At 49.3% G+C, this 115,343-nt stretch carries 106 protein-coding genes, 2 tRNA genes and 1 riboswitch (1 of these 109 running past the window's edge); of the genes, 42 read left to right on the forward strand and 66 right to left on the reverse strand.

Annotation, left to right across the window (positions count from 1 at the left end):
* From ACTHTG_RS09585 to glnA, 14 genes are all read right to left on the reverse strand, one after another.
* Positions 1-3,383 (reverse strand): collagen-flanked surface repeat-containing protein (locus ACTHTG_RS09585; RefSeq protein WP_440360667.1); only part of this gene is annotated, 3,383 nt, incomplete at its 3' end.
* A 767-nt stretch (positions 3,384-4,150) separates the two neighbouring features.
* Positions 4,151-4,279, reverse strand: a complete 129-nt coding sequence (locus ACTHTG_RS09590) for a hypothetical protein (RefSeq protein ID WP_256388401.1) — start codon at positions 4,277-4,279, stop codon at positions 4,151-4,153.
* Between the two features lie 23 nt (positions 4,280-4,302).
* Positions 4,303-4,431: a hypothetical protein gene (locus tag ACTHTG_RS09595; protein WP_440345933.1), complete on the reverse strand. Its 129-nt coding sequence runs from the start codon at positions 4,429-4,431 to the stop codon at positions 4,303-4,305.
* A gap of 47 nt (positions 4,432-4,478) precedes the next feature.
* On the reverse strand, positions 4,479-6,059 hold the full coding sequence (gene purH / locus ACTHTG_RS09600; RefSeq protein ID WP_440360666.1) for a bifunctional phosphoribosylaminoimidazolecarboxamide formyltransferase/IMP cyclohydrolase: 1,581 nt from the start codon (positions 6,057-6,059) through the stop codon (positions 4,479-4,481).
* Positions 6,060-6,221: 162 nt separating this feature from the next.
* Positions 6,222-7,448: a chloride channel protein gene (locus ACTHTG_RS09605; RefSeq protein WP_070504349.1), complete on the reverse strand. Its 1,227-nt coding sequence runs from the start codon at positions 7,446-7,448 to the stop codon at positions 6,222-6,224.
* A 51-nt stretch (positions 7,449-7,499) separates the two neighbouring features.
* Positions 7,500-8,318, reverse strand: coding sequence for a hypothetical protein (locus tag ACTHTG_RS09610; RefSeq protein ID WP_107737404.1), 819 nt, complete (start codon positions 8,316-8,318; stop codon positions 7,500-7,502).
* Between the two features lie 65 nt (positions 8,319-8,383).
* A complete protein-coding gene (locus ACTHTG_RS09615) occupies positions 8,384-9,259 on the reverse strand; it encodes a DMT family transporter (RefSeq protein ID WP_004518784.1) in 876 nt (291 codons plus the stop codon).
* A gap of 76 nt (positions 9,260-9,335) precedes the next feature.
* Positions 9,336-10,070: a glutamine amidotransferase-related protein gene (locus tag ACTHTG_RS09620; protein ID WP_004518785.1), complete on the reverse strand. Its 735-nt coding sequence runs from the start codon at positions 10,068-10,070 to the stop codon at positions 9,336-9,338.
* 43 nt (positions 10,071-10,113) lie between these two features.
* Complete coding sequence (locus ACTHTG_RS09625; protein WP_003684241.1) at positions 10,114-10,353, reverse strand: Fis family transcriptional regulator; 240 nt, start codon at positions 10,351-10,353, stop codon at positions 10,114-10,116.
* A gap of 119 nt (positions 10,354-10,472) precedes the next feature.
* Positions 10,473-10,994 carry a hypothetical protein gene (locus ACTHTG_RS09630; RefSeq protein ID WP_004518786.1) on the reverse strand — a complete coding sequence of 174 codons (522 nt, stop codon included), beginning with the start codon at positions 10,992-10,994 and terminating at the stop codon, positions 10,473-10,475.
* Between the two features lie 130 nt (positions 10,995-11,124).
* On the reverse strand, positions 11,125-11,397 hold the full coding sequence (locus tag ACTHTG_RS09635) for a hypothetical protein (protein ID WP_004518787.1): 273 nt from the start codon (positions 11,395-11,397) through the stop codon (positions 11,125-11,127).
* A gap of 38 nt (positions 11,398-11,435) precedes the next feature.
* A complete protein-coding gene (gene dusB, locus ACTHTG_RS09640; protein ID WP_004518788.1) occupies positions 11,436-12,440 on the reverse strand; it encodes a tRNA dihydrouridine synthase DusB in 1,005 nt (334 codons plus the stop codon).
* A gap of 131 nt (positions 12,441-12,571) precedes the next feature.
* A complete protein-coding gene (locus ACTHTG_RS09645; protein WP_004518789.1) occupies positions 12,572-13,222 on the reverse strand; it encodes a site-2 protease family protein in 651 nt (216 codons plus the stop codon).
* A gap of 375 nt (positions 13,223-13,597) precedes the next feature.
* Entirely contained in the window at positions 13,598-15,016 is a 1,419-nt protein-coding gene (glnA, locus tag ACTHTG_RS09650) for a type I glutamate--ammonia ligase (RefSeq protein ID WP_440360665.1), read from the reverse strand.
* Between the two features lie 197 nt (positions 15,017-15,213).
* Here glnA and aroE point away from each other — a divergent pair, with 197 nt between their 5' ends.
* Positions 15,214-16,023 carry a shikimate dehydrogenase gene (aroE, locus tag ACTHTG_RS09655; RefSeq protein ID WP_308538507.1) on the forward strand — a complete coding sequence of 270 codons (810 nt, stop codon included), beginning with the start codon at positions 15,214-15,216 and terminating at the stop codon, positions 16,021-16,023.
* Between the two features lie 2 nt (positions 16,024-16,025).
* A complete protein-coding gene (gene mtgA, locus ACTHTG_RS09660; protein WP_004518794.1) occupies positions 16,026-16,727 on the forward strand; it encodes a monofunctional biosynthetic peptidoglycan transglycosylase in 702 nt (233 codons plus the stop codon).
* 39 nt (positions 16,728-16,766) lie between these two features.
* Here the strand turns inward: mtgA and pncB are convergent, their stop codons facing one another.
* Complete coding sequence (gene pncB, locus ACTHTG_RS09665) at positions 16,767-17,987, reverse strand: nicotinate phosphoribosyltransferase (RefSeq protein WP_039861840.1); 1,221 nt, start codon at positions 17,985-17,987, stop codon at positions 16,767-16,769.
* Between the two features lie 92 nt (positions 17,988-18,079).
* Positions 18,080-19,375: a M23 family metallopeptidase gene (locus tag ACTHTG_RS09670; protein WP_003748435.1), complete on the reverse strand. Its 1,296-nt coding sequence runs from the start codon at positions 19,373-19,375 to the stop codon at positions 18,080-18,082.
* Between the two features lie 362 nt (positions 19,376-19,737).
* On the opposite strand from ACTHTG_RS09670, the gene ACTHTG_RS09675 reads away from it, so the two are divergent.
* Positions 19,738-20,718, forward strand: a complete 981-nt coding sequence (locus ACTHTG_RS09675) for a hypothetical protein (protein ID WP_049321988.1) — start codon at positions 19,738-19,740, stop codon at positions 20,716-20,718.
* Between the two features lie 6 nt (positions 20,719-20,724).
* Here the strand turns inward: ACTHTG_RS09675 and rfaQ are convergent, their stop codons facing one another.
* On the reverse strand, positions 20,725-21,807 hold the full coding sequence (gene rfaQ, locus ACTHTG_RS09680; protein ID WP_308538508.1) for a putative lipopolysaccharide heptosyltransferase III: 1,083 nt from the start codon (positions 21,805-21,807) through the stop codon (positions 20,725-20,727).
* Positions 21,808-21,955: 148 nt separating this feature from the next.
* A riboswitch (PreQ1 riboswitch) is annotated at positions 21,956-22,000 on the forward strand.
* A 3-nt stretch (positions 22,001-22,003) separates the two neighbouring features.
* Between rfaQ and queF the strand changes: the two genes are divergently transcribed.
* The gene (queF, locus tag ACTHTG_RS09685; RefSeq protein WP_003748427.1) at positions 22,004-22,477 is read left to right on the forward strand and encodes a preQ(1) synthase; all 474 of its coding nucleotides are present in this window, start codon (positions 22,004-22,006) and stop codon (positions 22,475-22,477) included.
* 100 nt (positions 22,478-22,577) lie between these two features.
* The gene (locus ACTHTG_RS09690; RefSeq protein WP_004518802.1) at positions 22,578-23,255 is read left to right on the forward strand and encodes a 7-cyano-7-deazaguanine/7-aminomethyl-7-deazaguanine transporter; all 678 of its coding nucleotides are present in this window, start codon (positions 22,578-22,580) and stop codon (positions 23,253-23,255) included.
* Between the two features lie 68 nt (positions 23,256-23,323).
* On the opposite strand, the gene ubiM is transcribed toward ACTHTG_RS09690, so the two are convergent.
* The 3 genes from ubiM to rplU all read right to left on the reverse strand — a co-directional run bounded on the left by ubiM (position 23,324) and on the right by rplU (position 25,391).
* Entirely contained in the window at positions 23,324-24,508 is a 1,185-nt protein-coding gene (ubiM, locus tag ACTHTG_RS09695) for a 5-demethoxyubiquinol-8 5-hydroxylase UbiM (protein WP_004518804.1), read from the reverse strand.
* Positions 24,509-24,782: 274 nt separating this feature from the next.
* Positions 24,783-25,055, reverse strand: a complete 273-nt coding sequence (rpmA, locus tag ACTHTG_RS09700; RefSeq protein ID WP_002212328.1) for a 50S ribosomal protein L27 — start codon at positions 25,053-25,055, stop codon at positions 24,783-24,785.
* Between the two features lie 27 nt (positions 25,056-25,082).
* Positions 25,083-25,391 (reverse strand): 50S ribosomal protein L21, encoded by a 309-nt coding sequence (gene rplU / locus ACTHTG_RS09705; RefSeq protein WP_100066624.1) that lies wholly within the window; start codon positions 25,389-25,391, stop codon positions 25,083-25,085.
* 263 nt (positions 25,392-25,654) lie between these two features.
* Here rplU and ispB point away from each other — a divergent pair, with 263 nt between their 5' ends.
* From ispB to ACTHTG_RS09720, 3 genes are all read left to right on the forward strand, one after another.
* Positions 25,655-26,629, forward strand: a complete 975-nt coding sequence (gene ispB, locus ACTHTG_RS09710) for an octaprenyl diphosphate synthase (protein ID WP_004518806.1) — start codon at positions 25,655-25,657, stop codon at positions 26,627-26,629.
* A gap of 4 nt (positions 26,630-26,633) precedes the next feature.
* Entirely contained in the window at positions 26,634-27,080 is a 447-nt protein-coding gene (locus ACTHTG_RS09715; protein WP_004518807.1) for a DUF441 domain-containing protein, read from the forward strand.
* A gap of 18 nt (positions 27,081-27,098) precedes the next feature.
* A tRNA-Arg gene (locus ACTHTG_RS09720) sits at positions 27,099-27,173 on the forward strand.
* Between the two features lie 100 nt (positions 27,174-27,273).
* Here ACTHTG_RS09720 and ACTHTG_RS09725 read toward each other — a convergent pair.
* On the reverse strand, positions 27,274-28,431 hold the full coding sequence (locus ACTHTG_RS09725; RefSeq protein WP_039861842.1) for an NnrS family protein: 1,158 nt from the start codon (positions 28,429-28,431) through the stop codon (positions 27,274-27,276).
* A gap of 86 nt (positions 28,432-28,517) precedes the next feature.
* The gene (locus tag ACTHTG_RS09730) at positions 28,518-28,898 is read right to left on the reverse strand and encodes a hemerythrin domain-containing protein (RefSeq protein WP_070504337.1); all 381 of its coding nucleotides are present in this window, start codon (positions 28,896-28,898) and stop codon (positions 28,518-28,520) included.
* 146 nt (positions 28,899-29,044) lie between these two features.
* On the opposite strand from ACTHTG_RS09730, the gene ACTHTG_RS09735 reads away from it, so the two are divergent.
* Positions 29,045-29,503, forward strand: coding sequence for an RrF2 family transcriptional regulator (locus tag ACTHTG_RS09735; RefSeq protein ID WP_004518811.1), 459 nt, complete (start codon positions 29,045-29,047; stop codon positions 29,501-29,503).
* A 599-nt stretch (positions 29,504-30,102) separates the two neighbouring features.
* Here ACTHTG_RS09735 and ACTHTG_RS09740 read toward each other — a convergent pair.
* The 8 genes from ACTHTG_RS09740 to ACTHTG_RS09775 form a co-directional block, all read right to left on the reverse strand.
* Positions 30,103-30,178 (reverse strand) — tRNA-Ile (locus ACTHTG_RS09740).
* A 93-nt stretch (positions 30,179-30,271) separates the two neighbouring features.
* Positions 30,272-31,123 carry a dihydropteroate synthase gene (folP, locus tag ACTHTG_RS09745; RefSeq protein ID WP_070504331.1) on the reverse strand — a complete coding sequence of 284 codons (852 nt, stop codon included), beginning with the start codon at positions 31,121-31,123 and terminating at the stop codon, positions 30,272-30,274.
* Positions 31,124-31,207: 84 nt separating this feature from the next.
* Positions 31,208-32,869, reverse strand: a complete 1,662-nt coding sequence (locus ACTHTG_RS09750) for an electron transfer flavoprotein-ubiquinone oxidoreductase (protein WP_308538512.1) — start codon at positions 32,867-32,869, stop codon at positions 31,208-31,210.
* 132 nt (positions 32,870-33,001) lie between these two features.
* A complete protein-coding gene (locus ACTHTG_RS09755) occupies positions 33,002-33,436 on the reverse strand; it encodes an ExbD/TolR family protein (protein ID WP_070588026.1) in 435 nt (144 codons plus the stop codon).
* A 3-nt stretch (positions 33,437-33,439) separates the two neighbouring features.
* Entirely contained in the window at positions 33,440-34,099 is a 660-nt protein-coding gene (locus tag ACTHTG_RS09760; protein ID WP_049332314.1) for a MotA/TolQ/ExbB proton channel family protein, read from the reverse strand.
* Positions 34,100-34,201: 102 nt separating this feature from the next.
* Positions 34,202-35,131 carry an energy transducer TonB gene (locus ACTHTG_RS09765; protein ID WP_070588025.1) on the reverse strand — a complete coding sequence of 310 codons (930 nt, stop codon included), beginning with the start codon at positions 35,129-35,131 and terminating at the stop codon, positions 34,202-34,204.
* A gap of 351 nt (positions 35,132-35,482) precedes the next feature.
* On the reverse strand, positions 35,483-36,379 hold the full coding sequence (locus ACTHTG_RS09770; RefSeq protein WP_308538513.1) for a tyrosine recombinase XerC: 897 nt from the start codon (positions 36,377-36,379) through the stop codon (positions 35,483-35,485).
* 1 nt (position 36,380) lies between these two features.
* Positions 36,381-36,809, reverse strand: a complete 429-nt coding sequence (locus tag ACTHTG_RS09775; protein ID WP_070588022.1) for an acyl-CoA thioesterase — start codon at positions 36,807-36,809, stop codon at positions 36,381-36,383.
* 150 nt (positions 36,810-36,959) lie between these two features.
* Between ACTHTG_RS09775 and fba the strand changes: the two genes are divergently transcribed.
* Both fba and ACTHTG_RS09785 read left to right on the forward strand, forming a co-directional pair.
* Positions 36,960-38,024 (forward strand): class II fructose-bisphosphate aldolase, encoded by a 1,065-nt coding sequence (gene fba / locus ACTHTG_RS09780; protein WP_003686828.1) that lies wholly within the window; start codon positions 36,960-36,962, stop codon positions 38,022-38,024.
* A gap of 128 nt (positions 38,025-38,152) precedes the next feature.
* Complete coding sequence (locus tag ACTHTG_RS09785) at positions 38,153-39,082, forward strand: glycosyltransferase family 2 protein (protein WP_308538514.1); 930 nt, start codon at positions 38,153-38,155, stop codon at positions 39,080-39,082.
* Between the two features lie 64 nt (positions 39,083-39,146).
* Here the strand turns inward: ACTHTG_RS09785 and ACTHTG_RS09790 are convergent, their stop codons facing one another.
* A complete protein-coding gene (locus ACTHTG_RS09790) occupies positions 39,147-40,823 on the reverse strand; it encodes a formate--tetrahydrofolate ligase (protein WP_308538515.1) in 1,677 nt (558 codons plus the stop codon).
* A gap of 178 nt (positions 40,824-41,001) precedes the next feature.
* On the opposite strand from ACTHTG_RS09790, the gene ACTHTG_RS09795 reads away from it, so the two are divergent.
* Positions 41,002-41,433: an EamA family transporter gene (locus ACTHTG_RS09795; protein ID WP_003680126.1), complete on the forward strand. Its 432-nt coding sequence runs from the start codon at positions 41,002-41,004 to the stop codon at positions 41,431-41,433.
* Between the two features lie 75 nt (positions 41,434-41,508).
* Here ACTHTG_RS09795 and ACTHTG_RS09800 read toward each other — a convergent pair whose 3' ends face one another.
* Positions 41,509-42,651 carry an extracellular solute-binding protein gene (locus ACTHTG_RS09800; RefSeq protein WP_004518822.1) on the reverse strand — a complete coding sequence of 381 codons (1,143 nt, stop codon included), beginning with the start codon at positions 42,649-42,651 and terminating at the stop codon, positions 41,509-41,511.
* A gap of 307 nt (positions 42,652-42,958) precedes the next feature.
* On the opposite strand from ACTHTG_RS09800, the gene rpsT reads away from it, so the two are divergent.
* The 6 genes from rpsT (at position 42,959) to lpxH (ending at position 49,746) form a co-directional block, all read left to right on the forward strand.
* Complete coding sequence (rpsT, locus tag ACTHTG_RS09805; RefSeq protein ID WP_002212556.1) at positions 42,959-43,222, forward strand: 30S ribosomal protein S20; 264 nt, start codon at positions 42,959-42,961, stop codon at positions 43,220-43,222.
* A gap of 168 nt (positions 43,223-43,390) precedes the next feature.
* Entirely contained in the window at positions 43,391-44,533 is a 1,143-nt protein-coding gene (locus ACTHTG_RS09810) for a phospholipase A (RefSeq protein ID WP_308538516.1), read from the forward strand.
* A 151-nt stretch (positions 44,534-44,684) separates the two neighbouring features.
* A complete protein-coding gene (locus ACTHTG_RS09815; protein WP_308538517.1) occupies positions 44,685-45,386 on the forward strand; it encodes a DUF502 domain-containing protein in 702 nt (233 codons plus the stop codon).
* Positions 45,387-45,450: 64 nt separating this feature from the next.
* Positions 45,451-47,259, forward strand: coding sequence for an aspartate--tRNA ligase (aspS, locus tag ACTHTG_RS09820; RefSeq protein WP_004518826.1), 1,809 nt, complete (start codon positions 45,451-45,453; stop codon positions 47,257-47,259).
* 239 nt (positions 47,260-47,498) lie between these two features.
* On the forward strand, positions 47,499-48,884 hold the full coding sequence (locus ACTHTG_RS09825; RefSeq protein WP_004518827.1) for a PIG-L deacetylase family protein: 1,386 nt from the start codon (positions 47,499-47,501) through the stop codon (positions 48,882-48,884).
* A 151-nt stretch (positions 48,885-49,035) separates the two neighbouring features.
* On the forward strand, positions 49,036-49,746 hold the full coding sequence (gene lpxH, locus ACTHTG_RS09830) for a UDP-2,3-diacylglucosamine diphosphatase (RefSeq protein ID WP_198400576.1): 711 nt from the start codon (positions 49,036-49,038) through the stop codon (positions 49,744-49,746).
* 71 nt (positions 49,747-49,817) lie between these two features.
* Here the strand turns inward: lpxH and serB are convergent, their stop codons facing one another.
* Positions 49,818-50,648 (reverse strand): phosphoserine phosphatase SerB, encoded by an 831-nt coding sequence (gene serB / locus ACTHTG_RS09835; protein ID WP_039861844.1) that lies wholly within the window; start codon positions 50,646-50,648, stop codon positions 49,818-49,820.
* An 896-nt stretch (positions 50,649-51,544) separates the two neighbouring features.
* Between serB and ACTHTG_RS09840 the strand changes: the two genes are divergently transcribed.
* Positions 51,545-51,730: a hypothetical protein gene (locus ACTHTG_RS09840; protein ID WP_004518831.1), complete on the forward strand. Its 186-nt coding sequence runs from the start codon at positions 51,545-51,547 to the stop codon at positions 51,728-51,730.
* A 47-nt stretch (positions 51,731-51,777) separates the two neighbouring features.
* Positions 51,778-52,824 carry an N-acetyl-gamma-glutamyl-phosphate reductase gene (gene argC, locus ACTHTG_RS09845; RefSeq protein WP_308538518.1) on the forward strand — a complete coding sequence of 349 codons (1,047 nt, stop codon included), beginning with the start codon at positions 51,778-51,780 and terminating at the stop codon, positions 52,822-52,824.
* A gap of 76 nt (positions 52,825-52,900) precedes the next feature.
* Here argC and ACTHTG_RS09850 read toward each other — a convergent pair whose 3' ends face one another.
* A complete protein-coding gene (locus ACTHTG_RS09850; protein ID WP_003680156.1) occupies positions 52,901-53,176 on the reverse strand; it encodes a hypothetical protein in 276 nt (91 codons plus the stop codon).
* A gap of 261 nt (positions 53,177-53,437) precedes the next feature.
* Between ACTHTG_RS09850 and ACTHTG_RS09855 the strand changes: the two genes are divergently transcribed.
* From ACTHTG_RS09855 to ACTHTG_RS09865, 3 genes are all read left to right on the forward strand, one after another.
* Positions 53,438-54,124, forward strand: coding sequence for a S24 family peptidase (locus tag ACTHTG_RS09855; RefSeq protein WP_004518834.1), 687 nt, complete (start codon positions 53,438-53,440; stop codon positions 54,122-54,124).
* Positions 54,125-54,256: 132 nt separating this feature from the next.
* On the forward strand, positions 54,257-54,595 hold the full coding sequence (gene erpA / locus ACTHTG_RS09860; RefSeq protein ID WP_003680162.1) for an iron-sulfur cluster insertion protein ErpA: 339 nt from the start codon (positions 54,257-54,259) through the stop codon (positions 54,593-54,595).
* Between the two features lie 335 nt (positions 54,596-54,930).
* The gene (locus ACTHTG_RS09865; RefSeq protein WP_004518836.1) at positions 54,931-55,605 is read left to right on the forward strand and encodes a hypothetical protein; all 675 of its coding nucleotides are present in this window, start codon (positions 54,931-54,933) and stop codon (positions 55,603-55,605) included.
* Between the two features lie 80 nt (positions 55,606-55,685).
* Here the strand turns inward: ACTHTG_RS09865 and ACTHTG_RS09870 are convergent, their stop codons facing one another.
* On the reverse strand, positions 55,686-57,875 hold the full coding sequence (locus tag ACTHTG_RS09870; protein WP_004518837.1) for a primosomal protein N': 2,190 nt from the start codon (positions 57,873-57,875) through the stop codon (positions 55,686-55,688).
* Between the two features lie 135 nt (positions 57,876-58,010).
* Between ACTHTG_RS09870 and ACTHTG_RS09875 the strand changes: the two genes are divergently transcribed.
* Positions 58,011-58,802: a DsbC family protein gene (locus tag ACTHTG_RS09875; RefSeq protein WP_004518838.1), complete on the forward strand. Its 792-nt coding sequence runs from the start codon at positions 58,011-58,013 to the stop codon at positions 58,800-58,802.
* Positions 58,803-58,938: 136 nt separating this feature from the next.
* Here ACTHTG_RS09875 and ACTHTG_RS09880 read toward each other — a convergent pair whose 3' ends face one another.
* The 7 genes from ACTHTG_RS09880 to ACTHTG_RS09910 form a co-directional block, all read right to left on the reverse strand.
* A complete protein-coding gene (locus ACTHTG_RS09880) occupies positions 58,939-59,622 on the reverse strand; it encodes a 2,3-diphosphoglycerate-dependent phosphoglycerate mutase (RefSeq protein WP_049337039.1) in 684 nt (227 codons plus the stop codon).
* A gap of 102 nt (positions 59,623-59,724) precedes the next feature.
* Positions 59,725-60,477, reverse strand: coding sequence for a class I SAM-dependent methyltransferase (locus ACTHTG_RS09885; RefSeq protein WP_004518840.1), 753 nt, complete (start codon positions 60,475-60,477; stop codon positions 59,725-59,727).
* Between the two features lie 48 nt (positions 60,478-60,525).
* Positions 60,526-62,154: a sigma-54-dependent transcriptional regulator gene (locus tag ACTHTG_RS09890; RefSeq protein WP_004518841.1), complete on the reverse strand. Its 1,629-nt coding sequence runs from the start codon at positions 62,152-62,154 to the stop codon at positions 60,526-60,528.
* Positions 62,147-63,733, reverse strand: a complete 1,587-nt coding sequence (locus ACTHTG_RS09895; RefSeq protein ID WP_004518842.1) for a two-component system sensor histidine kinase NtrB — start codon at positions 63,731-63,733, stop codon at positions 62,147-62,149. The genes ACTHTG_RS09890 and ACTHTG_RS09895 overlap by 8 nt, the downstream gene beginning before the upstream one ends.
* A 69-nt stretch (positions 63,734-63,802) precedes the next feature.
* The gene (parC, locus tag ACTHTG_RS09900; protein WP_308538521.1) at positions 63,803-66,106 is read right to left on the reverse strand and encodes a DNA topoisomerase IV subunit A; all 2,304 of its coding nucleotides are present in this window, start codon (positions 66,104-66,106) and stop codon (positions 63,803-63,805) included.
* Positions 66,107-66,314: 208 nt separating this feature from the next.
* A complete protein-coding gene (locus tag ACTHTG_RS09905) occupies positions 66,315-67,637 on the reverse strand; it encodes an MFS transporter (protein WP_440360664.1) in 1,323 nt (440 codons plus the stop codon).
* A gap of 197 nt (positions 67,638-67,834) precedes the next feature.
* A complete protein-coding gene (locus tag ACTHTG_RS09910; protein WP_308538522.1) occupies positions 67,835-68,878 on the reverse strand; it encodes a LacI family DNA-binding transcriptional regulator in 1,044 nt (347 codons plus the stop codon).
* A gap of 258 nt (positions 68,879-69,136) precedes the next feature.
* Between ACTHTG_RS09910 and pgi the strand changes: the two genes are divergently transcribed.
* Positions 69,137-70,777 carry a glucose-6-phosphate isomerase gene (gene pgi, locus ACTHTG_RS09915; RefSeq protein ID WP_070695292.1) on the forward strand — a complete coding sequence of 547 codons (1,641 nt, stop codon included), beginning with the start codon at positions 69,137-69,139 and terminating at the stop codon, positions 70,775-70,777.
* 171 nt (positions 70,778-70,948) lie between these two features.
* On the opposite strand, the gene ftnA (ACTHTG_RS09920) is transcribed toward pgi, so the two are convergent.
* Both ftnA (ACTHTG_RS09920) and ftnA (ACTHTG_RS09925) read right to left on the reverse strand, forming a co-directional pair.
* Positions 70,949-71,446, reverse strand: coding sequence for a non-heme ferritin (ftnA, locus tag ACTHTG_RS09920; RefSeq protein ID WP_003686798.1), 498 nt, complete (start codon positions 71,444-71,446; stop codon positions 70,949-70,951).
* A 16-nt stretch (positions 71,447-71,462) separates the two neighbouring features.
* On the reverse strand, positions 71,463-71,948 hold the full coding sequence (gene ftnA / locus ACTHTG_RS09925) for a non-heme ferritin (RefSeq protein WP_003686837.1): 486 nt from the start codon (positions 71,946-71,948) through the stop codon (positions 71,463-71,465).
* A gap of 910 nt (positions 71,949-72,858) precedes the next feature.
* On the opposite strand from ftnA (ACTHTG_RS09925), the gene ACTHTG_RS09930 reads away from it, so the two are divergent.
* On the forward strand, positions 72,859-73,032 hold the full coding sequence (locus ACTHTG_RS09930; RefSeq protein ID WP_224783520.1) for a hypothetical protein: 174 nt from the start codon (positions 72,859-72,861) through the stop codon (positions 73,030-73,032).
* Positions 73,033-73,289: 257 nt separating this feature from the next.
* Entirely contained in the window at positions 73,290-74,567 is a 1,278-nt protein-coding gene (locus ACTHTG_RS09935) for an AmpG family muropeptide MFS transporter (protein ID WP_234395970.1), read from the forward strand.
* A 73-nt stretch (positions 74,568-74,640) separates the two neighbouring features.
* Here the strand turns inward: ACTHTG_RS09935 and hpf are convergent, their stop codons facing one another.
* The 7 genes from hpf to ACTHTG_RS09970 form a co-directional block, all read right to left on the reverse strand.
* Positions 74,641-74,955, reverse strand: a complete 315-nt coding sequence (hpf, locus tag ACTHTG_RS09940; protein WP_004518850.1) for a ribosome hibernation-promoting factor, HPF/YfiA family — start codon at positions 74,953-74,955, stop codon at positions 74,641-74,643.
* A 49-nt stretch (positions 74,956-75,004) separates the two neighbouring features.
* Positions 75,005-76,360 (reverse strand): RNA polymerase factor sigma-54, encoded by a 1,356-nt coding sequence (rpoN, locus tag ACTHTG_RS09945; protein ID WP_004518851.1) that lies wholly within the window; start codon positions 76,358-76,360, stop codon positions 75,005-75,007.
* 165 nt (positions 76,361-76,525) lie between these two features.
* Positions 76,526-77,260, reverse strand: coding sequence for an LPS export ABC transporter ATP-binding protein (gene lptB, locus ACTHTG_RS09950; RefSeq protein WP_003679854.1), 735 nt, complete (start codon positions 77,258-77,260; stop codon positions 76,526-76,528).
* A gap of 70 nt (positions 77,261-77,330) precedes the next feature.
* The gene (gene lptA, locus ACTHTG_RS09955) at positions 77,331-77,861 is read right to left on the reverse strand and encodes a lipopolysaccharide transport periplasmic protein LptA (RefSeq protein ID WP_049328829.1); all 531 of its coding nucleotides are present in this window, start codon (positions 77,859-77,861) and stop codon (positions 77,331-77,333) included.
* The gene (gene lptC, locus ACTHTG_RS09960) at positions 77,842-78,423 is read right to left on the reverse strand and encodes an LPS export ABC transporter periplasmic protein LptC (protein ID WP_440360663.1); all 582 of its coding nucleotides are present in this window, start codon (positions 78,421-78,423) and stop codon (positions 77,842-77,844) included. Before lptC ends, lptA begins: the two co-directional genes overlap by 20 nt.
* Positions 78,420-78,956, reverse strand: coding sequence for a KdsC family phosphatase (locus ACTHTG_RS09965; protein ID WP_440360662.1), 537 nt, complete (start codon positions 78,954-78,956; stop codon positions 78,420-78,422). The genes lptC and ACTHTG_RS09965 overlap by 4 nt, the downstream gene beginning before the upstream one ends.
* A gap of 66 nt (positions 78,957-79,022) precedes the next feature.
* Entirely contained in the window at positions 79,023-79,997 is a 975-nt protein-coding gene (locus ACTHTG_RS09970) for a KpsF/GutQ family sugar-phosphate isomerase (protein WP_063076105.1), read from the reverse strand.
* A 134-nt stretch (positions 79,998-80,131) separates the two neighbouring features.
* On the opposite strand from ACTHTG_RS09970, the gene tal reads away from it, so the two are divergent.
* The 3 genes from tal (at position 80,132) to ACTHTG_RS09985 (ending at position 83,200) form a co-directional block, all read left to right on the forward strand.
* Positions 80,132-81,187 (forward strand): transaldolase, encoded by a 1,056-nt coding sequence (gene tal / locus ACTHTG_RS09975; RefSeq protein ID WP_440360661.1) that lies wholly within the window; start codon positions 80,132-80,134, stop codon positions 81,185-81,187.
* 152 nt (positions 81,188-81,339) lie between these two features.
* Complete coding sequence (gluQRS, locus tag ACTHTG_RS09980; RefSeq protein WP_004518857.1) at positions 81,340-82,227, forward strand: tRNA glutamyl-Q(34) synthetase GluQRS; 888 nt, start codon at positions 81,340-81,342, stop codon at positions 82,225-82,227.
* 238 nt (positions 82,228-82,465) lie between these two features.
* Complete coding sequence (locus ACTHTG_RS09985) at positions 82,466-83,200, forward strand: LytR/AlgR family response regulator transcription factor (protein WP_003686784.1); 735 nt, start codon at positions 82,466-82,468, stop codon at positions 83,198-83,200.
* Between the two features lie 276 nt (positions 83,201-83,476).
* Here the strand turns inward: ACTHTG_RS09985 and pilC are convergent, their stop codons facing one another.
* The gene (gene pilC / locus ACTHTG_RS09990; RefSeq protein WP_440362645.1) at positions 83,477-86,854 is read right to left on the reverse strand and encodes a PilC family type IV pilus tip adhesin; all 3,378 of its coding nucleotides are present in this window, start codon (positions 86,852-86,854) and stop codon (positions 83,477-83,479) included.
* A 481-nt stretch (positions 86,855-87,335) separates the two neighbouring features.
* On the opposite strand from pilC, the gene carA reads away from it, so the two are divergent.
* From carA to ispH, 12 genes are all read left to right on the forward strand, one after another.
* The gene (gene carA, locus ACTHTG_RS09995) at positions 87,336-88,466 is read left to right on the forward strand and encodes a glutamine-hydrolyzing carbamoyl-phosphate synthase small subunit (protein ID WP_070504297.1); all 1,131 of its coding nucleotides are present in this window, start codon (positions 87,336-87,338) and stop codon (positions 88,464-88,466) included.
* 135 nt (positions 88,467-88,601) lie between these two features.
* Entirely contained in the window at positions 88,602-88,859 is a 258-nt protein-coding gene (locus ACTHTG_RS10000; RefSeq protein WP_049331825.1) for a SemiSWEET family transporter, read from the forward strand.
* A 102-nt stretch (positions 88,860-88,961) separates the two neighbouring features.
* Positions 88,962-89,288: a hypothetical protein gene (locus ACTHTG_RS10005; protein WP_141744529.1), complete on the forward strand. Its 327-nt coding sequence runs from the start codon at positions 88,962-88,964 to the stop codon at positions 89,286-89,288.
* Positions 89,289-89,457: 169 nt separating this feature from the next.
* Positions 89,458-92,673 carry a carbamoyl-phosphate synthase large subunit gene (gene carB / locus ACTHTG_RS10010; RefSeq protein WP_070504294.1) on the forward strand — a complete coding sequence of 1,072 codons (3,216 nt, stop codon included), beginning with the start codon at positions 89,458-89,460 and terminating at the stop codon, positions 92,671-92,673.
* A 403-nt stretch (positions 92,674-93,076) separates the two neighbouring features.
* Complete coding sequence (pilB, locus tag ACTHTG_RS10015) at positions 93,077-94,756, forward strand: type IV-A pilus assembly ATPase PilB (RefSeq protein WP_004518864.1); 1,680 nt, start codon at positions 93,077-93,079, stop codon at positions 94,754-94,756.
* Positions 94,757-94,835: 79 nt separating this feature from the next.
* The gene (locus ACTHTG_RS10020) at positions 94,836-96,077 is read left to right on the forward strand and encodes a type II secretion system F family protein (RefSeq protein WP_004518865.1); all 1,242 of its coding nucleotides are present in this window, start codon (positions 94,836-94,838) and stop codon (positions 96,075-96,077) included.
* Between the two features lies 1 nt (position 96,078).
* A complete protein-coding gene (locus ACTHTG_RS10025) occupies positions 96,079-96,966 on the forward strand; it encodes a prepilin peptidase (protein ID WP_004518866.1) in 888 nt (295 codons plus the stop codon).
* Positions 96,966-97,586: a dephospho-CoA kinase gene (gene coaE, locus ACTHTG_RS10030; protein WP_004518867.1), complete on the forward strand. Its 621-nt coding sequence runs from the start codon at positions 96,966-96,968 to the stop codon at positions 97,584-97,586. Before ACTHTG_RS10025 ends, coaE begins: the two co-directional genes overlap by 1 nt.
* A complete protein-coding gene (gene yacG, locus ACTHTG_RS10035) occupies positions 97,583-97,765 on the forward strand; it encodes a DNA gyrase inhibitor YacG (RefSeq protein ID WP_004518868.1) in 183 nt (60 codons plus the stop codon). The genes coaE and yacG overlap by 4 nt, the downstream gene beginning before the upstream one ends.
* A gap of 81 nt (positions 97,766-97,846) precedes the next feature.
* Complete coding sequence (gene glyQ / locus ACTHTG_RS10040; protein WP_004518869.1) at positions 97,847-98,746, forward strand: glycine--tRNA ligase subunit alpha; 900 nt, start codon at positions 97,847-97,849, stop codon at positions 98,744-98,746.
* Positions 98,747-98,894: 148 nt separating this feature from the next.
* A complete protein-coding gene (lspA, locus tag ACTHTG_RS10045; RefSeq protein ID WP_039861846.1) occupies positions 98,895-99,401 on the forward strand; it encodes a signal peptidase II in 507 nt (168 codons plus the stop codon).
* Positions 99,402-99,414: 13 nt separating this feature from the next.
* Positions 99,415-100,383: a 4-hydroxy-3-methylbut-2-enyl diphosphate reductase gene (ispH, locus tag ACTHTG_RS10050; protein WP_004518871.1), complete on the forward strand. Its 969-nt coding sequence runs from the start codon at positions 99,415-99,417 to the stop codon at positions 100,381-100,383.
* Between the two features lie 119 nt (positions 100,384-100,502).
* Here ispH and ftsZ read toward each other — a convergent pair whose 3' ends face one another.
* The 14 genes from ftsZ to ACTHTG_RS10120 form a co-directional block, all read right to left on the reverse strand.
* Positions 100,503-101,702, reverse strand: a complete 1,200-nt coding sequence (gene ftsZ, locus ACTHTG_RS10055; RefSeq protein WP_004518872.1) for a cell division protein FtsZ — start codon at positions 101,700-101,702, stop codon at positions 100,503-100,505.
* A 252-nt stretch (positions 101,703-101,954) separates the two neighbouring features.
* Positions 101,955-103,205: a cell division protein FtsA gene (gene ftsA / locus ACTHTG_RS10060; protein ID WP_004518873.1), complete on the reverse strand. Its 1,251-nt coding sequence runs from the start codon at positions 103,203-103,205 to the stop codon at positions 101,955-101,957.
* A 74-nt stretch (positions 103,206-103,279) separates the two neighbouring features.
* Positions 103,280-103,999: a cell division protein FtsQ/DivIB gene (locus ACTHTG_RS10065; protein ID WP_004518874.1), complete on the reverse strand. Its 720-nt coding sequence runs from the start codon at positions 103,997-103,999 to the stop codon at positions 103,280-103,282.
* On the reverse strand, positions 103,989-104,903 hold the full coding sequence (locus ACTHTG_RS10070; RefSeq protein WP_049335322.1) for a D-alanine--D-alanine ligase: 915 nt from the start codon (positions 104,901-104,903) through the stop codon (positions 103,989-103,991). Before ACTHTG_RS10070 ends, ACTHTG_RS10065 begins: the two co-directional genes overlap by 11 nt.
* Positions 104,904-104,990: 87 nt before the next feature.
* A complete protein-coding gene (gene murC, locus ACTHTG_RS10075; protein ID WP_004518876.1) occupies positions 104,991-106,400 on the reverse strand; it encodes a UDP-N-acetylmuramate--L-alanine ligase in 1,410 nt (469 codons plus the stop codon).
* A gap of 166 nt (positions 106,401-106,566) precedes the next feature.
* Positions 106,567-107,634 carry an undecaprenyldiphospho-muramoylpentapeptide beta-N-acetylglucosaminyltransferase gene (gene murG / locus ACTHTG_RS10080; protein ID WP_004518877.1) on the reverse strand — a complete coding sequence of 356 codons (1,068 nt, stop codon included), beginning with the start codon at positions 107,632-107,634 and terminating at the stop codon, positions 106,567-106,569.
* A gap of 4 nt (positions 107,635-107,638) precedes the next feature.
* Complete coding sequence (locus tag ACTHTG_RS10085; RefSeq protein WP_004518878.1) at positions 107,639-108,901, reverse strand: FtsW/RodA/SpoVE family cell cycle protein; 1,263 nt, start codon at positions 108,899-108,901, stop codon at positions 107,639-107,641.
* A 291-nt stretch (positions 108,902-109,192) separates the two neighbouring features.
* Positions 109,193-109,753: a L,D-transpeptidase family protein gene (locus tag ACTHTG_RS10090; RefSeq protein ID WP_004518880.1), complete on the reverse strand. Its 561-nt coding sequence runs from the start codon at positions 109,751-109,753 to the stop codon at positions 109,193-109,195.
* 13 nt (positions 109,754-109,766) lie between these two features.
* Positions 109,767-111,104, reverse strand: coding sequence for a UDP-N-acetylmuramoyl-L-alanine--D-glutamate ligase (murD, locus tag ACTHTG_RS10095; RefSeq protein WP_308538529.1), 1,338 nt, complete (start codon positions 111,102-111,104; stop codon positions 109,767-109,769).
* A 44-nt stretch (positions 111,105-111,148) separates the two neighbouring features.
* On the reverse strand, positions 111,149-112,411 hold the full coding sequence (locus ACTHTG_RS10100; protein ID WP_004518882.1) for a tetratricopeptide repeat protein: 1,263 nt from the start codon (positions 112,409-112,411) through the stop codon (positions 111,149-111,151).
* A 70-nt stretch (positions 112,412-112,481) separates the two neighbouring features.
* A complete protein-coding gene (locus ACTHTG_RS10105; protein ID WP_308538530.1) occupies positions 112,482-113,387 on the reverse strand; it encodes an SEL1-like repeat protein in 906 nt (301 codons plus the stop codon).
* A 52-nt stretch (positions 113,388-113,439) separates the two neighbouring features.
* On the reverse strand, positions 113,440-113,928 hold the full coding sequence (locus ACTHTG_RS10110; protein WP_004518885.1) for a group II truncated hemoglobin: 489 nt from the start codon (positions 113,926-113,928) through the stop codon (positions 113,440-113,442).
* Between the two features lie 115 nt (positions 113,929-114,043).
* Positions 114,044-115,126, reverse strand: coding sequence for a phospho-N-acetylmuramoyl-pentapeptide-transferase (gene mraY / locus ACTHTG_RS10115; RefSeq protein ID WP_004518887.1), 1,083 nt, complete (start codon positions 115,124-115,126; stop codon positions 114,044-114,046).
* Between the two features lie 101 nt (positions 115,127-115,227).
* Positions 115,228-115,343: the 3' portion of a hypothetical protein gene (locus tag ACTHTG_RS10120; protein WP_049335337.1), read on the reverse strand. The gene runs 34 nt beyond the window's last position; only the last 116 of its 150 coding nucleotides appear in the window; its start codon lies off the right edge, out of view — the gene reads right to left on this strand; the stop codon is at positions 115,228-115,230.

Below are 115,343 nucleotides of genomic sequence, written 5' to 3' on the forward strand. Positions count from 1 at the left end.
ATGGTTACAGTGTGGGTACCGTCGCCGTTGTCTTTAACGTCGGCTTCAGCGTTCTTACCGTCGGCACCAGTTGCACCGGTGTCACCTTTTTCACCGGTTGCACCAGTAGCGCCAGTAGCACCGTCTTTACCATCTTTACCGTTTTTACCGTCTTTAACGATGGTAGTAGTGACTGAGCCATCACCTAGATTAGTAATAGTGATGGTATGGGTACCGTCACCATTATCTACAACTTCACCTGTGATGCTGTCGCCTTTGTCGCCTTTAGCACCGGCTGCGCCAGTGTCACCTTTATCGCCTTTAGCGCCGGCTGCGCCAGTAGCGCCGTCTTTACCATCTTTACCGTTTTTACCGTCTTTAACGATGGTAGTAGTGACTGAGCCATCACCTAGATTAGTAATAGTAATGGTATGGGTACCGTCACCATTATCTACAACTTCACCTGTGATGCTGTCGCCTTTGTCGCCTTTAGCGCCGGCTGCGCCAGTGTCACCTTTGTCGCCTTTAGCACCGGCTGCGCCAGTGTCACCTTTATCGCCTTTAGCGCCGGCTGCGCCAGTAGCGCCGTCTTTACCATCTTTACCGTTTTTACCGTCTTTAACGATGGTAGTAGTGACTGAGCCATCACCTAGATTAGTAATAGTGATGGTATGGGTACCGTCACCATTATCTACAACTTCACCTGTGATGCTGTCGCCTTTGTCGCCTTTAGCGCCGGCTGCACCAGTGTCACCTTTATCGCCTTTAGCACCGGCTGCGCCAGTGTCACCTTTGTCGCCTTTAGCGCCGGCTGCACCAGTGTCACCTTTGTCGCCTTTAGCGCCGGCTGCGCCAGTGTCACCTTTGTCGCCTTTAGCGCCGGCTGCGCCAGTGTCACCTTTGTCGCCTTTAGCGCCGGCTGCGCCAGTGTCACCTTTATCGCCTTTAGCGCCGGCTGCGCCAGTAGCGCCGTCTTTACCATCTTTACCGTTTTTACCGTCTTTAACGATGGTAGTAGTGACTGAGCCATCACCTAGATTAGTAATAGTAATGGTATGGGTACCGTCACCATTATCTACAACTTCACCTGTGATGCTGTCGCCTTTGTCGCCTTTAGCGCCGGCTGCGCCAGTAGCGCCGGTATCACCTTTAGGGCCAGCAGGACCAGTATCGCCTTTTTCGCCTTTAGGGCCAGTTGCGCCAGTAGCACCAGTTGCACCGGTATCGCCTTTAGGGCCAGTTGCACCAGTTGCGCCGGTATCGCCTTTAGGGCCAGTTGCACCAGTTGCGCCGGTAGAACCAGTAGAACCACCACCAATTACGCTCAGGGTGTATTCGTTAGTGCCGTTTGAAGTCATCTTCAGACCGTCACCTGCGATCAGTTTCAGGGTGTTATTGGCATTTGATTTAGGATCGTATTTGTATGTACCTACATCTGGTGAGCTACCGCTACCATTATGGCCTGAGAATACAAACGGATTCAGGTTTTCGATGCGGTTTGCAACAGCGTACAATTGAGAGCCGTTGATTGCATCGGTAGAAGTTGCAGAAATACGGCCTGCGGCAACGTTTTGGATTTGACGCTCGTTACCTGCAGAACCTACAGACAATACTGCGCCGTTGCCCAAGCCGCTGGTTGCGCCTGCGAAGCCGCTGTAAGTGTAGCTGCCAACAGTAGCAGTATTGGTAGGTACGAATGCGCTGGTTGTAGAGCCGTTACCCAGGGCTACGCTGTTTTCGATAGTAGATTTAGCTTCTGAGCCCAAAGCCAGAGTGTGTTGGGCTGTTGCTTGAGCGTTGTTACCCAGGGCAGTTGCAAACTTACCGTTGGCTTGAGAGAGGCGGCCCAATGCGATGGCTTGTTCTGAAGTGGCTTGGCTTTGTACGCCCAAAGCTACTGAGTATTTACCAGTTGCTTGAGCAGCAGGACCGAATGCAGCGGCAGAAATACCGTCCGCTACAGAACCGCGACCGATTGCTACGGCAGAACCTTTTTTAGCTTGAGCGTCGCCACCCAATGCTACCGCGCCGTTTGCCAGAGCTTGAGAACGTTGGCCGATAGCAGTTGCCACGATACCGGTTGCTTGAGATTCAGTACCGATTGCCATTGCCGAACCGGCATTATTTACTACGCCGTCGCCATCAGAACCGGTAGAAGTACCATTTGCTGTAGCAGCATAACCTACTGCAACGTCAGCAGTTTTAGAAGCATTTGATTTAGAACCTACTGCAATAGAGTTATTACCAACGGCTTTAGCAGCAGAACCTGCTTTATTACCCAGAGTACCATCTTTCGCACCGCCAATAGCTACAGAATTTTCACCTGTTGCTTGAGCAGATGCACCACCGGCAAATGAGCCTTCGCCATTCGCTTGAGACAATACGCCGATAGCGGTACCACGTGCAGCAGTTGATTCAGCATAAGCACCGATACCAATTGCGTTATCACCTCTAGAAACTGTTTTAGTACCGACAGCAATGGAGTTATTATTAGCCGCAGTAGCAGTTTGACCCACAGCAATAGCATTAGACTCAGCAGCAGTAGCGTTAGAACCTACGGCAATTGCAGCTTCTTTATTGGCTTGTGCATATGGACCAACCGCAACTGTCAGATTACCTTCTGCTTTTGTATATGAACCAACACCGACAGCTTGAATACCTGACGCATTTGCGCTAGTACCTGCTGCAATCGCGTGGTCTTGTTTTGCTACGCTATCTTTACCGACAGCAATCGCATTTGTCCAAGCACCGTGAGCGTTGTTACCAATAGCGATAGAATCTTGTTTTTCAGCGTTCGCATGCGTACCTACAGCAACTGCAGCAGCATTTGCATTGGAGTTGTCACCAATAGCTGTTGCAAATTGTGCGCCAGCATTTGCACGGTTACCGAATGCACTTGCGGAGTCTTGAGTAGCAGTCGCACGGTTACCTACTGCAGTCGCACGAATTTGCGTTGCTTGGGCTACGTTACCGATTGCAACAGAAGCTTCGCCACTTGCAACAGAGCTTACACCCATTGCAGTCGATGCACCGCCGGTTGCGATATTGTTATTACCCACAGCCAATGCTGCGTTTGCAGTCGCAGTATTGTTAGCACCGTAAGCGATAGTGCCATCTTGGCTGCTGGCAGTATTTTGATAACCCACTACAACAGAGTTGACACCAACGTTTCTGTTAGAACCGTTGTAAGTGCCATCAGGAGTGATGTTTACTGCGCTACCTCCCAATCTTACATCGGCCTCTGCTCCGCTAGATGCCATCAAAGCACCTGCTGCAACCACTGCAGCAGCTACGGCTTTACGCTTGTCAGAAGCGGATTTTTTGCCGTGTGCATGGCTGATCTCGGAAACCGCGGTCCATGTCTGGGTCGCGTGGTTCCAAATGACTTTAAAGACTTTATTCATATCGATTTTCCTGTAAGGGGTTTGATTTCTTTTGGGACGTGTTGCTCGGCTGTAAACCGCCTGTCCACACATTTGCCGCATTTCAGAGTCTCCCCTTTATGCGGTTTCATGCCGTAATCTCCTGTATGCAATTCCCGTGCCAAAAGTCTCCACTCGGCCGAATAGCAGCTAAAAGCCTGTTTTATGGGATTTTATGCTGATACATTTTGGGAAGCTTGTGAAGTTTGGGAAACGATGTGCCGTTTTTTGTCAGCTTGTTTCTTAACAAGTCACTTTTTGTCAGCTTCTATCAATGCATTCGGAATCCTTGTCCAAATTTTATATGCGTTTGGTTTTACAAATCAACTCTTCCGATAAAGTGTTATTTTTTCGGCCTCAACGGTCATGCCCGTTAGATTTACTTGTTGCTTTTTTTAAACGATTTTTATAATTATATGATTTTTGTTGAAATTTTTAAACAATAATGATTGTTAAATAATATGTTAACAGGATAGTTATTTTAGTGATAGATTTAGATGTCAGCTTTTATTTAGAGAATTAATGAGATTTGTATCAAGGATCGGTTTAAACCGTGTGATGGGTTTATATAGCCTGTTTTCAGACGGCCTTTGACGTTTTCTAACATAGCAAACAGCGGGCAAATGACACGAATTTATGCGCTATTGAGCCGATGGACAGCGTTAAAAAGGCAAGTGTAAAACTTGCCTTTACGTTTGGGATTTGTTTGTTCTTTATTGTAGAAAACTGTGTTGTTTTTTCAGACGGCCTTACCAACGGAATGTTTGGGTTACGCCTGCTGAAGCGCCGTTGTTGCCGGCATAGCCGTAGCCTCCGGTATGGCTGGAGGCGCAGGCGGTGAGTGTGGCAAGGGTAAGGATGAGGAGAATGTGTTTCATGTTTTTCTCTGAGTAGGTTGGTTTTAGACTTGGGCGGTGTTGTGTTGCTGCATGAATCGGACGGGCTGGGGCTTGGTTGCTTTGTCCTGATTTACAGTTAGACCGCTAAATTGTTTGATGATTAAAGAAGGCCGTCTGAAAACGGGTTTCATGATATTGGAACTTTGTTTTCAGACGGCCTTTATTTTATATCAGCTTATCAGTGGCGGAAATGGCGGATGCCGGTTACGACCATGGCGATGCCGTGTTCGTCCGCTGCATCAAAAACTTCTTGGTCGCGCATGGAGCCTGCGGGGTGGATGATGGCTTTGATGCCCTGCTCGGCAATGACATCTACGCCGTCGCGGAATGGGAAGAAGGCATCGGAAGCGGCACATGCACCGTTGAGGTCGAAATTGGCATCTTGCGCTTTGCGGGCGGCGATGCGGGTGCTGTCCACGCGGCTCATTTGGCCTGCGCCGATGCCGTAGGTTTGACCGCCTTTGCCGAAGACGATGGCGTTAGATTTGACGTATTTTGCGACGTTCCATACAAACATCAGGTCGTTCCATTCTTGCTCGGTCGGTTCGCGTTTGGAGACGACTTTCAAATCGGCGCGGCTGATGCGGTGGATGTCGGGCGTTTGTACCAACAGTCCGCCGCCGACGCGTTTGAGTTCAAAGCGGTTGGTACCTGCTTCGAGCGGCACTTCCAATACGCGCACGTTTTTCTTGGCAGCGGCAATTTCGAGGGCTTCGGCGGTGAACTTCGGCGCCATGAGGACTTCCATAAATTGGTTGTCGGTAATTTGTTTGACGGTTTCGCCGTCCACTTCGCGGTTGAAGGCGATGATGCCGCCGAATGCGCTGGTGGTGTCGGTAGCGTAGGCGAGTTTGTAGGCATCCAAGGTATTGGAGGCGACGGCTACGCCGCACGGATTGGCGTGTTTCACAATTACGCAGGCCGGCGCGTCAAAGGATTTGACGGCTTCCCAGGCGGCATCGGCATCGGCGATGTTGTTGTAAGACAATTCTTTGCCTTGCAGTTGTTTGTAGGCGGAAAGGCTGCCTGCTGCGGGGTAAATATCGCGGTAGAACGCGGCGCGTTGGTGCGGGTTTTCGCCGTAGCGCATGTCTTGCACTTTAATCCAGCTTTGGTTGAACTGGCTTGGAAATTCGCCGATTTGGGGCTGACCGCTCAAGACGTCGTCTGAAAGTGAGGTTAGGTAGTTGGAAATCATGCCGTCGTATTGGGCGGTATGGCTGAATGCTTTGCGTGAGAGGTTGAAACGGGTTTTGTCGCTCAATGCGCCGTTGTTGGCTTCGAGTTCGGCGGCGATGGCCGGGAAATCAGCGGTGTCGGTAACAATGGCGACGTGTTTCCAGTTTTTCGCGGCAGAGCGCACCATGGTCGGGCCACCGATGTCGATGTTTTCAATCGCGTCTTCCAGTGTGCAGTTTGGTTTGGCGATGGTGGCGGCGAAGGGGTAGAGGTTGACGCACACGAGGTCGATATTGCCGATGCCGTGTTCTTCCATCTTGGCGACGTGTTCGTCCAAATCGCGACGGCCGAGGATGCCGCCGTGGATTTTCGGATGCAGGGTTTTCACGCGGCCGTCGAGCATTTCGGGAAAACCGGTATAGTCGGCAACTTCGATAACGGGAACGCCTGCATCAGCCAAGAGCTTTGCTGTACCGCCGGTAGAGAGGATTTCAACACCGAGCTTGGTCAGGGTTTGGGCAAATTCGACTGCGCCTGTCTTGTCGGATAGGCTAATCAGGGCGCGTTTGATGGAAGACATGGGATTTCCTTTGTTGAAGGTTTAATCGATATGGTATGAATTTTCAGGGCGGTATTATCCGCTATTTTCGCCTTTTTGGCAGTAGGTTTTTATAGATATTGTTAACAATTTTATTGTAAAAGGCCGTCTGAAACGAGGTTTCAGACGGCCTGATGCTTTTGCCTATTTAAATCCCATTTTCTTCGCCACGCATACTGCGCCTGCCATGCCTGCACATAAGGGCATGAGCAAGGCAACGGGGGCGTAGGTTAGCTCTAAAATAAAGGCTATGGCCGTCAGGGGCATTTTGAGGGAAACGCCGAGGAAAACGGCTGCGCCGACAACGGCCGCGCTTTCGGACGACATGGCAGGAAAGAAAGTATTCCACGCGGCGGCAGCGGCAAAGGCGATGGTGCTGCCGAGCATCATGGACGGGGTAATCAGGCCGCCGTATGCGCCTGCCACCAGCGCCATTAAGACGACCAGCCATTTGACGGAGGTCAGCTCAAGGCTGTGTTGCCAGCCGGTCAATCCGCCAAAGGTCAGTTGGTTGCCTGCTTTGCCGTTGCCCAAAATTTCGGGAAACCAAACGGCAATCGCGCCAATGAGTGCAAACATACAGACGGCCAAGGGAATGATTTTGATATTATCGCGCTTGATGAAGGGGAATTTTTGGGCAGTACGCTGGAAAAAGACGGCGGTTGCGCCCAGTACTGGGCCGATGATGACGGAAAACCAAAGTAATGATGTGTTGATGGAAAGGTTAGCCGGATGATATTGCTGCACGTCGCCCAAGCCGATGCGCGCGACGGCAGTGGCGATGACGGAAGTCAGCAATGCGGCGGCGACGGCTTGCTGAGTCCATAAGCCCAGCATGGCTTCGAGGATAAAAAGTGTGGAGGCGAGCGGCACGTTATACACGGCTGCCAAACCTGCACCCGAGGCGCAAGCAATGACCAGCCTTGTGTCGTCTTCGCTCAACCCGAAACGGTTGACGCCTACTGAAGCAAAGGCAGCAGTCATTTCGCGCGGCGCAACTTCGCGGCCGAGCGGCGAGCCAAGCCCGACGGTAATGATTTGCAACAGAGCATGACTGACGGTTTCAAAAAACGGAAAACCGGCGAGCGGATTTTTAACCACAGCTTTAATGCTCGGTTGCGGCCTGCCGTAGCGTTTGAGCAACCACCACCCCAAGCCGACCACCGCGCCGCAAAAGGCCATCACTCCGATACGCCGCGCAGGACTTGCCTGCGATACGCCCTCTCGGAATGAAACGTATAGGCCGTCTGAACCGTAACCGTAGGCAAGATGTTGAATTGTATGCATGATTTCGGTTAATACAATGCCGACTATGCCGCCGATAATGCCGGTAATGATGAGGGCGGCCCAAAGTTTATGCGTTTCTTTCATGGGATTTGACTTGAGGTAGTAGTGGTTTGATCAAAGCGTTTTTCGAGGGAACTATTGTCCGCCCAAGGGATAGTTTTTGGGGGCGACGTGGGTTTTGCCGTTATAAGGGAAAATATATTTCTGATTTTTATAATTTTTCTTTCCTGATACGCCGCTGAGTTTTGCAGTCAGCGCCCATACGCCGGATACGGCAGGACGGCTTTTGTCAAAAGCAATTTTGGCTTCCAGACTGGTATATCTGTCTTTGCAGAGGCGTTTTTCACGCCCTTTCAATTCATCGCAATCGCCAAAATATGCGCCGTTATCGTTACCGCTGATCATGACGCTGTTGCGGATTCGGTTGCTATCATCGGTAAACAGGAAGTTTTGCGAAGTCGTCGTGTCGCCTTGGCCTGTATAACTTGATTCGGCAACATAGCCCCAGTTTTGTGCGCCCACCTGAACAAACTTCCATTCCTTATTCTCCGGCGGCTCGCCCCATGCGCCGATTTTATCTTTTCCGTGCTGTTTGATTGCCCACTTGCCGTCTGTTTTCTCCAAAACAAACAATTCTGCCAGACCGGAAGAAACATGAGCGTCCTGTTTTACTTTTTGTTCCATATCGTAGGCAAAACCTGTGTACAACACATAGCGCGCGGCTTTGCCGTTGCGCGTTACGGTATGATCGGCAACAGGTTTCATGCAATACATAATGTTGTCAGATGCTGTCTCACTGTCTTTCGGCGGCTTGGCGAGCTGGCATTTGTGCGCGGCAAGCGGTCGGTTGTAATACTTGGCAATGACGGCCTGTACAGCGGCTTTGTCGTTATCGGGTGCAGCCGACGTCAAAATAGGGCAGGCAAGCAAAAGCAGGGAGATAATGCGTTTCATAGAAATTTTCCCAAAATGTTTTATTGAAAAAAGTACTGCTTACTTCAGGCCGTCTGAAACCGTTTTCAGACGGCCTTTTTGTGTTTGTTGCCGATACGCGCCAGCATACCGGCGACAAAAGTGGACGCAATAACGACGGTAATGCCCATCGCAGACATAGCACTTAAATGTTCGCCCAAAATTAACACCGCCATGATAACGCCGATGACAGGCTCAAGCGAAATCAGCAGGCCGGAGACGTTGGCAGGGACTTTGTTCATGCCTTTGTTCCACAACAGATAGGCAAGCCAACTGCAACCGATCCCCATATACAAAATCGACAGCGTACCGCCCCATGACCAGTTGATTTGATAACTGTCTGCCAACACCAGCGAAAACGGCAGACACAATACCGCCGCCACCGCCATGGAAGCCACGGTAAATGCAGGCGCACCGATGCGGGCAATCATCTGCTGGCTCGGTCGTATCACGCCTGCAAAACCCAATCCCGCAAGCAAAATCAGCAAACAGCCGAACCAATCAATCGTGCCGCCTTCTTCTGCACCGCCCATTACCATCATGCCCACGCCGGCAAACGCCACCGCGCCGCAAATCCAGTGGTAAATTTTCGCTTTGTCGCTGAAAAAGAAATGACCGACAAAAACCACCAGCAAGGGTTCCAGCCCGACCATGGTAATCGCGCTGGCGGCAGACGTGTATTTCAAACCGATAAACTGAAGCATCAAAACGACAACGTAGTTGACAAAGGAAATCCATAACAACGGCTTCCACTCGCTCCGCGGAATCCTTCCCAAATGACGGCGGCACGACGGCAGTACCATCAACGCGGCAATCAACAACCGTGCCTCAACCATCAGCGCAGGGTCGATCATCTCGTAAGAATACTTGGCAGCGATAAAAGAGCTGCCCCAAATCAGCAGGGCAAGTATTTGATAGAACATGGTCCGACCTTTTAAAAAGGGTTAATCGTTTCTTCTCTATATTTATTATTCAGACGGCCTGGAGGGTTGGCCTTTTTTATTTTGTCTGCGTCAGAGAATCCAAAAAGTCGAAGAGTTTGGCATTCATTTCACTGAAATCCGCCGCTTCGATTTTATCCGGATGCTGGACATAAGTTTGGGCTTGGCTTTGTTCGGCCACATTTTCGCGTCCGTCCGCCGCAATCAGCAGCCCGACGGCTTCACGGTCAAACTCCAAATGGGCCTGGAAGGCATAATGTTTGGGCGCAAAACGGATAATCTGGCGCGGACAGCCTTTGCTGGTTGCCAACACAACCGCCTTATCCGTCAAACCGGGCATATCGCCGTGCCAATGGCCGGTATTCAGGGTTTTGCCCAACAGGGAAACATGGGCATCCGCCAAACCTTCCGCCGTCAGCTCAATCGGATAAATGCCGATTTCACGCTCAGGGCTGCGTGTGTGGCGCGCGCCGTAGGCAACGGATAAAAGCTGCGCACCCAAACACACGCCGACAATATATTTATCCGCCGCCATCGCCTGACGCATCAGGCGCAGCTCGGATTCGGGGTCGTAATACGAGAATGCCTGCCTGTCTTCATCAGGCGATTGCGGCCCGCCCATCACAATCAAAAAATCTATATCGTCCACATTGTCAGGCAGGGTTTCCCTTTCGTACACTTTGGTTGTACTGATGTTATGTCCGCGCCATTGCGCCCATTTCAAATATGCTCCCGGCACTTCAAATGCCTCGTGCAAGATGAAATGGATATTTAATTTATTCGGATTTTGCATTGTTATTTCTCCTTCGACCGTCAGGACGGATTGCCCTGCCGTATTACAGCATACCGTGCTGTTGTAATTTTTTACGCAGGGTATTGCGGTTCAAACCCAAAATAACGGCCGCTTTAGACTGGTTTCCGCCGCATTGCTCCATCACGCAGGCAAGCATCGGCTTTTCCACTTGATGCAATACCATATCATACACACCGCAAGGTTCCGTACCATCCAAGTCTTTGAAGTATTGTCGTAAGTTTTGTTCAATACATTGCGCAATGTCAGTCGTCGTTTGATTCATCGTGATTGTCTTTCTTTAGATTTGTTTTTAGATGATGAGTCCGTCTGAACATTCAGACGGCGTTTATTTAATTTGATTGAGAAATTTACTCTATTCAATTCTTATTTTTTATCAAAATCTTATACTGCAATAGATTTCTGTAATTTACTATCCCAAAATGCCCGCCATATCCCGTTTTCTTGAGCCAGATAGATAACAAATTCATTATTGGCATGATCGGCAACGTAACGAATGGAATACGGTTTTTCTTCACAATTGACTATCCAAACATGAAATTTCCGTGCTTTTTCCCAAGATTGGCGGTTATATCCTATTTCTTGATACGCTCTAGGAATAGGCGATTGAGCCTCTTTTTCCAGAGAGGTTTGAACCTGATTATCCCATGCGTTCAAACGCTGCAGGATTTCCATACATTGAGCTTCATCCCCTGAGGCAAAATACAGCAGGATATTATGCGCTCCCTCACTTAACTCCAGCTCAACCGTATTACCCTGCTCGTCATAATGCCCTTCATCATTGACCAGCCGACGAGTGGCATCAGCCAATTCCTGTTCCCAATCCACATGTTCGAAACGATTGCGCGGAAACATGGAATCAGCTTGATGCTTTTTAGAAAATATACGTTTAATCAACTGAAACATAGGGTTTCCTGAAACCATCTCCTCACACAACCTACTGCTCAAAGCAAGTAATCTTGCCAACCTTTTCTCCGTCAGGTTCGATTTCTGCTACATTATCTCCATATTTATTACCCCAAAAGAAACGCCCGTTCTACTCATACCAAGGCTTGCCCAGTACATACCAAGCCTTGTCCAAACTGTCACCGGGGCGGATGGTTTCGCATGTTGCTTTATCCTTACCTGCACTCAGCATACAAGCATCATGTTGACGACAATCAGGATTCATGCACCTGCTCTTGTCTTCATTCCAATAGCGATCCATTAATTTACAGGCTATCAGATTGTAGTCATAAGCATAAATACCAAATCCTGTCAGCAACAGCACGGCTATGCCGAAGCGTTTGAACCGTGAGGTCAATTTCATATTTACTTCCCCAAAAGAAAAATGCCGTCTGAAACCCTTTAGCCTTCCCGATAGTGGCATACCCAACGGTCGGTTTTCTCTGAAAGCGTCTCAAGATAGGCGGCAAGGGTGTCGTATTGTGCTGCGGCGCTGTCCAAGCGGTTGATGTCTCGGCGTGTTTGCTCGCCGTTGGGCATTTCATCGATGTACCAGCCGATGTGTTTGCGGGCGATGCGTACGCCGGCCACTTCGCCATAAAATTCATACATAGCGCGGATGTGGTTCAAAATGGTGGCGTTGCATTCTGCCAAGCTTAAGGCCGGCGGCAAAACGCCGTGTTCGGCGTAATGTTTTAAATCACGGAAAAGCCACGGACTGCCTTGTGCGCCGCGCCCTATCATGATGCCGTCTGCGGCGGTTTGCTTGAGGACGGCGGCAGCTTTTTGCGGCGAAGTAATATCGCCGTTGACCCAAACGGGAATGTTCAGACGGCCTTTGGTTTCGGCAATCAGTTCGTAACGCGCTTCACCTTTGTACATCTGCGTACGGGTGCGGCCGTGGATGGCAAGGGCTGCGATGCCTGATTCTTCGGCGATTTTGGCAATGGTCGGCAAATTTTGATGTTCATTGTGCCAGCCCAAACGGGTTTTGAGGGTAACGGGTACGTCCACCGCGTTGACAACGGCTTCCAAGATTTCGGCAACCAAAGGCTCGTTTTGCATCAATGCGCTGCCTGCCTGCACATTACAGACTTTTTTGGCCGGACAGCCCATGTTTATATCAATCACCTGAGCGCCCAAGCCGACGTTATACCGCGCGGCTTCCGCCATCTGCTGCGGATCGCTGCCGGCAATCTGCACGGCCACCACTCCGCCCTCGCCTTCAAAATCGCTGCGGCGCAAAGTTTTTTTGGTATGGCGCAAGCTCGGATCGCTGGTCAGCATTTCGCATACCGCCCACCCTGCGCCAAACTCGCGGCAAATCCGGCGGAACGGTTTGTCCGTAATGCCTGCCATGGGGGCGAGTGCGATGGGGTTGTCAATGAAATAGCCGCCGATGTGCATGATGTGTGCGCCAAATTGAAAGGGCTGAAATTGTACAATTTTTAAGCAATTTTTCCAATTGTATTTACATGTTGCACAATGAAAAAGGCCGTCTGAAACTGAGTTTCAGACGGCCTTTTCAGCCAAAACATTTAAATAAACAACATGACAACCATCCGCACTGCGTCCTGAATCATGGCAATAATCGGCCAAATCAGTTTGGCCAGCAGGCCGGTAAACAACAGGATCAGGATAATCCATGTGCCGTATGGCTCGATTTTACGGAACTGCATGGACTGTTTGGCGTTGAGAAAGGTATCGATAAAAATACCGCCGTCCCAAGGCAAAATCGGAATCAGGCTGAATGCGACCCAAATCGAGTTCACCATCACGCCGTAACCGGCCATCTGCGCCAAGGGCGCTTGATAAGACTCAGGCACATACGCGGCAAGTACGACGACAAAACCCCAGAAGAACGCCAAAATCAGATTGGCTATCGGACCCGAAATCGACACCCAACGCCACGCGCGGCGCGGATCACGGAAATTGCGCGAATCGATGGGCATGGGACGCGCCCAGCCGAACAGAAAACTGCCTATCATCAGACACACCAACGGCACGACAATCGTACCGACAGGATCGATGTGCGGCAGCGGATTGAGCGTCAAACGCCCAAGCTGCTCGCCAGTATGGTCGCCCCAATACCGCGCCGTATAACCGCGTGCCACTTCGCGCACGGTAATGGCCAACAACACGGGCAATACTGCCAGCAGAAATACGCCTAAATCAAAATTTGCAAACATGGTTTTCCTTATCAAACATGCCGTCTGAAAACAGAAAATATCCTTTCAGACGGCCTGAGGCTTTAATCTTCTTCTGTCTTATCCGAATCGAAAGACTCTTTCAGCTCTTCCCAAGTAATGCCTTTACCTTGAGGATTAAATTTGAAGACTGGTTCACTATAAAGTAATGGCGAATATCTTTAATAAAAGGCCTGTCATGCTGAAATTTAACACGCAATACCGATTCCATAAAGGTTTTCAAACGGCATGATTTATTGCTTCTCGCTATCATACCTAATTCAATTGCCCTATCTATTTCAAGCCTAAAGGCCGTCTGAAACTTCAAATCCAGTTTCAGACGGCCTTTGATTTCCTATTTAAAATGCCTCAGCTGTTTTACAGGCTGTAATACATTTCAAATTCCAGCGGATGAGGTGCCATGCAGATACGGCGGACATCTTCCTCTTTAAAGGCAATGTAGCTGTCGATCCAGTCTTTGCTGAATACGCCGCCGCGCAGGAGGAATTCGTGGTCGGCTTTGAGGGCGGCCAGTGCTTCTTCCAAAGAGGCGCAAACGGTAGGCACCAATGCATCTTCTTCCGGAGGTAGGTCGTACAGGTTTTTATCGGCAGGGTCGCCCGGATGGATTTTGTTTTGAATACCGTCCAAACCGGCCATCAACAAAGCGGCAAACGCCAAGTATGGGTTGGCGGTCGGATCAGGGAAACGCGCTTCGATGCGGCGTGCCTTGCTGCTGTTCACGGACGGAATACGGATGGAAGCGGAACGGTTTTTGGCGGAATATGCCAGTTTGGTCGGTGCTTCAAAGTGCGGCACGAGGCGTTTGTAGGAGTTGGTGGACGGATTAGTAATCGCGTTCAGGGCTTTGGCGTGTTTGATGATGCCGCCGATGTAATAAAGGGCGGTATCGGACAAACCGGCATAGCCATCGCCTGAGAACAGGTTTTGACCGTCTTTCCAAATGGATTGGTGAACGTGCATACCGCTGCCGTTGTCGCCCATGATGGGTTTGGGCATGAAGGTAGCGGTTTTACCGAAGTTGTGGGCAACGTTTTGGATGACATATTTCATGTCTTGGGTTTGGTCGGCACGTTTGACCAAAGTAGCGAAACGGGTACCGATTTCCATTTGGCTGCCGGTGCCGACTTCGGCGTGGTGGACTTCGACTTCGATGCCGAGTTCTTCCAAAACATTGACCATGGCAGAACGCAGGTCTTGACCGCAGTCAATCGGGGCAACGGGCGCATAACCGCCTTTGACGGCAGGGCGGTGGCCGGTGTTTTGACCGTCCATGTGCAGCCCGCTTGACCATGCGCCGCTTTCGGACGTGATTTCGTAACGGGTTTTGTGCATGTCGGTTTCAAATTCTACGCCGTCAAAAACGAAGAACTCAGGCTCGGGGCCGAAATAGGCGGTGTCGCCGATACCGGAAGATTTCAAATAGGCTTCGGCGCGGCGTGCGATAGAGCGGGGATCGCGGTCATAGCCTTGGCCATCGGCCGGATCGATAACGTCGCAGGTAAAAACAACGGTGGTATCATCGTAAAAAGGATCAACGAAGGCTGTAGATGCATCAGGACGCAACTGCATATCGGAAGCCTGAATACCTTTCCAACCGCCAATGGACGAACCGTCAAACGCTTGACCGTTTTCAAACCATTCTTCGGGATCGTCAAGGACGATGCGGGCGGGGATAGTAAAGTGGTGCTGCTTGCCTTTGGTATCGGTAAAGCGCAAATCTACGAAGCGGGCTTCGCTTTCTTCAATCAGTTTTACAGCATCTTTGATGGACATCTTCAGCTCCTGAGGGAATAGGTTTAAGTTGTTATTCTACCACGGTAAGGCCGTCTGAAATACATCAGGGCACCCGTTTTTACGCAATGAAATATAGTTTCAGCCTGTTTAATTGTCAACAATTTTACATTACGCTTTCTTAACATAAAGACCGCTATAATAAGCACTCTTTTCTTTTGTTTTTTCAGACCCGTTTTATGAACAACACCCCGCGTTACGCCGTTTTCGGCAATCCCGTTGCACACAGTAAATCACCGCAAATCCATCAGCAATTCGCACTTCAAGAAGGCGCGGCCATCGAATATGGGCGCATTTGTGTCGAAATCGGCGGCTTTGCCGAGGCTGTTGCGGCGTTTCGTGCCGAGGGCGGGCAAGGTGCGAATGTAACCGTTCCGTTCAAGCAGGAAGCCTTTGCACTGGCGGACGAACATTCCGACCGCGCCTTGGCTGCCGGCGCGGTCAATACGCTGGTGTGGTTGGAAGACGGTAGAATACGCGGCGACAATACCGACGGTATCGGTTTGACCAACGACATCACGCAGGTCAAAAATATTGCCATCGAGGGCAAAACCATTTTGCTTTTGGGCGCAGGCGGCGCGGTACGCGGCGTGATTCCTGTTTTGAAAGAACACCGCCCTGCCCGTATCGTCATTGCCAACCGCACCCACGCCAAGGCCGAGGAATTGGCGCGGCTTTTCGGCATTGAAGCCGTCCCGATGTCGGATTTGAACGGCGGTTTTGATATCATCATCAACGGCACATCCGGCGGCTTGAGCGGTCAGCTTCCTGCCGTCAGCCCTGAAATTTTCCGCGGCTGCCGCCTTGCCTACGATATGGTTTACGGCGAAGCGGCTCAGGCGTTTTTGAACTTTGCCCAAAGCAACGGCGCGGCCGAAGTTTCAGACGGCCTGGGCATGCTGGTCGGTCAGGCTGCCGCCTCTTACCATACTTGGCGCGGATTTACGCCCGATATCCGCCCTGTTATCGAATACATGAAAGCCCTGTAACCATGTTCCGCATCATCAAATGGCTGATTGCCCTGCCCATCGGCATCTTCATTTTCTTCAACGCTTATGTGTACGGCAACATCATTACCTACCGCGCCGTCGCGCCCAGCAAAACCGCCTTCATGTCCATGCGCATGAGCCAGTTTGCAAAAGAAGGCCGCGATGTCAAGCTGGATTACCGCTGGGTGCCTTACGACCAAATTTCCGTCAACCTCAAAAAAGCCCTGATTGCTTCCGAAGACGCCAACTTTGCCGAACACAGCGGCTTTGACTGGAACGGCATCAAATACGCCATGAAACGCAATAAGCAAAGCGGCGAAGTCAAAGCCGGCGGTTCGACCATCAGCCAGCAGCTGGCGAAAAACCTGTTTCTCAACGAAAGCCGCAGCTACATCCGCAAAGGCGAAGAAGCGGCAATTACGGCAATGATGGAAGCGGTTACAGACAAAGACCGCATTTTTGAGCTGTATTTAAACTCAATCGAATGGCACTACGGCGTATTCGGCGCGGAAGCGGCGTCCCAGTATTTCTACAAGAAACCTGCCTCTGCCCTCACCCGCCAACAAGCCGCCAAACTCACGGCGCGCGTTCCGGCTCCGCTGTTTTACGCAGACCACCCTAAGAGCAAACGGATGCACAACAAAACCAATATCATCCTGCGCCGCATGGGTTCGGCAGAATTACCTGAAAGCGATATGGATTAATGAAAAAGGCCGTCTGAACATTTCAGACGGCCTTTGTTTTTAGGCTTTCTCTTCCGGCTCCGGTACGTCAAACACTTGGCGCAGGTAAGCGAGGAAGGTGTTGTTGGTGGTCATGGTTTTGCCCGGGGAGTCGGAGAGCTTGGCGACGGATTGGCCGTTACACTCGACGAGCTTCAAAACAATGTTCAAAGGCGTGTGTCCCAAGTCGTTGGTCAGATTGGTACCGATACCGAAACTGGTTTTGAAACGGTCTTTGAAGTATTGGTGCAACGCCCATGAACGCTCAATATCGAGGCCGTCTGAAAAGGTCAGCATTTTGGTGCGGCTGTCGATTTTAAGTTTTTTGTAATGCTCGTAGGCTTTGTCGCCCCAAACATAAGGATCGCCGCTGTCGTGGCGCAGGCCGTCGAAGAGTTTGGCGAAGTACAGGTCGAAATCACGCAAGAAGGCATCCATGCCGACTACGTCGGTCAGGGCGATACCGAGGTCGCCGCGGTATTCATGTACCCAGCTTTCCAGCGCGGCTTTTTGGAAATTACGCAAACGTACGTCCAAGGCTTGGAAGGCTTGGAGGAACTCGTGTGCCATGGTGCCGATGGGTGTGATGCCGAGCTTTTTGGCCAGATAAACGTTGCTGGTACCGCGCACGATGTCGGGAGCGGCTTCCAACAAGGTGCGGATAACGTGTTCCTGCCATGCAAGGGTGTAGCGGCGGCGTGTGCCGAAATCGGAAATAAGGAACGGCGGATCATTCGGATTTTGTGTAGCCGCAATTTCCTTCAGCTGTTGCGCTTTGGCCTGCAAACGGCGCTCGCCTTCTTCGATGACGGCAGGCGTTTCCAAGCGGCGGAAATAGAGTTCGTTGACGATGGCAAGAATAAAAATCTCGAAGAACATCGCCTGTACCATCGGGCCTTCGATGCGGATGTTCAGACGGCCTTGATCGTCAGGGCTGACTTGGACGAAGCGGCGTTGGAGTTGAAAAAGTTCGAGATAATCGACAAAATCGCTTTTGATAAAACGCAGGCTGCGCAGATAGTCGAGTTCGTCATGGGTAAAGCGCAGCTGGCACAGGGCGTTGAGCTCGCGTTCCAAGTCTTCTTGAATATCGGCCAGCGGATACACCATCTCTTTGTTGCGGCAGCGGAATTCGTAGAGGCTGTGGGTTTGCGGGAATTGGTGCAACACGACTTGCAGCATGGTGAATTTGTACAGGTCGGTATCAAGCAGGGATTGGATAATGGGCTGATAAGCAGACATAAGTTTTCTCTGAGTAAACGTGGGCGTTGAGGTATCAATTTTAATGGGAAAGGCCGTCTGAAAGAAACCTTATTCAGACGGCCTTTATCTTATTAATCCAGCTGCGCTACGGAAACCGGCAAAGAGCGGATGGTAGACAACATCGTGCTGGCATCTTTTTGCTGTTTGCGGAACGCGGCCATATTGGTCGGGGTCAATTTCGGCGTCGGCAGGGCGACGGTAGTCGGGTTGACCGGCTGGCCGTTGACACGCGCTTCGTAGTGCAGGTGCGGGCCGGTCGAACGGCCGGTTGTACCCACAAAACCAATTACTTCGCCGGCACGGACTCTGCCGTCGGCAGGGCTGAACGCGCTCATGTGGCCGTACAGGGTTTCCACACCGTTGGCATGGCGAATCATCACGGTATTACCGTAGCCGCCTTTCCAACCTTTGAAAATCACTTCGCCGTCGGCAGCAGCCTTAATAGGCGTACCGGTCGGCGCGGCATAGTCGATACCGGTGTGCATACGGACGGTATGCAAAACCGGATGGACACGGTAGCCGAACGGAGAAGAAATGCGCGTGTATGCAACAGGCTCGGTATTAAAGCCTTCTTTTTGTTGCAGGGACTTACCGTTTTGGTCGTAGTAGCTACCGCTTTCTTCGTCGCCTTTGCCTTGGCTGTAATAATAGGCTTGATAAGTTTTGCCGTCTTTAACCACTTCAGCTGCCAAAATATCGCCGACCGCCATTTGCTGGCCGCGGAAATACATGCTGTTGTACAAAAGGCGTACGGTATCGCCTTCTTTCAAATCGCTCATATTGAACGAGTCGGCAAAGATTTCTTTGAGCTGGATATACACTTCGGAAGGGATTTCGGCACGGAGCATATCGCCGATGGCGGAAGTGCGGATTTGCACGGAGCGCAAGGTCGGCATGGTTTTCATGTCGATTTCGGCATTGGAGATGCGCCATTTGCCTTTGACTTTTTCCAAAGCGACCAAATTGCGTTCCAATTCTTCATCGGTAAAGAATTGAACGTCGGTCACTTGGCCTGAAGAATCGATGCGGATGTTGACGGATTGGTTGGTCCGCAGGTTTTTCATGTCGAGGTTGGCATTGTTTTTCGCCATGATTTGCTTGATGTCTTCTTGGTTGACACCCATGCGCGTCAAAACGTCTGCCAAAGAGTCGCCGGCTTGGACGGCTTCTTGCGCCCAATAGCTGGATTGATAGGTATTGGTTTCCACATAAACGGCAGGCAGCTCTTCGGAAATACGCTCGACTTTGAAATCGGTTTGTGCGGGTTGAGGATCGGTAATGGCGTATGCGGTCATGATGCCTGAAGCCGGCAGCAGAAACGCTAAGAGGGTTGCTTTGAATCGAGTGGAATATTTGTTTTTAATCACGCGTTATCCTTAATGGGGCGGTCTGTTTTTGAGGTTTGCAGAATGCCGGCACATCCGGCCTGCCGCGACCGCCTGCTGGTTTAAACAGTTTTGGGGATAAAGGACTTTGAGTCTTTTTTCCGATCTGAAAATCAGGTTTTCATTCGGAATGAATGAGGTCGTATTTGAGATTGACGTTATTATCAGGGCTATTGTGTTGATTTACACCCTGTTTTTCTGAAATTTACGCCACGCATTTTAGCATGACAGCCCGTTTTTTCCAAACCGGCCGTCTGAACGGCTCTTTTTGAGTACGTGAGGGCAAGGTTCCGAAACGCATCATTTGTCGCGTAAAATAACGGTTTTTCTATCTATTTGCGCTTATGAAGCTGACCCTCGCCCTCCCCTCGCTCAACCGCTTTGCCGACGAATCCGTCCCTGAGCTTGCCTTACCTGCTTTTAACCGTCTTTTGCGTTATGGCACATTACGCAAAGAAACACTCAGGCCGTCTGAATTTTACGGACGCCATTTGTGGAACGGCAGCCTCATTGCCCAAGTGCAACGTTTACGCCACACAAGCCAAAAACGCGCGGCCGCTTTTGCCTCTCCGGTTTGGCAACAGATGGGCATGCACCATGTCAACATTATCAGCGGCGAGTTTATCGGCATCCAAAAAGAGGAGGCGCAACGGTTATGTGCGGATTTGTCGGCGTTTTATCAAGATAAAGATTGGCAATTCGAGCCGCTTTGCGAAAGCATGTGGCTGCTCAGTATGCCGACGATAGAAGATTGGGGCGCGGAATGTGTTTTGGATGTGTGCGGGCAGCCGGAAATGGACGGTCAGGCGCACGGCCAAGATGCGGTGTCTTGGTTGGCCATGCAGACGGAAATCCAAATGTTTCTCCACACGCATCCGATTAACCAAGCGCGTGAACAACAAGGATTGCCGGAAATCAACGGTTTGTGGCTGTGGAACGATGCGAACGGTACACAGTCTGCGGATATTGTCGCTTCAGACAGCGCATGGGCGCGTTTTTCAGATACGCCCAAACTCGATGCGCCGTATGATTTGAAGGCTTGGTTTGAGATGGTTCAAGAAACAGGCAACACGGTTTCAGACGGCCTTATCTTTTTGGACGACTTGGTTTCCACCTTACAGACAGGCGATGTTTGGGCATACAAAGATATTTTGGAAAGCTGGGAAACCCGTTGGTTTGCGCCTTTATGGGACGCTCTTGATTCAGGCCGTCTGAAAACCGTGTGCATTGCCACAGACGGCGAAAACGGCGGCACGCTGGAAATCGGCCGCCGTTCAAAATGGGCGTTTTGGCGCAAAGCTAAAACGTTTAACGGATCGTGGTAAGCGGTTTTAAGCCTCCAACGCCTCCAATTTGGCCGAAATTTTGTCCCACACATCCTGCAACGGAATCGCTTTCAACAAACGGGTCGGATCGTTGGTATCGATGCTGTCGGGGTGAGGCAGTTCGGCATAATCGCCGGCATAAATGACTTCCGCCTGCTCGGAATACGGACGCCATTTATCCACCCATGACGCGCCAAACAAAGCGATTTGCGGTTTATCCAAAGCTGCAGCGATGTGCATCGGTGCGGAATCGACACCGACAAACAGCTTGGCGCCCTCAATGGCCGCCGCCAATTCACGCAGGCTCAAACATCCGGACAACACATATACTTTTCTGCCTTCCGGAATATTCAGACGGCCTATAATTTCCTGAAGCATGTATTGTTCGACAGTGTCGGGAGAAGCAGTCAATACGACATTCTGTCCGCTGTTGAGCAGAAGTTGTACGATGGCGGCGTTTTTGCCGTCTTCCCAACATTTGAAATGCCAACGCGCACCCGGGTGCAGTAACACATAATCTTCACCGCTCCACCCCTGCTCACGCAATTTCTGCTGCATGCTTTCCCTTGCATCTTGTGCTACCCAAAGGCGTACCTTCGCATCGGCGACGTCTTCAGGCTGGATAAGCGGCGCAAGGATATTCAATTGGTTTTCAACGATATGATGGCTGGGATCAAGCTCATGGTTGATAAAATCATGACAGAAACGCCACCAAAAACCGTCGCGCTTAATGCAGTCCAAACCCACGCTGCAACGAGCACACAGTTTGGCGATTATTGCCGCGCGCCATTGATCGGACAGATTGAAGGCCCAGTCGTAATCGCGTGCCTTCAGCTTAGACAAAAGGTTTTTCTCACACGCCAACTGCTTGAATACGCCCAGCTTCTTCCAATTTCGATCAATGGTAAAAATCTGCGCAATCTGCGGATTATCGGCAATCAGCTGTCCCGTACCGGCATACACCAGCATATCGATTTCGCAATCGGGGAAATGGGTTTTCAGCGCATCGACCACCGGCGTGCTCAAAAGCACATCGCCATGATGGCGCAATTTGATGATCAGAATACGTTTGGGTTGGGCTAAAGACATACAAATACTTTCAGACGGCCTGTTGATTGGCTGCTATTGTAAAGCGGAAAACAGGTTTCATAAAATACAAAACAGGCCGTCTGAAACCTATCTTGCTGATTCATCGCTATAAAATCCGCACAAGCCATGCAATTTATATTACAATCCGCACCCCGTGGTTCGAAAACCTCCCACATTAAAAAACTAAGGAAACCTCATGTCCCGCAACAACGAAGAGCTGCAAGGCATCTCCCTTTTGGGCAACCAGAAAACCCAATACCCGAGCGAATACGCGCCTGAAATTTTGGAAGCGTTCGACAACAAACACCCCGACAACGACTATTTCGTCAAATTCGTCTGCCCCGAGTTCACCAGCCTCTGCCCGATGACCGGCCAGCCCGACTTTGCCACCATCTACATCCGCTACATCCCCCATATCAAAATGGTGGAAAGCAAATCACTGAAACTCTATCTCTTCAGCTTCCGCAACCACGGCGACTTCCATGAAGACTGCGTCAACATCATCATGAAAGACCTCATCGCCCTGATGGATCCGAAATACATCGAAGTATTCGGCGAATTCACACCGCGCGGCGGCATCGCCATTCATCCGTTTGCCAACTACGGCAAAGCAGGTACAGAGTTTGAAGCTTTGGCACGCAAACGCTTGTTCGAACACGATGCACAATAATCCTATTCAGACGGCCTAACGCCTTTTTCATGGCAAGACTTTATTTATTGCACGGTCTTGCAAGGCTTCATGCCGTCTGAAAAACCTCCGAAAGATTTCCATGTACGAATTTACTGCCGCACAGCAGAAGAAAGCGCTCTTCTGGCTGGTGCTTTTCCATATTTTTATTATTGCCGCCAGCAACTATCTGGTGCAGTTCCCCTTTCAGATTTTCGGTATTTTTACCACTTGGGGCGCATTTTCCTTCCCCTTTATCTTCCTCGCTACCGACCTGACCGTGCGCATTTTCGGTGCGCCGTTGGCGAGACGGATTATTTTTTGGGTGATGTTCCCCGCCCTGCTGCTCTCTTATGTCTTCTCCGTCCTCTTTCATGACGGCAACTGGACAGGCTGGGCATCTTTGGCCGACTTTAACACCTTCGTCGGCCGTATCGCATTGGCCAGCTTTTCCGCCTATGCGCTCGGGCAAATTCTCGATATTTTCGTGTTCAACAGATTACGCCGTCTGAAATCATGGTGGGCAGCCCCTACTGCTTCCACCGTCGTCGGCAACGCTTTGGACACGCTGGTATTTTTTGCCGTTGCCTTTTACGCGAGCAACGATGAATTTATGGCGGCAAATTGGCAGGGCATCGCATTTGTCGACTATCTATTCAAACTTGCCATCTGCACCCTCTTCTTCCTGCCTGCCTACGGCATCGTATTGAGCATCTTGACCAAAAAACTGACTTCCTTAAACGTCCGTCAAGAAATGCCCGAATCGGTTTTAGCCGAATAAGCAGCAGATAAAAAACAAGGCCGTCTGAAACTGTAATCGTTCAGACGGCCTTTTATGTTTTCAAATGATTAACCGGTCAATTGTTTGGTAATCAGTTTTTTCAGCGGCGGGAAGTTATTGCTTGCACGCAATACCAAACCGCGCAGCAGTTTCGCCGGAGCAGTTTCATTGGTAAAGAGTTTCAGCAGCATATTGGTGCCGTGGTAAATCGGATGGGCGTGGAGCATATGCTTGGTGCTGTATTTTTCCAGCAGGCTCTTCGCACCAATATCCTGACCGCGTTGCTCGGCTTCAAGAACCAATTTAGCCAAAAGATCGGCACTTGCCAGACCCAAGTTGAAACCGTGCGCAGTAACCGGATGCATACCGACTGCGGCATCGCCGATCAACGCGCTGCGTTTGCCGTAGAAACGTTGGGCAATCATGCCGACCAAAGGATAATTGTGAATGGTGCTGACCAATTCCATATCACCCAAACGGCCTTTGAGTTGCTCTTTCACGCTGGCTGCCAACTCTTCCGGCGACATGTTTTTAATCGTCTCGGCTTTATCGCTGTCCACCGTAATCACCGTATTGGTTAAATGCTCTTCCAAAGGCAGCAACGCAATGGTACGGCCGTAGTGGAAGCATTCATATGCGGTATGCAGATTAGACAAAGTATGCTTCATGCGGCACACAAACATAGTGCGGCTGTAATCGTGCATATCGGAAGAAATGCCCAATTGACGGCGCGTTTGCGAGAAGCGGCTATCGGCGGCCAACAACAGACGGCCGGTCAATACTTCGCCGCTTTCCAAAATAACTTGCGCCTCATTGTCGGAAGTTTTAACTTCTTTAACATTGGTGCCGGTCAAGATTTTGACGTTATCCAATTTGGACACGACTTCATAAGCGGCTTTACGGATGTTGTGATTGGAAATCAAATAGCCCAAGCAGTCCGCAGGCTCACCGCGTGCCTCTGTCGGTTGCGGGAAGTGGAGCTGGTAATCGGAATGACCGTTCAACACTTTGGCATCGCGCAAAGGATAAATTTCGTCTTTTGGAATCAAATCCCACATACCCAATCGCTGCATGATTTCGCGCGACAAGTGCGTCAGTGCGATTTCACGGCCGTCATACGGCGGATTTTGCAACACTTCTAAAGGACTTCTTTCAATCAGGGTTATGTTCAAACCGCTTCCGGCCAACTCTGCGGCAAAACTTAATCCGGCAGGGCCTGCGCCGACGACGAGAATATCACTGTGTAAGCTCATGGGAGGAATTCCTTGTATTCAACTGATACGGATTTTTTCAGACGGCCTTAAGTTTACTGTGTTTAGCTACATGAGGGTAAATCAAAGGCATTTGATAGATTATATAGAAAGCATTGATAGAATAAAACAAATGTTATCAATTGTAAGCGCGTTTTTACTTTGGCCTTAATATAAATCAAGCTTCACGACATACGGATTTTATCAAACGGACAAACATTCAGATAAACAAAAACCGCATTCCGAAAAGGGAATGCGGCTTTCAATCGTAAAACGATTATTCTTCAGAACCGGTGTAAGGACGGATGCTGACAGTTTTACGGTTCAGCGCGCCTTTGGTTTTGAATTCAACGTAACCGTCGACTTTAGCAAACAAAGTGTGGTCTTTGCCCATGCCTACGTTGTCACCTGCGTGGAATTTAGTACCGCGTTGACGAACGATGATGGAGCCTGCCGGGATCAGCTCGTTGCCGTAGGCTTTAACGCCCAAGCGTTTGGCTTCTGAATCGCGACCGTTGCGGGTGCTACCGCCTGCTTTTTTACTTGCCATTTGTAATACTCCTGAACTTACTTGAAATTAGGCGATTGCCACGATTTCGATTTGGGTGAAATTTTGGCGATGGCCTTGGCGTTTTTGGTAGTGTTTGCGACGACGCATTTTGAAAATGCGTACTTTCTCGCCACGACCATGAGCAACGACTTTGGCTGTTACTTTTGCGCCTTCGATAAAAGGTGCGCCTACTTTTACAGATTCGCCGTCAGCAATCATCAAAACTTCAGTCAGTTCGATTTGGCTGTCGAGTTCGGCTGGTATCTGTTCTACTTTCAATTTTTCGCCAACGGAAACTTTGTATTGTTTACCGCCGGTTTTTATGACCGCGTACATACTCAACTCCATGAGAATTAGGTTAACATTCCGCACACCATGTGCGAAACGAGCTATTCTATTTCTATTTGCCTATTTTGTCAAAATTTATTTTATTTACAACTGAAAAGGCCGTCTGAAAGATATGTTGCATGCTTTTTAACTGATATAATCACGCGCTGGATTGCTGATATCTTTATGCAACGTTATTACCCCGACCGAATGTACGGGTTTAAACAGATTCATTGGAGCCTCCGCTCCGTTTTATCAACAGAGAATGTTTTATGCTCGAAAACCTGCCTTACTTCCAACGCCACCTGCCCGATGACCTTGCCAAAGTGAACGCGGTCATCAACCAAGCTGTTCAATCCGATGTCGCGCTGATTTCGCAAATTGGCACATACATCATCAGCGCGGGCGGTAAGCGACTGCGTCCGATTATTACCATTTTGGCAGGCAAAGCAGTCGGGCATGACGATGAAAAGCTGTATTCGCTGGCAGCGATGGTGGAATTCATCCACACCTCCACCCTCCTGCACGACGATGTCGTTGACGAAAGTGAATTGCGCCGCGGCCGTAAAACCGCAAACAATCTCTTCGGCAACGCAGCGGCCGTTTTGGTCGGCGACTTCCTCTATACACGCGCCTTCCAACTGATGGTCGGTTCAGGCAGTATGCGTATATTGGAAGTGATGGCCGATGCGACCAACATCATCGCCGAAGGCGAAGTCATGCAGCTGATGAACATCGGCAATACGGATATTACCGAAGAGCAATACGTCCAAGTTATCCAATACAAAACAGCAAAATTGTTTGAAGCGGCCGCGCAAGTCGGCGCAATTTTGGGCAAGGCTTCCCCCGAACACGAGCAAGCCTTGAAAGACTACGGCATGTACGTCGGTACGGCTTTCCAAATCATTGACGATGTTTTGGACTATTCAGGCGAAACCGAAGAAATCGGCAAAAACGTCGGCGACGATTTGGCAGAAGGCAAACCTACCCTGCCATTGATTTACCTGATGCGAAACGGCTCCGAGCAGGCCGCCAACGATGTGCGCTATGCTTTGGAAAATGCCGACCGCAGCTATTTTGAAAAAATCCACGACTATGTCGTCAACTCCGACGCTTTGCCGTATTCGATTTCTGAAGCGAAAAAAGCCGTTGACAAAGCCATCGCTTCATTGGACGTGTTGCCTGACAGCGAAGTCAAAGAAGCCATGATCCAACTGGCAAAAGAATCTTTAGCCCGAGTATCTTAATCCGATGAATTTCAGCTTTGTCCCTTTGTTTCTGGTTACGCTGATTTTTTTGGGCGTCGTCAGCAACAACAACTCGATTACGATTTCGGCGGCGGTATTGCTGCTCATGCAGCAGACGGCCTTGTCGCAATATCTTCCCTTGGTGGAAAAACACGGTTTGCATCTGGGCATCATCCTGCTGACCATCGGCGTATTGAGTCCGTTGGTTTCCGGTAAAATCCAGATTCCGCCGGTTTCCGAGTTTATCAATTTCAAAATGATTGCTGCCGTCCTTATCGGCATTTTGGTTGCCTGGCTTGCCGGACGCGGCGTTCCATTGATGAGCGAACAGCCTGTTTTGGTAACCGGATTATTAATCGGCACGGTCATCGGCGTTGCCTTTGTCGGCGGCATTCCGGTCGGCCCTTTGATTGCCGCCGGCTTATTGTCTTTTTTTGCTGGAAAGGTTTAAAATCCCCTCCTTTACCGCCTCGCCATAGTTCAACGGATAGAACGTATGCCTCCTAAGCGTAAAATACAGGTTCGATTCCTGTTGGCGAGGCCACAGTTTCAAGAAAAGCCTTCATACTTTGAAAGGCTTTTTTATTATCAACAATAAAGGCCGTCTGAAACTTTTCAGACGGCCTTCTCATTTCGCCAAACCGTTAACCCGGACGACCATCCGAACGCGGACGGATCAGCCAAGGAATATATTTCCATGCGTACAACAGCAAAGAGGCGGCAAACAAAGCGGCGGAGCAACGAATACTGTGCGTGTATGCCGTACCGCTCACAAAGGTAGCCAAAACACGGACAACCGTTGCGGCAATCATCAGCCAAAAGGCGACAGGAACCACTTTAGGCGGCGGATAAATGGAGTTGCCGGTATGGCCAAGCGCAGTTCGCGCCATCATGCCCAAAGTCAGCACGCCGATACCGCCAACGCCGATAAGGTGCACACCCAAATTCAGGAAACTTGGAATCCAATAAGAAAGACCGACCGCAATCAAGCCCAAGCCAGTAAACAGATAGCCGGCAAACAAAATCCAAAGCATAGGCTCTTTCAGCACGGCTTTATACCACCAGCGGTACACCTGCACGGTAAAAATCACACCGGCAGCCAACGCAAACAACGCGGCCAGTCCCGGCAAAATGTTATGCGCCATCAGCATGGCGGTCAGCATAGGCAGCCAAAGTGAAGCATGCGCCACCCATTGAGGGCTGGGGATTTGCGGCACGTTCAGGCGTTTGGACGTAAAGAACGAGATAATCCGCATACCGATCAAACCAATAAAACCGGCCACCATAATCAAACCGGATTGCAAACCGGTCATCAGCGCAATGGCATCAAACGGCTGCACTTTCAGATGGAAGGCGAAATGGGTGCCGCCCAAAACAAAAATAGCGAACACGGCAACATAGTTGCGCTTGTTTTGAGAACGAATTACCGGCAAAGCCATGCATACCGCGCCATACCAGAAAAAGATCGTACCGAATATGCCGCTTGCCGTTACCCCCCAACCAGGAATAAACATACAAATGCGGGCCAACAGCCAAAATGCGGTCAAACCGGCCAAAGCCTTACCGCGTGTCGGCGGCTGGCCTGTCCAAGTCGCCACGGCCGTCAATAAAAATGCAATGACAACCAATCCGGCATAGCCCCAAATCATTTCATGGGCATGCCAATAAAAACCCGGCAACTCAGGCGTACCCTGAAAGCCGAAGCCCCAAAGCAGTATAGACAATGCGCCATACAAAGCCGCCAACGAATAAAACGGGCGGAAGGCCATTGCCCACACGGGATGTTTGAACAAATCGTTCATAGTGGTTCCTTCAATTTTTATATCATCATAAAACAGCAACAGAGGCCGTCTGAAACTTTTCAGACGGCCATCAATTCCCTTCCCTATTACACATTCTCAGGCAAAGGCAAAAAAGGTTCAATCGCAGGGAAAAGCTCGCGCTCCTCAAAGCGCGCATGATCGCGCAAAGTAACAGCAAACTCCTTATTCCATGATTCATTCATATATTCAGGATGCGCCATCATCGCGCGCAATTTGGCATGATCGCCTTCAAAACGCTGCCACAACGCAGGGGCAATTTTATCCCAATACGGCGCAAACATGGTTTCCTCTTCCAAAAAATGTGGCTCAAGCTCAATAAAATGAGGCTCCAGCTCCGCCTGATGGCTTTGATCGGGCGTACGCAGAAGACGGACACACAACGACAGCGAGCCATGATGTTCGCGGGAAAGTTCTATTAAGGCAGGATGGCGTTTCAAGGGCTTCATAAGTTCGTTATAATGGTAACAGTTTGTCAAACTGGATTAATTCAAATGTTTCAGATATTATGAAACCCAATCCCACATAAAGTCAAACAGCCCCTCTCCAAGTACTACGCTTTTGACATATAATAAAAATATCTAAAGAGCCAGCCATGTATCTGACCCAACATACCGATTACGGATTGCGCGTATTGGTTTATACCGCCATCAACGACGATACCCTCGTCAATATCGGCACCATTGCCGAGACTTACAATATTTCCAAAAGCCATTTGATGAAAGTAGTTACCTCATTAGTCAAAGGCGGTTTTCTGGTCAGTGTGCGCGGCAAAGGCGGCGGTTTACGCTTGGCAGACAATCCTGAAAACATCAATATCGGTGCAGTTGTACGCCATCTTGAGCCGATGCAGGTCGTCGAATGCATGGGCGATAACAACGAATGCCTCATCACCCCATCCTGCCGACTGACCGGTATCATCACCGGCGCCATCAAAGCCTTCTTCAATCATTTAGATCAATATTCACTACAAGATCTGCTGGACAAGCCGACTTACGACATACTTTATACACCGCGCATCCCAATCAACGAAATACGCGGAACGGCCGACTAAATCTTCAGGCCGTCTGAAAACAATCCAGCCATACTGAAATGGTATTACTTAAATAATTAAAAATACCGTCTGAAATGACGATTTTCAGACGGCATTGGTTTACAAAACACTCTACAGCTTAAATAGCTGACTTTCATTCGATAGGTTAATTTTTATACTAAATATGTCGAATATAAGACAATAGAAAAACCTAAAATAAGAATAATCATAGCAACCAATAAATTTATTCTTAATACTTTCAAATAAAATTTATTGGAGATTTTTTGCACTCCAAACAGCACCTTGAAAAAATTAAATTGCATTCTTCTAGCAATAAACAGATATTCAAAAAAACCCGCATTCATCCCTTCTAATTTTGATATTTTATATAGCATTACTAGATTAATGATAATTACAATAAAATACACAAATACTAAAAAAAACAGAAAATAAGGCAATAACTCCACCAAACTACTCCTTCTTTTTTAAAAAGAATTTTCCCTAAAAAACATATTGGACGACATAACCGAATTGCTATACTCGACATTATATTCCAACCCTTCACAAACCAATAAATACAAAAATGCCCGAAGCCAAAAGCCTCGGGCATTTTTAATATTTGGTGGGTCCGGTGGGTTTCGAACCCACGACCAAGGGATTATGAGTCCCCTGCTCTAACCCCTGAGCTACAGACCCGTCAAGAGTAGATGCGGATTATAGCATAACTTGTTGCTTGTTCAAGATGCCGAGCAAATGTTTCAGACGGCCTGTTGGTTTTCTATTCGGGTATTATGCCGATACGCCCAATGCTTCCCAAACTTTCAAAGCGTCCGATGTTGCTTTGACATCGTGAACACGGATGATTTGCGCGCCTCGGGCGACTGAGGCCAAAGCGGCTGCGACGCTGCCGTGTACACGTTTGGCGGCATCTTGTTCGCCTGTCAGTTCGCCAATCATACGTTTGCGAGATACGCCGATCAGAAGGGGGAATCCGGTTGCGTCCATCAGTTCAGGCAAATGTTGTATCAGGGTGATGTTGTGTTGCAGATTTTTGCCGAAACCGAAGCCGGGGTCTAGCGTGATGCGTTCAGGGGCAATGCCTGCTTGAACGCATTCTGCCGCGCGTACTTTTAAATAACGCGCGACTTCTTCGACGACATCTTGATATTGCGGATTCAGCTGCATGGTTTTGGGCAAACCCTGCATGTGCATGAGACACACGCCCGTCTTCGGCTGTCGCGCCAACAATGCGACTGCGCCTTCATCACTCAATGCGGCAACGTCGTTGATAATATCCACGCCGCCTTGCGCCAAGGCTTTTTTCATAATTGCCGTACGGCGCGTGTCCAAGCTGACGGGAACATTCCATTTGGCCACTTCCGCCAAAACCGGCTGTACCCTGGCCCATTCTTCTTCGAGAGAAACATCATCCGAACCCGGGCGGGTAGATTCGCCGCCGATATCGAGAATATCCGCACCGTCTTTCAGCAGCTGCTCAGCATGTGCCAATGCTATTGAGACATTTTGCGAATAGGTGCCGCCATCGGAAAATGAATCGGGGGTCAGATTGACGATGCCCATGATTTTCGGTTTGTCTAAGGCGATTTCAAATCGGCCTGCCTGCCAAATGTGCGTGTTCATAATGCTTCCATTGATGAAATAATAGGATAGAGGCCGTCTGAAACTTTTCAGACGGCCTTTAGGTTTTGACTTCAAAACAGTAAATTACATTCCGCCGTAATTCGGTCCGCTCGCGCCTTCGGGACAAATCCAAGTGATGTTTTGCGTCGGGTCTTTGATGTCGCACGTTTTGCAGTGAACACAGTTGGCGGCATTGATTTGCAGACGCGGGCTGCCGTTTTCTTCGACGATTTCATATACGCCGGCCGGACAATAGCGGGTTTCGGGCGAGGCATATTCTTTGTAGTTTACATCTATCATGACCTGCGGATTTTTCAGTACCAAATGGTCGGGCTGGTTTTCTTCGTGCGCAAGGTTGGCAAGGAAAACGCTACTCAAACGGTCGAAGGTCAAAACGCCATCGGGCTTCGGATAATCAATCGGCTTGCATTCGGCTGCTTTTTTGAGCTGCTCGTTGTCTTTGCCGTGATGTTTCAAGGTCCACGGGGCTTTGCCTCTGAAAATCATTTGGTCGATGCCGGTATAGATTGAGCCGAGGTAAACGCCCCATTTGAATGACGGACGGACATTGCGCGCGGCGTAAAGCTCTTGATACAGCCAGCTTTGTTCAAAGCGTTGCTGATAATCGGCCGCTTCTTTGCCGCTGTCAAAGCTTTCCACTTCTTCGAGATTTTCCAACATAGGAAACACGGCTTCTGCGGCGAGCATAGCGGATTTCATCGCGGTATGAATGCCTTTGATGCGTGGCATATTCAGGAAACCTGCGGCATCGCCGACCAAAACTCCGCCTTTGAACGAGAGTTTCGGCAGGCTTTGCAAACCGCCTTCAATCAGCGAACGCGCGCCATAAGCGATACGGCGGCCGCCTTCAAAGGTTTTGCGGATTTCAGGATGGGTTTTGAAACGTTGGAACTCTTCAAACGGCGACAGATAAGGGTTTTGATAATCCAAGCCGACCACAAAGCCGACAGCGACTTTGTTGTCGTCAAAATGATAAATAAACGAGCCGCCATAGGTTTTGCTGTCCAACGGCCAGCCTGCACTGTGCATCACCAAACCGGGCTGATGTTTTTCAGACGGCACTTCCCAAATTTCTTTAATGCCCAAGCCGTAAGTTTGCGGCTCGCTGTTTTGGTCGAGCTTAAATTGTTCAATGACTTGCTTGGAAAGCGAGCCGCGACAGCCTTCGGCAAATATGGTTTGCTGCGCCCAAAGCTCCATGCCTGGCTGGAATGAATCGGTCGGTTCACCGTCTTTGCCCACGCCCATATTGCCGGTCGCAATGCCTTTGACCGAACCATCTTCGTGATAAAGCACTTCGGCGGCGGCAAAGCCCGGATAGATTTCCACGCCCAAATTTTCCGCCTGCTCCGCCAGCCAGCGGACAACTTCTCCCAAGCTGGCGATGTAATTTGCATGGTTGTCGAAATTAGGGGTAATCGGCAGGTTGAACGCTTTTTTCTCGGTCAGGAACACAACCCTGTCCTTCGTCACTGTACGCGTCAGCGGCGCACCTTTTTCTTTCCAATCAGGAATCAGCTCATTCAAAGAAATCGGATCGATGATGGCACCGGCCAGCGAGTGCGCACCGGCCTCCGAACCCTTCTCCACCACGCAAACGCTGATTTCGCGTCCATTCTTTTCGGCAAGCTGCTTGAGTTTGATGGCGGCAGACAAACCCGACGGGCCTGCGCCGACAATCACGACATCGTATTGCATACTGTCGCGCTCGATGGTTTCTGTCATAGTGGTTCCTGTATTGTCATTATTCAATTTAATCCGCTAATTATACAGCCTGGACATATAGTTACCAAATACAACAAAAGGCCGTCTGAAAGTCAATCAAGCTTTCAGACGGCCTTTACTGTGTTCAAAAGATTACTGCGCTTTGGTTTCCGTTACAAAACCAATTTTGCTGATACCGGCTTCGCGCGCCGCTTGCAGGGCTTGGTTGACATAATCGTATTCAACCGCTTTATCCGCCGCAATCGCCACAATCACATCTTCGTTTTTCGCTTTGGCTTCTTTCAGCTTGGCAGTTACCGTTGCTAAATCCACTTTGTTATCCGAATCGCCGCCAACGACATAAGCACCATTGGCATCAATGCTCAAACGCAAAGGATCTTTAGGCTGCTTATCCTCTTTCGCCGCTTTTTCCGAAGCAGTCGGCAACTCCAAAGGAATCGAGTGGGTCAGCACCGGCATGGTAATCATAAATACAATCAGCAACACCAGCATCACATCCACCAAAGGTGTCACATTGATATCCGACATCGGCGCATCATCGCCGGAATTCATTGATCCGAAAGCCATGGTTTAATCCTTTTGGTTCAGCAGGCGGACATGCAGGTCATGTGCAAATGCGTCCATATCTTGCGCGATGGTTTTTGTACCGCGATTGAGGAAGTTGTATGCCAATACAGCAGGAATCGCTACAAACAGGCCGACGGCAGTCGATACCAAAGCCTCACCAATCGGACCGGCTACCGCAGCAATGCTCATTTGACCGCTTTCGCTGATGCCGATCAGGGCATGGTAAATACCCCAAACAGTACCCAACAGACCGATAAATGGAGCGGTTGCGCCGATAGAGGCCAAAGCAGTCATACCGTAGTCGAACTGGCGCATAGTTTGGGACATGCTGTTGCGGATGTGAACAACCAAGTATTCGTTCAAAGGCAATTCGTCAATCAGCGATTTACTTGTCGTTTGACGGTAGTTTTGGTATGCGCGCAGAGACTCATCGGCAACATTGCTCATCGGTGCTTCTACCGCTTTGGCTTTTTGTACGGCATCGGCCAGCGTAAACGCATTCAACATCAACTCTTTTACCTGAGCATTGCCTTTTTTCGCTTTGCGGTATTTGATGCAGCGGATCACAATGACACTCCAAGTCACCACACTCATCAACAACATCAGGACAAATACACCAATCAGTACCACATCACCTGATTTGAAAACTAAACTTAAATCCATAATTTTTCCAAGTTAAAAATAAAATTAAAATTTCTATCGGGTCATTTAAAAATATTTCCCAACAGCATATATTTTCCAATCAATCAGCTTAGTCCTAGATACTTATTCAAGCGTGAATTTGACAGGTACTTTAAATTCAGTCCAAACACTTGCATGACAGCTACCATCTTTAACGGCTTTACGCGCTGCATTATCCAGACGACTATAACCACTTGATTTATTCACACTAATTGAATCCACTTTACCGCCGGGACCAACCAAGACTTTCAAAACAACCAAGCCCTCTTCGCCATTTTCAGTGGACAGTGAAGGATACGGAGGTCTCGGAATATGGCAGGTTCCTTTTGCCGGATTGCCTTTACTGCTGCCGGCACCTGTACCGCTGCCACCACCTCCGCCACCGGTACCGGAGCCATGTTCGCCTTTCGCACCACCACTGCCGGATCCGCTGCCTTCGCCACGGCCGCTGCCTGTACCTTTCGTACCGCCGCCGTTGCCTTTCCCTTCTCCGCCCAAGGCTTTGCCTTCGCCGTTGCCTTTACCGTTTTCAGCAGTATTCGGCCCGGTTTTGCTGCCTGAGTATTCAGATGCTTTGGGAGACGGTTTAGGTTCTGCCTTCGGCTCTGGTTTTGGTTCAGGTTTTGGTTCGGGCTTCGGCTCAGGTTTGGGTTCCGGCTTAGGCTCGGGCTTAGGTTTCTCGATAGGTTTCGGTTTTTCCTTTTGCTGTACGATATCCGCTTTTTCTTTTTTCGTTACCACAGGTTTGATAACAGGTTTGGGCGGCTCGACAGGCTTAGGTTTGGGTTTTGGCTTGGGTTTCGGTTGTTCGGGGGTTGGCTCGGGTGCGGCAGGTGCGCCTTCGCCTTCAGGGCTGCCGTCGCCACCGCCGAAATCGCCTAAATCGACAAATTCAATATTCGCCATTTCGACAGGAGGCGGTTTGTGCGCGTGCCATAAAAGTGCAACCAAGCCGACGTGAATCAACGCAACGGAAGTCACGACGGCTGGAGTTAAAATTCGTTTTTTATCCATAATTCCGTTATGTTAATAGCAACAATTCCCGTTTGCAAGTCGTTTTACAGTCAAAATAAGCATTAATGCTTATAGAGAAAGTTTATAGACCTGCTGTTTTAAAGGCTGCATATCATAATATGATATTAGCTCTCATTACTAATATTATCAAACAAAAGGTAGTTTTAAAAGATAAGCGGTAAGTCAAAACAGCCTATTCTTCCGGCGTTTATGCTATCCGCACATTAAACCAACATCCGAAACCTCGTCAGACCGATAAAAATTCAAATGGTTTCAAATTATCTTGTATTTTTATCCATAAAACATCAGGCCGTCTGAAAACGCTCTTCAGACGGCCTGACTCAAACAAAATCATTTTTTCCGTTTCGCCCTTGGGTGCGCCTCATCATAAACACGCGCCAAATGGTCGAAATCCAGCTTGGTATAAACTTGCGTAGCGGAAAGATTGCTGTGCCCCAACAATTCCTGCACAGCACGGATATCGCCCGATGCCTGCAAAAGATGGGTCGCATAGCTGTGGCGCATCATGTGCGGCGAGATATGGCTGGCACTGCCCACGCGCACTGCCCACGCCTGCAGGCGTTTTTGAATTTGACGTTGCCCCAGCCTGCTGCCGTTCTTATTGGTGAACAAGGCCTGCTCGCCCTCTTTAGCAATACGCACCGCCAGATAATCGCGCAATGCCGCAATGCTCTTGCCCACCAAAGGCACTTGCCGCTGCTTGCCGCCTTTACCCTTCACACTGACCCAGCCTTCGTCCAAAACGATACCGTCCAGATTCAAACCTTGTATCTCGCTCAGGCGCAAACCGCTACCATACATCAATTCAAACATGGCCTTATCGCGTACGTCCAACTCGTCATCAACAGGCGCATGGTCAAGGATATGGTTTAAAGGTTCTTGCGGCAGCGCTTTGGGCAGGCGTTCGGGCAGGCTCGGCGCTTTCATATTAAATGTCGGATCGCTTTCCATGACTTCTATCTGCACCAGCCAACTGCAATACTGCCGCCATACCGACAATTTCCGCGCCAAGCTGCTTTCGCTCAAGCCCTTTTGCGACAGCTTTTTCAATACCGCCACAAAATCACGGCGCGTCGGCAGACCGTTTTCCAGATTATCGGGCAATAGGCGCATCAATTCACTCAAATCGCGCCGATAAGCGGAAACGGTATGCTCCGACTTGCCTTGTTGCAGCAAGGTTTTCAGATAGCGTTCAAGATGAAGCGCAAAATTATTTGATTCCGCCATTTCAGACGGCCTCCAATGCTGCTTTCAAGGCCGAAGGCAGACGGCAGACGCGTTGTTTGCCATAATCAAAACACACCATGCCTGTCTGTACTTTCGCCAGCACAAGGCCGTCTGAAATCCTGCGGATACGGTACAACAAAGAAAAGCCCACACCGGCCATGCCTGCCGCCCCCATTTCTACCGACAGCTCATCGCCATGATGACCTTGCGCCAAATACTGCACCGCCGCATCCGCCATAATCAGGCCTGCCCCTCCAGCATCCATTTCGCTCCAACCCAGCTTCGCCAACCAACGCATCCGCACTTCATGGCACAAACGCAACACAGCATCGTTCGCCAAATGGCCGCCATAGTTCACATCGCCCACCTGCACCGTCAAGGCCGTCTGAAACAAAGGCTTATCACACTTGGCCACCGAAATCCTATCCATTTTGCACACCCGTTTTCAATACCACGCCATTATAAACCGAGACCCTGTTCGTTAATATATAAAAACAATGTAGCAGCTTGTAGTTTTTCATTTCAAAAAACATTATAATTTATCGGATAAATTTACCCTTCACTACTTCAGGAGCTTCTCATGGCACTCGTATCCATGCGCCAATTATTGGACCATGCTGCCGAAAACAGCTACGGTCTGCCCGCATTCAACGTTAACAACCTCGAACAGATGCGCGCCATCATGGAGGCGGCCGACCAAGTCAACGCCCCCGTTATCGTTCAAGCATCCGCAGGCGCACGCAAATACGCAGGTGCCCCATTCCTGCGCCATCTGATTTTGGCCGCAGTTGAAGAATTCCCGCACATCCCTGTCGTAATGCACCAAGACCACGGCGCATCTCCTGATGTGTGCCAACGCTCCATCCAACTGGGCTTCTCCTCTGTGATGATGGACGGCTCGCTGATGGAAGACGGCAAAACCCCTTCTTCTTACGAATACAACGTCAACGCCACCCGTACCGTCGTTAACTTCTCCCACGCTTGCGGCGTGTCCGTCGAAGGCGAAATCGGCGTATTGGGCAACCTCGAAACCGGAGAAGCCGGCGAAGAAGACGGCGTCGGCGCAGTGGGCAAACTTTCCCACGACCAAATGCTGACCAGCGTCGAAGATGCCGTACGTTTCGTTAAAGATACCGGCGTTGACGCATTGGCTATTGCCGTCGGTACCAGCCACGGTGCATACAAATTCACCCGTCCGCCCACAGGCGACGTATTGCGTATCGACCGCATCAAAGAAATCCACCAAGCCCTGCCCAACACCCACATCGTGATGCACGGTTCCAGCTCCGTTCCGCAAGAATGGCTGAAAGTCATCAACGAACACGGCGGCAAAATCGGTGAAACCTACGGCGTACCGGTTGAAGAAATCGTCGAAGGCATCAAACACGGTGTCCGCAAAGTCAACATCGATACCGACTTGCGCCTCGCCTCTACCGGCGCCATCCGCCGCTTCATGGCAGAAAACCCATCCGAATTCGACCCGCGCAAATACTTGAGCAAAACCGTCGAAGCCATGAAACAAATCTGTCTTGACCGCTACCTCGCATTCGGTTGCGAAGGCCAAGCCGACAAAATCAAACCGATTTCTTTGGAAAAAATGGCAACCAAATACGCCAAAGGCGAATTGAACCAAATCGTTAAATAATCCGTATCTCGGATTCACACTAAGGCCGTCTGAAAACTTGAAAATAAGGTTTCAGACGGCCTTAGCTTTTGGGAAATTTATAGTAAAATCTTCCACCGACTACACATCAAAACACATCGAAAACAAACATGAAACTCGCCGTTATTTTGCCGGCCTATTGTGCCGAAGCTTATTTGCCCGAATGCTTGGATTCGGTATTGAATCAAACATTCCGCGACTTTTTCGTCATCGCCATCAACGATGCTTCAACAGACAAAACCGGTGAAATCCTCGAGGCTTACGCAGCCAAAGATTCACGTTTGCAGGTTTTCCACCTTCCGGAAAACAGGGGCGAGCCGTTTGCCTGCCAATTTGCCATGAATATGCTCAAAGGCGTAGAGGTCGAATATGTGGCACGAATGGACGCGGACGATATTTGCGCCTTGGATCGTTTTGAAAAACAGATTCAGTTTTTAGACAGCCATCCCGAAATCGATATTGTCGGCAGCCAAGCCACCATCTTTTTCGACGACCAAACCGGAAGAGAACCCGTTTTAAGCGACCTCCCCCTACTCGACAAAGACATTAAAGCCTTTCTCTCCTTTGCCGCCCAAAACATGTTCAACCCCACCACCATGTGGCGGCACGATAGCATTAAAAACCTTGGGATAAACTACACCGCGACAGAAACCGCTCCCGATTTCCATATGTGGGTACAATGCGCCCTACATGGCAAAACCTTTGCCAACCTGCCCGAGTCTTTGTTGTCATACAGGATACACACAACTCAAGAAAGCAAAAAAAGAGACAAAATCAACAGATCCGTCCAATACACCATGGAACTGTGGATCAGTCATCTCTTCCCTGATTTAAACGCGACGGAAGTAACGCTCTTAAGCCGCATCTTGTACGAAAAGCAACTGCGCTTGACCACTGAAGAGCTTAAAACCATTTTTGCCGCGTATGACAGAATCAGCAAAGACCGCAGCATTTCTTTGTTTGGCGAAGACCGCAATACGATGTTCGACATGATGGACAATTTCTTCAATTTCTTAAAAAGCCGGTTGAAATTCACTTAAATTATAAAAGGCCGTCTGAAACCTCGTTTCAGACGGCCTTTATCTATTTCAAAATCAATCTAAATCAGAACAAGCCGTGAATCACGCCTTCTGCGTCCACATCAATTTTCTCGGCAGCCGGAACTTTCGGCAGACCCGGCATCTTCATCATATTGCCGCACAAGGCAACAATGAAGCCCGCACCGGAAGAAACGGTAATGCCGCGCACGGTAATGCGGAAGCCTTCAGGGCAGCCCAAAAGTTTGGCGTTGTCGCTCAAAGAATATTGGGTTTTCGCCATGCAGACCGGCATTTTGTCCAAGCCCAGTTTTTCCAGTGAAGCGATTTCGGCAGACGCTTCCGCGCTGAAATCAACATCTTCCGCACCATACACTTTTTGGGCAATCGCACGGATTTTGTCTTTAATGCTCAACTCAACATCGTAGGCAAACTTGAAGTTATTCGGTTGGTTTTCGATGGCGTTGACGACTTTGTGCGCCAAGTCTGCACCACCCGCGCCGCCTTTGCCCCATACTTCGGTCAGAGAAACTTCAACGCCGTGTTCCGCACAGGCTTTTTCAATCATGGCCAACTCGGCATCGGAGTCGGACACGAAGCGGTTGATGGCAACCACCACAGGCAGGCCAAATACGTTTTTCAGGTTGGAAATGTGTTTCAGCAGATTAGGCAGGCCTTTTGCCAACGCTTCGAGGTTTTCTTCTCCGAGGTTGGCACGCTCCACGCCGCCGTTATATTTCAAAGCGCGGACAGTGGCCACGACAACAGCCGCATCAGGTTTCAAATCTGCCAGACGGCATTTGATGTCGCAGAATTTTTCCGCGCCCAAATCCGCGCCGAAGCCTGCTTCGGTAACGGCGTAATCGGCAAGGTGTTTCGCCAAACGGGTAGCCGTTACAGAGTTACAGCCGTGGGCGATGTTGGCGAACGGACCGCCGTGTACAAAAGCCGGAGTACCTTCGATGGTTTGTACCAAGTTAGGCTTAATCGCATCTTTGAGCAATGCCGCCATCGCGCCATTCGCTTTCAAATCTTTGGCGTAAACAGGGCTGCCGTCTTTAGCGTAAGCGACAAGGATGTTGCCCAAACGCTCTTTCAAATCACTGATGTCTTTGGCAAGACAGAATACCGCCATCACTTCGGAGGCAACGGTAATGTCAAAACCATCGGGGCGCATCACGCCGTCAACAGGTTTACCCATGCCGTCGATGATGTTGCGCAACTGACGATCGTTCATATCGACCACGCGACGCCACAGCACACGTTTCGGATCGATATTCAACTCGTTGCCTTGATAGATATGGTTATCAAGCATGGCAGCGAGCAAGTTATTCGCCGCGCCGATGGCGTGAAAGTCGCCGGTAAAGTGCAGGTTAATGTCTTCCATCGGCAAAACTTGGGCATAGCCGCCGCCTGCCGCACCACCTTTAACACCAAACACCGGACCCAAAGAAGGCTCGCGCAGGGCGATAACCGAGTCTTTGCCGATATGGCGCAATGCGTCCGCCAAACCGATGGTTACGGTGGTTTTACCCTCACCCGCAGGAGTCGGATTAATGGCGGTAACCAAAATCAGACGGCCTTGTTTTTCCGGCAGCTTGAATGCCTCGGCAGGATTGATTTTGGCTTTGTAATGACCATAGGGCTCGATGTTGTCAACGTTCAAACCCAGCTTGGCGGCAATTTCACCAATCGGGCGCATGGTGGAAGACTGGGCAATTTCAGCATCGGTTTTGAAGCTCATGATTTTCCTTTATTGAGAGAGGGAAAGGCCGTCTGAAACAATATAATAAAGACGGCTGGAAGAAAAAGAATATTAGTTCTATTATAGCGTTTTCCAAAGACAAACCGCAGTGAAAATTTCGATATTTCATCAACAAGCGGATTCATATTGTCAACAATTTGAAACAAAGGAATAAAACATGAGCAGTAACGCATGGCTGTTTTGGGCATTGGCATCGGCAGGCTTCGCCTCATTGACCGCCATTTTCGCCAAAATGGGTTTACAGGGCATAGATTCAGATTTCGCCACCTTTATCCGCACCTTGGTCATCCTCGCCGCTTTGGTATTGTTTTTAACCTACACCGGCAAATGGCAGGGTGTGAACGGCTTTACCGGCCGCAACTGGACATTCCTCATCCTATCCGGCCTCGCTACCGGCGCATCTTGGCTTGCCTACTTCAAAGCCCTGCAACTGGGCAACGCCTCACAAGTCGCGCCCGTCGACAAATTCAGCCTGGTCTTGGTTGCCCTGATGGCCGTCGTTTTCTTAGACGAGCGCCCAAGCACGCAGGAATGGATAGGCTTAGGCTTGGTAACCGCAGGCGTATTGACTTTGGCTTTGAAACGATAAAAATTGGGACATCAAAAAAGGCCGTCTGAAAAATTTCAGACGGCCTTTGCTTTGCTTCAAACAATCAGCTCACAATTAATTTGAACCGACTTTGATTTTTTGCCACAAGTTGACAGACAGTTTTTTCGCATCTGCGCTCATTTGAGGCATGACGAAACCGTCTTTCATGTCTTGCTCGTTCGGGAAAATAGAACGTGTATTCACCAGCTCTGCAGGCATTTTTTCGCGTGCCGGTTTGCTGGCCGGTGCGAAGGTCACGGCAATACCGTTTTTCGCAGCCACTTCGGGATCAAGTGTGTAGTTGATGTATTTGTGGGCATTAGCGATGTTTTTTGCATCAGCCGGAATCAACCAAGATTCAATCCAGAAGCCCATGCCTTTCGGTGTCAACACTTCAATGCCGACGTTGTTTTTCACTTCTTCGGAACGCGCTTTGGCCAAGTTCAAGTCGCCGCCGTTACCTGCCGCCAAGCAGATATCGCCGCGCGCCAATTCGTCAATGATGGAAGGGCTGAAACGTTTCACGTCAGGACGGATAGACTTCAACACTTCCGCCGCCGCTTTCAAATCTTCAGGATTCGAGCCTTTAGGATCTTTACCCAAGTAGTTCAACAAGATTGGGAACATTTCGCTCGGGGTATCCCACAAAGCGATGCCACAAGATTTCAGCTTGTTGGTGTATTCGGGTTTGAACAGCAAATCCCAGCCGTTTTCAGGCAATTTTCCGCCCAAAAGCTCTTTGCCCTTCGCCGTAATCGCAATCGTATTCACACCTGAGAAGTATGGAACGGCGTATTGATTGCCAGGGTCGGCGGTTTCCAACATCTTCAGCAATTCAGGGTCGATGTTTTTGTAGTTCGGAATCAGATCCTTATTGATTTTTTGGTATGCACCTGCCTCAATTTGGCGCGGCAGGAAGGCAATACCGGGTACAACCAAGTCATAGCCGGATTTGCCGGTCAGCATTTTGGCTTCCAACGTTTCGTTGTTTTCATACAAATCGTAAGTCAGCTTCAAATTGTTGGTTTTTTTGAAGTCTTCGACTGTACTTTCGTCAACGTAGTTTGACCAGTTGTAGATATTCAAAGTATCGGTGGCGGCTGCTTCGGTATTGGCAGCAGGCGCGCTGCCTGCTTGAGGTTGCTCGGCTTTTTTCTCGCCACCGCCGCACGCGGCCAAAGACAATGCGGCCAATACGGCTAATACGGATTTTTTCATACGGGCAGATTCCTGATGAAAGAGTGGTTAATGTCAATAAATAAGAAACCCTGCACCCCATAAACACCCCGGCGCAGAGTTAGGTTATTGTAATGGAAACGTAAGCAAACGCAAAGCAATATCCATCTGATTTTTATTGAAATAAGGCAAAGCAACACCATCTTTTTACCAAAAGCGTTGCACCGGCTGTAGTTTTTGGGCAAAATACGGCTGATTTGCGCGCGTTATAGAGAAAAAGCTTGCATATAAGGAAATCTGTCTTTAAAATTGCGCGTTTACAGAATTTATTTTTCAGGAGATATTCAATATGGCAAACAGCGCACAAGCCCGCAAACGTGCCCGCCAGTCGGTTAAACAACGCGCCCACAACGCCAGCCTGCGTACTGCATTCCGTACCGCTGTGAAAAAAGTGTTGAAAGCAGTTGAAGCCGGCGACAAAGCTGCTGCTCAAGCAGTTTACCAAGAATCCGTTAAAGTCATCGACCGCATCGCTGACAAAGGCGTATTCCACAAAAACAAAGCAGCCCGTCATAAAAGCCGTCTGTCTGCTAAAGTAAAAGCTTTGGCTTAATACTGACGCAGATGCCGGAAATCCTGACAACCAAAGCAGGATAATCGAGCTGATACGATGCCCCTGAGGTCTTGCCTTTCAGGGGCATTGCCGTATTCACACTCCAAACCGACTAAATAAAACCATTTACCCTTTCATCAGGCCGTCTGAAAAACAACGGAAACTCTCATGAACAAGATGTTGAAACATTCCCTAAGTATCGGATTCATTGCCTCCGCCCCACTGGCTGCCGCCGAAACCGCCGCCCTACACTGCACCACCATTCAAGACAACGCCACCCGTTTGGCGTGTTACGACAACATCTACTCGGCGCAACTTCCCCCTCAATCCCCACTGCCGCAAGCGCAAACCGAAACCGCCAAAACACCGGTTGACCTCGAACAAAGCATCCGTAAGAGCATTGAGAAAAAAGAAGCTGCCATCGTATTCGACAACCCTACCCATCCGAATATTTCAGACGACGTATTAAGCGAAACTGCCGACAGCTACACGCCTTTAAGCCTGATGTACGATTTGGATAAAAACGACACACGCGGCCTGTTGAGCGTACGCGAGCATAATCCTATGTACCTCATGCCCGTTTGGTACAACAGCAGCCCCAACTACTACCCGGAATCCCCCAGTCGCGGCGTAACCACGCAGGAAAAATTCAGCGAGCAGAAACGCCTCGAAACCAAAATGCAGGTTTCCTTCAAAAGCAAGATTGCCGAAGATTTATTCAAAACCCGTGCCGACGTATGGTTTGGCTATACCCAAAAATCCGACTGGCAAATCTTCAACCAAGGCCGCAAATCCGCTCCGTTCCGCAACACCGACTACGAGCCTGAAATCTTCATTACCCAACCTGTTAAAGCAGACCTGCCTTTCGGCGGCAAACTGCGCATGGTTGGCGCAGGTTTTGTTCACCAATCCAACGGTCAAAGCCGCCCCGAATCCCGCTCATGGAACCGGGTTTACGCCATGGCCGGCATGGAATGGGGCAAGCTGACCGTTATTCCTAGAGTCTGGATGCGCGCCTTCGACCAAAAAGGAGACGACGACGACAATCCGGACATCAACAAATACATGGGCTACGGCGACTTGAAAGTCCAATACCGCCTCAATGACAAACAAAATGTTTATTCCGTCCTGCGTTACAACCCGAAAAGCGGACGCGGTGCCGTTGAAGCTGCTTATACCTTCCCAATTAAAGGCAAACTCAAAGGCGTTGTCCGCGGTTTCCATGGCTACGGCGAAAGCCTGATTGACTACAACCACAAACAAAACGGCATCGGCTTCGGCCTGATGTTCAACGACTGGGATGGAATCTAATTCCCTTATATTGTTCCAGACGGCCTGTGCAATCAAAGCGGCCGTCTGAAACAACAAAACAAAACACGCCACTCGTTTAAAATACTCGTTTCCTAGCGCCCAAACGCGTATAATGCAAAGTTTGGGCAAAACTTGCCGGAATGAAACAAAGATGACAGAAGCAGCAGCCGAAAGCGGAAAAATCGCCAAGGCTTTAAAGAAATACCTGATTACAGGCGTACTGGTTTGGTTGCCAATTGCCGTAACCATCTGGGCGATGACCTACATCATATCCGCCGCCGACAGACTGATCAGCCTATTGCCAGAAAGCTGGCAGCCCCAGCATTTCTGGGGATTCAACATACCTGGTTTGGGCATTGTTGCCGCCACCGTCGTCTTGTTCGTTACCGGCGTATTTGCCGCCAACGTTTTAGGCAGACGGATTCTCGGCGCATGGGACAGCCTTTTGGGACGCATTCCCGTCGTCAAATCCATCTATTCCAGCGTTAAAAAAGTTTCCGAATCCCTGCTCTCCGACAGCAGCCGCTCGTTCAAAACCCCCGTACTGGTTCCCTTTCCACAACCAGGCATTTGGACGATAGCCTTTGTTTCCGGCCATATCCCCGACAAACTCAAAGGCAGCCTGCCGCAAGATGACGACTATATTTCCGTTTACGTCCCAACCACGCCCAACCCGACCGGCGGCTATTACATCATGGTTAAAAAAAGCGACGTTCGCGAGCTGGACATGAGTGTGGATCAGGCATTGAAATATGTAATTTCGCTGGGCATGGTGATGCCGGACGACTTACCGGTTAAAGCCCTACCCGCCCAAAAACCGTCTGAAGACGGTGATGCCGAACATAACAATTAAGGTCTTCTTTTTTCAGACGGCCTTTCCTTCTTTTTCAAATTGAACAATATAAAAAGGTGATTTTATGCGTACCAACTATTGCGGCCTTATCAGCGAGCAATACTTAGACCAAACCGTTACCGTCAAAGGCTGGGTACACCGCCGACGCGACCACGGCGGTGTGATTTTTATCGACCTGCGCGACCGCGAAGGCATCGTTCAAGTCGTTATCGACCCTGACACTCCGGAAGCATTTGCCGCTGCCGACTCTTCCCGCAACGAATACGTTTTGAGCATTACCGGTCGCGTACGCAATCGTCCTGAAGGTACCACCAATGACAAAATGATTTCCGGCAAAATCGAAATCCTTGCCAAAGAAATTGAAGTTTTGAACGCTGCCGCTACGCCTCCGTTCCAAATCGACGATGAAAACATCAGCGAAAACGTTCGCCTGACCAACCGCGTTATCGACTTGCGCCGTCCAGCCATGCAACGCAACCTGCGCCTGCGTTACCAAGTAGCCATGGGCGTTCGCCGCTACTTGGACGCACAAGGCTTCATCGACATTGAAACACCGATGCTGACCCGCTCCACCCCGGAAGGCGCGCGCGACTACCTCGTACCAAGCCGCGTTCATCCGGGCGAATTCTTCGCGCTGCCGCAATCTCCACAATTGTTCAAACAATTGCTGATGGTTGCCGGTTTCGACCGTTACTACCAAATCACCAAATGTTTCCGTGACGAAGACTTGCGTGCCGATCGCCAACCTGAATTTACTCAAATCGACTTAGAAACCTCGTTCTTGAACGAGGATGAAATCATGGACATCACTGAAGGCATGGCCAAACAAGTCTTCAAAGATGCTTTAAACGTAGATTTGGGCGACTTTCCTCGCATGCCTTACTCTGAAGCCATGTTCTACTACGGCTCTGACAAACCGGATATGCGCATCAACTTGAAATTCACCGAGTTGACCGACCTAATGAAGACCGAAGAATTCAAAGTCTTCCGTGGTGCAGCCGACATGAAAGGCGGCCGCGTAGTCGCTCTGCGCGTGCCTAACGGTGCGAAATTCAGCCGCAAAGAGATCGACGAATATACTAAATTTGTCGGCATCTACGGCGCAAAAGGTCTGGCATACATCAAAGTAAACGATGTCAGCAACCTCTCCAACGGCGAAAACAGCGGCCTGCAATCTCCAATCGTGAAATTCCTGTCCGAAAACGCCCTGAAAGAAATCATCGAGCGTACCGGCGCGCAAAACGGCGACATCATCTTCTTTGGCGCAGACAAAACCAAAGTTGTGAACGAAGCCATCGGCGCATTGCGTATTAAAGTCGGCTTGGAACACGGTAAAGACAACGGCTACTTCGTAGACGAATGGAAACCTTTGTGGGTTGTCGATTTCCCAATGTTCGAATACGACGAAGAAGCCAACCGCTACGTAGCCGTACACCATCCGTTTACAGCGCCTAAAGAAGGTCATGAAGACCTGATGGTTTCCGACCCTGCAAACTGCCTGGCCCGTGCCTACGACATGGTATTGAACGGCTGGGAAATCGGCGGCGGCTCTATCCGTATCCACCGCGCAGACGTACAAGAGAAAGTGTTTGCCGCGCTGAAAATCAGCCCTGAAGAGCAACAAGAGAAATTCGGCTTCCTCTTGGACAACCTGAAATTCGGCGCGCCTCCGCACGGCGGCCTTGCATTCGGCCTCGACCGTCTGGTTACCCTGATGACCGGTGCAGAATCTATCCGCGACGTGATTGCCTTCCCAAAAACACAACGTGCACAATGTCTGCTGACCAATGCACCTAATGTGGTCGACGACAAACAACTTCGCGAGTTAAGCCTACGTCTGCGTCAGAAAGCAGTTGAAACAAAAGAAGCATAATTTACCGGCTTAACCTTTAAAATATCAAGGCCGTCTGAAATTTTTGAAATTTCTTTCAAATTTTTCAGACGGCCTTTCTACATTTTGGTCGTTTATATATAATCAACCCGCAAACTGTTTTATTTTAAATGTTCACTTTAATGACGTTAGAGTATGAAAAACAACCGTTTGTAAGAAAAACAAACAAATAAGCTCCACAAGCACTATCATGACTGTTACAACAATAAAGGAACCAAACAATGTTTCTGATACTGACGGGGCTGATACTGACTTTTTTTATTTTGTTGTTTATTATTACTTCAATTATTCACAAAAAACAGTTTGCCTATAACACACACCAAGACTATAACTATCCCTCCCTTCCCTCTACCGCGCATGCTACCCTCAAAGGCGGCAGCCTAACCTTGCCCGCCACTGTCAGCGGACAGGATACCGTCATTGCCAAAATCCGTATCAAGTCCAACTGGATGGGACTGCTGTTCTTGCCTTTTATCGAAACCATTTCATCCAAAGGCAAATGGAAGCAATATTTCGAATACGGCGCAAAAGGCGTGCGCTATATCAATCTGAGCGACACCTTCTCCGACAGTGACAAAACCATCCGTTTGGAAGGCAAATACCTGTCCTTGCCCGATCAAGAAATCGAACTCTCCGTTTATCCGCGTGAAAACCTCGACGGCAAAAAAATCCTTGTCCTCGCGCCCCATGCCGACGATGCTGAACTCAGCGCATACGGTTTGTACGAAAAACACGCCGCCAATTCAATGATCTGCACCTTAACCGCTAGCGAAGGCGGCAGCTTCCACTATGGCAACCTTTATAGCACGTGCGACTGCGACACCCAGGCACAATATCTGCAAAAAGGCCGGATGCGCGTTTGGAACAGCCTGACCGTTCCCCTTTTGGCCGGTGTGCCGTCTGAAAACATCCTGCAACTGGGCTACTTCGACAGCACATTGACCGCCATGCGCCAAAATCCGGAAAAAGAGATTAAATCGACCAAGATCGATACGACCGACGTCTATATTTTCCGTCGTGCCAATACATCCCCATTGGCGAAACACCTCAAACCCGGCTCAACTTGGAACAGCTTGGTAGACAACCTTGGCTATCTGATAGAAACGTTCCAGCCGGATATTATCGTGTCGCCGTCCCCCAATATTGATGCGCATCCCGACCACCAACATACTGCGCTGGCCGCCATCGAAGCCCTGCGCAAAATCGATTACCGCCGCGGCAATCTGTTTTTGCACACCATACATTATCTGAGCGACGACTTCCCTATCGGCAAAGTAGGCTCTTCCCTCAGCCTGCCGCCATCCTCCGAGCAACCGTTTTACTTCCAAAGCATCTATTCCCATCCTTTGGATAGAGAAGAGCAAAACCGCAAACTTCTCGCCCTTGACGCCATGAACGACATCCGTCCTAATTCAGACGGCTATATGCGTTGGAGTACCATGATATTCAAAGGCCTAAACAAACTGCGACACCATGTCCTCCATCTCGACAAAGACTTGGTCAACCGCTTTGTCCGCAGCAACGAATTCTTCTATACCGTCCCCATCAGCGACTTGTACCAAGAAGATACGCTGAAACAAATCACTTATCAGGGCAAAGCCCTATAAACCACAAAGGCCGTCTGAAAAGATGTTTCAGACGGCCTTTATCACACCAAATCAAAACAATAAAATCACTACATTACAAACGAAAAACACCAAACCCAACCAAACGCGACAACCCAAGTTATAATAAAACCCTTCCCACACGTCCCACATCATCATGCCGATTTACTTCATCGCCGATTTGCACCTGAGCGAATCCCATCCTCAACTGACCGCACTCTTCCAGAAATTTATCCAAGAAAAAGCCGTTCATGCCCAAGCCGTATACATTCTTGGCGACCTTTTCGATTTTTGGATCGGCGATGACGAAAACAGCCCTTTGGTTCAAATCATCAAGCAAACCATCCGCAGCCTGACCGAGCGTGGTGTCGCCTGCTATTTCATCCACGGCAACCGCGACTTCCTCATCGGCAAAACCTTCGCCCGCGATACCGGCATGACCTTACTGCCCGAGTACGCCGTTATCGACTTGTTCGGCACACCCACCCTGCTCTGTCACGGCGACACCCTCTGCACCGACGACCATTCTTATCAAAAATTCCGCCGTACCGTCCATCAAAAATGGCTGCAACGCCTGTTTCTGCTCCTGCCGCTCACACTCCGACTGAACATCGCCACCAAAATCCGCAAACAGAGCAAACAGGACAAGCAACACAAAACCGCCGACATCATGGATGTCAATCCGGCCTTTACCCACGAAACCGTCCAACGCTTCCACACGCCCCTGCTCATCCACGGCCATACCCACCGCGAAAACATCCATCGCAACGCCGATTACACCCGCATCGTACTTGGCGACTGGCGCGACAATTACGCCTCCATTCTCGAAGTCGATGCCGAAGGCTACCGTTTTATCGCCTTATAAAACATCAGGCCGTCTGAAAACCGGTTTCCCGATTGTTCAGACAGCCTGACTGACAAATATCCTCAACCGGTTTACGCAAACCAACCGCGTATCCGCTCCAAACCACCAAAGCGCACACACGCATCCGCATTCGCCTCAGTTTTCGGTTTCGCCCGATAAGCAATGCCGAATCCCGCCTCCCTTATCATCGGAATATCGTTCGCACCATCACCCATCGCCACCACCTGCCACGGAGCCAAACCCAGACGCTCACGGTATTCACGCAACAAATCCGTCTTAGCCTGTGCATCGATAATCCGCCCTTTCAGACGGCCTGTCAGCTTGCCGTTTTCCACTTCCAACACATTCGCAAAATGGAAATCCAAGCCCAAACGCCGTTGTAGGCGTTCCGTAAAGAACGTAAATCCGCCCGACACCAGCATAAACTTCACATCATTCCGTTTACACTCTTCCAACAAAAATTCCGCGCCCGGCGACAGCTGCAACACATTCTCGTACACCTCTTCCAACACGCGCTCGTCCAAACCGGCCAGCAAAGCCACACGCTTGCGCAAAGACTGCTCAAAGTCCAGCTCGCCGCGCATCGACTGCTCCGTAATCTTGGCCACCTCATCTTTCAGCCCGACACCGGCCGCAATCTCATCCACGCACTCAATCGTAATCAGCGTCGAATCCATATCGCTGACAATCAGCCTCAAATCAGCAAAAGCCATATCCGGCAACATCGCGCCATCTATCTGCTGCGCAATCAACGCCGCACGCATCTCGTCCGTCAATTCAAAATCATCCGAAACCGGCACACGCAACACCGACTTCCCTGATGGCGCAGACACCAAACCGCCAAACGCCGACCAGTCGCACGCGCCCAAATCCCCATGTTGCAACACCAAAACTTTCTTCATCTCATTCTCCTCATACCCCAAAACCTTTGCAAACAGATCGGGTACACATTCAGCCTAAAACCCCGAAACCGTATTTTTGCGAAGACCTTAAAAAACCAAAACAGCATTATAGCCAACCACCCCGAAAATTTTTAGACGGCCTGGAAACAAATTCAGCTAGAGCTACCAACCCCTGCATCAACCAAGTAATTACTCAAAAATTTGATTTTAGGCAAGCCGACTAAAAATTTTTGCCAGTAACAGGCAACTTGTGTTGATTTTTCTTACAGTTTCGATATAGTTACTTATAGCTAGTTTGGCACTACTCCTTATATCTAGCTTTCATTGCATTACCACCTCCATTCGTTGCCAACGACTTCCTTTCCGGTGGCAACCTTTTTTTTGGCTCGATGGTTTGACAATATCAAATTTAAATGAAATAAAATGATTCAGGGATCTATATTTAAAAACAAACCCTTCCTCATCTGCGCACGCATTTCATGCCTTGCAGCTATTTTATCTAACAGTTTGAAGAAGCCCTCACTTTAACTCAATTCGGTTAGTCAGGAGATTTCAGCTTTCCCCCCCCGACCGACTCAATCAATATGGCCATGTACACACACATCAGAGTAATGCTCAGAGTATGGCTGCTCCCAATCACTGATGCCTGCCGTTTTAATTGTCCTTAGCCTATCCTCTATTACCATCATCTCAAGATTCAATCCCTATCTGATAACTCACTGAATTTGAATGAAAAAATTATTTAAATGTTAAAATGTGCAAAACGCTTGCTTTCAATCCTAACAAGAGATATAGTACTAAATAACTAGTTCTTATTGATGAGAGATACTCCTTGGATACTTGCCTCCGGTCCTCCAACCCGGGGGCATTTTTTTACATTTTTATTTTGTGTTCGTATGGATAGGATAAAGACGAAACACCCACCACAAATCAACAAACAAATCGAACCGCAAACTGCGTTTTCCAAACGCTCAGGCCGTCTGAAACCCGCTCTCGAATATTATTCATGCCATATTTCAGACAGCCTGTTTAACCCTCTATTGCAAAGCTTGGCACAAGCACCTCTGACCGACGGCAATTAATTACTATATAATCAAACGCATCATCATCCCTACAAAGGAGCCACACCATGACCACAAAAATTAAAATTGGTATCGTCGGTGCAACCGGTTACACAGGCGTTGAATTGTTACGCCTGCTCAGCAGCCACCCCAACGCAGAAGTCACTGCCGTCACCAGCCGAAGCGAAGCCGGTATTGCGGTTGCCGACTACTTTCCCAGCCTGCGCGGCATTTACGACCTTGCATTCCAAACGCCCGAAGATGCCGGGCTTGACCGTTGCGACCTCGTGTTCTTCGCCACACCCAACGGCGTGGCCATGAAAGAAGCACCGTCCCTTGTCGAAAAAGGCGTACGCGTGATTGACCTGTCTGCCGACTTCCGCATCCGCGACATCTCAACATGGGAACAATGGTACAAAATGACCCATGCCGCGCCGCAACTCGTTTCCCAAGCAGTGTACGGTTTGTGCGAACTTCACAAAGACGACATCGCCAAAGCCATGCTGGTGGCCAATCCGGGCTGCTACCCCACCTGCGTTTCCCTGCCCTTATTGCCGCTGCTTCAAGCAGGCCGTCTGAAAGCCAATGCGCCTCTGATTGCCGACTGTAAATCCGGTGTTTCCGGTGCAGGCCGCAAAGCCAGTACCCATGCCCTATTGTGCGAAGCAGGCGACAATTTCAAAGCCTACGGCGTCGGCGGCCACCGCCATCTGCCTGAAATCCGACAAACCCTGTCCGGACTGCAAGACCAGGTTTCAGACGGCCTGATTTTTGTGCCACACCTAGTTCCGATGATACGCGGTATGCACGCCACCCTGTATCTGCACCTGCAAGAACACACCGATCCTGAAGCCTTGCTGCGCGAATACTACCGCGGCAGTCCTTTTGTCGATATCCTGCCTTCAGGTTCGACACCCGAAACCCGCAGCGTGCGCGGCGCCAACCTTTGCCGTATCAGCGTTCAAAAAGCGCCCGATCAAGACAATGTGTGGATTGTTCTTTCCGTCATCGACAACTTGGTCAAAGGCGCAGCCGGTCAAGCCGTGCAGAATATGAACATCATGTTCGGTCTACCCGAAACCACCGGCCTGACTAATGCACCATTGATGCCTTAAGCCATCATTATTAAAAACACAAGGCCGTCTGAAACTTTGATCATTCAGACGGCCTTTATCGATTCATTCACAAACATCACTCATACACTACGCCGGCAAGCATTTCTTCTTCATTCAAGTTGCCGTACTGTTGCTCCCAATCGTGGGTAGCCTCCACCATATCGCATTCTTTGGCAAAAGCCAGCAGCCTGCCGTCCATCTGATCCAGACTCAAGCTGCCCAAGCGTTCGCATTCCGAAGCCGTCAGATTACCGTCCGCCTCATGCGCCTCCGAAGATCCGAAAGGCAGAGCAAAAAAACCCAGTACCAACGCCAGCAGCACCCAAAAAGTATTTTTACGCGAACGAGTCATTTCACACCTCTCATCATAATCATATAGCAGGTTTAAATCAGAAAAACTAAACCAAATAAAATTAAACTAAGAAAAATCGAACAGAAATTTAGAAATATCGATTTATCTAAGACAAAACGAATAATACTAAGAAAAAATAGAATATGCAATACTTTTTCTTAGATGAAGTAATTTTTTTCTTACAATTTTATAAAAACTAAGGTAAAATACACTCAAATCGTCCAAACCATATAAAAAACATACCTCCACAAAGGCATAAACATGGATACCTTTAAAGACCGCCTGGCTTTCTTATGGAAAGATGAAGCCCGCCAAGCCAAAATTGCCGCCGACATCGATATGACCATCGCCGGATTCAGCCGTATCTGGAACGAAGGAGGCCTGCCGAAATCGGAAACGCTAAAAAAAATCAAACAACTTAAAGGCTGCAGCATAGACTGGCTTTTAACAGGCGAAGGTTCTCCCTTCCCTGATTCCGAAGCCCCAAAGGCCACAGCAACCGACACACTAGGCAACCCTGTCGATATAGACGAATTTGTCTTCGTACCGCGTTACGACATCCAGGCCGCGGCCGGACACGGCCAGCTCGTCGGCGATGAGCAACCCATATTCGCCATGGCGTTCCGACGCTATTGGATTGAAAATTATGTAACGCGAGACATCAAAAACCTTTCCGTTATCTCAGTCAAAGGCGACTCGATGGAAGGCGTGCTGAATGATGGCGACACCATCCTCATCAACCACGGCCAAACCACGCCACGCGACGGCCTCTATGTTTTACGCCTCAATGAAAACCTTTTGGTCAAACGCCTGCAACTGATACCCGGTGGCATCGTCAACGTCATTTCTGCCAACGAAGCCTACCCTACTTTTGAAATCGACTTGAAAAACCCGACCGACGACGTTGCCATCATCGGCCGTGTAGAATGGTTTGGCAGAAGCATCTAAATCTGACATACTGGTGCTTGAAATTTCTGCCATGCCCTCCATGTAAGCTGGCAGACCCTGTCTGCACAAACTTGCCTTGGCTAACGGTTTGAGCGACAATAGTAAAAATATTCATATAAAAGGAATCACATCATGTCAGACGAAAGCCCTATTATCTTTACTGACAGCTGCTGCACCAAAGTTGCCGACCTGATCGCCGAAGAGAACAATCCCGATTTGAAATTGCGCGTATTCGTCAACGGCGGCGGTTGCTCCGGCTTCCAATATGGTTTTACCTTTGATGAAATCAAAAACGACGACGATTTCGAAATCCAAAAAAACGGCCTGACGTTCTTGGTCGACCCGATGAGCTACCAATATCTGGTTGGTGCAGAAATCGACTACACCGAAAGCCTGCAAGGTTCTCAATTCGTCATCCGCAATCCGAATGCCGAAACAACTTGCGGTTGCGGCTCGTCCTTCTCCGTATAAATAATCCGTTTCTTCATGAAAAACAGGCCGTCTGTATCTTCAGACGGCCTTTTGTGTGAATTTATTTTAAACAATATTGGATTTATCTTATAATAATAATATCGGGCGTGAATATTTACTCTACAATAGACATAACATTGGACATGCATATTGCCATATAAATAAAAAATCATTGTCCAGCCGATTAACGACACAAAGGCACCCCCTATCCGGTCTGCCTAAGACTGCGGCCTCTGTTTTTGCCTGCATCGCAAGCCAAAACAGCTCAAACACAATAACAAAACCTCAGACCCAACCCATTTGGTTGATGCAGTCGAAATATTCATGGGATATCAATGAGCAAACAAGAAAAATTTTTCGACGTATACGTTTCCTATCCGCCGAACACGGATAGGGAGCGCATCCATGCCTGCCTGTATGACAACCTGCCTGAAAACGAAGTCGAGAGTCTGATTCAAGCTTTGGCCGAGCGTCCGCAAGCTATTGTGGCCGAGAAATGCACCCAAGACGAGCGCGAAAATGCGCAGCATTACTTCAGCTATTTAGGTTTGGACGTAATCGTCCGTCAGGCTATGGAGTTGGAAGCGGTTGAAGAAGAACCCGTGTTGGCAGTCAACACGCCCGACCCTATCCAATGCCCAGTCTGCATGACGATTATCGACGAACTCGACGCACAGGAATGTAAAACCTGCCACTTTGATTTGACAGAAAAAAATGAGCTGGCCATCCAGCGCAAGCGCATTGAATGGCAGGAAAAAATCTCTTTCGAGCATAAAAAACAAACCGAAATTGCCCACAAGCTCAAATATGAACGCGAGCAGGAAGAGAAAAAGCTGCGCAAGAAAATCCGTGCTGAATTGGAATCCCAACTACGCGAAGAGTTAGGCCAAAATCCTGAGCTGGCCGCACTTGCAGCAAGGAAGAAAACACAGTTTCTGCTTACAATGGCTATCGTATTCGCCGTTTTGAGTCTGCTTGCACTCGGCTATATCGCTGCAAAATTCTTCTAAACTGATTCCAAAACTTAAGGCCGTCTGAAAAACAGATTTTCAGACGGCCTTTTATTTCTATATTGATTGAATCATTTCAATCAAGCCTCTTGCACATCAACGTCCACCGACCATCGGATTTTGCCGTCCCTGTTTTGCTGTAACACTTGTACCCACAAACTCACGGCGCGATGCAAATCTTGTCGAGATGTCGATTCGAGGAAAACTTGCGCACGTTCGCGTTCGGCAAGGCGCACCATCAGCATGGGGGCGGCGCCGAACTGGGAGACGCTTTCAGGCAAAAGCGGAGCAATGGTTTCTTTGGCGGCGTTGAGAAACTCCATCGCATCGGCAACGCGCGGCGCGTCGGCGCGGACGGCAGTCTGGAAACCGAAGGGCGGCATGGCGAACATTTGCCGCTCGTTCAATTCGTTTTCGGCAAACACGGCGTAGTCCTGCGCTTTGACGGCGGCGAAGACGGGATGTTCGGGCAGTTGGGTCTGTATCAACACCTTGCCGGGTTTGTCGGCGCGCCCCGCCCTGCCGGACACCTGCATCAGCTCGGCGAACAGCCTTTCCGGCGCGCGGAAATCCGCGCTGTATAGACTGCCGTCGGCGTTTAACACGATAACAAGGTTGAGTCGCGCGAAATCATGACCTTTGGCGAGCATCTGCGTGCCGACCAGAATATCGATTTCGTTGTCGGCGATGCGGCGGTACAAATCCGCCCAGTCATTTTTGTGCGCGGTGCTGTCCCTGTCGACGCGGACGACGGCGGCCTTGGGCAGGAAGGCGCGCAGGGTTTCTTCGACGCGCTGCGTGCCGTGGCCGACGGCGGTCAGGTCTTGGTTGCCGCAGTCGGGGCATTTGAATGGGATGGGTTCGCGGTGGTCGCAGTGGTGGCAGCGCAGTTGGCGGGCGCGTTGGTGCAGCACCATCTTGGCGGAGCAGTTCGGGCAGCCGAAGGTATGGCCGCAGTCGCCGCAAAACAGCGCGGGCGCGAAGCCGCGCCGGTTGAGGTACACCAGCGACATGCCGCCTGCTTCAAAGTTCTGTTTCAAAAGCTGCAAGGCTTGCGGCGAGAAGCCGTTGTCGAGTTTCAGACGACCTACGTTGAGGATGTCTACTTGCGGCAGTTGCGCAGTGGTATGGGCGCGTTCGGTCAGTTGCAGCAGGCGGTACGCGCCGCTTTGCGCCTTGTGCCAGCTCTCCAAGCTGGGCGTGGCGCTGCCCAAGACGACGGGACAGCCGCTCTGCTTCGCCCGCCACACCGCCAAATCGCGGGCGTGGTAGCGTAATTCGTTGTCCTGTTTGAACGAGCCGTCGTGTTCCTCATCGACCACAATCAGCCCGACATCATCCATCGGTGTGAACACCGCCAGCCGCGTGCCGATGACCAATTTCGCCTGTCCCAACATCGCGCGCAGATAATCCTGCGTGCGTTTGCCTGCCGCCATTTGGCTGTGCAACACAGCGGTCGGCACATCGGCAAAACGGTCTTCCACCCGCTTCAAAAGCTGCGGCGTGAGGTTGATTTCGGGCAACAGAAACAACACCTGCCGCCCCTGCGCCAACACTTTCGCCATCGCATCGAAATATACCTCGGTCTTGCCGCTGCCGGTGATGCCGTACAGCAAAAACGGCTGAAATTTACCGAAGGCCGTCTGAATTTCATCGGAAGCCTTCTGCTGGTCAGCATTTAATACAAATTCAGAGTGCGAAGCCTGCCCATTGCACGACCTTAAAACGGGTTTCGCCGCTTCCATAGTTTCAATCCAACCCTGTTCCGCCCAATCTTCAATTAATTTCGCCGCCTGCGCGTTCACCTGCTTCAACGCCGCCATCGTCATCCCGCCCGACAGCAGCGCGTCCCACAAAGCCGCTTTTTTGTTGAACCGAGACGGCGGCGGCGTTTGCGCCCTACCCGCTTCGTTCAAAGCGTAAAACAACGGCGGCTGCGGCATTTCCACCACGCGCGTTTCCTTCAAACCTTGCGGCAATGCGGCAAACACCGCCTGCCCGGTCGGATAGTGGTAATAACGCGACGTAAATGCCAACAAATCACGCCAGCTTTGAGGCAACGGCTTTTCTTCCATAAAGGCCGTCTGAACACTCAAAATCCGCGCCGTATCCATATCCGGCGCAATATCCGTTTCCCACACAACCCCAACAACGGTTTTATTGCGGAAAGGCACAAGCACCCGCGTTCCCGGAGGAAGCGGCTCGGAATAGGAATACGTCAAAAGGCCGTCTGAAAGCGGCACGTTTACGGCAATACGGTGGTAGATCATACAAACAATCAAATCATTTTTTCGTATTTTAACAGCCGAAAGCTATTTTCAGACGATAATTTGAGCCTTAGTACAATGCAGACATGACAGAGGTTTGATACAATGCCTTACTTTCAACACACGCAAGTCTCTCGCATGAAAACCAAGTTAATCAAAATCTTAACGCCGTTTGCCGTCCTTCCTTTGTTGGCATGCGGTCAACCTGCCGTATCCAACGCCAATGCGGCGCCTGCTCCGGCCGCCAAAGCGGAAGCGCCTGCCGACAAATCCGTTGCCGCTTCTTTGAAAGCGCGTCTGGAAAAAGTCTATGCCGCCCAAGATTTGAAAGTTTTGAGCGTCAGTGAAACACCGATTAAAGGCATTTATGAAGTTGTCGTCAGCGGCAAACAAATCATCTATACCGATGCTAAAGGCGACTATATGCTCGTTGGCGACCTCATCAACGTCAATACGCGCCAAAGCATGACTGAAGAACGCGCCGCCGATTTGAACAAAATCGACTTCGCTTCCCTGCCTTTGGATAAAGCCATCAAAGAAGTACGCGGCAACGGCAAACTGAAAGTCGCTGTTTTCTCCGATCCGGACTGCCCGTACTGCAAACGCTTGGAGCATGAGTTTGAAAAAATGACCGACATCACGATTTATACATTCATGATGCCGATTCCGAGCCTGCACCCTGATGCCGCGCGCAAAGCCGAGCTGTTGTGGTGTCAACCTAATCCGACCCAGGCATGGATCGACTGGATGCGCAAAGGCAAACTCCCAAGCGGCAAAGCAAACTGCGAAAACCCTGTTGCAGAAACCACTTCATTGGGCGAACAATTCGGCTTCAACGGCACACCGACCGTGGTCTTCCCTAACGGCCGCAGCCAAAGCGGTTACAGCCCTATGCCTCACCTCAAAGAAATTATCGAGAAAAACCAGTAATACAGGGTTTAATCTCCATAAAGGACGCTTTACGCGTCCTTTTTTCATGTCACCCGCCATCAACTGCCTTCAGACGGCCTCGATACTGACAAGTACAAAAAAGGACGTGTCCAACACGTCCTTTTTTCTCTTTACCTTACAGGTAGAATTTTTCAATCACTTTCAGGTTTTCATCCAATTTGTACACCAGCGGCTGACCGGTTGGGATTTCCAAGCCCATGATGTCTTCGTCGGAAATGCCTTCGATGTGTTTTGCCAACGCACGCAGGGAGTTGCCGTGTGCCGCAACCAATACACGTTTGCCGCTCAAGATGGCCGGAGCGATTTGGTCTTCCCAGAAAGGCAGGACGCGCTCGAGGGTAACTTTGAGGTTTTCGCCATCAGGTACGACATCGCTAGGCAGGTTGGCATAGCGGCGGTCGTTGTGGGCGGAGTTAGGATCTTTAGGATCGAGCAGCGGAGGCAGGGTGTCGTAGCTGCGGCGCCAAATGTGGACTTGCTCGTCGCCGTATTTTTCTGCGGTTTGTTTTTTATCCATACCTTGCAGCTGACCGTAGTGGCGTTCGTTCAAACGCCATGATTTGATTTGTGGAACAAACAGTTGGTCGGATTCTTCCAAAACGATGTTACAGGTTTTGATGGCACGGGTCAGAACGGAGGTAAAGGCGATGTCAAACTCGTAGCCTTTCTCTTTCAGCTTTTTACCTGCTGCTGCGGCTTCTGCCAAACCTTGCTCGCTCAGCTTGACGTCGCGCCAGCCGGTGAAAAGGTTTTTCGCGTTCCATTCGCTTTGTCCGTGACGGATGAATACTAATTCCATGATAGTTTGCTCCAATGAAGTTTGGGAAAGGGTATTTATATCACACTTTGCCGCCGCGCTGATAACGCCGGCGGTTTCTTTTGATATGTTGCAAGTTTGCTTTTAGTCTTCAGACGGCCTTGTCGGAAGGTAAACGTCAAAACGCGTGCTTTTGCCTGTATATTGATAAGCAGGTTTGCGCCTATCGAGAAATTCACCCAAGCGCGGGCGTTTGACGACAATGCGCTTTTTGGCGGTATTCAATGCAACGTTCAGAAGCTCGGCTTCGTCTTGTGCCGCACCGACCAAATCGTGAAAGTAAGCCATTTCTTTTTTCACAGCGGCGGTTTTGCGACGCTCCGGATACATCGGGTCGAGGTACACCACATCGGGGCTGCCGTTTTGCGTGGACAATTCCTGCATTAAATCAACGGCATTGCCGAAGTGCAAAATAATTCGCTGGGCAATCTCCCGTGTCTCTTCACTTTGCCCTGCCCTGTTGAGGCCGTCTGAAAGTAGACAGGCAACAGCAGGATTTTGTTCAAAAGTTTGTACATTCAAGCCCAACGAGGCAAGCACAAAACTGTCGCGCCCCAGTCCGCCGGTAGCGTCCCAGACAGTCGGTTGCGCAGTATGGTTGACGGCTTTGGCAATCAACTCGCCTCCACCTTTAGTGCGCCGATAATGGGCGGCACCGCCATCAAAATCAACGCGAACACGGCCTTTTTCACCGGCGCGGCACAAACTGATGCCGCTTTCGTCAGCGATAAGGAAACTGCCTTCTTCAGGCTGCCGATCAATAACGGTCAGCCCGAAAGGTGCAGCAAGGCTGCGAAGTTCGGTAGATGCGGTTTCGTCAAAATAAATCTTGTACATAAGGCTTATGTTTCAGACGGCCTTGAAAACTCAGGCCGTCTGAACGTTTTAATTGATGTCCAAGCGTTCCATACGGTAGCGCATAGAGCGGAAGCTGATGCCCAAAAGCTTGGCGGCTTGGGTACGGTTGTAACGGGTTTGCTGCAAAGCCTGCTCGATGATGCTGCGTTCCACTTGGTCGAGGTAATCCTGTATCTGCATGGTGCGTGGATCAAACGGTGGAATGGGACTGTGATTGAGCGTAGTTTCACGCGCGTCGGGTTCGGCAATATCGTCAAAAGAGAAGCCGCTGCGTTCTGCCTTAACCTGCGGAGCATTTTGAATCTGCAAGTCGTCCACTTGTATCACTTGGCCTACCGTTAGCGCAACGGCGCGTTCGAGGATGTTTTCCAACTCACGGAAGTTGCCGGGATAGCTGTAATGCAACAGGGCTTCTTGGGCTTTCGGGCTGAGTTTGTAGGTTTGATTGCCGTGACGGTGTTTATACAGCAGATACAGAATCAGCGCGCCCAAGTCTTCGCGCATTTCGCGTAAAGGCGGCATATGCAGAGAGACTACGTTGAGGCGGTAATACAAGTCCTGACGGAATGCGCCGCTTTCAACCAAAGCTTCGAGGTTTTTATGGGTCGCACAAATAATGCGCACATCCACAAAGGTTTCCCGCGCATCGCCGATACGACGCACGGCTTTTTCTTGAATGGCGCGCAGGAGTTTGACCTGCATGGCAAGTGGCAAATCGGCAACTTCATCAAGGAACAAAGTGCCGCCGTCAGCGTGTTGGAAAAAACCTAAACGGTCTTGATCCGCACCGGTAAAGCTGCCTTTTTTGTAGCCGAAAAATTCGCTTTCCATCAGGTTTTCAGGAATGGCACCGCAGTTGACGGCAATAAATGGTTTGTCGGCGCGGTCGGACAGCTCGTGAATCGTGCGCGCCGCCTGCTCTTTACCCGTACCGGATTCACCGGAGATATAAACAGGAACAAGGCTGCGGGCCAATCTGCGAATCAGGTGGCGTACTTCGACCATTTGCGGCGAAGTACCCAACAGGCGCGGCATATCGTCCTCGCCTTCCAATACAGGTGCGTCTTGTTGCAAAGCAGGATTGATGCTGCCGGCCGAAAAACGCTCTTTTAAGGAATTGAGCCCTTCCGGAACAGTCAAAGGCCGGTTAAATTCACTCTGTACGCTCTTAGGAGGCGTAACGACAGGCTTAGCCGGCTGAGGTTCGGGTTTATACAGGGCGGCAGAAACAGGCGCAGGCTGCGATTTGACTTTTTCAGACGGCGTGGGTTCGGCAGTATTGTCTGAAACCGACACTGCCGATTTAACCAATGAACGCAACTGCGACAGCGTAATCGGTTTTTGCAGATAATCAAACGCCCCTGCTTTCAAGGCTTCAACAGCTTGGTCGGCATTGCCGAAAGCCGTAATCACGGCGACGGGCGTATCGAGCATCAGTTCATCGATGTATTGGACAACCTCGAGGCCGGAGCCGTCAGGCATACGCATATCGGTCAACACCAGCGAATAATCGTTGTTGTCCAGCTTGTCTTTAGCCTCTTCAACACCAGCCGCAGTATCGACGTGCAGACCCATTTTCATCAGGGTCATTTCCATCAGGTCGCGGATGTCTGCCTCGTCATCGACAACCAAAACCGGCTCTTGCAATTTATTCATCCTGCGCTTGCTCCTTCGGTAAAATCAATTCAAACCCGTTCATTTCAGGGTGATAATGCAGCTGCCCCATATTGGCGTGTGCCAACTCGCGTGCGACGTAAAGCCCCAAGCCGGTGCCTTGTTTTTCGGTGGTGTAAAACGGCTCGAACAAATGATTTCGTACATCGGGCGGCACGCCTTTGCCGTTGTCCGCCACGACGATGGAAATATGCATCCTGCCGCTTGAACGGATAAGGACGGTAATGGCGTTTTCGTCCTGACGGCTGTGTCTCCAAGCGTTGTTGCACAAGTTCCACATCACTTGCTGCAAATGCATGGGGTCAACCAATACGGTCAGATTGTTGCCGTCCATATTCATACGCAGACAACCGATGGCATCGGGATTATTCAAGGTAAATTCCTGCTTGAACTCTAACCAGAATTTCATCAGATTAATCGGCTGGCGGCTGATGTTGTCTCGTTTGTTAAGCAGGGATACGTCTTCCAACATCTTGTCGATACGTTGGATATTGCTGTCGATGATGTTGTAGAGCTTGGCCTTGAGCGGATCTGCCTCATCGCCTTCCTGCAACAAATCGCTGGCATGACGGATGGCGGACATCGGGTTGCGGATTTCGTGGGCGAGGTTGGCAGTCAACTGTCCGAGCGAAGTCAGCTTGGTGGACATGGCCTCCGCAGCCACTTCACGCAATGAGCGGACGTACAACATCAGCAGCTCGGTTTGCTCCTGAATCAGCGGAACGGCTCGGACGTGCATGGCGTGTTGGAAAATATGGATATCGGTTTCAAAAGGTTTGTCGGGTTGACGCTGCCAGCGAGCCACCAGTTCGCCGAACACGATTTCCTGCTGATCGATAATCAGGCTGGGGAAATAGATTTTTGCCTGTTTGTTAAACAGCCACACGCGTTGGGTCGCATCAATCACCACAACCGCTTCCTGTACGCGGTTCAAAACCAAATGGTTCAAGCCGCTGATACGGCGGTAGGCCAGTTGATGGCGGCTGGCGGACTCTGTGGCCTGCTCCAGATAACGGGCGGCAAACGAGGTCAGCATCGCCACCAGATAGCTGGCGCCGATCAGCATCAAAGAATTCGCCACTGATTTTGCATCCCAATTAAATGAATCGAAACGCATACTGCCGTCTAAAAACAGGTTCAAAATAAACAACATTGCCGTATAGCCTGCATACAGCATAGGATAGTGGCCATAACTGAGCAGACACGACGTGGCGACAAACGGCAAAACCAAAATTCCGAAACCAGAAGCCGTACCGCCGGAGATATACACCAAAACCATCATCATGGTGATGTCGACCACGGCACTGGCATTGGGCAAATCCAAAGACTGCCACTGCCAGCCCGGGCGGAGCACGGAGAGCATAATCAGGAAGAAATACAGCGTTACCCAGATATAAAACTCAACGGCCGGCAACGAAACGCCAATCAGGTTGCCACCCGTGTAGCTGCCGAACGCGTGCAAAACCAAAAGCGGCAAGACGATGGCTATTCGGGCAATGTTGATTACACCGGGAATCCGCTCCCTCAGATTACCCAGTTCTTGAAGATTGGCTCTGTTCATAAGTGAACCTTTTTTATTATCATGCAATGTCGTATAAATTTAATTTATTTAGATATATTTGTTCTTGTTTCAGGACAAACTTTTCAGACGGCCTGATATTTCCAATACCTTGCCTTTTTTACCGCGTTTGCCGTCAATATCGGCAATACGCAGTTTTTCCTGATGTTCTGCGCCGCGTCGGCCGACCGATACAACGGTAAACTCAGGAGAGGTCGTCACCATAATGTGTTCCAAAGATGCACCCTCAGCCAACGACATCAGCTGCAAACCGCGGCCTTTAGGCATGACTTTGAGTTCGCCGATGGAAAACGCCAAGAGACGGTGGTCGCTGCTGGCCAGTACGACTTTGCAGTCGGGATTGATCAGCGAAGAAGCATAGACGGCAACCGGCGGCAGGACGGTTTCGCCGCTGTCCACGGTCATGATCACTTTACCCGCTTTCACGCGTCCGATCATATCGGCCAACTTGGTGATAAAGCCGTAGCCGCCGCTGCCTGAAAGCAAGTAATGCTGTTCGGGCTGACCAGTGAGCATGGCGACGGGTTTCGCGCCGTTTTGCAGCTCGATTAAGGATGAAACCGGCACGCCGTCGCCGCGTCCGCCGGGGATTTCGGCGGCATCAAGCGTATAGGTTCTGCCCAATGAATCCAGGATGACGACGGGTAAAACCGTGCGGCCTTCGATGGTTTGCTTGAGGCGGTCGCCTTCTTTGAACGCGGTTTGGCTCAAATCAAGGTTGTGTCCGGCACGGCTGCGTATCCAGCCTTTTTCCGACAGAATCAGCGTGATGGGTTCGTCGGCGGTGGTTTGTGTCAGCACGGCGCGTCCGGCCTCTTCCACCAGCGTGCGGCGCGCGTCACCAAACTGCTTCATGTCCGCCTGCATCTCTTTGATAATTAGCTTACGTTTTTCGTTTTCGTCGCCCAAAAGAATATTCAGACGACCTTGTTCTTCGCGCAACTCGTTCAATTCTTTTTCGAGTTTGAAACCTTCCAAACGCGCCAACTGACGCAGGCGGATTTCCAAAATGTCTTCGGCTTGGATTTCGGTCAGCCCGAACGCCGCCATTAAATCGGCTTTCGGATCATCTGATTCACGAATGACTTTAATCACTTCGTCAATGTGCAGAAAGACTTTCAGACGGCCTTCGAGGATGTGCAACCGTTTTTCCACTTGACTCAAACGGAATTTCAGACGGCGTGTTACGGTAACGACGCGGAAATCCAACCATTCCTGCAAAATCGTTTTCAGGTTTTTCTGCGCAGGGCGGTTGTCCAAACCCATCATTACCAAGTTCATGGACACATTGCCTTCCAGAGAAGTCTGCGCCATCAGCGTGTTGATGAAAGTATCCGTATCGATGCGGCTGGATTTTGGTTCAAATACAAGACGCACAGGATGTTCGCCGTCTGACTCGTCGCGCACGCGGTCGATTAAATCCAGCATCAGCTTTTTGGTGTTGAGCTGGTCTTGGTTGAGCTGCTTTTTTCCCGCTTTCGGTTTCGGGTTGGTTTGTTCTTCGATTTCGGCAAGGATTTTGGCGGAATTGGCGTTCGGCGGCAGCTCGGTCACAATCACGCGCCATTGCCCGCGCGCCAGCTTCTCGATTTCGTAACGTGCACGCACGCGCACACTGCCTTTACCGGTTTCGTAAATCCGGCGCAATTCATCCGCCGGCGTAATGATTTGACCGCCGCCGGCAAAGTCGGGCGCAGGGATATATTGCATCAGGTCGGCGGTTTCCAGCGACGGTTTTTTTAACAGCGCAATCGCCGCCTGCGTGACTTCGTTCAAATTGTGCGACGGAATTTCGGTCGCCATGCCCACCGCAATGCCCGACGCGCCGTTGAGCAACACCATAGGCAAACGGGCGGGCAGGTGCAGCGGCTCGTCAAACGCGCCGTCGTAGTTCGGCACAAAATCTACCGTCCCCTGATTGATTTCGGACAACAGCAATTCCGCAATCGGCGTCAGTCGCGCTTCGGTGTAACGCATCGCCGCCGCTCCGTCGCCGTCGCGCGAACCGAAGTTGCCGATGCCGTCGATTAAGGGATAGCGCAAGGTAAAATCCTGCGCCATTCGCACCATCGCTTCATAGGCGGAACTGTCGCCGTGCGGGTGGTATTTACCCAAAATTTCGCCGACCACGCGCGCCGATTTCACCGGCTTCGCCCCCGCCGTCAAACCCATATCGCGCATGGCAAACAAAATACGCCGTTGTACAGGCTTTTGGCCGTCTGAAACTTCAGGCAGCGCGCGGCCTTTGACCACGCTCATGGCGTATTCGAGATAGGCGCGTTCGGCGTATTGACCTAACAGCAGGTAGTCTTCGCCGATAGGAGATGGGCTTGGAGCGGAAATGTGTTCTGTCATCAGGATGGTAAAACGAAATAAATTAAAGGAGGATATTGTAAAGCAAAATCGGTAGTCATAGCCAATTTGAGTGATGAACGGTAGTGCAACGACAATAAGGCTTGCCGAATCAGGTCAGCAAATGGAATCCGTTTCTGCCAAAAAGGCCGTCTGAAACCATTTCATGTTTCAGACGGCCTTTTCATTTTGGTTTTAAATCAAAACTTCGTTATTCTGCAGTAGCCGGTTTGGCCGCAGTTTTAATGGTTAAGGTCACCGCTGCGGCAATGGCCAGGAAAACACCGGCAAAAGTCATCGCGTTGGCAGGGTTTGAACCCAAGAAAGTTCTGTACACCCAGCCGAAAGATACGGTTTCAATCAGCATTGGAATCACAATCATCATGTTCACAATACCCATGTACACGCCGTAACGTTCTTTAGGGATAGAGCCGACCACAATCATAAACGGCACGCCCATCATACTTGCCCAACCGACACCGAAACCAATCATCGGCGCAAACATCAGGTATTTATTACCGATGTGCGGAATGGTAAGCAATGCCAGCGCGGCAAGGGTTACGGCAAAGGCGTGAACATATTTGGCGGCGTATTTGCGCGCCATCCACATCAGGCCGAAAGCGGAGATAAAGGTTACCACGTTGTAAAAACCGTTTACCAGGCCGGTCCATGCAACCGCTTGGCTATACGCTTCGGTATTTTCAACGGTCGAATCCCAGACGGATTGGACGATACTGTGGGAAATATATTGCCAGTAGATGAAGAGCGCGTACCATTGGAAGAGATACACCAAGGCCAGTTGCCACAGGGCAGTCGGCATTTCGCGCACGGCAACGACAATATCTTTAACAGCATGGGCCGGACCGCTCGGCTGGGCTTTAATGGCCGCCATTTCTTCAGGGCTGGGCTCGCGTTCGGCCGTTGATAAAACGGTAACCAAAACCGAACCGATGGAGCAGACCGCACCAATATAAAACGAACCGAATACCCAATACGGAATGCCCGCTTCGGAGGTTTGTTGCAACCAGCCGATTTGTTGGAAGATGTAGAGGGAAACGTTGGCCAGGGTAATACCCAAACCGGTAAACACGGACTGCATCAAGAAACCGGTGGATTGCTGGTGTTCAGGAACGGTATCGGCAATAAAGGCACGGAAAGGTTCCATTGCCGTGTTGTTACTGATGTCCAAGAGCCACAGCAGCAATACGGCCACCCACAAGGCGGTAACGTGCGGATAGATAAAGAGGCAGAGGCTGCAACCGATGGCGCCGATCAAGAAATACGGACGGCGGCGGCCCAATCCCGGCACCCAAGTGCGGTCACTCATCGCACCAATCATCGGCTGTACCAGCAAACCGGTAATCGGGCCTGCCATATTCAAAATCGGCAATTGGCTCGGGTCGGCATGAAGAAAACTGAAAATCGGATTAATTGCAGTTTGCTGCAACCCGAAGCTATATTGAATACCGAAGAAACCGAAGTTCATCAGCATAATCTGGCGAAGTGTCATCGCCACTTGTGGGGAGATTTTCATAGGAAGGCTACTCCTGGGTAATAAACTATGGAAACAACAAACTCCAATTTCAGCGGTATGACGCTTTTATTATATTTGGGCTGCCCTTTTTACTGAGGCAACTCCGTTTTCAGACGGCCTTTATTTTGACCGTTTACATGAATCTTATTTTGATGTGTGTTTGTGTTGTTTAAAGCTTATTTTCAGGCCGTCTGAAACTATTTATTAATCACAGACTGACGCCAGATGGTTTCCCCAACGACCTTGACTGGCTGAACCGCACCGGTCGGATGTTCGATGTATTGGAACAGCAAATCCGCAGCCATCGCGCCCATACGCAGATACGGCAGTTCGGTACTGGTCAACGGCGGAAACAGCGTCTCCGCAATCGCGCTGTGGTTATCATATCCGGCAACAGAGACTTGCTTGGGAACCCGCACGCCGCGCGTCCTCAAAATCCCGTACACGCGTACTGCCATTTCATCGTTGCCGCAGCAAATTACCGTCGGCGGAATCGGCAAAGACAACAGTTTCAAAATAGCCGAAATCAAAGATCCGCTGTCATTGCTAAAGTCAGGATAACCAGTTTGCACCAAATCAGGATCGAAGACAATATCCGCATCAGCCAAAGCACGGCGGTATCCGGCCAATCTCAATCTCGTCGCTTCCACGCCCGGCTGCAAAGTCACATAAGCAATCCGTTTGTGTCCGCTTTGGATAATCCGGCGCACCAAGCCATACTGCCCTGCTTCATCGTCCGGCAAAACCGACGGCGTACCTGCCAAATCGAAACAGTTGACCAACACCATCGGGCAACGGTTGGGCACTTCCGGCAGCAATACTTCCTGATGGAAACCGGCCACATATAAAATCCCCTCGGCACGATGCTCCATAAAGGTACGGATCAGCGGCTCCATCTGACCGGGCTGCCCTGGCTTGTTGTCGATGTCGGCAATCATCAAAATCTTGCCTTGTGCACGAATCTGCTGCTGAATGCCCTTAATCAAGAACATATCCGGTATGCCGTGTCCGCCCGTATTCTCGCCTGTCCGCGAAATGGCGCCGGTAATCAGACCGACCAAGCCGGAACGGTGTGACCGCATAATCCGCGCCGCAGAAGACGGGATATAGCCCAAAGCAGCAATCGCTGTTTCTACTTTAGAACGGGTTTTATCACTGACCGGCGCATCGCCGTTAATCACCCGGCTGACCGTCTTGGGAGATACCCCGGCATAAGCAGCGACATCATAAATTGTAGCCATCTTACGGACCCGTCCCGACAAGATTTCAATAATGTTACATAGGATAACACAGCAGACATCGGTGTCATACCCCTTTTTTTTACAGAAACTTGATGATAATCAATCATTTCTTTTTCATTTTGCATACATTTCTTAAACAAAAACACCCCCGCCACCTCCCAAAACCTGTTCAAATTTGTTAAACTACAAGCCACTACAAAAAAGCAGGAAATACCTATCTATCCTGCTTATTTTACCGTTACATACTAAGGAAACGAGATGACCGCATACTCAGACGCATGGCAGGCCTTGGAAGCCCATCATGCCGATACGCAACACGTTACCCTGCGCGAACGTTTCGCTGCAGATGCCGAACGTTTCAACAATATGCACGAAATTCTGCACGGTTTGTTATTTGATTACAGCAAAAACCGTCTGGATGAAAATACCCTTGATTTATTGTGCCAACTGGCCGAAGCAGCCGATTTGCCACAATATATGCAGGCCATGAGCAGCGGTGAAAAAATCAACACCAGCGAACACCGCGCCGTTCTCCACACTGCTCTGCGCCTGCCTGCCAATGCCAAACCTGTTTACGTTGACGGCGAAAACATCGTGCCCAATGTTCATCACGAACTCAACCGCGCACTCGAGTTCGCACGCCAACTTTTAGACGGCACCCACGCAGGCATTACCGGCAAACCGATTACCGACCTGGTTCACATCGGCATCGGCGGCTCCGATTTAGGCCCGCGCATGGCCACACAGGCGCTGCAACCCTATTGGCAGAACATCCGCGTCCACTTTGTCAGCAACTCCGATGATGCCGACCTGACCCAAACCCTTCTCGGTCTCAACCCCGAAACCACCGTATTCAGCATTGCCAGTAAATCATTCCGCACACCAGAAACCCTGCTCAATGCCTATGCGGCGCGTACTTGGTACCGTGATGCAGGTTTGCCTGATTCCGGCATCTACCGCCACTTCTGCGCCATTTCCGCCGATGTGGCCGCAGCCCAAAATTTCGGTATCTCCCCCGACAAAGTCTTTGCTATGTCCGACTGGGTCGGCGGCCGCTATTCCGTCTGGTCGCCTATCGGCCTGCCGCTGATGGTTGCAGTCGGCGAAAAAGCATTCCGCAAAATGCTTGCCGGCGCACACGCGATGGACACCCATTTCTTCGAGGCCCCATTCCGCCGCAACATTCCCGTCCTGATGGCACTCATCAATGTTTGGTACAACAACTTCCAACATTCAGACGGCCAAACCGTTGTCCCATACAGCCACAATATGCGCCTCTTTACCCCATGGCTCAACCAGCTCGATATGGAAAGCCTCGGCAAACAGCGTACTTCAGACGGCCAACCCGTTTCCTGCACCACCGGCGGCATTGTCTTCGGCGATGAAGGCGTCAACTGCCAACATGCCTACTTCCAGCTTCTGCACCAAGGTACGCGTCTGATTCCCGTTGATTTCATCGTCCCCATGACCACAATCTACGGCAACCACCGCCAACACCGCTTTACCGTTGCCAATGCCTTCGCCCAAGCCGAAGCGCTGATGAAAGGCAAGACCTTAGACGAAGTACAAGTCGAATTGGCCGCACTGCCCCAAGACGAACGCGACCGTCTTGCGCCGCAAAAAGAATTCCCCGGCAACCGTCCGAGTAACAGCTTGCTCATCGACAGCCTGACACCTTTCAACCTCGGCATGCTGATGGCAGCCTACGAACACCGCACCTTCGTTCAGGGCGTAATTTGGCGTATCAACCCCTTCGACCAATGGGGCGTGGAATACGGTAAAGAGCTGGCCAAAACCATCGAACCCGAACTCGAACGCGGCACCCCGGCACACGACAGCTCCACCAACGGTCTGATTGCCTTCTACCGCAACTGCAACGCAGCATCGAAGGCCGTCTGAAAATAAAATATCCGTAAGACAAGCATATCTGCCTGTCTTACGGGCATTTCAAAACCTAATCGGCGGTAAGAATGAACCGTTAAAGCACCGCACTTTTAGACAAAAGTAGCTAGATTTTGATATAAAAAAAGGCTAAATCGATAATGACTTAGCCTTTTTCATCAGACTTGATTAGTTGTTTGTTGTTAATGCGCCTAAATCTTTATCAACTAAGAACAAACCTTTACCATCTTCACCAAGAAGATTTAATTTATCCAAAATTCCACTGAATAATTTTTCTTCTTCATGTTGTTCAGCCACATACCATTGTAAGAAGTTAAAGGCAGAGTAGTCTTTCTCTTCAAAAGTTCTACCAACTAATTCATTGATTTTAGAGGTAATTAACTTTTCATGTTCATAAGTTAATTCAAGTACTTGTTTCAATGATGAAAATTGATGAGGTGGTTCATCAATTTGTGTGATGATAGCCAATGCGCCGGTCTCATTTAAATAAGTGAAGAGTTTACGCATATGCTGCATTTCCTCAGCCGCATGCTCTGATAAAAATTTTGCAGCTCCTTCGAAACCTTGTTGTTCGCACCAGGCGCTCATTTGTAAATATAAGTTAGAAGAATAAAACTCTAAATTCATTTGATCATTTAATAGTTTAATCACGCTATTTGATAACATTTTATTTCTCCTATTCTTATAAAGTTTTTAATTCACGATCAATGTAGTAGAGCGCTGTACCACTTTCACCAAGAAGTTTGAATTTATCAACAATACTGTTAAATAATTTTTCTTCTTCATGCTGTTCAGCTACATACCATTGTAAGAAGTTAAAAGTAGAGTAATCCTTTTCTGCAAAAGTACTCTCAACTAACTCATTAATTTTAGATGTCACTAGTTTTTCGTGTTCAAGTGTTGTTTCAAAAACTTCTTTTAATGAAGCGTAATCGTGTTTAGGGGCGTCAATTTTACCTAACAAAGGCATTCCACTGGTTTCGCTCACATAAGTAAACAACTTTTGCATATGTTCCAATTCTTCATCGGCATGACGAAGTAAAAATGCTGCAGCGCCTTCATAACCATGTTTATGGCACCATGCACTCATTTGCAAATAGACATTTGATGAATACAACTCGAGATTAATTTGTTCGTTTAATTTTGCTGTAATTGACTTACTTAGCATAACTAACTCCTTTTCTTAATGCGGTTAATAGATGTATCACAATACAAAATTTGTATTTGCGGATGAATTTTACTCATTTTATTGAGAATAGTCAATTTTATTTTATCAATTTTTATTGTAACCCATTAATTTAAAAGGATTTTATAAATAAATCATTCTCATTTAGTTCCATTTAATGAAATGAGTTATCAATATCGCCTTTGCCTAAATTCTCTAGAGAAATGATGAGGTGTTGGAAGGAGAATCGTAGATTTCCAAAGTTTTTTGCTCTCACTTATCAACTCCAAAATACTGGATAAATAGAAAACATGAAAATTCAATGTTTTTTATAGAATTACGCATCAAAGCGATATAGTTTCAAAGTAGGTTATCCTTAATATTTGAATGTGACAATTACCATTTATTATTTAACATAATATACATATTGTTGAAAAATCTACTGGTTAACTTCAATCAGGGAAAGCATGAAGAAGTTAGGAAGTTGGTTGGAAAGTTGATTAGGGTAGATTTTATTCAAATGAAAGACTAGGCTATGAAATCAAAATTTGTGTATAAGTTACTGGTAATTTCAAAGTACCTGTACATTTTAATTTGTATATCAATACCAATCGTTTTTATTTATGAAAGCTACCAAGGAGATAATGTTGATTTTATGATTTATATTCATGCTTTTATTATTTTTTCCATATTGGGTGTATTAACTCAATATTCTACATCTAATTTTTTTGAAAAGGAAAAATAACATGATTGAACTATCCATTGAGGATCTGGAACTAATTTATGGAGGAGGCTTAGGAGAGAGAATCCTTCAAGGAGGAGCAAATGGTGCATAAATAGGAGGATCAATTGGTGCAGGTATTGGTCTGGTGTCGGTATAGCTTTTGGCAGTATTCCTGCCGGACCAGCTATTATGGTCGGTGGCACAATTGGTGCTGCTGTTGGTGCTGCAACTGGTATGGGTGTTGCAGCATATGAGTATTACCAAGAAACTCAGCCTAAAGGGACAGTAACGGTCGGTCCGATTTCTGCTTTTGCTGTGGACAAATCAGGAAACGGCTACACTGACGGCACAAATTACCACTGATATTTCTCATCGTTCAAACGATCTCTAGGGGTCGTCTGAAACTTTCTTAACTTCAATTTTATAAATACACCCAAGCAACCCTTCTTCCGTCCTGAAGTCTCCGTTGCCCGCCAAACCAGTTGTTCCAACAAAAGGCCGTCTGAAACTTAATTTGTCAAAGTTTCAGACGGCCTTTATTCAATAAAGATAGCAGAAGCTCATTCGCCATATCCCCCATCTTTGCTACAATATCCCTTTTCTTTTTTATTGATTCCACTATGACCACCGCACCCCAAACCAGCACTTGGCGCAAGATTTTCTCGCGCAGTATGCTGATTTGTATCTTTACAGGCTTCACTTCGGGGTTGCCGCTTTATTTTCTATACAGCCTGATTCCAGCATGGCTGCGTAGCGAACACATTGATTTGAAAACCATTGGCCTATTTGCATTGATTGGTTTCCCCTACACTTGGAAATTCATCTGGTCACCTCTTTTGGACACCGTACGCCTACCATTTTTAGGTTTACGGCGCAGTTGGATGCTGATTACCCAAATAGCACTCCTATTGCTTTTGGCTTCCTATGCATTTGTCCGACCACAAGAGCATTTATCCATCATCTTAGGCTTAGCTTGTGCTACAGCATTCTTCTCCGCCAGTCAAGATATTGTGATTGATGCATTCCGACGCGAAGTACTGTCAGATGAAGAATTGGTATTAGGCAACTCGCTGTATGTGAATGCCTACCGTATTTCTTCATTAATTCCGGCCTCATTAAGTCTGATTTTGGCCGACAGATTACCTTGGTCAACCGTCTTCATCATTACTTCCCTGTTTATGATCCCAGGTTTACTTGCGACCTTGTTCATAGCACGCGAGCCAGATCACTCAACTCTTGAAACCAAAGGCTTAAAAGAAACCGTTATCGAACCATTTCACGATTTCTTTACCCGCCAGAGTGTGAAGCAGGCTTTGACTATTTTGGCGTTCATCTTGCTGTATAAACTGGGCGACAGCATGGCAACTGCTTTGGCTCAGCCGTTTTATCTCGATATGGGCTTCTCTAAAACTGATATTGGTCTGATTGGAAAAAACGCAGGTTTATGGCCGGCTGTAATTTTTGGCGTTATCGGTGGCATTTGGATCACCAAACTTGGGGTTAATCGTGCTCTGTGGTTATTCGGTTTGATACAGTGGGTCACCATTTTAGGCTTTGCATGGCTGGCAAGCTTCGGACATTTTGACCATGTCGGTGCATCGGAACGAATCTTTTTAGCGGTTGTAATTGCGGCTGAAGCAATCGGCGTCGGCTTAGGCACAGCAGCGTTTGTCTCGTATATGGCGCAACAAGCCAATACGGCATTTACGGCAACACAATTAGCCCTTTTTACAAGCCTATCTGCCGTACCGCGTACATTCATGAATGCAACGGCAGGCTATCTGATTGAAGCGATGGGTTACTTCAATTTCTACTGGCTGTGTTTCGCTTTGGGCATACCGGGTATGTTGCTGCTGTTTAAAGTGGCACCGTGGAATGGTCAAAAAGTGAGTAACTAGATTGCCAGTCTAAAACTTCTAGTAAAACAAAAGGCCGTCTGAATATTCAGACGGCCTTTATCATACAAAAGCTTTATTCGGCAGCAGGTTTGACAGTACTGCGGACATCGCCGCTTTTTTCTTTATGTTTCAAAACAGCGCGGTCGAGCTTGTCCATCAAAACATCAATTGCGGCGTACATATCCTGTTCAATCGCTTCAACGTGCAAATCTTTGCCTGCCAGATGGACATCGGCTTCGGCTTTTTGACTGACTTTTTCCACCGAGAGCGTGATGGTCACGGAAATGATGTTGTCGGCGTGGCGACTGATTCGTGCCAACTTGTCGGAAACGTAGTTTTTGATGGCTTCGGTAACATCAAAATTCAGACCGGTGATTTTCAGATTCATGATACAGCTCCTTCGGTTGGTTAGTCCGTCAAAACGGATCGGAATATATCTACTCGGTAAATTTTCGTTTGTGTGCCGGTGGGATGTCTAATGATTCTCTATATTTAGCAACTGTACGTCTGGCAATTTCAATGCCGCGTTGTTTTAATAATTTGACGAGGGTCTCGTCCGAATAGGGTTTGCTGCTGTCTTCACTTTCAATCAACTGGCTCAATACGGCTTTGATTGCGCCTTGGCTGAACCCTTCGCCATCATCATCGGCATTGACTGCCTGTGTGAAGAAATAGCGTAACGCAAACAGGCCGCGCGGGCAAGACAAATATTTCTGATTGGCGGCACGCGAGATGGTACTTTCCGCCAAACCCAATTCGGCGGCGGCATCTTTCATCAGCATGGGAGACAGGCCGATTTCTCCGAAGATGAAAAAATCTTCCTGATTTTTGACGATATACTCGGCAAGGCGGAGGACAGTGCTTTTACGCAGCTCCAAAGAATCAATGCGCTGCTTGGCTTCGTTGATTTTTTCCTTCCACTCCGGTGCGCCCTCTTCCTCTGATTTCATCAGGTCGCAATATTCCTGATTGAGCTGCAGCTTCGGCCAAGCCGCTTCGTTGCTGATGACTTCCCAGCCGTCCTTGCCCTCTTTGACCCAAACGTCAGGCTGAATATAAGGCGTAGGCGTGGCAGAGGCGAAGCCGTAGGCTGGATAGGGATTGAGCCCGGCAATCATATCGAGCGCGGCTTCTATGGTTTTGCTGTCGGTATCGGGATAAAGTTTGCGGAAACGCAGAACGTTTTGTTTGCGGTTTTTGCCTAAGTCTTGAAGCGAACTTTGCACCAAATGCGCGGCCATTTGTCGGGCAGGAGAAGCCGGCAAACGCATTAACTGCAACATAAGCGACTCGGTCAAATCCGCCGCCGCCACGCCGGGCGGCTCAAAGGTTTGCAATACATCCAGCGCGTTTTGCAGGGCTTCTTCGTCCAGCATCCATTCCAACGGCGTGTGGTCGATAATTTCTTCGAGGCTGTCGGTGAGGTAGCCTTGTTCGTCCAAAAAATCAATCAAGACGTGAACATAGGCCGCTTCCACTTGCGAGAGCGGATGCTCGCACACTTGGGCATGCAGATAGTGTTTGAAATCCTCTTCTTCGGCGATGTTGCTCCAAATATCTTCGGCATCGTCGCCGCTCAACTGCTGACCTGCGCGCGGCATGGTTACCGCACGGTTGAGCCCGCTATCGGCAAATTCATCGCTTTCCGGACGCTCAAGCAGAGGATTGTCTGACAACCAGTCTTCCACTTCGCGCTCAAGCTCAAGACCCGACATCTGCAAGATGCGCAGAGACTGTTGCAGCCGCTGGTTGAGCTGCTGGGTCTGTTTGAGTTTAAGGACGAGTGAAGACATAGTGTTTAATTCGAAATGTATGGATAGTTTTTCAGACGGCCTTTATACGGCAGGCCGTCTGAAAGATTAGTTTATCGGTATTATATTTGTATTTTTAGTGATTATTCCAATATTTATAGCCGCCCTCAATTGAAATGAGGGTCTCATATACCGTCAAATATGCATTCAATATTTGAAATTTTCACCCAAATAAACCGAACGGACTTGTTCATTGTTGACTAAATCATCCGGCTTGCCTGAAGCCAATACCGTACCGTCGCTGATGATGTAGGCACGGTCGCAGATGCTGAGGGTTTCGCGCACGTTGTGGTCGGTAATCAATACGCCGATACCGCGTGATTTGAGGAACTCGATGATTTTCTGAATATCGATGACGGCAATCGGGTCAACGCCGGCAAAAGGTTCGTCCAACAAAATGAAACGCGGCTGCATGGCCAACACGCGCGCGATTTCGACACGGCGGCGTTCGCCACCGGACAAGGACGGCGCAGGGTTGTTGCGCAGGCGCTCAATATTCAAATCTGCCAACAGTTTTTCAAGTTCGGCATCGATGCGGCTTTTGTCCTTCATGCTGATTTCCAAAATGGCGCGGATATTTTGTTCCACGGTCATTTTGCGGAAAATCGAGGCCTCCTGCGGCAGATAGCCAACGCCGAGGCGGGCGCGTTCGTGAATGGGCAGGTGGCGCAATTCTTGGCCGTCCAACATTACGCTGCCTGCATCGGCGGCAATCAGGCCGACTATCATGTAAAAGCTGGTGGTCTTACCCGCGCCGTTGGGGCCGAGCAGGCCGATGACTTCGCCGCTTTCGATTTCAAGGGAGAAGCTTTTGACGACTTGGCGTTTTTTGAAACTTTTTTGCAGGTTTTGAACCACAAGACGGCTGTTGTTTGCGCTCATATTCTGTTGACTTTCGATATTGACCTCAGGCCGTCTGAACCTTTTTCAGACGGCCTTTTTGTGTGTTTTCTTATTTGTTTTTCTGCGTGCTGGACGGCTGGATGACCACGCTGACGCGGCCGGATTTGGCGGCGGATTTCACACCGGATTTGGCGCTGCCGTTGATGGTGTAAACCTCGGTTTTGGTGTTGTAGGTAATGACCGCACCTTCGGCCACATCGCCGCCGCGCTGTACTTTGGCATTACCGGTCAGGGTAACCAGACTGGCTGCGGAAGAATACGTCACGGTATTGGCTTGGCCGTTGACCACGCCTTTACCGCCGTCCAACTCTTGGCTGAATTTGACGGGCGAACCGGTGGCTTTCATCAACTGCTCGCTTTTGTCGTTGCGTGAAACGGTTACGCTGCCGGCACGGATATTGAGCGTGCCTTGTTTGATGATGACGTTACCGGAAAAGGTGGTGCTTTGGTTGTTTTGGTCAAGCGAGCCTTGGTCGGCTTCGATTTGAATCGGCTGCTTGCTGTCGCTTTGCAGTGCAAAGGCCGGGCTGGCGGCAAAAACGGCAACAAGGGCTAAGGTTTTACAAATTTTTTGTATCATAAATTGTGGCTTTCACTTTGGAAGGGAAATTCAGCAAACCGGTTTTGTGGTCATAAGTCATGCCGTTTGCCTGACCGCCGGACTGTCCGTATTGGAAAGTAACGGGACTGTCGGTATGGGCGTATTGCGCTTCGGTATCGACATTCAAGCGTTCGGTTTTGACGATGCCGGCCAAACGCTTGGCATCTGCCGCTTTGTTCAAGACAACATTCTGTTCAAAAAAGACTTTCTTGTTTTGAATATTGTACGCTGCTTTGTCACTGCCGACTTCGTACAGCAGGCTGCCATCGCGGTAAAACGAAAGATGCGGTTTGTCCAAATGCACATCCGCGCTATTCGGATATTGGATGGCATCGACCGCGCTCAGGTTTTCTTTCAGACGGCCTTCTTGGTCAAAACGTTTGCCGTTGATGCCTTTCATCGAATATTGCGGCTCATTCGGATTGAGGACGACTTCTTCGACCTGCACTTCGCTGATGCGGCCGAGCCACGCCGCCAATGCGCCGAGTGAAACGGCCAACACCAGCGGAAAGGCGATTCCGTAACGCCATCTGATTTTCATCGTACATACTCTTTCAAAGCAGGTTCAAGCGTACCTTGCGCCTGCATAATCAAATCGCACACTTCACGCACCGCGCCTGCGCCGCCGGATCGTCGGGTTACATAATGGGCGTATTGCAAAGTAAACCAATGCGCTTCAGGGACGGCGACCGCCAATCCGCAACGCACCATCACGGGCAAATCGACAACATCGTCGCCAACAAAGGCGCACTCATGCTCCTCCACACCGGCCTGTTCGCGTAATTGGGCGTAGGCAGCACGTTTGTCATGAATGCCTTTGAAGTAATAGTTGATACCGAGCTGCTTCACGCGGATACCGACGGAAGGCGCATCACGGCCGGTAATAATCGCCGTTTGCACGCCGCCGGTCTGAAGCATTTTCAAACCGTGTCCGTCCAAAGTGTGGAACGATTTGATTTCTTCGCCGTTGTCGCGGATAAAAATGCGGCCGTCGGTCAAAACGCCGTCTACATCCAGTATCAGCAGTTTGATACCTGAAGCGCGTTGTTGCAGGTCGGAAGAGAGGTTTTGCATAAGGTTTCCTTATTTCAGACGGCCTATTCTAACATAAGGCCGTCTGAAAACGTTTTTGCCGTCGTTTCAGACAATTCGTGCCATCAATAAATCGTGCATATTCAGCGCACCAATCAATACGCCGTTTTCTTCTACCACCAGCAAACCGTTCACATGGCCGCTTTGCATGGCTTTCAGAGCTTCGGTGGCAAGGCGGTCGGCGGAAATGGTTTTCGGCGAAGCGTGCATGATGTCGTCCACTTTCAAACCGGCAAAGCTGTCGCGTTCTTGAAACAGACGGCGCAAATCGCCATCGGTAAATACGCCTTTCAGACGGCCTTCGGCATCGGTTACCGCCAACATGCCCAAGCCTTTTTCACTCATGCGGACAATGGCTTCTTTCAACGGCGTACCCAACAAAACGGCTGGCAGGGCTTCGTCTTTGTGCATAATATCCGCCACGCGCAGCAGCAGGCGTTTGCCCAAGCTGCCGGCCGGATGGCTTAAAGCAAAATCGTCCGGCGTAAACGCACGAGCCTGCAGCAATACCACCGCCAGCGCATCGCCCAAGGCCATCACGGCGGTCGTACTGGAAGTCGGTGCAAGGCCGAGCGGACAAGCTTCTTTGGAAACCGCCGCGGTAATATGGATATCGGCATGGCGCGCCATGGTCGAAGTCGGATGGGCGGTAATGCAGATCAGCGTGATGTTTTTGCGTTTCAACGCCGGAATAATCGCTGCAATTTCATCGCTTTCTCCGGAATTGGAAATGGCAACCACGACATCGTGGTCCACAATCATGCCCAAATCGCCGTGCGCCGCTTCGGCAGGATGGACGAAAAACGCAGGCGTGCCTGTCGAAGCCATGGTTGCCGCCATTTTGCGGCCGATGTGTCCGGACTTGCCCATGCCGGTAATGACGACCCTGCCCTTGCAGTGCAACAACGCTTCTGCCGCACGGACAAAATCATGATCCAAAGCCGCTGCAATTTCACGCAAACCTTCGGCTTCCGTATCTAATACATCACGCGCCCAGTCGAGATAAAGTGTGTTTTCCGCCATCAAAGCCACCTTTCGTGCTTGAATTTAGGTTTGTTTTGCCCAAATTAATCGGCTGTAAACTGTTCAAATTCATCGAATCGGCGTAGCATTACCGCCACTTCACAAACAAACCTATTATGTAAAAGGAATCAGAGATGACTATTTTATCGGACGTTAAAGCATTAGGACAACAAATCTGGTTGGACAATCTCTCCCGTTCGCTGGTACAAAGCGGCGAATTGGCAGAAATGCTGAAGCAAGGCGTGTGTGGCGTAACTTCCAATCCTGCCATTTTCCAAAAAGCCTTTGCCGGAGATGCCCTGTACGCCGATGAAGTAGCCGCGCTCAAACAGCAAGACCTGACCCCTAAACAACGCTACGAAACCATGGCGGTTGCCGATGTGCAAGCCGCCTGCGACGTATGTCTTGCCGAACACGAATCCACCGGCGGTAAAACCGGCTTCGTCAGCCTCGAAGTTTCACCTGAATTGTCCAAAGACGCGCAAGGCACGGTTGAAGAAGCGCGCCGCCTGCACGCCGCCATCGGCCGTAAAAACGTCATGATTAAAGTACCGGCAACCGACGAAGGCATCGAAGCACTCGAAACCCTCGTTTCAGACGGCATCAGCGTCAACCTGACCCTGCTTTTCTCCCGTGCCCAAACCCTCAAAGCCTATGCGGCCTACGCTCACGGCATTGCCAAACGTTTGGAGGCGGGACACGATATTTCCCATATCCAAGTTGTTGCCAGTTTCTTTATTTCCCGTGTCGATGCCGCATTGGACGCCACCCTGCCCGAACACCTCAAAGGCAAAGTCGCCATTGCGCTTGCCAAAGCCGCCTATCAAGATTGGGCGCAATACTTCGGCAGCAGCGAATTTGCCGCACTTGCCGAAAAAGGTGCCAACCGCGTACAACTTTTGTGGGCATCCACAGGCGTGAAAAACCCTGCCTATCCTGACACGTTGTACGTTGATAGCCTGATTGGCGCCCATACCGTCAACACCGTTCCCGATGCCACACTCAAAGCCTTTATCGACCACGGCACCGCCAAAGCTACTTTGACCGAAGGTGTGGACGAAGCCAAAGCGCAGCTTGCCGAAACCGCGAAACTCGGCATTGATGTCGAAACTTTGGCAACTCGTTTGCAGGAAGACGGTTTGAAACAATTTGAAGACGCTTTCGCCAAACTACTGGCTCCCTTGGCTTAAGCGGATTGAACGGACGGCCGAGAAACTTAAATCATTTTGAAAAGTCTCAGGCCGTCTGAAACCCAAATTCGGGCGTGTACGGCACGCCCTTTTCTATCACGATTTGAATACCGTGCAGGCATACTTCCCCTGCCCTACAAAACCACCCTGCCATGTATATAGGACGTTTCGCCCCCAGCCCTACCGGCCTGCTTCATATCGGCTCCCTACTGACCGCCGTCGCCTCCTATGCCGACGCGCGCGCTCATCAGGGCAAATGGCTGGTCCGCATTGAAGACCTTGACCCCCCGCGCGAAATGCCCGGCGCCGCCGCCGACATTTTGCGCACGCTTGAAGCCTTCGGCTTTGAGTGGGATGGCGAAGTCGTCTATCAAAGCCGCCGTTACGACCTATATCAAGACACCCTCGACCACCTCAAAGCAGCCGAGCTGGTGTATCCCTGCTATTGCAGCCGCAAAGACTGGCAGGCGGCGGCAACACATGGCGCAGACGGATTTGTATATAACGGCCGTTGCCGCAATCCTCAGCAAAGACCCGATACGCAAAACAAAACTCCGGCATGGCGCATTCAAGTTCCCGATCGCGTGATCGGTTTTTCAGACGGCATTGTCGGACATTACGCACAAAATCTGGCACACGATATCGGCGATTTCGTCCTGCTCCGTGCCGACGGCTATTGGGCATATCAGCTTGCCGTGGTTGCTGACGATGCCGACCAAGGCATAACCCATATTGTCCGCGGTCAAGATTTGCTCGTTTCCACGCCACGCCAAATCTATCTGCAACAATGCCTCGGCGTTCCCACACCGGCCTACGCACACCTTCCCCTATTGACCAACAGCCAAGGGCAAAAATGGTCGAAACAAACCCTTGCCCCGGCTTTGGATTTGAATCAAAAAGAACAACTTCTCCGCCAAGTCCTAACCTACCTCAACCTGCCCGATGCACCTGCTATGAACCGTCCGCAGGAATTGCTCGATTGGGCGGTGGCACACTGGCAAATGGACAAAATCCCAAAATCGTCCATTATCACGGACTGAATTAGCATGATTACAACAAAATTACTCTGGGTATTACAATATTTCATAAAATTATGTAAGTAATCTTCCGACTCATCCCAAACCATGCCCAAGAAGCGAAAAATCATGTATATTTTAAAAATTTCCTAAAATTGTCACAAACTGATAATTTCAAGGTTGTAACAACATACGGCTGACGCGTTATTGAGGATGACAAAGCGCGGCAGATCTCCCACGATACAACAAAAAGAATACCGCTATGCCAAGTGCCATTATTGTAGAAGACGAAGTATTAGCAGCAGAACGCTTACGTGTATTATTGGAAGAGTGCAATGTCGTACTGCTCAACGTCTTTCACCATGCCATGCCAGCATTGGAGTGGCTGAGTGTCCACGAAGTCGACATCGTATTTGCCGACATCGGCATGCCGGAAATCGACGGTCTCGAGTTTGTCGAACGCATTAAGCGTACCGCCAAACGCCAGCCGGAAATTGTATTCACCACAGCCTACGAAGAACACGCCCTGCGCGCGTTTGAGCTGGCCGCCGCAGACTATCTGCTCAAACCGATCAAAATGACCCGCCTGCAAACCGCGCTTGACCGCATCATCGAGAAAAACCGCGAAAAAGCAGACAGTTTCACCCATTTCAAAGTGTACAACCGCGAACGCATGGTTGAAATCCCATGGCAACAGGCGCGTTACCTGATGGCGGAACACAAAACCGTCTATCTGTTTACCGGCGACGGCCACAGCTACGAATTACCGAAGACCTTGGTTTACTGGGAAGAATTGCTGGGCGACAAAGTCATCCGCATCCATCGCAATGCCCTCGTCTTCCGCCACACCCTCGACAGCCTGATTCGACTGGACGACGACGAAAACGACGAATACGCATCCACATGGGGCGCTAAAATTCTCGATATTCCGACCCCGCTGCCCGTCAGCCGCCGGCAACTATCCACTCTGCGGAAAATTATTAAAAACAGCATCTAACAATGCGCTCCTTGATTAGCTCTTTTTAAATCAAAGGCCGTCTGAAAAGATATTTTTCAGACTGCCTTTTAACTTCTTAGCCAAATAGTAGAAAATTAAAAAAGAATAGCCTAAGTCTGTCATTTAACTTTATCCAAGCTCTCAATTTGATCAAAGCTTGTTATATCCACAAACAAAGTTTTCCATTTTTTAATCCAGCATCTCTCAATTACTACCACTCAACAGAAAAGGCCGTCTGAAAAAATTCAGACGGCCTCGATGCTTAATCCTTACCAATTAAAAGAACAATTCACGCCAGCTGATGCGTTTGAGTCCGCATGTACGGCCTTGTACTTCCAGGCTAACCAGCTGGTTAGACAAGAGACTGCGATCGCCTTTGGTTGCAAAACATTTATTGTTTGGCACGCTCGGCGTAGCGTTCAACTCCTTATCCGTACCCGTGCCACCGCTATCGCCATCGGCGGTTACCGGAGAATCATCGGCCTTAGAGCCGTTCAGATAAGTAAAGTTGACCACGCCGTCAAACACCATACCGCTGGCGTAATAGACTTGACCGTTGTTTTCACGTCTGATGAATTGGCGGTTTTTATTGGAAATACGCGCATCACGCAAACCCAAACGGCCGCCGTTTTCCGCATTGACGCCCAGAATAATCGTTTTCGCAGTCGTTTGTGTGGACGTACTGTCGGGCAGACAAACATCGGTACTGGAAGAATTTGTATGTATGACTTCCTGCTTGTATTTGCGAATAGTTACCACCGCTGTACGCAAAATCATCGTCGGTTTGACAGTTACCCGCTCACCCGAACCCAACGCCAGCTTCCAACCTTTTTGGCCTTCGCTGACCTTATTGTTGGTAACAGAAATATATTCTCCGTCCGCTTGGACAGTTTGACCGGTCAGCTCATCGCTTTTAGCCAAGACAGCTTCTTTGGAAGTATCGTCATAGATGCCGTAAACCGCATTGTTCTGTGTCGCTACATCCAGCTCGCTATGGTAAATCTCGCTACCTGTACCAAAAATGACAACATACTTATCCTTACTGCGACGCGATACCGCAGGCGCAGACGTAATCGGTTGATTACCCGAACCTTGGAAAATCATCTGCACAGACCATTCAGACGGCGTCTCACCTCTCAAGTCGAAGCGGAACATATTGCCGTAACGGTCGCCGGCATAGGCAATATCGACAATACCGTCAAAATCGGTGTCTACCAAAGTAGGGGTAGAGAGGCCGCCTTTGCCATTCGGTGCAGGAATTCTAGCTAAGAGCTTGCCGGCTTTAGAAGAAGAAACATTAGTACCAGTATTTTTTGTCCCTGCCTCTTTCCCTGTCATATCATAAACATACAAAGCCGTTTCATTGTCGGCACTGTTCACATCCTCAGTACGATAGCCGCTAGCCAAGAAGCCCGCATAACGCACATTCGATTCCAGATTGACCGGAGTGGTATCGCGTTTGATGGAAACACGGCCGATTTGTGTCGAACCAATGGTATAACCCAGCTTATTGTCAAAGCCTTTTTTTGTTTCAAACAAAGGCACAGTCGTATTCCAACCACTACGATCGCTGTTAGCTACCGCACCAATATTCAACGCATACGCACCGCGTCCACCTTGACCCATCGCACCAAACATAAAGGTTTGCTTATCAGGTGTTTGGCGGAGAACAAAGCCACCATTAACCATATAACGGTGCGGCGTGCCAGAGCCGTAACCATCGCGTGCAATATCTTTCAGAACCTTGCCCAAAGTTGTCGCTTGACCTTGATCGTCCTCGCGCTCCATGCCTGCCGGAATATAGCTGAGTTTCAAGTCATAAGGATTGCTAGGCGTACCATTACGGAAAATATGTACCATGCCGTCATTGGCAGCAGAGACCAAAAACTCTTGACGGTTGTCGCGCTTATCGCCAATAGCTGCAACCGAACCATCTAAAATATCGCCTAAATTACGTTCATCTTTACTTGAATCAGCAGAATCTGTCGGACGAATTCGATAAGACTGGCTATAACCTTTTGTCTCTGCATCCGCTTTGATGGTTTCATCACTACCTACTCGGCCAGTCCATTTCAGCAATGCATTTTTCCATTCCAACTTATCTTTCGCACTACCGTCTGAAATGCCAAAATCGGCATTTGAAGCCTCATTATCTGCAACTCTATCGATGAAATAGGTCTTACTGCCGTCATTAACCAAAGTAAGGCGGTTATTAAATGATGGCTGAACAAACTCAGTCGTATTGATAGGTGTACCATCACGGTTCAATTTATAAAACCGCAATTGACTACTCCAAGAGCCGGTATTCAAATGAACCGTTGCCGCCATATCGGGAATACCCATACTGGTCGTTGCCGGAGCAGTAGAGGATACTCCTTCAAATTTCGTATTTTTGCTGTCATTTTCAATATTGTCGACAATGGTTTTAAAGGCTTCAAGCAAATCTTCTTTTTTCGCAGCATTAAAATACCAGTCTGGACGGCTCGCACCCTTTTCCAGATACTCTCTCCCAACTTCAGAGATCCCCTCACCAAAACCCACAGTAAAAGTCTGAACCAATTGCTTGCTGTAATCTATGCTTTTGGGATCGCTTGGATCACCATCCCAGCTCTTACCCGCAGCATCTGAACCGTCTTTTGCTGTTTTAATGTCTTTTTCTGCCAAAGTCTGGCTAAAGAAACGCATACCGCGTTTTTCATCCTTATAGTTCCTATCCCAATAAGGAACAATAATTTCGCCTGCAGCTACCCACATATACCTACCATAATTAGGATCATACTCATGCTTATATTTACTAGATTGACATAGCAATTTCTTTTCATTCTCAGGCAAGCCAAAATCATTATCATATTGATAAGGTAGAAAATCAAAGTATCCTTTGATACGACCTCCACCATTAAAGAATTTACCTTTCCCATAGCTATCATCATTAGCCTTCACTTCAGACGGACCAAAATATTGGTATGCAGACGTACCCGCACTACGTTCAATATCGCGGTAATAGTTTGAATAGTAATAATCCCTATCGTAGTTGAAGTTAGTATTACGAGATAAACGAGGATCTTCACCTGGAATCTGGTTACTACAACTCATATTGGCATCGCCGTCCGACATCACAATCACATAAGACTTCTGACAACGGTATTTGATATTGGGCATCACAAAGTTTTTGACTACTTCATAGTAGCGGCGCGTGATTGGCGTAGCATGGCCAGGATCAATGCCATCTACCCTCCTTTGAACATCCTTCCAATCATCGGTAAAGCCCCCCTCATCTGGAGTATCAGTACGACCATTGTTATGCAGAGTTTGCAAACCCCACTGGAATCGTTGTTTTTCGCCATACTCTTTCAATACCGATTTTAGGGCCTCCTTAGTAATCGTTATTCTTTTATCAGCCCGTACAGATGTTTCCTTACCTTGTACATTCCATTGCATACTGCCCGAGTCATCAATCAAAAACATAATATTGTGTTTGACTTTGGGTTGGCCGCTGACGTCGGTTTTGTTTTGCAGGTAAAAAGGAGTTTGGGCAAATTGCTGCGTATTTGCCTGAACGGAAATACTGATGAGTGCTAAAGCGGAAGCTACGCTTGCATGAATGAGGCGATAGCGGCCTGATGGAGCGTTTTGCATAATGTGTTCTTTTTTCATCGGATAATCTCAGCTAAAAATGACGTTGTTTTTATTTTTTATGAGGTTACGATTCTAGCATAAACAGCCTGTTTCATGTTTGATTCGGCTGAATTTCCCTACACCTGCATTTCAAACACAACAAAAATGAAACAATCTGCCTGCTCAGTTTTCAGACGGCCTGACTGAATATTTAGTTCAACTTTATTCATCAAGCATTCCAAAAGCAAGGGACTGTACCGTAAGATAAAACGTTTTTAAATTATCGATTATTTGCTCTATGCTTGAAATTCCTATTACTTTGACTTAAAATACATTGCTTCTACGGCATAGACCGCTATGTCTGAAAAAGCACGTTACACAGCAAAATCAAAGCTGCGGAGCGTGTTTTTTTTTAGCCGAGATTTCCGAAGGCTGTCTTTTTTGTAAACAATTTTTATTTTTCAGACGGCCTGACCCATTTTTTTCGAACCGATCATCATCAGGCAAACAGGATTCCATCATGACCACTCCGGCTCTTCTCGTTCTCGCTGACGGCAGCGTATTTCACGGCACATCAATCGGTTACGAAGGTTCGACTTCAGGCGAAGTCGTGTTCAACACTTCCATGACCGGCTATCAGGAAATCCTGACCGACCCTTCCTACTGCAAACAAATCGTTACCCTTACCTACCCACACATCGGCAACACCGGCACCAACGCCGAAGATGAAGAAAGCCGCAGTGTTTACGCCGCCGGTTTGATTATCCGCGACCTGCCACTCTTACACAGCAACTTCCGCGCCTCTGAAAGCCTGCACGACTATTTGGTACGCAACCAAACCGTCGCCATCGCAGATATCGACACCCGCCGCCTAACCACCCTGTTGCGTGAAAAAGGCTCGCAAGGCGGTGCAATCTTGACCGGTGCAGATGCCACCGTTGAAAAAGCACAAGAACTGATTGCCGCATTCGGCAGCATGGTCGGCAAAGACTTGGCAAAAGAAGTTTCCTGCACAGAAACTTACGAATGGACCGAAGGCGAATGGGAATTGGGCAAAGGTTTCGTTACTCCTTCCGAACAGCCTTACCACGTCGTCGCCTACGATTTCGGCGTCAAAACCAACATCCTGCGCATGCTCGCCTCGCGCGGCTGCCGCCTGACCGTTGTTCCCGCACAAACCAGCGCGGAAGACGTGTTGGCACTCAATCCTGACGGCGTATTCCTGTCCAACGGCCCCGGCGACCCCGAGCCTTGCGACTACGCCATCAAAGCCGTACAAAAACTGATGGAAAGCGGCAAACCGATTTTCGGCATTTGTTTGGGACATCAGCTGATCAGCCTCGCAATCGGCGCAAAAACCCTGAAAATGCGCTTCAGCCATCACGGTGCCAACCACCCGGTACAAGATTTGGACAGCGGCAAAGTCGTCATTACCAGCCAAAACCACGGTTTCGCCGTCGATGCCGATACCCTGCCCGCCAACGCGCGCATTACCCACAAATCCTTGTTTGACAACACCTTGCAAGGTATCGAACTGACAGACAAACCTGTGTTCTGCTTCCAAGGCCACCCCGAAGCCAGCCCGGGTCCGCAAGATGTCGGCTATCTGTTTGACAAATTTATTGACAATATCAAAGCAGCAAAACAATAAAGCTGATTTTTTCAGACGGCCACACTCAACTCAACAACAGGCCGTCTGAAAACCAAACCTCAAAAAATAAATTCAGACACCCTCTCAACATCTACACAGTCTGAAACCCAACCCTCTAATCAGAAAGGAAGAACCATGACAGAAAAGCAAATGCGCATTCTTTCCGTCGTCGCCACCCTGACCGCCGTCGGTATGTACGTTTCCTATATCCCACAAATCCAAAACAACCTTGCCGGCAACCCCGGCTCGCCGTTGCAACCCCTCGTCGCCGCCATCAACTGCACATTATGGGTTGCCTACGGCTTTTTAAAAGAAAAACGCGACTACCCCGTCATGCTGGCAAATGCCCCGGGCATCATTTTGGGTTTGATTACATTTGTCACTAGTTTTTAATCCTTTGGGAGGTTGAGTTATTAAACCTACTGTTCGTTAAATAACGAAAAAAATTTCATTAAGTTTTAGCTCAACCTACTCCACAGCTACTTGGAGAATTAAATGCCATTATATGATTTTCGTTCTGTTCATTTACCATATTGCTTAGAAAAACAAGAAGACGGAAGTTATGTAGTATTAAATAGAGAATATGCGCCAATTGGCTTTACACAACGAAAAGACTATAACCAACTACCAATTTTTGTAAAAATCAAAAATTTAACTCCAAAATTAGCGGAAAAACTTTCTTACAAAAAAAGCAACGACACTTCAAATATTTACTTATACAATGATGGAAGTATTCCCACTAGTTCAAAAGAAAATATGCAATCCTATCTAGACAAGCTAGCCCTACTAGCAGAGCTGCAATTTCATACAGAAGATCAATGACATTAATTAATCTAAGGTATAGATAAACCTAATTATAAAATCTTATTTTAATCAAAGAGTTTAATGAATTTTATATTGGATAATACCCAATACACATTTGTTTGATAAATTCATTGTTTCTCAGATACACAGAAACAAATCAAGTTACTAAATTAAGAAAGACCCACCCATGCCTAAACGTACCGACCTAAAATCCATCCTTATCATCGGCGCCGGCCCTATCGTTATCGGTCAGGCCTGCGAATTTGACTATTCGGGCGCACAGGCCTGCAAAGCCTTGCGTGAAGAAGGCTATAAAGTCATTTTGGTAAACTCCAACCCTGCCACGATCATGACCGACCCTGAAATGGCGGATGTTACCTACATCGAGCCGATTATGTGGCAGACGGTGGAAAAAATTATCGCCAAGGAGCGACCTGATGCGATTCTGCCTACCATGGGCGGTCAGACTGCGCTGAACTGTGCGCTGGATTTGGCGCGCAACGGCGTGTTGACGAAATACAATGTCGAATTAATCGGTGCGACCGAAGATGCTATCGATAAGGCGGAAGACCGCGGCCGCTTTAAAGAAGCGATGGAAAAAATCGGTTTGTCTTGCCCGAAATCTTTTGTCTGCCACACCATGAACGAAGCTTTGGCAGCGCAAGAACAGGTCGGCTTCCCTACCCTGATTCGTCCTTCTTTCACGATGGGTGGTTCAGGCGGCGGCATTGCCTACAACAAAGATGAGTTTTTGGCGATTTGCGAACGCGGTTTCGATGCGTCGCCTACGCATGAGCTGTTGATTGAGCAGTCCGTCCTCGGCTGGAAAGAGTACGAGATGGAAGTGGTGCGCGATAAAAACGACAACTGCATCATTATCTGCTCGATTGAAAACTTCGACCCAATGGGTGTGCATACCGGTGACTCCATCACTGTTGCGCCTGCACAAACATTGACTGATAAAGAATACCAAATCATGCGTAATGCTTCGTTGGCAGTATTGCGCGAAATCGGTGTGGACACGGGCGGCTCGAACGTGCAGTTTGCGGTGAACCCTGAAAACGGCGAGATGATTGTGATTGAGATGAACCCGCGCGTGAGCCGTTCGTCCGCGCTGGCTTCCAAAGCAACGGGCTTCCCGATTGCGAAGGTGGCGGCGAAACTGGCGGTCGGCTTTACGCTGGATGAGTTGCGCAACGATATTACCGGCGGCCGCACGCCCGCGTCGTTCGAGCCTTCCATCGACTATGTCGTGACCAAAATCCCGCGTTTCGCCTTTGAAAAATTCCCCGCCGCAGACGACCGCCTGACCACGCAGATGAAATCGGTGGGCGAAGTAATGGCAATGGGCCGTACCATTCAAGAAAGCTTCCAAAAAGCCTTGCGCGGTTTGGAAACCGGCTTGTGCGGCTTCAATCCGCGCAGCGAAGACAAAGCGGAAATCCGCCGCGAACTTGCCAACCCGGGCCCTGAGCGTATGTTGTTTGTAGCCGATGCGTTCCGCGCAGGCTTCACTCTGGACGAAATCCACGAAATCTGCGCCATCGACCCTTGGTTCTTGGCGCAAATCGAAGACTTGGTGAAAGAAGAAAAATCGGTTTCAGACGGCCAGTTGCAAGACTTGGATTACGCCGCTTTACGCCGTCTGAAACGCAAAGGCTTCTCTGACAAACGTTTGGCACAATTGTTGAACGTAAGCGAAAAAGAAGTCCGCGAACACCGCTACGCGCTGAACCTGCATCCGGTTTACAAACGCGTTGACACCTGCGCCGCCGAGTTTGCCACCGAAACCGCTTATCTCTACTCCACTTACGAAGAAGAATGCGAATCCCGTCCTTCCGACCGTAAAAAAGTGATGATTCTCGGCGGCGGCCCAAACCGTATCGGTCAGGGTATTGAATTTGACTACTGCTGCGTTCATGCCGCACTCGCCCTGCGCGAATCCGGTTTTGAAACCATCATGGTCAACTGCAACCCGGAAACTGTATCCACCGACTTCGACACCAGCGACCGCCTGTACTTCGAGCCGCTGACCTTGGAAGACGTATTGGAAATCGTCCGCACTGAAAACCCATGGGGCGTGATTGTTCATTACGGCGGCCAAACCCCGCTCAAACTGGCCAATGCCTTGGTGGCAAACGGTGTAAACATCATCGGCACATCTGCCGACAGCATCGACGCCGCCGAAGACCGCGAACGCTTCCAAAAAGTATTGAACGACTTAGGCTTGCGCCAACCGCCTAACCGCATCGCCCACAACGAAGAAGAAGCCCTCGTTAAGGCCGAAGAAATCGGTTATCCGTTGGTTGTCCGTCCTTCTTACGTACTCGGCGGCCGCGCCATGCAGATTGTTCACTCTGCCGAAGAGTTGCAAAAATACATGCGCGAAGCCGTACAAGTTTCCGAAGACAGCCCTGTATTGCTCGACTTCTTCTTGAACAACGCCATCGAAGTGGACGTAGACTGCGTTTCAGACGGCCAAGATGTCGTGATCGGCGGCATCATGCAACACGTCGAACAAGCAGGTATCCACTCCGGCGACTCCGGCTGCTCATTGCCTCCATACTCATTGGACGAAGAAATTCAAGACGAAATCCGCCGTCAAACCAAAGCCATGGCATATGCACTGGGTGTGGTCGGCTTGATGAACGTACAGTTTGCCGTACAAGACGGCGTGGTCTTCGTACTGGAAGTAAACCCACGCGCCAGCCGTACCGTACCGTTCGTATCCAAAGCCACCGGTGTACCGCTCGCCAAAGTCGGCGCACGCGTGATGGCAGGCATTTCGCTGAAAGAGCAAGGCGTAGAAAAAGAAGTCATCCCGGACTTCTACGCCGTTAAAGAAGCCGTGTTCCCATTCATCAAATTCCCAGGTGTGGACACCATTCTCGGCCCTGAAATGCGCTCTACCGGCGAAGTCATGGGCGTAGGCGCAAGCTTCGGCGAAGCCTACTTCAAAGCCCAACTCGGCGCAGGCGAACGCTTGAGCACAACAGGCAAAGTGTTCCTCGCCGTACGCGACGAAGACAAACCGCTCATCGTCAAAACCGCACAAAACTTCCAAGCACTCGGCTACGGTGTCTGCGCCACTCGCGGTACCGCCGAATACTTGAAAGAACACGGCATCATCGTGCAAGCGGTCAACAAAGTGCAGGAAGGCCGCCCACACATCGTGGACGCAATTAAAAACGGCGAAATCGCACTGGTGGTCAACACCGTCGGCAGCACAGTACAATCTGTTACCGACAGCCACAGTATCCGCCGCACCTCCCTCACCCAACGCGTACCGCAATACACCACCATCGCCGGCGGCGAAGCCATGAGCGAAGGCGCAAAAAGCCGCGAACACTTGGGCGTGTACAGCGTACAGGAATTGCATGGCCGTCTGAAAAACAAAGCCTAATCAATCCTATCGGATTTAAATAGCTAAAAGGCCGTCTGAAACCTGATTGCTCAGTTTCAGACGGCCTTTTCATATTTCAAATTCCAACCGTCTGTCCATCAAAACAACCTTTTCTGCCATCTCCAAACAAGCAATAGCAACATGAAATATAATTTCGTTATTGATTGGATTCATACGACAAAATTGTTGTTTTTTCATCATAATCCAAAAATATCGAGTTTAACGCCTATTCTCCTTGCTTTATAATGGCCGTCTGAAATAAAAATACAATTAAAGCAGAAGCATGTCTTTGCAACTTAAGCAGATTTGCATAATTAAATATATGCTTTAATCATAATAATGATAAAATAATACGGCTTTCCTCTAAATTAAAGGGAAAACTGCACAAGAAACGGAAAATAAAATGAGTGTCGGATTATTGCGTGTTTTGGTTCAAAGCCAGACCATCTCAAATCAACAAGCGGAACATTACAACAACCTTTTACAATCAGGCAAAGAAATCCTGCCCAACCTGTTTTCAGACGGCATCATCTCCCCTAAAGCTTTGGGGGAGTTAGTTGCGCGCGTATTCAGCTATCCCCTTTTGGATTTGCACTACTACCCGCGCAATAATGTAGTCAGCGACATTCTGACGGAAGAGCAAATGGTGCAAAACCGTTGCATTCCGATTTTCAAACGCGGACGCAAGGTTTATTTCGCCGTATCCGATCCAACCCAAATCCAAAACTTTCAAAAAATCGCTTTTGCTTCAGGTTTAAGTGTCGACTTGGTCGTAGTTCCCGACGACCAGCTCAGCTCATTGCTGGAATGGCTGGGTCAACGTTCGACAACCATTCTGAAAGAAATCAACGACGAACATGAAGCAACGCAGCAATCGCAATCGCTTTATATCGACAATGAAGAAGCTGAAGACGGCCCTATCCCCCGTTTCATCCACAAAACCTTATCCGATGCCCTGAACGCGGGCGCATCGGACATCCACTTTGAATTCTACGAACAAATGGCGCGCGTCCGTTTCCGTGTGGACGGGCAATTGCGTGAAGTCGTACAGCCGCCTGTCGCCGTACGCGGCCAGTTGGCATCGCGTATCAAAGTGATGGCGCGTTTGGATATTTCCGAAAAACGTATTCCGCAAGACGGCAGAATTCAAATTGCCTTCCATAAACACGGCCGTCCGATTGACTTCCGTGTCAGCACTTTGCCGACATTGTTTGGCGAAAAAGTGGTGATGCGTATCCTAAATTCCGATGGTACATCGCTCAATATCGACCAGCTCGGTTTGGAGCCTTTCCAAAAAGAAATGCTGCTGGAAGCCATCAACCGCCCTTACGGCATGGTATTGGTTACCGGTCCGACAGGTTCGGGCAAAACCGTTTCGCTCTATACCTGCCTGAGTATTTTGAACACAGAAGATGTGAATATTTCAACGGCAGAAGATCCGGCCGAGATTAACCTGCCAGGCGTCAACCAAGTCAACGTCAATGAAAAACAAGGCCTGACGTTTGCTGCCGCACTCCGATCCTTCTTGCGTCAAGATCCTGATATTATTATGGTCGGTGAGATTCGTGACTTGGAAACCGCCGACATCGCCATTAAAGCCGCCCAAACCGGCCACATGGTTTTCTCTACCCTGCATACCAATAATGCACCAGCCACGCTGTCCCGCCTTTTGAACATGGGTGTTGCGCCTTTCAACATCGCCAGCTCGGTCAGCCTGATTATGGCGCAAAGGTTGTTGCGCAGACTGTGTCCAAACTGCAAACGCGAAGTTGAGCGCCCGCCGGTTCCAGCATTGAAAAAAGCCGGCTTTACCGATGCAGACTTGGCTCAAGATTGGAAACTCTACCGCCCGGTTGGCTGCGACAGCTGCCGCGGCAAAGGCTTTAAAGGCCGCATCGGTATTTATGAAGTCATGCCGGTCAGCGATGAAATGCAAAAAGTCATTATGAACAACGGTACAGAAGTTGATATCATGAACATGGCCTATCAGGAAGGCATGGTAGACTTGCGTCGTGCCGGCCTCATGAAAGTCATGCAAGGCCTGACCTCGTTGGAAGAAGTGACTGCTCATACCAATGACTAAACTGCCATATTTTCGAAAATTAAAATAAAGCGGTACGGGGAAACAGTCCGCTTTATTTCTTACAAACAAGGGATAACTCATGGCTCAAGCAGAGCAAAAAAGAAGTCTGTTCGGCTCAAGAAGCAAAGGCAAGCGTTTTACATTTGAAGGAAAAAATACCGAGACCGAACGTCTTGTCCGTGGTGAAGTAGTTGCCAAAGACGAAGAAGAAGCACGCAAAAAACTCCAACGCAGAGGCATTCGCCCTTTGCGTATCAGCAAAGTTAAAACCGCACGCAAACGCCGTATTACCCAAGAAGACATCACGGTGTTTACGCGCCAACTGGCAACGATGATGAAGGCAGGCTTGCCGCTGATGCAGGCTTTTGAAATCGTTGCTCGCGGCCACTCCAATCCGAGCATGACCGAAATGCTGATGCAGGTTCGCTCCGATGTCGAACAAGGTAGCGCATTAGGCAAATCATTCTCCAAATATCCAAAATATTTCGACCGCTTCTATTGCAATCTGGTCAGCGCAGGCGAGTCCGGCGGCGTATTGGAAAGCTTATTGGACAAACTGGCTGTCTATAAAGAAAAAACCCAAGCCATTAAGAAAAAAGTCAAAACCGCACTGACCTATCCGATTGCCATTATCGTGGTGGCGATTGCGCTTATCTTCATCATGATGATGTTTGTGCTACCTGCCTTTAAAGAAGTTTATGCCAATATGGGTGCAGAGTTACCAAGCCTTACCCAACTTGTCATGAACTTGTCTGATTTATTCGTCGACTACGGCTGGATTATGATCATCCTTTTGATTGTTTCGGCCTTCGGCCTGTACAAACTCCATGAAAAATCGCCTACTTTCCAAAAACGAATCGATGCTTTGATTTTGAGACTGCCTGTTTTTGGCACCATCGTCCGAAAAGCGACCATCGCCCGTTGGGCGCGTACGACTTCCACCCTCTTCGCAGCCGGCGTTCCTTTGGTGGAAGTATTAGATTCAGTTGCAGGCGCATCCGGCAATATTCTCTATGAAGAAGCCACTCAAGATATTCGAGCCAAGGTAACCCAAGGCCTGTCGCTAACATCCAGTATGCAAAGTACAGATATGTTCCCAAATATGGTGATCCAAATGGCAGCCATCGGCGAAGAGTCAGGCTCTTTGGACGATATGCTGAACAAAGCAGCCGAATTCTACGAAGATGAAGTAGACAACTCCGTCTCCCGCTTATCTGCCTTGATGGAGCCTATCATCATGGTGGTATTGGGTTCGCTCATCGGTATCTTGCTGATTGCCATGTATCTGCCTCTGTTTAACTTGGGTAATGTCGTAGGTTGATATGCTTGATAGTATTTACTCTGCCATCGACGCCCTCTCCGTTCTTGCGCCATTCGCTATTCCTTTAGCCGTTATTTTGGGATTACTGATTGGCAGCTTTCTGAACGTTGTTATTTATCGCACGCCGATAATGATGGAACGCGAATGGACACAATTTTCTAAAGAGCATTTGGGCATCGAGCTGAAAGACGAAGAAAAACAGCCATTTAATCTGCGCAAACCGGATTCACGCTGCCCCAAATGCAAAAGCCCAATCAAACTTTGGCAAAACATCCCCATCCTCAGCTATGTTTTCCTGGGAGGAAAATGCCACTCCTGCAAAACCGCTATCGGCATACGCTATCCGCTGATTGAGCTGCTGACAGGTGTCTTATTCGGTATTGTCGCATGGCAATACGGCTGGTCATGGGCAACTATTGGCGGATTCATTCTGACTGCCATATTGATTGCGCTGACCTTTATCGATGCCAATACTCAATATTTACCCGACAGCCTGACTCAGCCCCTAATTTGGATCGGCCTGCTGTTTAATCTGAATGATACATTCGTGCCCCTGCATTCAGCCGTTTTAGGCGCAATCGCAGGCTATATGAGCCTTTATACTTTATGCGCCGTCTATAAACTTCTGACCGGTAAAATCGGCATGGGCAATGGCGACTTCAAACTTTTGGCTGCGCTTGGTGCATGGCTGGGCGTAGGAATTTTGCCTGTTCTGATCTTCATGGCTGCCTTAGTCGGGCTGGTGGGCGCACTCATCGCCCGTGTCGGCAAAGGCCAATATTTTGCTTTTGGTCCCAGTCTTGCTGTGGCAGGATGGATTATTTTGGTTGCCAATGCACCTATTACCCAACTGGTACAATGGTGGCTCGTACAATCAGGATTCCGATAATGACATTATGGATAGGCTTGACCGGCGGTATCGGTAGTGGCAAATCATCTATCGCCCAAATGTTTGCCGAACTTGGCGTACCCATTATCGATGCTGATGCCATCAGCCGCTCACTGACCGCTGAAAACGGCGAAGCCCTTCCTGCCATCCGCCAGCTTTTCGGGGATGAGGTTTTTGATCATAAAGGCCGTCTGAATCGTATGGCTTTACGGGAAGAAGTTTTCAGACGGCCTCAATCTAAAAAACAACTGGAAAACCTGCTTCTGCCATTAATCTTAAACAAAATCCAACAGCAGAAACAAAAACTTGCCTCATCCGCCTACGGCATTGTCGATGTACCGCTTTTGATTGAGAATCCGGCATTTAAAGCGGAGACCGACCGTATTTTGGTTGTAGATGTTCCAGAGTCCGTCCAAATCAAACGCGTACACCAGCGCAATGGTTTTTCAGAAGAACAAACGCGTCAAATCATGGCCACCCAAGCTTCTCGACGTGACAGACTGCTGCATGCCGACGATGTATTGGACAATACCCATAGCATGGAAGAAGCAAAAATCAAGGTTGCCCATTTGCATCAATACTATCAATCCATTGCAAAAACTCTGAAAGAAACTGCATGACCGCTCCTGTTGTAAAATGTCCGACCTGCCACAAAAAAGTCGTTTGGAACACCGACAGCCCCTACCGCCCTTTCTGCAGCAAACGGTGTAAACTCATTGATTTAGGCGAATGGGCGCAAGAAAAATACACTGTTTCTTCAGAAGACGACCCTTTTTCAGACCTATTGAACAGCAAATAACCTACGCCGCTTCCTTCAGCCTATCCAAAACAAGCTCAAAACAGTAAAATACCCTCTTTATTCCAATCTATTCCATCCACCATGCTCACCTTCCAACAAATTATTTTCAAATTACAAAACTACTGGGCAGACAAAGGCTGCACCGTTATCCAACCTTTCGATATGGAAGTCGGTGCCGGTACTTCGCATCCAGCCACCTGCCTGCGCGCATTAGGCCCGGAGCCTTGGTTTGCCGCTTACGTTCAACCCAGCCGCCGCCCCAAAGACGGCCGCTATGGCGACAACCCCAACCGCCTGCAACACTACTATCAATTCCAAGTTGCGCTCAAACCAGCTCCCGCCAATATTCAAGACCTATACCTCGACTCCCTGCGCGAATTGGGTATCGACCCTAAAGTACACGACATCCGCTTTGTCGAAGACGACTGGGAAAACCCTACTCTCGGCGCTTGGGGTTTGGGTTGGGAAGTTTGGCTCAACGGTATGGAAGTAACCCAATTCACCTACTTCCAACAAGTCGGCGGTATCGACTGCTCCCCTGTACTTGGTGAAATCACCTACGGTATCGAGCGTCTCGCCATGTATTTGCAAGGCGTAGAAAACGTGTACGACCTCGTTTGGGCAAAAACCCTTGATGGTAACATCGTCACTTACGGCGACGTTTATCATCAAAACGAAGTCGAACAATCCACCTACAACTTCGAATACAGCGATGCCGATTGGCTCTTGCGCCAATTCAACAACTACGAAGAACAAGCTAAACGCCTGCTTGCAGTTGAAGACACCAGTCTTGCCCTACCTGCTTACGAGCTTGTACTCAAAGCCGGCCACACGTTCAACCTCTTGGATGCACGCGGCGCCATTTCCGTTACCGAGCGCGCAACCTACATCGGCCGCATTCGTGCACTGAGCCGTATCGTTGCGCAAAAATTCGTTGAAAGTCGCGAGAAACTGGGCTTCCCATTACTTAAAAACCAATAAGCCCTCACATACATGCCACGCCGCCCTTTGATACATTCAAGTGGCGGCGTTTCTATTTTCAGACGGCCTTAACGTCGATGCCATCGCAAACACTTCCTGCCTGCTTTCAGGTAAAATAAGCCCTTTATTACATAAACCGTCTGAAAACATGAGTTCATCCTCTTCTGCAAAAACGCCCTTTTTCTTACTTTCCCTCGTTGCCATCATTCTTGACCAACTGAGCAAATGGGAAATCTTGAAACACTTTACCGAAGGCGAACGCCTCAATATCATTCCAGACTTTTTTGACCTGACGCTTGCCTATAATCCAGGCGCGGCATTCAGCTTTTTGGCAGACCAAGGCGGCTGGCAAAAATTCTTCTTTTTAGGTCTGGCCGTCGTCATCAGCCTGTATTTGGCCCGTGCCATCTGGCGCGATGAGTTTGGACGCTGGGGCAAACTGGGGGCAGCCATGATTATCGGCGGCGCAATTGGCAATGTGGTTGACCGTCTGATTCACGGCCACGTTGTCGATTTTCTGCTTTTCTATTGGCAAAACTGGTTCTACCCCGCATTTAACATTGCCGACAGCTTTATCTGCGTTGGCGCAGTTTGCTTGGTAATAGACGGTTTGCTGCACAAAAAAACACCTTCAAACGACACAAAGGCCGTCTGAAAACGGAACGCACATGACTCAAAAAACCATTATCCTTGCCAATCCCCGCGGCTTCTGTGCCGGTGTTGACCGTGCTATCAGCATTGTTGAACGTGCACTCGAAGAATTCGGCGCACCCATTTACGTCCGCCATGAAGTCGTTCACAACAAATTCGTCGTGGACAATCTGCGGGCAAAAGGTGCCGTCTTTGTCGATGACTTGGCGGGTGTCCCAAAGGGTGCCACACTGATTTACTCTGCTCACGGCGTATCCAAAGCCGTACAGGAAGAAGCGGCACAACGTGGTTTCCGCGTTTTTGATGCCACCTGCCCTCTGGTCACCAAAGTTCATAAAGAAGTAGCCCGCCTCGATGAGCAAGATTACGAAATCATCATGATCGGCCACAAAGGCCACGTCGAAGTGGAAGGCACGATGGGACAGTTGCCCCCGGGTAAAATGTTTTTGGTTGAGACAGTGGAAGATGTAGCCGGACTGAACATCAAAAATCCTGACAAACTTGCCTACGTCAGCCAAACCACTTTATCGGTAGACGAAACCAAAGACATTATTGCTGCTTTAAACCAACGCTTCCCCAATATCCGCAATCCGCACAAAGAAGACATCTGCTACGCTACAACCAACCGTCAAACTGCCGTTAAAGAATTGGCGGAAGAATGCGATATTGTGATTGTTGTCGGCTCGCCCAACTCTTCCAACAGCAACCGCTTGCGTGAAGTAGCCGCATTGCGCGGAGTTGATGCCTATATGGTCGATAATGCTACCTATCTGAAGAAAGAATGGTTTGAAAACAAAACCAAGGTCGGTGTCACTGCCGGGGCATCTGCGCCCGAAGTCTTGGTTCGAGAAGTCTTGCAAACCATTCAAAACTGGGGACACGAGACCATACGCGAAGGAGAAGGTGCAGAAGAAAGCATTGTATTTGTCTTGCCTAAAGAGTTGCGTCGTGAGGGTGAAAACAAGCAAATCCTAAATAAAGGGTGAGTTTGTTATTTGCTTTATTTGAACTTAAGGCCGTCTGAAAACTTTCAGACGGCCTTAAGTTTATTTTGCTAATAAAAAAGACCCGCCTTTAAGGCAGGTCTTTTCATACATGATCCTGATTATTTCTCAGAAGTATGTTGCTGACGGCGCAAGATAGCCGGAATTTCAAAGTCATCCAGTACAGACTGGTTGCTGAAATCAGCCGCAGTCAGATTCATAGAACGGATATTGCGGTTGGTACGAACCAGGCTTTCAGCACTGCTTTGGCTTTGAGCTTGAGGCGTTTCTTCCGCACCACGTACCAATTGTTGGGTACGAGCAGCAGCGCGCAGTTGGTTGTCAGTACCGTTTTCTTTCAAGCCGGTAGCAATGATGGTAATACGGATAGCGTCTTCGCTCATGCTCTCGTCTTCGGCAGCACCAAATTTGCATTCCACTTCAGGGTGTGCATTTTGGTTGACGATACGCATAATCTCGTTGAACTCAGACATTTTCAGGCAACCAGGAGCAGTGGTAATGTTTACCAATACACCGCGTGCACCATCCAAAGTAACGTTATCCAAGAGCGGGCTGGAGATAGCTTGGTCGGTAGCCAAGCGAGCACGGTCGATACCTTGTGCGAAACCAGAACCCATCATGGCGATACCGCGATTGCTCATCACAGTTTTCACGTCGGCGAAGTCCAAGTTGATCATGTCGCTAGGACAAGTCACCACTTCGGAAATACCGGCAACCGCATCACGCAGTACATTGTCGGCCGCACGGAAAGCTTCACGCATGGTCACGTCTTCGCCCAAAGCAGTCATCAATTTGTCGTTAGGGATAATAATCAGGGAATCAACGCGCTCTTTGAGCTGATCCAAACCTGCTTGAGCGATGTGTACGCGTTTGCCTTCGTAAGCAAACGGACGGGTTACAACCGCAACGGTCAGGATACCCATTTCTTTAGCGATTTCAGCTACAACAGGAGCAGAGCCAGTACCTGTACCGCCACCCATACCGGTAGTGATGAACAGCATGTTTGCACCACGGATGGCATCTTCGATGGCTTCGCGATCTTCTTGGGCAGCGGCGCGACCGATCTCAGGATTTGCACCGGCGCCCAAACCGCGAGTCAGGTTTGTACCCAATTGAATGCGTTTAGCCGCATTGTTTTTAGCCAATGATTGTGCATCGGTATTGGCACTGATGAACTCAACGCCATGAATAGTGTTGGCAACCATGTTGTTGATGGCATTACAGCCGCCGCCGCCCAAACCGATAACTTTAATAACAGCAGGGCTCGTTGCTGATTCTGCTACGTCGTAAACAAATTCCATTCAATAATCCTCCGCGCCCCGCTTTATAAGGACGGTTCAAAAATAACTCATTATCCGTATTATATAAGAAGTATTCAGATACTGGCAAAAATCTTCTTACCATTCGGCTGTCGGCGTTATATTTTTACTACATTTTTTAACAGAAAATATACAAGTTTTAAATTATTCACTTGGCAATTATTTAAAACCGTTTAATTCCACTTAAATATTCAGGACAAACGGTTGCTGCACCGCCTGCCCTGAAAACTTTTATCAGAAATTGTCTCTGAAGAATCTTTGGATTTTTTCCCACAGACCCATTTTTTTGCCTGAATCATTCAGGGCAATCGCACCGGTTCGGCTGGTTTGCTCACCCTCTTCGGCAGCATAGGCCGTCTGAAGCAGGCCGATCGCTGTTGAATAGCGTGGATTGCGGATACGCTCGGACACACCGCCCATTTCTTGTGGAACACCGATACGCGCCGGCAAATTAAAGACTTCTTCCGCCAACTCAACAATACCAGTCAACATAGAAGCACCGCCGGTCAAAACGATACCGGAAGTCAGCACTTCTTCAGGGAAGCCGGAACGGCGCAATTCGTTCAGCGTCAATTCCAAAATCTCTTCTACACGCGGGCCGATGATTTCAGCCAATACACGGCGTGAAATTTGACGTGATTGACGGTCGCCAACACTAGGAACTTCAATCATTTCATCCAAGCCGTCCATAGTCGGAATAGCAGCACCGTAATGGATTTTGATGTACTCGGCTGCACTGTGCGGCGTACGCAAGGCTTGTGCCAAGTCTTTGGTAATCAAATCGCCAGCAACGGGAATAACCGCGGTATGGCGGATGGCGCCATTGGTATAAACCGCGATGTCGGTCGTACCGCCGCCAATATCGATGACGCACACGCCCAAATCTTTTTCGTCTTCAGTCAAAACGGCGTGACCGCTTGCCAAAGGCTGAAGCATGATTTGATCCATTTGCAGGCCGCAACGTTGGATACATTTTTGGATATTTTGCAAAGCAGTGTTCGCACCGGTGATGATGTGTACACGGGTATCCAAACGCACGCCGCTCATGCCGATAGGCTCTTTCACACCGGGTTGGTTGTCGATGATGTACTCTTGAACCACGGTATGTAAGATATTGTGATCAGGCGGAATATTGATGGCTTTAGCCGTTTCGATGGCGCGATCGATATCGGCTTGCGATACTTCGCCATCTTTAATTTTTACCACGCCTTGTGAATTCAGGCTGCGGATATGGTTACCGGCAATACCGGTAACGACGTGGGAAATTTTGGTATCTGCCATCAGCTCGGCATCTTCTACCGCCTGACGAATGGCTTGTGCAGTGGCGTCAATGTTGGTCACCATACCTGCACGCAGGCCGCGTGAAGGGCTTTGACCCAAGCCAACAATGTGGATTTCGTTATCTTCCCGAATCTCACCGATTAAGGCAATGACCTTGGACGTACCAATGTCTAAGGCACTGATATATTTATTTTGTTGTTCCATAATTGCTCGTTCGCTATGTTGTCTGACTGACGGTTTGATTATTTTTGAAACAAGATTGCTTCACGTCTAATCGGCTATTCACTCTCGGAAGGGTTTTCAGACGGCCTGTAACGGACTGAAAAACCATCCTTATAACGCATATCGACATACTCGATACGACTTTGTTTTTTACGCAGCAGCGATGGCCAAATCTGGGCAAACTGCTGCAAACGTTTGATTTCATTTTCACGCCCCAAACGCACGGTAATGCCGTTGTTCAATACAAGCAGCCATGCCGAACGCGGCGTGTAGATCAATTCTTTGATGGTCAGTTTCAACGGGCTCAAAATACCGGAAAAGTCCGCATAATGTTTGACCATGTCTTTGCCTGTCCCCTGCTGCCCTTCAAATATAGGCAGGTCCTGTTTCAGACTTGCGGCAAACACATTGCCCTTACTGTCCACCAAGCCGCCAGCGCGCCAATGCGCAACCGGCACACGCTCGGTCAGGATAATTTCCACGGTTTCCGGAAAACGGCGGCGTACCATTGCCGAGTCAATCCAAGGCAATTCCTGAAAAGCGGCCTGCGCCGAATCAATATCGGCGCGGAACATATTACCCCTGATATGCTCTCGTGCAACGGTTTGCAATTCTTTGTTGGAAGCATATTTCAGCTTACCCTGAATGGCAATCTGTTTCACAGGAAAATATTTGGAATTGTAAAGCCAAGCTATGCCCGAACCTATCAGTAGAAAGGTCATCAGCACCAATAGCCGGCGGGTCAGCCGACCCAATGCGCCTGCATCATCCCACATGAGCGGTCTTCAAAATCTCAATACATAAATCAGCAAAATCTACGCCGGTATGGGCTGCAGATTTTGGCACCAAACTGTGGCTGGTCATACCGGGCAAGGTATTGATTTCCAAAAGATACAGCTTACCGTCCGTATCTTTTAGGAAGTCCACGCGCGAACAACCGTCCGCACCAATCGCCTGCGCGCCACGCACGGCCAGTTCGCGCATCAGGTTTTCCTCATCCTCACTCAAATCTTCCGACGGGCATTGATAAACCGTATCGTCGCGGTTGTATTTAGCCTCGTAGTCGTAAAACTCAGTAGCTGGAATAATATGAATGCTCGGCAGGCCTTTGCCGTTCAATACCGGGCAAGAATACTCGCCGCCTCCGATAAAGCGTTCGGCAATAATTTCACCCTGCAAATGTTTCAATTCTTCGTAAACGCTTTTCAGACGGCCTTTTTCTTTTACTTTTACCACACCGACGCTGCTGCCTTCCGCGGCAGGTTTCACAAACATCGGCAGGCCCAATTTTTCTTCAACAGCATCAAAGTCGCTGTCGTCATGCAATACAGCAAACTCAGGAACAGGCAAACCCACGGCCTGCCAAATCAGTTTGCAGCGGTATTTGTCCATACCCAGCGCGGAAGCGGCCACACCACTGCCGGTGTAAGGAATACCCATCAGTTCCAACGCGCCTTGAACCGCGCCATCTTCGCCGAAAGTACCGTGCAGAATATTGAAGGCCGTCTGAAAACCTTGTGTTTTCAATTCAGACAACGGAGTTTCTTTGGGGTCGAACGCATGGGCATCGACGCCTTTGCTTTTCAAGGCAGCCAAAATAGCGGCGCCGCTGTCCAGAGAAACTTCGCGCTCGCTAGAGAAGCCGCCCATCAACACGGCCACTTTGCCAAAATTCTGCATAATTTCCACTTTCTTAAATACTGATACAGGCCGTCTGAATATTGTTCAGACGACCTATCTGCCCTCAAAGACCAATATGCCCGTTTATTATGATTGTTTCGACAATTCCACCAATGCAGACGGAACGCGGTTGATGCTGCCGGCACCCATATTCAACACAACATCGCCGTCCTGCAAAACATTCAGCAGCATTTGCGGCAAGTCGGCAACGTTTTCGCAGTAAATCGGCTCAAGTTTGCCCAATATGCGGATGGCGCGTGCCAAGGCGCGGGAATCGGCTGCGGCAATCGGCTCTTCGCCTGCGGCATAAACTTCGGTCAACACCAGCGCATCAACGGTATTGAGGACTTTGGTGAAATCTTCGAACAAATCACGTGTGCGGGTATAGCGGTGTGGTTGGAAAGCCAAGACCAAACGTTTTTCAGGGTATGCACCGCGCGCAGCGGAAAGGGTTGCTGCCATTTCAACAGGATGATGGCCATAATCGTCCACCAGCAAAGCAGTTCCGCCGTTTGGTAATTTAATGTCGCCATATTTTTGGAAGCGGCGACCGACACCTTCAAAGCCGAGCAAGCCTTTTTGAATGGCTTCAACCGATGCGCCAACTTCCAGCGCAACGCCGATAGCCGCCAACGCATTGAGGACGTTGTGGCGGCCGGGCATATTCAAAACAACTTCAAACGGCTCTTGCTCATGTCCTTTCATTTGAACATGAACGGTAAATTTCATTTGCGCACCGATGTTTTCGATGTCGGTTGCGTAGATATCAGCGGTATCGTCCAAGCCGTAAGTGGCGTAAGGTTTGCTGATTTTCGGTAAAATCGCGCGGACGTGTTCGCTGTCGATACACAAAAATGCCTTACCGTAAAACGGCATACGGTGGATAAAATCTACAAACGCCTGATGCAGTTTATCAACGCTGTGACCGTAAGTATCCATGTGATCTTCGTCGATATTGGTCACGACGGACATAATCGGCGTCAGATACAGAAAAGAAGCATCGGATTCGTCGGCTTCGGCAACAATGTATTCGCCTTTACCCAAACGGGCATTGGTACCAGCGGCATTGAGTTTGCCGCCGATAACGAAAGTCGGGTCAAGTCCTGCCGCGCCGAGAATAGAAGCAGTTAGACTGGTGGTTGTGGTTTTGCCGTGCGTACCGGCAATGGCGATACCATCGCGGAAGCGCATCAATTCTGCCAACATCAACGCGCGCGGAATGACGGGGATTTGCTGTTCCAACGCGGCAACGACTTCGGGATTGTCTTTTTTGACGGCAGTAGAGGTAACAACTACGTCGGCGCCATTGACGTGTTCGGCAGTATGGCCGGGATAAACTTGGATGCCGAGAGCGCTCAAATGCTCGGTAACGGCATTACGCGCCTGATCCGAACCGGAAACTTTAAAGCCCAAATTGTGTAAAACTTCGGCAATACCGCTCATGCCGACGCCGCCGATTCCGACAAAATGGATGTTGGTCACTCGATTTTTCATCATAACGTTGCGTTCCGGTTGGTTTTTAGTGCGTAAAGGCGTTATTTTAAAGGGCTATCCGCTTCTGCGCTATGCTTTTATTGTAAAGGAATTTTAACAAAAGCAATAAAGGCCGTCTGAAACGCCGTTAATCAACTTTTCAGACGGCCTTTACTCGAAGTCTGCCTGCTTATTCGGTACAAGAGATGGCAACTTCCGCCACATCGTCCGCACTGTGCGGCAACGCCAAGGTACGGGCATTTTTCGCCCATTTCAGGCATTTTTCACGGTTTAATCCGCCGAGGATTTCGGCCAGTTTTTCTGCCGTCAGTTGAGTTTGCGGCAGCAGCAAACCAGCTTCAGCCTGTACCATAAAACGCGCATTGGCTGTTTGATGGTCGTCCACTGCGTGCGGATACGGCACCAGCAATGCGCCCAAACCGGCAGCCGTCAATTCGGCAATCGTCAGCGCGCCGGCACGGCAAATTACCAAATCGGCATCGCGGTAGGCAGACACCATATCGGTAATAAATTCGACGCACTCGGCTTGCACACCCAACGCATCGTAATCCGCCTGCAAGTTGCCCAATTTATTGCGGCCGGACTGATGATACATTTGCGGACGAACCTCCTCAGGCAATAATGCCAAAGCTTGCGGAACGGTTTTGTTCAACACATCCGCACCCAAACTGCCGCCCACCACCAAAACTTTCAGACGGCCTTGACGGTTTTCAAAGCGTTCTTCGGGAACAGGCAATGCCGCAATATCGGCACGGACAGGATTACCCACCAAGCCGCCTTCATGTTGAAAGGCTTTGGGGAAAGCGTACAAGACACGTTTTGCCCAACGCGACAATTGGCGGTTGGACAAACCGGCTACGGCGTTTTGCTCGTGAATCACAATCGGCACACCGGAAATTTTTGCCGCTAAGCCGCCGGGGAAAGTAACGAAACCGCCAAAACCGATAACACACTCGACACGGTGTTTCTTAATAATCTGCTGAGCCGCACGGACGGTTTTATACAGTGTAAACGGCAACATCAGCTTGCGCTTGATGCCGTTGCCGCGGATGCCTTTAATCGCCAGCGTTTCCAAGCGTATGCCGTATTGCGGCACAATGCGCTCTTCCATCGAATCCTGACTGCCCAGCCAAATCACATGATGGCCGCGCTTTTGCAGCGACTCGGCAACCGCCAATGCAGGGAAAATATGGCCGCCCGTACCGCCGGCCATCAGCATAAAAGTTTTACCGCTCATGGTTTTACTCCACCGAATAACCGCGCATTTTTTGGCGGTTTTCATAATCAATGCGCAATAACAAAGTAACGCACACCAGCATGATAAAGACAGCCGAACCGCCGTAAGACATAAACGGCAGAGTCAGGCCTTTAGTAGGCAGGATACCGATGTTTACACCGATATTGAAGAAACTTTGAATACCAATCCAAATACCGATACCGTTGGCAATATACGCGCTGAACATCAAGCCCGAATCACGCGCCTGCTTGCCAATGGAAAACGCGCGCCACACCAGCCAGCCGTAGCAGAACACCAAAACCAGCATCCCTAAAAAGCCGAATTCTTCGCCGATGACGGCAAAAATAAAGTCAGTATGCGCTTCAGGCAGGTAGAAACGTTTTTCCAAACTTGCTCCCAAGCCCTCGCCAAACCAGCCGCCGCGCGCAATCGCCATCAAGGAATGTGTCAGCTGATAGCCTTTACCCAAAGGATCACTCCAAGGGTCCAAAAACGCCGCCACACGCGCCATACGGTAAGGTGCGGCCAAAATCAACAAACCCATACCACTCACAACGGTCGCCACCAATACGGCAAAATACTTCCACGGAAAGCCCGCCAAAAACAGCATACCCATGGTAATCACGACAATCACGACAAACGAGCCAAAGTCCGGCTGACCCATAATCAAAACCAAACCGAACGCCACCAACATAATCGGCAGAATCAAGGTCTTAAACTTGCGGAAACGTTCCTTTACCCTTACCCAAGCTTCACTTTTAAAAGGGCTGCACACCAAATCGCCAATACCGGTAAACAAAGACGACCAACCCAAAGAATCCAAATCGCGCAACATTTCTTCACGGCGCGTAAACAGGCTGGACAAATACAAGACCGTCGCCAATTTGAAAAATTCAGTCGGTTGCAAGTTGAGCGGCCCGATATGAATCCAGCGCGTCGCGCCATTAATCTCACGGCCGACAAACAAAACCAGCAACAACAGCAAACCTGAAACAGCAAAATAAAACGGAATAATCCGCCGCCAGAAACTCATCTTCAGCAGGAAAAGCGGCAAGCATATAGCCACTGTAAACAGGATAAACATTGCCTGTTTGGACACAAAAGAAAACTGGCTGCCCCCTTCCGATGCTGCATACGCAATAGAAGCCGAATAAATCATAATCAGGCTGAAGACCGTCATTAAGACGACCATCCACAAGAGAGAAACATCAAACTTCCGACCATCGCGCGCAATCGGCCGGTCAAGCATTTTGGAAAGACTAATCATGAAAACATCCGTAACGGCTTGAATAAAATATTCAGACGGCCTGCAAATGGGCAAGAGGCCGTCTGAAAAAATGAATTAACGTTATTTTAAAGGTTTATTTCCAAACCAACAATTCAGAATCTACGGTTCAAAAAAGAGAAAGCGTGTTGACCTATCCTTAGAAAGGATTGGCGGCTTATTTTAGATAAAAATCCCAGTATCAAGTCCCCTGCCCTGTCGAGCTTTTCAGACGGCATGATAAGCAATCGACTACCCGTTACAACCGCCCCATCACTTCAACAGGCATAAAACCTACGGCAGAATCTCAATTTCCGCGTTGTGTTTTACGCTGCGGTAGAGTTCGTCGACTTCTTCGTCTGTTACCGCGATGCAGCCGTTGGTCCAGTCTTTTTGCAGGTGTTTTTTACCGATAAAACCCCAGCCGTTTTTCATGCCGTGGATTTTAATCAACCCGCCCGGGCTTTTGCCTTGTGCCGCAGCGTAGGCTTTATCGGCTTCGTTGGGATAGGAAACACCGAGGTTTTTATGGTAGCCGCTATTGGGATTACGCTCATTGATGCGGTATTTTCCTTCAGGCGTTTTGCCGTCGCCTTCAAACTGTTTATGCCCGACCGGTTGCTTGCCCAACGAAATGGGATAGGTTTTCAGCAACCTGCCTTGCGAGTACGCCGACATGGTGCGCTTGCTTTTATGCACAACCAACCTGTCGATAACGGCATTTTCAGGCAACGCCGCTTCGCTTGGCGTGGCTACGGTTGTCGTGGAACGAATCGGCGCGGCAAACCAAAATACTAAAGCGGCGACAGCCGAAAGCATAGCTACCGCCAAGCCGATCTTCAACCCAACTTTCATCTTTCAGACGGCCTTACAAAGCTTTGAACACTTCAATAAACACTTCCGAACGGTGTGCATAGCCTTTAAACATATCGAAGCTCGCACAAGCTGGGCTGAGCAACACGATATCGCCCGCTTCGGCTTGGGCGTATGCCTTCTGCACCGCTTCTTCCAAAGTGGCGCAGTCGATCATATTCAGACCGCAGCCGTCCAAATCGCGACGGATTTGCGGCGCATCGACACCGATCAGGAACACGCCTTTTGCCTTGCCGGCAAGCGCGTCGCGCAGAGGCGTGAAGTCCTGCCCTTTGCCCATGCCGCCCAAAATTACAAAGAGCGGATTTTGCAAACCGGCAATCGCGGCGGCAGTCGCACCGACGTTCGTGCCTTTGCTGTCGTCGATAAACACCACGCCGTTTTTCTCGCCGATTTTTTCCACGCGGTGCGGCAGGCCTTGGAAGGTTTTAACATGTTCGAGCAATGCTTCGCGCGGCAAACCGACCGCTTCGCACAAGGCGATGGCAGCCATAACGTTGGCGGCGTTGTGCAGACCTTGCAACGGAATGTCTTGCGTGGCAATCAAGTCCTCATTGCCTTGTTTCAGGCATCCTGTCTCACGTTCCAACCAAAAATCGGCTTTATGTTCCAACGAAAACCATTTCACCTCGCGCCCGGCACGCTTCATCGCACGGCAGAACGCATCGTCTGCATTCAAAACCTGCACGCCATCGCCACGGAAAATCTTGGCTTTGGTATGCGCGTAGTCGAGCAAATCGTCGTAGCGGTCGAGATGGTCTTCGGAAATGTTCAGCACCGTCGCCGCAGTCGGGCGCAGGCTTTCGGTGTTTTCCAGTTGGAAGCTGGAAAGCTCCAACACCCACATGTCCGCCTTTTCGCCTTCGCGCTGCAATTCCGCTTCCAAAACCGGCGTGCCGATATTGCCCGCGATGACAGTATCCAGCCCGCACTTGATGCAGAGATAGCCGACCAAGCTCGTTACCGTCGTTTTGCCGTTGCTGCCGGTAATCGCAATCACCTTGTCGCCGCGGCGGTTCACAATGCCCGCCAGCAATTCGATATCGCCCAACACGCGCCCACCGTTTTGCTTGAACGCCTCGATATCTGGCTGACGCTCGCTGATGCCGGGACTGAGCGCCAAAATATCGAAACCATTATCCAACGCATCTTTCAGACGGCCCGTATAAAACACCAGCCCGTCAAACATCTTACCGATTTGCGACACGCGCTCCGGTTTCAGCTCCGCATCATACGCGGCAACCTCCGCGCCGTTTTTGCGCAGGTAGGCAATCATAGAAATGCCCGTGCCGCCTAGTCCGGCGACGAGGATTTTTTTATTTTGAAAAGTCATTTTGGTTTTGTCCTAAGTTTTTCAGACGGCCTTTGAATAAGGATTCAATATCCTTTCTGATTCAATTCTCGGTAAGCATCGCAACCTCGTTGCAATCCATTATCACAAGCCTTACCAAACCAATCTTTGGCAATCTTATAATTCTGACGAACACCTTCTCCGTTGGCATACATCACACCAAAATTATATTGGGCTTCTGCATATCCTTGCTCTGCCGCCTTACGATACCAATGCACTGCCTGTGCATCATCTTGACGAACTCCTTGCCCTTGATCATACATTATACCCAAATTGAATTGCGCTTGAGCAACACCTTGTTCTGCAGCCTTGTGATACCACCTCACCGCCTGTACATCATCTTGACGAATTCCTTGCCCATTGGCATACATTACACCCAAATTATATTGGGCTTTAGCATGCCCTTGTTCTGCCGCCCTGCCAAACCACTGCACTGCCTGTGCATTGTCTTGACGGACTCCTTGCCCTTGAAGGTACATCATGCCCAAATTAAATTGAGCTTGAGCATCTCCCTGCTCTGCTGCCTTTCTGTACCACTTAATCGCCTCTACATAATCTTGACGTACACCTTCCCCACTCGCATACATATCGCCTAAATTATATTGTGCATCTACATTCCCTTGTTCCGCAGCTTTACGATACCATCCTATAGCCTGTATGTAATCCTGATGCACTCCTTCCCCGTTAGCATATGCCACACCTAAATTATACTGACCTATGGCATCTCCATGACCAGCCGCTCTACGAAACCATTTCAACGCCTTCTCATAGTCTTTGCCAACACCTTGCCCATTAGCATACAGCATACCCAAATTTAACTGAGCATCTGTATTTTCCTGATTCGCAGCCCTATAAAACCATTCCGCAGCCTGAGCATAGTCTTGACTAACACCTTGCCCATTTTGATACAACATACCCAAATTATTTTGAGCTCCAGTATCACCCTGTTCGGCAGCCTTACGATACCATTCTGCCGCCTGTACATAATCTTGACCAACACCTTGCCCCAGCTGATACATTACACCCAAGTTAAATTGAGCTTTAGCATTCTCTTGCTCTGCTGCCTTACGAAACCACTGCACTGCTAGCCTGTTGTCTTGACTAATACCCTGTCCATTCGCATACATTGCTCCAATACTTAATTGAGCTTCTGGATCTCCTTGCTCCGCAGCTCTCAGCATATTCTTAAAATCCGGAATACTTTCAGCTAAAGCTGCCTGCCCTAACCCAAAGCAAGCCATCACACCCATTATTATTTTTTTCACCGAAACCTTCATTTTAAAATCCATTACATTCAAATTATTATTTCTGTTTTATCCTAGTTTTTCAGACGGCCCTTAGCAAAATTTAATATCCTGCCTAATCCAATTTTTGATAAGCATCACAACTTTGCTTGTCTCCATTAGCACAAGCCTTCTTAAACCATTCTTTAGCAACTATTTTACTTTGACGTACACCTTGCCCTTTTAGATACATTACACCTAAATTGTATTGGGCCTCAGAACTTCCTTGCTCCGCTGCTTTACGATACCAATATAAGGCCTGCTTATCATCTTGACGAACACCGAATCCATTATGATAAGCCACGCCAAGATCTGATTGAGCTTTGATATTTTCTTGATCTGCTGCACGATGTAGCCATAGCACCGCCTGTTTAAAATCTTTTTGCACGCCTAAACCATGCATATACCTTGTAGCCACAGTATATTGTGCTTGATTATCTCCCTGCTCCGCCGCCTTTCGATACCATTGGAACGCCTTCTCAGGAGCTTTACCGACACCTAATCCGTTATCATACATAATGGCTAAATTGTATTGGGCATCAAGATACCCTTGTTCTGCCGCCTTTTCATACCATTGAGCTGCTTGATCATAATCTTGTTCAATGCCTTTACCAAAAAAATAGATTGTTCCTAAATCATACTGAGCTTTAGCAAAGCCTTGTGCAGCAGCTTTTTGAAACCAATATTTGGCTTGCTCATAATCTTGAGCAATACCTTGTCCCTTATAATATAATCCCCCTAGATTGCTCTGCGCTTCAACATCCCCCTGTTCTGCCGCTCTACGGAACCAATGTTCTGCCTGTTTATAATCTTTGGTAGCCCCTTTCCCCAAGTAATACATCAAACCTAAATTAAATTGGGATGCAGCATTCCCTTGTTTGGCTTCTTGCTCTGTTTCTGCAAAATTTGGGATATCACTTGTATTAGCCATCTGTCCGAATCCAAACAAAGCAACTGCTATTTTTCTTAACCAATTTTTCATTTTACATTCTCTCTTATATTCTTTAATGTCATAGCAGCATTTTCAAACAGACTTAATCTGAAAATTCCTCAAAAAATCTGTTTACACCGTAGCTACTCAAAATCTGCTGCAATTCCGGTGTGCGCACCCATGGGTCAACCGCCATTGGCGGCATAGGCGGTTCGATACCGTCTTCGTTTTGGTTACGACACCAATCTGCCATGGCAAAAACTTGGATTAAAACCGGCTCGGCAAGTGCTTTATCGATGTCCAGTTCGCTCATGGCTTGGGCAAAGCAGGCGATCCATTCGTTGCGGACTTGTACGTTGACGGCAAAAGGCATATGGCGGGCACGCAGTTGGGGATGGCCGTATTTTTCGACAAAGAGTTGTGGACCGCCGAGCCAGCCGCTGAAAAATTCGTAGAGCTTTTCGCGTATCAGGGTCATGTCTTCGCCGTGCATTTGGCGTAAGGCTTGGTATTTCGGCTCAAGTTCCATTAAGTCGTAGAAACGGTCGGTCAGGGTGCGGATGCCGGTTGCGCCGCCGAAAGATTGGTACATGTTTGGAGACTTTCTGTGTGGATTATTGCGGGATTTATTTTGGGACGTAGGATTCAGGCAAGCATGCTTACCTTACATAATGGCCGTCTGAAACTTTCAGACGGCCTTTGGAGATTTAGCGGATTTTGAGGGTACTTAAACCAATCAGCACCAAGACGATGGTGATAATCCAGAAGCGGACAACGACTTGGGTTTCTTTCCAGCCTTTTTGTTCGTAATGGTGATGAATCGGCGCCATCAGAAAGATGCGTTTTTTGGTTCGTTTGTACCAACCGACTTGCAACATAACGGAAATGGCTTCAACAACAAACAGGCCGCCCATGATGACGAGGACAAATTCTTGGCGGATGATGACGGCAACGGTACCGAGCGCCGCACCAAGCGCGAGCGCGCCGACGTCGCCCATAAAGACTTGTGCCGGATAGGCGTTAAACCACAAAAAGCCGAGACACGCACCACACATGGCGGTACAGAAAATCACCACTTCGTTTGCGCCGGCAACGTAAGGCAATTGCAGGTATTGGGCAAATTGGGAGTGGCCGCTGGCATAGGCAAAGATAGCAAGACCGGCGGCGACAAGTACAACGGGGAATGCGGCTAAGCCGTCCAATCCGTCGGTCAGGTTAACGGCATTGGATGTGCCGACGATGGTCAGGTAGGACAATACCAAGAAGCCAACTACGCCAAGCGGCAAGGCAACTTGTTTGAAGAAGGGAACAATCAGGATATTGTTGGCAGAATTTGTCGCAAGGTAGAACAACGCCAAACCGGCGATGATGGCAACGCTGGACTGCCACACCATTTTGAATTTGGCAGACACGCCGTTAGGGTCTTTATAAACCACTTTACGCCAGTCGTCGTAAAAACCGAGTGCGCCGGTAGCAAGCAAGACGCCTAAGAGAATCCAGATATAAGGATTTGCCCAGTTGCCCCACAAAATTGTGGACACGGTAATAGCGGTCAAAATCAGCGAGCCGCCCATGGTTGGCGTACCGTTTTTGATCAGGTGGGTTTGAGGGCCGTCAGTACGGACGGCTTGGCCGACTTTAAGCGCAGTCAGCTTGCGGATGGTCCACGGACCAAGCAATAGAGAAAACGCCAAAGCAGTCAGCGCAGCCATCACGGCACGGAATGTGGTGTATTGAAAAATATTCAGGCCGGTTAACCAGTTACTGAAATGTGCGAGCCATAAAAACATGGGGCTTCCTTTTTTGTTTTTGTTGTTACAGTGGGCTTATTGCCCAATTAAAAATAAATCGGTATGCCGTCTGAAATTTCAGACGGCCTTATTGAGTAAGATTATTTCTCTACCACGCAAATCGGATAGTTTCCGGGATTCTTTCCGCCGCCTAAATCCAAGCAGGTATCTTCATAGATAAATGCCTGTACTTTCATTCCGGCATAAAACGCGGCAA

Origin of the sequence: Neisseria sp. P0017.S009 (assembly GCF_051957375.1) — a bacterium.
Classification (GTDB): Bacteria; Pseudomonadota; Gammaproteobacteria; order Burkholderiales; family Neisseriaceae; genus Neisseria; species Neisseria perflava.

Bases quoted from the DNA above. Each gene is read 5' to 3' on its own strand.
- ACTHTG_RS09590 (WP_256388401.1), bottom strand. From the start codon at position 4,279: ATGAAACACATTCTCCTCATCCTTACCCTTGCCACACTCACCGCCTGC.
- ACTHTG_RS09595 (WP_440345933.1), bottom strand. From the start codon at position 4,431: ATGAAACCCGTTTTCAGACGGCCTTCTTTAATCATCAAACAATTTAGC.
- purH (WP_440360666.1), bottom strand. From the start codon at position 6,059: ATGTCTTCCATCAAACGCGCCCTGATTAGCCTATCCGACAAGACAGGC.
- ACTHTG_RS09605 (WP_070504349.1), bottom strand. From the start codon at position 7,448: ATGAAAGAAACGCATAAACTTTGGGCCGCCCTCATCATTACCGGCATT.
- ACTHTG_RS09610 (WP_107737404.1), bottom strand. From the start codon at position 8,318: ATGAAACGCATTATCTCCCTGCTTTTGCTTGCCTGCCCTATTTTGACG.
- ACTHTG_RS09615 (WP_004518784.1), bottom strand. From the start codon at position 9,259: ATGTTCTATCAAATACTTGCCCTGCTGATTTGGGGCAGCTCTTTTATC.
- ACTHTG_RS09620 (WP_004518785.1), bottom strand. From the start codon at position 10,070: ATGCAAAATCCGAATAAATTAAATATCCATTTCATCTTGCACGAGGCA.
- ACTHTG_RS09625 (WP_003684241.1), bottom strand. From the start codon at position 10,353: ATGAATCAAACGACGACTGACATTGCGCAATGTATTGAACAAAACTTA.
- ACTHTG_RS09630 (WP_004518786.1), bottom strand. From the start codon at position 10,994: ATGTTTCAGTTGATTAAACGTATATTTTCTAAAAAGCATCAAGCTGAT.
- ACTHTG_RS09635 (WP_004518787.1), bottom strand. From the start codon at position 11,397: ATGAAATTGACCTCACGGTTCAAACGCTTCGGCATAGCCGTGCTGTTG.
- dusB (WP_004518788.1), bottom strand. From the start codon at position 12,440: ATGCACATCGGCGGCTATTTCATTGACAACCCCATCGCACTCGCCCCC.
- ACTHTG_RS09645 (WP_004518789.1), bottom strand. From the start codon at position 13,222: ATGTTTGCAAATTTTGATTTAGGCGTATTTCTGCTGGCAGTATTGCCC.
- glnA (WP_440360665.1), bottom strand. From the start codon at position 15,016: ATGTCCATCAAAGATGCTGTAAAACTGATTGAAGAAAGCGAAGCCCGC.
- aroE (WP_308538507.1), top strand. From the start codon at position 15,214: ATGAACAACACCCCGCGTTACGCCGTTTTCGGCAATCCCGTTGCACAC.
- mtgA (WP_004518794.1), top strand. From the start codon at position 16,026: ATGTTCCGCATCATCAAATGGCTGATTGCCCTGCCCATCGGCATCTTC.
- pncB (WP_039861840.1), bottom strand. From the start codon at position 17,987: ATGTCTGCTTATCAGCCCATTATCCAATCCCTGCTTGATACCGACCTG.
- ACTHTG_RS09675 (WP_049321988.1), top strand. From the start codon at position 19,738: ATGAAGCTGACCCTCGCCCTCCCCTCGCTCAACCGCTTTGCCGACGAA.
- rfaQ (WP_308538508.1), bottom strand. From the start codon at position 21,807: ATGTCTTTAGCCCAACCCAAACGTATTCTGATCATCAAATTGCGCCAT.
- queF (WP_003748427.1), top strand. From the start codon at position 22,004: ATGTCCCGCAACAACGAAGAGCTGCAAGGCATCTCCCTTTTGGGCAAC.
- ACTHTG_RS09690 (WP_004518802.1), top strand. From the start codon at position 22,578: ATGTACGAATTTACTGCCGCACAGCAGAAGAAAGCGCTCTTCTGGCTG.
- ubiM (WP_004518804.1), bottom strand. From the start codon at position 24,508: ATGAGCTTACACAGTGATATTCTCGTCGTCGGCGCAGGCCCTGCCGGA.
- rpmA (WP_002212328.1), bottom strand. From the start codon at position 25,055: ATGGCAAGTAAAAAAGCAGGCGGTAGCACCCGCAACGGTCGCGATTCA.
- rplU (WP_100066624.1), bottom strand. From the start codon at position 25,391: ATGTACGCGGTCATAAAAACCGGCGGTAAACAATACAAAGTTTCCGTT.
- ispB (WP_004518806.1), top strand. From the start codon at position 25,655: ATGCTCGAAAACCTGCCTTACTTCCAACGCCACCTGCCCGATGACCTT.
- ACTHTG_RS09715 (WP_004518807.1), top strand. From the start codon at position 26,634: ATGAATTTCAGCTTTGTCCCTTTGTTTCTGGTTACGCTGATTTTTTTG.
- ACTHTG_RS09725 (WP_039861842.1), bottom strand. From the start codon at position 28,431: ATGAACGATTTGTTCAAACATCCCGTGTGGGCAATGGCCTTCCGCCCG.
- ACTHTG_RS09730 (WP_070504337.1), bottom strand. From the start codon at position 28,898: ATGAAGCCCTTGAAACGCCATCCTGCCTTAATAGAACTTTCCCGCGAA.
- ACTHTG_RS09735 (WP_004518811.1), top strand. From the start codon at position 29,045: ATGTATCTGACCCAACATACCGATTACGGATTGCGCGTATTGGTTTAT.
- folP (WP_070504331.1), bottom strand. From the start codon at position 31,123: ATGAACACGCACATTTGGCAGGCAGGCCGATTTGAAATCGCCTTAGAC.
- ACTHTG_RS09750 (WP_308538512.1), bottom strand. From the start codon at position 32,869: ATGACAGAAACCATCGAGCGCGACAGTATGCAATACGATGTCGTGATT.
- ACTHTG_RS09755 (WP_070588026.1), bottom strand. From the start codon at position 33,436: ATGGCTTTCGGATCAATGAATTCCGGCGATGATGCGCCGATGTCGGAT.
- ACTHTG_RS09760 (WP_049332314.1), bottom strand. From the start codon at position 34,099: ATGGATTTAAGTTTAGTTTTCAAATCAGGTGATGTGGTACTGATTGGT.
- ACTHTG_RS09765 (WP_070588025.1), bottom strand. From the start codon at position 35,131: ATGGATAAAAAACGAATTTTAACTCCAGCCGTCGTGACTTCCGTTGCG.
- ACTHTG_RS09770 (WP_308538513.1), bottom strand. From the start codon at position 36,379: ATGGCGGAATCAAATAATTTTGCGCTTCATCTTGAACGCTATCTGAAA.
- ACTHTG_RS09775 (WP_070588022.1), bottom strand. From the start codon at position 36,809: ATGGATAGGATTTCGGTGGCCAAGTGTGATAAGCCTTTGTTTCAGACG.
- fba (WP_003686828.1), top strand. From the start codon at position 36,960: ATGGCACTCGTATCCATGCGCCAATTATTGGACCATGCTGCCGAAAAC.
- ACTHTG_RS09785 (WP_308538514.1), top strand. From the start codon at position 38,153: ATGAAACTCGCCGTTATTTTGCCGGCCTATTGTGCCGAAGCTTATTTG.
- ACTHTG_RS09790 (WP_308538515.1), bottom strand. From the start codon at position 40,823: ATGAGCTTCAAAACCGATGCTGAAATTGCCCAGTCTTCCACCATGCGC.
- ACTHTG_RS09795 (WP_003680126.1), top strand. From the start codon at position 41,002: ATGAGCAGTAACGCATGGCTGTTTTGGGCATTGGCATCGGCAGGCTTC.
- ACTHTG_RS09800 (WP_004518822.1), bottom strand. From the start codon at position 42,651: ATGAAAAAATCCGTATTAGCCGTATTGGCCGCATTGTCTTTGGCCGCG.
- rpsT (WP_002212556.1), top strand. From the start codon at position 42,959: ATGGCAAACAGCGCACAAGCCCGCAAACGTGCCCGCCAGTCGGTTAAA.
- ACTHTG_RS09810 (WP_308538516.1), top strand. From the start codon at position 43,391: ATGAACAAGATGTTGAAACATTCCCTAAGTATCGGATTCATTGCCTCC.
- ACTHTG_RS09815 (WP_308538517.1), top strand. From the start codon at position 44,685: ATGACAGAAGCAGCAGCCGAAAGCGGAAAAATCGCCAAGGCTTTAAAG.
- aspS (WP_004518826.1), top strand. From the start codon at position 45,451: ATGCGTACCAACTATTGCGGCCTTATCAGCGAGCAATACTTAGACCAA.
- ACTHTG_RS09825 (WP_004518827.1), top strand. From the start codon at position 47,499: ATGTTTCTGATACTGACGGGGCTGATACTGACTTTTTTTATTTTGTTG.
- serB (WP_039861844.1), bottom strand. From the start codon at position 50,648: ATGAAGAAAGTTTTGGTGTTGCAACATGGGGATTTGGGCGCGTGCGAC.
- ACTHTG_RS09840 (WP_004518831.1), top strand. From the start codon at position 51,545: ATGGATAGGATAAAGACGAAACACCCACCACAAATCAACAAACAAATC.
- argC (WP_308538518.1), top strand. From the start codon at position 51,778: ATGACCACAAAAATTAAAATTGGTATCGTCGGTGCAACCGGTTACACA.
- ACTHTG_RS09850 (WP_003680156.1), bottom strand. From the start codon at position 53,176: ATGACTCGTTCGCGTAAAAATACTTTTTGGGTGCTGCTGGCGTTGGTA.
- ACTHTG_RS09855 (WP_004518834.1), top strand. From the start codon at position 53,438: ATGGATACCTTTAAAGACCGCCTGGCTTTCTTATGGAAAGATGAAGCC.
- erpA (WP_003680162.1), top strand. From the start codon at position 54,257: ATGTCAGACGAAAGCCCTATTATCTTTACTGACAGCTGCTGCACCAAA.
- ACTHTG_RS09865 (WP_004518836.1), top strand. From the start codon at position 54,931: ATGAGCAAACAAGAAAAATTTTTCGACGTATACGTTTCCTATCCGCCG.
- ACTHTG_RS09870 (WP_004518837.1), bottom strand. From the start codon at position 57,875: ATGATCTACCACCGTATTGCCGTAAACGTGCCGCTTTCAGACGGCCTT.
- ACTHTG_RS09875 (WP_004518838.1), top strand. From the start codon at position 58,011: ATGAAAACCAAGTTAATCAAAATCTTAACGCCGTTTGCCGTCCTTCCT.
- ACTHTG_RS09880 (WP_049337039.1), bottom strand. From the start codon at position 59,622: ATGGAATTAGTATTCATCCGTCACGGACAAAGCGAATGGAACGCGAAA.
- ACTHTG_RS09885 (WP_004518840.1), bottom strand. From the start codon at position 60,477: ATGTACAAGATTTATTTTGACGAAACCGCATCTACCGAACTTCGCAGC.
- ACTHTG_RS09890 (WP_004518841.1), bottom strand. From the start codon at position 62,154: ATGAATAAATTGCAAGAGCCGGTTTTGGTTGTCGATGACGAGGCAGAC.
- ACTHTG_RS09895 (WP_004518842.1), bottom strand. From the start codon at position 63,733: ATGAACAGAGCCAATCTTCAAGAACTGGGTAATCTGAGGGAGCGGATT.
- parC (WP_308538521.1), bottom strand. From the start codon at position 66,106: ATGACAGAACACATTTCCGCTCCAAGCCCATCTCCTATCGGCGAAGAC.
- ACTHTG_RS09905 (WP_440360664.1), bottom strand. From the start codon at position 67,637: ATGAAAATCTCCCCACAAGTGGCGATGACACTTCGCCAGATTATGCTG.
- ACTHTG_RS09910 (WP_308538522.1), bottom strand. From the start codon at position 68,878: ATGGCTACAATTTATGATGTCGCTGCTTATGCCGGGGTATCTCCCAAG.
- pgi (WP_070695292.1), top strand. From the start codon at position 69,137: ATGACCGCATACTCAGACGCATGGCAGGCCTTGGAAGCCCATCATGCC.
- ftnA (WP_003686798.1), bottom strand. From the start codon at position 71,446: ATGTTATCAAATAGCGTGATTAAACTATTAAATGATCAAATGAATTTA.
- ftnA (WP_003686837.1), bottom strand. From the start codon at position 71,948: ATGCTAAGTAAGTCAATTACAGCAAAATTAAACGAACAAATTAATCTC.
- ACTHTG_RS09930 (WP_224783520.1), top strand. From the start codon at position 72,859: ATGGTCGGTGGCACAATTGGTGCTGCTGTTGGTGCTGCAACTGGTATG.
- ACTHTG_RS09935 (WP_234395970.1), top strand. From the start codon at position 73,290: ATGACCACCGCACCCCAAACCAGCACTTGGCGCAAGATTTTCTCGCGC.
- hpf (WP_004518850.1), bottom strand. From the start codon at position 74,955: ATGAATCTGAAAATCACCGGTCTGAATTTTGATGTTACCGAAGCCATC.
- rpoN (WP_004518851.1), bottom strand. From the start codon at position 76,360: ATGTCTTCACTCGTCCTTAAACTCAAACAGACCCAGCAGCTCAACCAG.
- lptB (WP_003679854.1), bottom strand. From the start codon at position 77,260: ATGAGCGCAAACAACAGCCGTCTTGTGGTTCAAAACCTGCAAAAAAGT.
- lptA (WP_049328829.1), bottom strand. From the start codon at position 77,861: ATGATACAAAAAATTTGTAAAACCTTAGCCCTTGTTGCCGTTTTTGCC.
- lptC (WP_440360663.1), bottom strand. From the start codon at position 78,423: ATGAAAATCAGATGGCGTTACGGAATCGCCTTTCCGCTGGTGTTGGCC.
- ACTHTG_RS09965 (WP_440360662.1), bottom strand. From the start codon at position 78,956: ATGCAAAACCTCTCTTCCGACCTGCAACAACGCGCTTCAGGTATCAAA.
- ACTHTG_RS09970 (WP_063076105.1), bottom strand. From the start codon at position 79,997: ATGGCGGAAAACACACTTTATCTCGACTGGGCGCGTGATGTATTAGAT.
- tal (WP_440360661.1), top strand. From the start codon at position 80,132: ATGACTATTTTATCGGACGTTAAAGCATTAGGACAACAAATCTGGTTG.
- gluQRS (WP_004518857.1), top strand. From the start codon at position 81,340: ATGTATATAGGACGTTTCGCCCCCAGCCCTACCGGCCTGCTTCATATC.
- ACTHTG_RS09985 (WP_003686784.1), top strand. From the start codon at position 82,466: ATGCCAAGTGCCATTATTGTAGAAGACGAAGTATTAGCAGCAGAACGC.
- pilC (WP_440362645.1), bottom strand. From the start codon at position 86,854: ATGAAAAAAGAACACATTATGCAAAACGCTCCATCAGGCCGCTATCGC.
- carA (WP_070504297.1), top strand. From the start codon at position 87,336: ATGACCACTCCGGCTCTTCTCGTTCTCGCTGACGGCAGCGTATTTCAC.
- ACTHTG_RS10000 (WP_049331825.1), top strand. From the start codon at position 88,602: ATGACAGAAAAGCAAATGCGCATTCTTTCCGTCGTCGCCACCCTGACC.
- ACTHTG_RS10005 (WP_141744529.1), top strand. From the start codon at position 88,962: ATGCCATTATATGATTTTCGTTCTGTTCATTTACCATATTGCTTAGAA.
- carB (WP_070504294.1), top strand. From the start codon at position 89,458: ATGCCTAAACGTACCGACCTAAAATCCATCCTTATCATCGGCGCCGGC.
- pilB (WP_004518864.1), top strand. From the start codon at position 93,077: ATGAGTGTCGGATTATTGCGTGTTTTGGTTCAAAGCCAGACCATCTCA.
- ACTHTG_RS10020 (WP_004518865.1), top strand. From the start codon at position 94,836: ATGGCTCAAGCAGAGCAAAAAAGAAGTCTGTTCGGCTCAAGAAGCAAA.
- ACTHTG_RS10025 (WP_004518866.1), top strand. From the start codon at position 96,079: ATGCTTGATAGTATTTACTCTGCCATCGACGCCCTCTCCGTTCTTGCG.
- coaE (WP_004518867.1), top strand. From the start codon at position 96,966: ATGACATTATGGATAGGCTTGACCGGCGGTATCGGTAGTGGCAAATCA.
- yacG (WP_004518868.1), top strand. From the start codon at position 97,583: ATGACCGCTCCTGTTGTAAAATGTCCGACCTGCCACAAAAAAGTCGTT.
- glyQ (WP_004518869.1), top strand. From the start codon at position 97,847: ATGCTCACCTTCCAACAAATTATTTTCAAATTACAAAACTACTGGGCA.
- lspA (WP_039861846.1), top strand. From the start codon at position 98,895: ATGAGTTCATCCTCTTCTGCAAAAACGCCCTTTTTCTTACTTTCCCTC.
- ispH (WP_004518871.1), top strand. From the start codon at position 99,415: ATGACTCAAAAAACCATTATCCTTGCCAATCCCCGCGGCTTCTGTGCC.
- ftsZ (WP_004518872.1), bottom strand. From the start codon at position 101,702: ATGGAATTTGTTTACGACGTAGCAGAATCAGCAACGAGCCCTGCTGTT.
- ftsA (WP_004518873.1), bottom strand. From the start codon at position 103,205: ATGGAACAACAAAATAAATATATCAGTGCCTTAGACATTGGTACGTCC.
- ACTHTG_RS10065 (WP_004518874.1), bottom strand. From the start codon at position 103,999: ATGTGGGATGATGCAGGCGCATTGGGTCGGCTGACCCGCCGGCTATTG.
- ACTHTG_RS10070 (WP_049335322.1), bottom strand. From the start codon at position 104,903: ATGCAGAATTTTGGCAAAGTGGCCGTGTTGATGGGCGGCTTCTCTAGC.
- murC (WP_004518876.1), bottom strand. From the start codon at position 106,400: ATGATGAAAAATCGAGTGACCAACATCCATTTTGTCGGAATCGGCGGC.
- murG (WP_004518877.1), bottom strand. From the start codon at position 107,634: ATGAGCGGTAAAACTTTTATGCTGATGGCCGGCGGTACGGGCGGCCAT.
- ACTHTG_RS10085 (WP_004518878.1), bottom strand. From the start codon at position 108,901: ATGATTAGTCTTTCCAAAATGCTTGACCGGCCGATTGCGCGCGATGGT.
- ACTHTG_RS10090 (WP_004518880.1), bottom strand. From the start codon at position 109,753: ATGAAAGTTGGGTTGAAGATCGGCTTGGCGGTAGCTATGCTTTCGGCT.
- murD (WP_308538529.1), bottom strand. From the start codon at position 111,104: ATGACTTTTCAAAATAAAAAAATCCTCGTCGCCGGACTAGGCGGCACG.
- ACTHTG_RS10100 (WP_004518882.1), bottom strand. From the start codon at position 112,411: ATGGATTTTAAAATGAAGGTTTCGGTGAAAAAAATAATAATGGGTGTG.
- ACTHTG_RS10105 (WP_308538530.1), bottom strand. From the start codon at position 113,387: ATGAAAAATTGGTTAAGAAAAATAGCAGTTGCTTTGTTTGGATTCGGA.
- ACTHTG_RS10110 (WP_004518885.1), bottom strand. From the start codon at position 113,928: ATGTACCAATCTTTCGGCGGCGCAACCGGCATCCGCACCCTGACCGAC.
- mraY (WP_004518887.1), bottom strand. From the start codon at position 115,126: ATGTTTTTATGGCTCGCACATTTCAGTAACTGGTTAACCGGCCTGAAT.